The sequence below is a fragment of the Enterobacter cloacae complex sp. 309I3 genome (assembly GCF_050031595.1).
GTDB classification, from domain to species: domain Bacteria; phylum Pseudomonadota; class Gammaproteobacteria; order Enterobacterales; family Enterobacteriaceae; genus Enterobacter; species Enterobacter cloacae.
The window spans coordinates 3,200,589-3,315,931 of sequence record NZ_JBLGWI010000001.1; the positions used below are offsets into that span (position 1 = coordinate 3,200,589).

Genomic DNA, 115,343 nt, shown 5'->3' on the forward strand with positions numbered 1-115,343 from the left:
AAAAACTCCCCCCGGCGCAGCGCGACCGTGCGCGCGTAACGGGCCTGCTGCTGGCGATGGTGATGCGACTGCTGCTGCTGGCCTCAATCTCCTGGCTGGTGACCCTGACAAAGCCCCTTTTCTCCGTTCACGGCCTGAGCTTTAGCGCGCGTGATTTGATCATGCTCTTCGGCGGGTTGTTCCTGCTGTTTAAAGCCACGGTAGAACTGAACGAGCGGCTCGAAGGCAAAGACAGCGAAAACCCCACCCAGCGGCGTGGGGCTAAATTCTGGCCGGTGGTGGCGCAAATTGTGGTGCTCGATGCGGTCTTCTCCCTGGACTCCGTCATTACCGCCGTCGGGATGGTCGACCATCTGGCGGTGATGATGGCTGCGGTGATCATTGCCATTACGCTGATGGTGATGGCAAGTAAAGCGCTGACCCGGTTTGTGAACAGCCACCCGACCATTGTGATTCTCTGCCTGAGTTTCCTGTTAATGATTGGCTTTAGCCTGGTGGCAGACGGCTTTGGGTTCCACATTCCGAAAGGCTATCTCTACGCCGCCATTGGTTTCTCCGTCATGATTGAGGCGCTTAACCAACTGGCGATTTTCAACCGCCGCCGTTTCCTCTCGGCAAATCAGACATTACGTCAACGCACCGCCGACACGGTGATGCGCCTGCTCAGCGGGAAGAAAGAAGATGCGGAGCTGGATGCTGAATCTTCCGCGATGCTGGCCGATCACAGTGACGGGCAGATCTTCAACCCGCAGGAACGATTGATGATTGAGCGGGTGCTCAATCTTAACCAGCGCACGGTCAGCAGCATCATGACGTCGCGCCATGACATCGAACATATCGACCTCACCGCCCCGGAAGAGCAGATCCGCGCCCTGCTGGACAGAAACCAGCATACCCGGGTGGTCGTGACGGGGGGTGACGAAGAAGAGGAGCTGCTGGGCGTGGTGCACGTCATCGACCTGCTGCAACAGCAGCTGCACGGTGAGGCACTCAATTTGCGCGCCCTGGTGCGCCAGCCGCTGGTGTTCCCGGAGGGGCTGCAGTTGCTCTCTGCCCTTGAGCAATTCCGTAACGCGCGTACGCACTTTGCCTTTGTGGTGGATGAGTTTGGTTCGGTTGAGGGGCTGGTTACGCTCAGCGACGTGATGGAAACCATCGCCGGTAATTTGCCAAACGAAGTGGATGAAATCGATGCGCGCCACGACATTCAGAAAAACGCAGACGGTTCATGGACGGCCAACGGCCATATGCCGCTTGAAGACCTGGTCCAGTATGTTCCCCTGCCGCTGGATGAAAAGCGCGAGTATCACACCATTGCGGGTCTGCTGATGGAGTATCTGCAGCGCATTCCCCAGCAGGGTGAAGAAGTTCAGGTAGGCGACTATATGCTCAAGACGCTGCAGATTGAAAACCATCGCGTGCAGAAGGTGCAGCTGATACCGCTGCGCGACGAAGACGAGATGGATTTTGAGGTGTAGGAAAAACAAGTTGCTCCCTCTCCCGTGGGAGAGGGATGGGGTGAGGGCATCAGGCCACCCGGCACAACAGGCATCACAGCTTATCGAGCAGCTTTTTCACATCCTTCCCGGTCTGTGAATCTTTATTACGATCCGCCCAGTCGTTCAACCGACGTTTGGCTTCATCCTGCAGATGCTTGCGCAGGATCTGATCCACCTGCAGGCTGTAGTTCAGCGACTGCCATTGGCCATATACGCTCAGCGGTACCGGCGTCTCTTTCAGGAAGTCGATCAGCTTACCTTCACCCTGCCAGCCGGACAGCACCTGAACGTTGAAGTGGGTATCTGCCGTCTCTTTTACCAGATCGAGCTTGCCCTCGCCGGTTAATGACAACAGTGAGGAGGTCCCCTGCATGCCGTTCAGAGAGAGCTGCCCATTGTCGAGCGTCAGGTCACTGCTAAAGCTGTCGAGACGCGTGGCGCTGTCGTAATTTTCCTGCGCTTTAACTTCGCTGCTACGCTCCACCGCCTGCTGTACCAGCTGCTGGAAGTTGAGCCCTTCCATGCGGGCATCTTTCAGTTCAAGGTGAGCCTGCCCCTGCCAGTCGCGGCGGAAAGCATCAGCATCGATCTTCGTGCCCGAGAAATCCCCCGCCAGCGTCAGTTGACCCGTCATGGAGATGGGGTAGTCAAAGGCTTTCAGGATGGTGCCAATCTCAACGTTGTCGAGACGCGGCTGAAATTCCGCAGTCGAGGCCTCTTTACGCACATCCAGCGTGCCCGGCAGGGAAAGGTGCCCGGCGCCCATTTTGCCGCTCAGTTCGGAGATCACCAGCAAACCGTTCTGGTTGAACATCTGGCTGCTCACGTCGGTGAAATCGATACCGCGCCAGCGCAGGCTGTTGGCCTTCAGCAGAATGTCCGCCGTGAAGCCCCGCAGACCGTTATAGTCCGGCTGATCGAGATTAGACGAGATAACCGGACGCGTCTGTTTCCCCTGGTTTTGCCCGAGCTGCGCGGGATCGTTGTCCGTAGCGCTCGCCGGAGGCGGAGGAAGCAGGTTTTCCAGGTTGAGCTTGTCAAACTGCAGATTGAGCACCCATTTCGGCTTCGCCTCCAGAATGACGCTCGCCTGCCCTTTCAGGCTGCTGTCGTTCGCCTGCAGGTTGAGATTATTCATCTCCAGCTGTTTTAACTCTTCACGCCAGACGGCCTGCATCGTTCCCTGACCGGCAATCCCCTGGGCAGGGAGATCGGCTCCTGTCAGTTGCCAGTTCAGCTGCTGAATGTCGGCGGTAAGCTGGTGCGGATAATCCGACGCATTGATGCTGGCATTCAGAGACAAAGTGAGATCGCGCTGATCGCGGTTGACCCGTCCGCTAAACTCCAGCGAAGCAAGATGGTGCTCATCCTGCTCCATCTTGAGGTTGATATTCCGTACGGTGACCTGCTCATCGTCTTCATGCTGGAAAACCAGCACGCTATCGGCCACCTTCAGTTTGCCAATATCGAATGACCAACCCGTATCGGACGGTTCATCAGGTAAGGTATTTTCCCGCGGCGCAACCGGCGCATCCGCGTTACGCACGGCTTCAGTTTGTTGCGTCAGCTGAATCACCGCGCCTTTTAACATCACCTGGTTGACCTGCAACTGGTGCGAAAAGAGCGGAACTAACGCCACATCAAGGCGCATGTTATCGGCAGACACCAGGGGCTGCGCAGCCCCCGGCGCGGTTAACGACATGCGGCCAGAGAGAATGCTGAGCTGGGGCCAGACGTGCCAACGCAGCGGCCCATCCAGCTTCAGTTGATAACCACTGCGGGCTTCGACCTGCCGCACCATATAGGCGCGGAAATCATTCGGGTTAACCAGCAGAACCAACGCTGAAAGGCCAGCAACCAGCACCACCAGCAAAATCATCAGCGTTGTCAGAACTCTTCTCATGGCATCCTCAATGGACTAACGATCAGTCTTTATCAATACGGCTGGCAACCGCACCCTGCTGGTCGCGGTATTTTGCGTCCTGACGGCGGTTGTAAGGACGATCGGCCGGACCCGTCAGCGGTTCAAAGCTCAGCGCACCAATCATCATGCCCGGGCGCAGCGCCAGCGGCAGTTTACCGGCGTTGAAAAACTCCAGCACGATTCGGCCCGACCAGCCTGGATCGATACGGTGCGCGGTCACGTGTACCATCAACCCCAGACGCGCCAGAGAGGAACGGCCATCGAGCCAGCCCACCAGATCCGCGGGCAGCGTCACCGATTCAAAGGTCACCGCCAGCGCCAGCTCGCCCGGATGCAGATAAAAGGCTTCGCCTTCGTCGATAACGATTTCGTCACTCATCACGCGATCAAGCGCGGCGCTGACTTCATCCTTCGGCCCGCTAAGGTCGATGAACGGTGCGGTATGGCCGCTGAAGGTGCGGAATTTATTCCCCAGTCGCACATCAACGGTGACACCATTGATACGCTCCACGGGTGGACGTGGGGTAATAGACAGGCGGCCTTCATCCAGCCAGGCTTCTATATCGCGATCACAAAGACGCATGGCACTCTCTCCTTTCGTGCATCGTGCCCTGAGGATAACGCCTCAGGGCAAAGCAGGTTATCTCTGAACGGTACACAATTCGCGCGGCTTATTCAAAAAACTGGCTGATTTTCGCTTTTAAGATATCAATGGCAATGCGGTTTTTGCCTCCGCGCGGCACGATAATATCGGCGTATTGTTTGGATGGTTCAATAAATTGCAGGAACATTGGGCGAACGGTTTTCTGGTACTGCGCCATGACGGAGTCCATTGAACGGCCACGTTCGTTCACGTCACGCTTGATGCGGCGCATCAGGCAGATGTCCAGCGGGGTATCAACAAAGATGGAGAAGTTCATTGACTCGCGCAGACGCGCGTCGGTCAGAAGCAGGATGCCTTCAAGGATAATCACCTTCTTTGGCTCAATGCGAATCGTTTCCTGCGTGCGGGTATGTTCCACGTAACTATAAACAGGCAGTTCAATCGCCTGGCCGCTCTTGAGCGCTTCTAAATGCTGGAACAGCAAGCTGTGATCCATGGCATTAGGATGGTCATAGTTCGTTTTTACGCGCTCTTCCATCGACAGATGGGATTGGTCTTTGTAATAGCTGTCTTCGGGAATGACGCCGATGTGCTCATCACCAACTTGTTCACGCAGTTCGCGGTAAAGCGTACTGGCAATAAGACTTTTACCTGAAGCCGATGCGCCGGCAATGCCTATAATGACGCACTGATGAGACTTATCAGTCATAAATTTAGCGACCTGATTAACCTGGATGTTAAGGAAGGACGACGCCGGAGCGTCAAACGCGGCAATTATAGGGATTTCACGGGCGTGATACCAGTCGAAAGCGCAGGTTATGCGAGACAGGCTGAAAAGTGACGTCATGTTCCCTGAGTGAAATTTTTACGCGCGTTTTTTCAGCGTTTAACAGGATTTTTTTACACACTAACTATTTAATAAATCTATGATGTCAAATTATGAGCAGTCGCCATATGAATTGTAAATTGTTTGTACTAGCATAAACCAAATTAGCACATTCACTCGTCCGGACCTTCACTCCCGACGGCATGGCGTCTCTGGATAAAGCGGTAATGAATAAACAACACCAGCGGGTTTTGGTTACCACCCCACATCCTCTTATGCGACTTGTCTGTCTGGGCCTGGTCACCTTTATCTTTACCCTTTTTTCGCTGGAGTTGACCCGCTTCGGCGCGCTGCTGGCTCCGCTCTGGTTTCCCACCGCCATTATGATGGTGGCGTTTTATCGCCACGCCGGAAAAATGTGGCCCGGTATTGCCCTGGCCTGTTCGTTTGGCAATATTCTGGCCTCGTGGATGCTCTTTTCCTGGTCGTCGATTAATCCGACCTATACCGCCATTAACGTGGTGGAAGCGGTAGTTGGTGCGTTATTACTGCGCAAACTGCTCCCCTGGTACAACCCGCTGCAGAATCTGAATGACTGGATCCGCCTGGCCATCGGCAGCGCGCTGATCCCCCCGCTGGTGGGCGGTGTGCTGGTGCATTTACTGATACCCAGCCCGGAGCCGCTGCGTAATTTCCTCGTGTGGGTCTTGTCTGAAGCGGTTGGCGCACTGGCCCTGGTGCCATTAGGGTTACTGTTTAAGCCGCACTATCTCCTTCGCCATCGAGACCCGAAGCTGCTGCTGGAAACGCTGGTAACCATGGCCGTGACGCTGGTCCTTAGCTGGGCGGCCATCGTCTGGCTGCCGTGGCCTTTTACCTGCGTCATTGTTCTGCTGATGTGGAGCGCTGTGCGCCTGCCGCGCATGGAAGCCTTTATGGTGTTTCTGGTCACCGTGATGGTGGTTTCGCTGATGATTGCCCATAACCCGGAGGCACTGACCACGCAGCACACCGGCGCGATGCTGAATGCCCCCTGGCTGCCGTTCCTGATGCTGCTTCTGCCAGCCAACGTCATGACCATGGTGATGTATGCCTTTCGCGCAGAGCGAAAACACATCACTGAAAGTGAAGAGCGTTTTCGTAATGCGATGGAGTATTCCGCTATTGGCATGGCGCTGGTCAGCATTGACGGCCAGTGGCTGCAGGCCAATAAAGCGCTGTGTAACTTTCTTGGCTACAGCCAGACGGAGCTGCAGTCGCTCACCTTCCAGCAGCTAACCTGGCCGGAAGACCTGCACACCGATCTCGAACAGCTTGAACAACTGGTCAACGGGGATATCAACACCTACACCCTTGAGAAGCGCTACTACACCCGCAGCGGCGAAGTGGTCTGGGCGCTACTTGCCGTCTCGGTTGTACGTCATGCCGACGGTTCACCGCTCTATTTCATTGCCCAGATTGAAGATATTAACGATCTGAAGCAGACCGAATGGGTCAATAAACGGCTGATGGAGCGCATTACCCTTGCCAATGAAGCGGGCGGCATTGGCATCTGGGAGTGGGATCTGGAGCCGGACATCATCAGCTGGGATAAGCGGATGTTTGAGCTGTATGAAATCCCGCCGCACATCAAACCTACATGGCAGCTCTGGCACGATACGATGCTGCCTGAAGATCGCGCCCATGCGGAAAAAGTGCTTCGGGAATCACTCATTTCACGGCTGCCGTTTAAGCTTGAATTCCGTATTCGCGTGAAAGAGGGGGTACGCCATATTCGCTCCCTGGCGAACCGGGTCCTGAACAAACAGGGGGAAGTCGAACGCTTGCTCGGTATCAATATGGACATGACCGAAGTGAAGCAGCTCAATGAGGCCCTGTTCCAGGAAAAAGAGCGTTTGCACATTACCCTCGACTCCATCGGCGAAGCAGTGCTGTGTACCGATGTCGACATGAATGTCACCTTTATGAACCCGGTCGCCGAGAAAATGAGCGGCTGGTTGCAAACCGAGGCCATCGGCCAGCCGGTGCTAAAGGTACTGCATATCACCTTCGGCGAAAAAGGGCCGCTGATGGAGAATATTCACAGCGGCGATATGTCCCGTTCAGATATCGAGCAGGATGTGGTGCTGAACTGCCGTACCGGCGGCGTTTTTGATATCCATTACAGCATCACCCCGCTCAGCACGCTGGACGGGCAGAATATCGGCTCGGTGCTGGTTATTCAGGACGTCACCGAATCGCGAAAAATGTTGCGTCAGCTCAGTTATAGCGCTTCTCACGATGCCCTCACCCATCTGGCAAACCGGGTCAGTTTCGAAAATCACCTCAAGCGGCTGCTGCAAACCGTGCAGGAGACGCGCCAGCGACATGCGCTGGTGTTTATCGATCTCGATCGCTTCAAAGCCGTCAACGATACCGCAGGCCACGCGGCGGGCGACGCCCTGTTGCGGGAGCTTGCGTCCTTGATGCTGACCATGCTGCGCTCCAGCGACGTGCTGGCGCGTCTGGGCGGGGATGAATTCGGGCTGCTGCTGCCGGACTGCAATATTGAAAGTGCCCGCTATATTGCGGGTCGGCTGGTCCATACCATCAACGACTATCACTTTATGTGGGAGGGCCGCCTGCACCGGATCGGCGCCAGCGCGGGGATCACGCTGATTGATGAAAATAATCATCAGGCCTCGGAAGTCATGTCCCAGGCCGACATTGCCTGCTACGCCTCGAAAAACAACGGTCGCGGCGTGGTGACAGTGTACGAGCCGCAGCAGGAGCGGGCACACAGCGCGCGCAGCATGATGTCGCTTGATGAACAGTGGCATATGATCAAAGACAACCATCTGATGATGATCGCCCGCAGCGTGGCCTCCCCGCGCATCCCGGAAAGCTGCAACTTCTGGCTGATTTCGCTGCGCCTGTGGACCAGCCAGGGAGAAGTGCAGGAAGAGCACGCCTTCCGTTCCGGCCTGGCGGAGCCTGAGCTTTTACATGCGCTGGACCGCCGTATATTTAGCGAATTCTTCCGCGCGTATGCCGCTCCGGTTGCCAAAAAAGGCCTCGGGGTCGCCCTTCCCCTGTCCGCCGCGGGTTTAGCCAGCACCACGCTGATCGACGAATTACTCGACCTGCTGGATAAAGGGCCTTTACCGGGCCGTCTGCTGCATCTGGTCATCGCGATCGACGTTGTGGCAAACCCGGATCCAAACGTCCAGACGGGGCTGCAAAAGCTCCGCCACGCTGGCTGCCGTGTGGTGCTCAGCCAGGCGGGACGCAACATGGAGCTCTTTAGCCACCTTGGTGCCAACGTGGCTGATTATCTGATGCTGGACGCCGAAGTGGTGACCAATGTGCACGGCAACCTGATGGATGAGATGATGGTCACCATTATTCAGGGCCATGCCCAGCGTCTGGGGATGCGTACCATCGCCGGTCCGTGTAACCAGCCCATCATGATGGATACGCTCTCCGGCATCGGCGTTGATTTTATTTTCGGTGACACCATCGGTGAGCCGCAGCCGCTGGATCTACTGCTGAACACCAGCTATTTCGCCATCAACTGATGGCGTCCAGCCGTCGGTATACCAGATGTGCAACAGGGCGTAAGAGCGCCACGGCTGCCAGCGCTGGGCGTAGCGGCGAATTTGCGCAGGCGTCATGCCGGCAAAGCGTTGCTTAATCAGGTAGTCATCCGGCAGGAACACATCTTTCGCCTGCCAGCCGCGCAGGGCAAGGTAATTTGCTGTCCAGCGCCCTATCCCCGGACGCTGCTGTAAGGCTTTCATCCCGGCCTCAATATCCGCAGGCGGGAACAGCGGAAACGTGCCGTCGACCACGGAGCGGGCCAGATGAATCAACGACTCCGCCCGTTTGACCGGCATGCCGAGGGCCTTCAGCGCCAGCGGATCCACCGCAGCCAGCACCTCAGGTGTGGGAAAGCACAAATAGCCCGGCGCATCTTTTACCGGTTCGCCGCACAGGGCCACCACCCGTGAGGCCAGCTTCGCCGCCATCGCCACGCTGACCAGTTGCCCCAGGATCGCCCGCACGCCCTGCTCGTAGGCATCCATCGCCCCCGGTAAGCGCAACCCAGGCCGCGCAGCGCCCAGGTCCCCCAGCGCCTGCTGAATTTGCTGCGGATCGCAGGCAAGATCGAACAGACCTGCGATGCGTTCAAGACAGGTCTGCGCAACCGGGATTAACCCCGGGCTGAGCGTGACGTTGAGCGTGTGGGTGTTCAGATCCGGGGTGACGCGAAAGATCCCCTGGTGTCGCTGGCAGGTGAAACTGCGCTCGTAGTAGCGTTCGGTAACCGTCTCGATCCCCTCCACCGCACGCGCGCCAAGAAAGCCAAACATCCATTGCCAGTCGTAAGGGCGTTGCCAGGTCAGGGTATACATTGTCACTCCTTTTTTGTTCACCTCAGCATAAACCGAAAGGCCTTGTTTCGCCTTGCTTTCATATTCCTGTTGTCGCCGGTCGGGCATTCCGCTAAAGTCTCGCCCCTTCTCACTGGCATGGGGATTAATCGTGTTTATTGGATTCGACTACGGTACGGCGAACTGTTCGGTTGCGATTATGCAAAACGGACAACCACTGCTCCTGAAAATGGAAAACGAGAGTACGCTGCTGCCGTCAATGCTCTGCGCACCAACCCGCGAAGCGGTCAGCGAATGGCTGTTCCGCCACCATCAGGTTCCGGCCACGGCGGCGGAATCACAAGCGTTGCTGCGCCGGGCCGTCAGTTTTAACCGCGAAGAAGATATCGACGTCACACCGTCGAGCGTCCAGTTTGGCCTCTCGTCGCTCGGACACTACATTGACGACCCGGAAGAGGTCTACTTCGTTAAATCGCCAAAATCGTTTCTCGGCGCCAGCGGGCTGAAGCCGCAGCAGGTGGCGATGTTTGAAGATCTGGTCTGCGCCATGATGCTGCATATTCGCAATCAGGCGCAAACCCAGGTACCGGAGGCGATCGATCAGGCAGTAATTGGCCGTCCGATCAACTTCCAGGGGCTGGGTGGCGACGAGGCTAACCAGCAGGCGCAGGGGATCCTTGAACGTGCCGCGCACCGCGCGGGCTTTCGCGACGTGGTATTCCAGTATGAGCCGGTGGCGGCGGGGCTGGATTTTGAAGCCACGCTGACAGAAGAGAAGCGCGTGCTGGTCGTCGACATCGGCGGGGGCACCACCGACTGCTCACTGCTGCTGATGGGGCCGCAGTGGCATAACCGTCGTGACCGCGAAAACAGCCTGCTGGGGCACAGCGGCTGCCGCGTGGGCGGTAACGATCTGGATATCGCGCTCGCCTTTAAGAGCCTGATGCCACTGCTGGGCATGGGTGGGCAAACGGAAAAAGGGATCGCCCTGCCGATCCTGCCCTGGTGGAACGCTATCGCCATCAACGACGTCCCCGCGCAGAGCGATTTTTACAGCAGCGCGAATGGCCGCTTCCTGAACGATATGGTGCGCGATGCCCGGGAGGCCGACAAGGTCGCCCTGCTCTACAAAGTCTGGCGTCAGCGTCTGAGTTATCGCGTGGTGCGTACTGCCGAAGAGAGCAAAATCGCCCTCTCCGATCGCCCGGAGCATGCGGTTTCCTTGCCGTTTATCAGTGAAGATCTGGCAACCGCCATTTCTCAGGAAGGACTGGAAACCGCGCTCGCCCAGCCGCTGCAGCGCATTCTGGAGCAGATGCAACTGGCGCTGGAGAACGGCAAAGAGAAGCCGGACGTGATTTACCTGACCGGCGGTAGCGCCCGTTCGCCGCTGATCAAGAAAGCGCTGGCAGAACAGCTGCCGGGCATTCCAATTGCCGGCGGCGATGACTTTGGCTCCGTCACGGCGGGGCTGGCGCGCTGGGCGCAGGTGATGTTTAGTTAAATACACAAACTGAGGCCCCTCGATCATCTCGTGGGGCCTCAGTATCGGTATCTATAGTGAGCGACAACGCTCCACTTGCATTGGGTCTGAATTTAGTCTTTTTCTCCTCCATGCAGACCCTATTGCTGCGGAGCCATACTGCTGCATATAGCGATGAAATTCAGCCAGTGCCATAGGTGGCATGAAATAATACCCCTGCAGGAAATCAACCTTATGGGCGATAAGCCATTCGCATTGACAGGCATACTCCACGCCCTCTGCAACAGTACGTAACCCCAGAATGCCAGCCAGATTAATGATCGATTCCAGCATCGGCAGCGTCTGATCTTCTGCATGGATCCCTTTGATAAAGATCTTATCAATCTTAATCACGTCCAGCTCGAGTTCATTCAGACAACACAGATTGGCGTATCCCGTTCCAAAATCATCCAGAGCAAAGAGGACACCCCGGTTACGTAACGAACGGATTAACTCTTTTATTGCAGGCGTGACTACCAGTGTCTGGTTTTCAGTAATCTCAATCATCAATTTTATTGGCAGTGATTCCGTTAATTCCAAAAAATTGAGACATTCCCAATAGAAAACAGGGTTACTCAAATTTGAGGGGCTCACGTTAAACGCCACAAAAAAAGACTGTCCCTGCCAGGTAATATCGTGATTTAAATGACTCGCGACCTTATTCATCAGATAACTTGTCAGATCGTTTATTTGACCACTAATTTCCGCCAGCGGGATGAACTCACGTTGAGAAATGGCATAGTTGTGGCCTGAAGGCCACCGCGCCAGCACCTCAACGCCACACAGCTCTCCTTTACTTCCGACGATGGGTTGAAAATAAGGCACAATCTCATCATTTTTCAAAGCCAGAGTTAATCTATTAGCTTCGTTGCTATCAAATATACCCTCTGTCATTGTTTGGCTTGTCTTTTTGTCATGTGCCCCCCATCGTTCTGCCAAAAAACCATTTCTGGAAAGATAAATTATAGTCTCATTAAAGTTATCAAAACTCAGGCGATGAGTTATTTTATCTCGATAACGATAGAGCGATTTTGGCGTTAAAGAATTTGCCTTGCAAAATTCTTCCAGCCCCATTTTAGTGAAAGAGGCGTAAATCATCTCTTGTTCAAAATCACTTAAATGAAATCTATCAACGCAGCCCAATGTTGACGGAGCGCCCCCCTGCACATTTGACATCAATTTAGTTTTTAGAACAGAAATAAGGCTATTACAGCTTACTTTAGCGTTAACAGACTCACTATTTTCACAGCCTCGATTGATACATTTACTTTTACTCATCGTGAGAACAACACTGTTAACATAGATAAACTGGCTGCTATTTCTTTGCAGCCATTTTTGTATTATACAAAATGGCACTCTGTTATCAATGATTAACAAACAGCTGTTGTACTGTGGCATTAAAATGTCTGAATCAGAAACAAACGTTCCAGAATCAACGAGTACCAGATTAGGCAGAAATGATCTTATTCCTGAGAAAAGATAAATGTCGTAACTGAGCAGAAAGACCTTTTTCGTGTTCATAATTATCACCGTAAAAGTTTAATTGAAAATCGCTTCCTTCTATCGTACAGAGAGAAAGATTATATTTGCTTTGGTTTTCGCAAAACATCCAATGCCCGGTAGACAATATCCGCCTTAATAAAACAAGAACAAGAAATGGTTAATCTTAATGGTCCCTCCCTCCGTCAAGATCATATTTTTTCCACAATGATAAGAATATTTCCGCAGCAGATACAGAAATTTTCCTTATCCTAATACAGTACAAATTAATGCACTTACATTCAGAACCAGACAAAATAAAATAAGAATAAAAAGAAAAATTACAGAATTAATGTCTGTGAAACTCACAAGATGAAGAGAATCACGCCAAAGAGAAGTCTCATTGTCACGTTACTTTGCTCGACAGACCATCAGCGTGCGCCGTAGATCCCTGATCCCATAAACGTTATCGGTGATATGTATGATCTTGTAATAAAAGAGTTGTTGCTTAGACATGAGCAGGTTGGTTATTTCATCAGGCAAGTCATCGTTATCATTTTTTACCACCGCAATGCGTTGCGTACGCAAATAACCATCACTGTCTTCTCTAAGGAAGCTCAAGGTAGTGGAGCGATTAATAGCATAATGTTTACCGTTAACATCCAGCACCCCAACTTGTGAGAAAGCACCTTCCTCTGCAGACGAAATCCTCAAAACTAACAAAACCTCACCTTCAATGCTCACCCCCTCTTTTTGAGTATGGAGAAAAACATGGCTTTTAGCCGTACACACAAAAGCCGATGGAATACGAGGGCAATTAAGCAAAAAAAGAAATATCACCATAACCGCAGCGAACATACTAATAAAGATAATTTTCGCACTCATGCACCGTTCCTTTTTGCTCCATTTTACACACGCTAAAGAAATACTCTTTCAGTTTATTACCTGCCGATAAGTTATTGTCATCATAAAATATGATGACTTTATCTCTTCCTTCACAAATGGAACTGTGTTTTTGCCAATTTGGTGAATTTAAAAATCGGGATAACTTCACTGATGAATTATCATCTGTGGTGTAAAAATCACACGAGCCGGATTTCAATATATGTACAACCCCATCGTTATTGCGAAACATTAATATGAGAAAAAAAACCATAACTGCACAGACAGTAAAAGTGAAAACACACCATAGGATAAGCTGCGGCCAACGTCTATACTGCAAAGCCTTATCAACAATATCTAACTGGGTGGTCGTTATTCTTTTACTCTTGATATCATCATTCACGCTGCTGACCCGGGCCTGAAAAAGGAACCCTTCGCGCGGGATCGTGACGATTATATTGTTCAAGCCTAACGATGAAAAAGCTTTGCGCAATATGCTCACGCTTTTATTAAGGCTATGCCCTGAGGGTATCATGCCATGTTTTCCCCAGACCTCTTCGATGATCAGTTCCCGGTTTACTTGCTTATAGTTATTATCAATAAAAAGTTCCAGTAACCTTGAGGTTGGTGCAGAGAGGATAATCCTTTCACCTTGCACACTTAATACCCTCTGCTCTGAATCGTATAAAACCTGACCGTTAATTATTTTTTTCATCCAGATAAACTCTTATTTTTATCTTTGACGAGATTCACATACGATACAGAATATATTCACACCAGATAGTTAGCAATACAAGAATAGTTTGTTCCAATTTTATGAGGCATGTGTAAAACATCCACTACCAACAGGGATATACTTTTGCAAAGCCACTATAAATTTTTTATTTTGTGCTTTCAGTTCGGGGCTTCGGTACGTTTCTCCCGGTAGAATATAGCGAATGGTCGCTTCATCATCGGTCGAATTGCACCCCTTTTGAACAATGATTTTAAAAAAGGTATTTCCTGTATTTTCAAGAACCCCTTTCTGCTCATCCAGCATATAATGCAAATTCATTTTTCGTGGCCGAACAACCAGAATGGTTTCCAGTGCGATAGCTGGTATCGCTTCGCTCTTTTTACCCCTGTTGCGCTCCGGGAAAAGGGTGATGGGCATTTCAGTAAACTGCACACGGTAGTAGCGCTCCTTGTCATCCTGCGGACCACGATAGAAAATCTTGAAAAACTCTCCTGCATCCGGTGCAAGCGAGAAATTAAGCGGTGCAAACAGTAATTCGCCCTCTTCGATAGCCTGGCGACGCTCCCCGCCAGGCCCGGGCTTATCAATTTTCACCGCCGAAATGCTGTAAATATTCTGCTTGTGGCTGTCATTAAAAACACGTTTGCTGATAAAGGATTTATCCGCCGCCATGTCAAAAATGGTTGAATCAAGATACAAGGCGCGTGCGGGCAGGCTAAATAACGCCAGGAGAGCCAAACCAGTAACGATCATAGCCACACGCCATCCGGTCATTTTGTCACCCCTACCCAGTTCGCCATGACTTTTATCTCCCCACTGGCGCTGACCACGCCTTCCCAGTCAGAACCTGATACCGTTAAAGCAGAGCGAGAATCGTCCATCGGAAAGAGCAGTGATAAACGGGTATTGAAGTAACTCCCGTCATCAGTGTTGTTGGCGTCCCAGGGCGTTTGTTGCCACAGAGCATCATTCAGGCTTATGGCCGCTTCACCACAGCTATTTCTTGCCTGAGTCACACTACCTGACTGGTTGTTATACTCAAGATAGGCCGGTATCGGCACACTTACTCCACCTTGTGCGGACGTAAACAGGCAGTACGGCGTGTCATTTAACGTTGTGCTATCGCCAATAACTTGCGCGGTAATGCTGTCAGCCTGGCGAGGGCCTGAAACAGTAACGGTATAATCCATTCTTATTGGCGTATCCTCGCCAATAGTGCCGCTACCGCTAGCAGACGTTGTATTATTAGATGAAATAATACTTATCCCATACTCCTTAGGTACGATATTAAGCTGTAACGAAGGCGTGAACTGGTAATAACCTGACTCAGGTGTTAGAGCATTAGTAAACGCAAAGGTAAACGGCTGGCTATTCGTAATACTGACGCCCGCATTGACCAGATTTTTGAGAAATGTCTGCGACAAAAAGAGGTACACATATTCACCGCTGGTGGTGAACACGTTGTAATACGCCGTCGATGCACTGAAGTTATACCATGTGGAGCCATTACCGGAATACCGCACGGTGGCCGCTGCAGGGGTAAATCCAAGCGCTGTTGAATCCACATACGCCCTGAACGTCAATGATGCCGTCAGGTTAGCTGTCTGCTGAAGATTATAGCTGACCATTTTGCAGATAACACCGCTCACGTTACTGACGACGCCCAACTCACAGGCACCTGAATCATTGGTAATACTCGGCGTGCCGTCGCTGGCGATCCACAGTTCCTGGAAGGCGCTGGTCGATTCCAGTGCCAGATGGCCGCGTTTGGTTAACGTGTAGTTTACGTAGTTCCAGCGTCCTGAGGACTGATCTTTGCAGCGCTCGCCTGCCGCGTAATCATAATTGACCGAGGTATAACAGCGATTGAAAACATATGTTTCGCTACTTCCGGTGGCCATATTGCGGAAATATTCGTAGGCAGAGTCACTCAGGGAGGCAAACCCATATGCCCCGCCGACCACACCGGCGACAGACCCGACCTGAGCATGGTAGAAACCGTTGCTGTCCGTTCCCTGACCCGTAATATACCCTGTCGTTGGGCACTGCGTTCCACTGTAGCAACGAATACCGCTAAACGGTCCATCGATTGGGGAATTATCAATCCACATATCCTGATAGTTATTCGCCGGTGCCAGCCAACCTACGTAGCCTAAATAGCCTAGACTTACCTGGGAAGTTCCATATTTCACCCAGGTATTCGACCCGCTGAAACGTGGATCAAGCGAGGAAGGAGTAATAAAGTACTCACCATCAATGGCATTTTCGATAAACATAAAATTATTACTGACAGATCCGGAGGATGTCGCCGTCAACGCTTTCGCTGTAAAGGGTGTTAAGGCACCGACAATGAGTAAAGGAATAATAATATTTGCACTTTTTTTCATAGAATTACCTCTGCGCGATTGTCGATTGCAGTGCACATTTAACATCACCCACCCACGCAGCCCCCCTGGCTTTATCCAGATCCAAATCGGCTTCACAGATACTTCCATTAGCTGATACCAGGGTAATGATGGGATACTTTTTATCGATATCGATCGCGAACTCACCTTTCCCGTCAGTCCGAGTTTTGCCTATGTGATTATGGATATCTGTGTTCGCCGCCAGTTGCCCATCGGGATAGCGGACGCGACCAAATACGGTCACCATACTTTTCACTTCCGGTGCAACAACGCTCACATTCCCTGGATACAAGTTCATCGCGTGTTTGCGTCCGGAAACAATATCGAAGCTGTCTTCGGAGTTCCGGTCGTTCATAATTTCCAGTTTGTATTGCGCATACGGAGGGAGCGCAATAAAGGTCGATTTACCGCTCAACAGGTAATTGCGGTTATTGACTTTTGCTGCCAGTTTTCCATCGCCTGCCAGACCCGTTTTAACAATGATCCCCGAGCGTTGTCGCTCATTACTCAGACCAACATCACCGCCAGCCCAGGCTATTGCCCCGAGAGAAGAGAAGTTCATGTTAGTCGAGTTATCTGTTGAACGAGTGACAGAGACCGTCCCGGCGTTATATTGGGTGCTGTAACTGACATTGCCATTGACGGAATAATCGTTGCCGTAATTCTGCTCTCCGCTCAGGCGCGTCGAGGCAGAAACGCCTGCTGAGGTGATTGGGCCATCTTTAAACTGTTTACGAGCGCTGATATTGCCCTGCGTCGCACCGTAACGATCGCGCGATGCGCCCACACTTAACCAGGAGGCCAGTGGTAACGAGAAGTCCAGGCTGACATAACGCTCCTGACGACCGTCATCATTCGTGTTGTTATAGAAGTAGCGCTGTACACCCGCCCGCAGACCGACAGTGGCATACCGTCCGGCATAAAGTGTTGTGCTGTAATCTATATTGCGATACTTATTGCCTGAATAGCGGTTTTCCGTCTGGCTTAGCGTTAGCGATCCTCCGTGTGGAATAACGCTTCCCAGGTTGATCGTGCCGCCAATGGAGTAGTTATCACGTTCTTGCACCGGCAAACGGTCACCAATTTTGCTGTCTTCCCGAGAGGCCCACACTGAGCCAAATCCACCGGGTGCGCTGACATTCACATTGCTGACATTTCGCCAGGTTCCATCATTTGCCAGCATCGTTTGCGCACCCACACTCACGTATTCGTTCACATTTAACGTGATATCAGTTTCGTTAACCGCATTGGAATCAAAACCGTAAAGCGTTGACTTCATATTCAGGCCGGAAAGCACCGCCAGCGTCAGAGAAGCCGCGCCCCCTCCAATCCAGCTCTGTTCACTGCCTAAGTCACGGTAATGATTGCGCTTATAACTGACGCGATCGTAATCAAGCGAACCGCCAAAGACCTGCCATGAGATCTCATGCAGCCCCGCCGCCTGCTGGCGTGAGAAGATTTTATTTACGCGACTCATGCGGGTATTGACCGTGCGCCCATTGACGACAATATCCACCGTAACGTCGTACACCCCGTAAGGGAAACGGCTGGTGTCAATTTCGTAGCTGCCCATGTTAAAGTTCTGAACGCTCAGCAGGCGTCCGTCACGAAATACATGCACCTCCCCAGCTGCCGGTAAAAAGACCGTAATCGGGGTCAGCGAAAGGGAGGTATTTTCGACAACGGTGCTGCCTTTATTTCCGTAGCTTGCACCGTAGATTTTTCCGCCGTTTAAGGCGTTAAGACTGGCAATAGACTGGACATTCCACGTATCAAGCATTCCTAATGCCAGGCGATAACCTTCGTAATCGCGCTCGTACATCGCCCGATAAACGTTGCTGGAACCATTACTTTCACCAATACCATATACCGAACCATTAATATTAAAATGGTGCTCACGAAGTGACGTTGTATTATCCAGCGTTAAATAGCTGCGGGAACTGTTGCCGTTTTGATAATCATTGTAATAGGTACCAAAACTGTAATTGAGCACGTTAGTTAACCGGTCAACGCTTGACGGACCTAACAAGGAGCTGCGCGCCACAACAGCCTCGGTCAACGCGTCCCTGCTGACGATCATCTCCAGGTGGAACGATGAAATGTTCAGTTGAAGACGTGCTTCAGGCGTAAGGGCAATAGCGGTGTTGTCCTTAAATTTCACATTGCCTATTTTTTCTACCATCTCGCGCGTTTTATCCGCCAGCACAGCATTGTTTGGCAAGTCAGAAACCATTATCGATTTGACTGTAATATTCCCGTCAACCAATGAGATCACCGCATCAGCAATTTTTTGCTGGCTTTTTTCGTCCGTCTCTTGATACCGAATAAACACCGGAACTGTCATCCCTTGCTCCAGAGAGCGCGCAAAAGTACCAGGAATGACATAATGACCAATTTTAACGGGGGCGGAATGAACTGCCCCTGGTGTTAACGCTAAAGAGAGAAATACACTCCCTCCAATAAAATATTTAAATGACATATGCATCCTTACACTTCAGCATTTTATTATTGGCACCGGTAATGGCGTCGTGCATTACTTCACTGTAATAAATTGCTTGCCATGCCAAATGCCAATACGAGTGCGGCTGTTTGATACATCGCTTTTTTGAAGCCTTATTTTGGTTCCAGGCATAACGTAATAGCGTTCCCGGCATCCCCGCCCCTGGTCCTGAGCGGGATCCTTACACACGCCATAGGCAATCACGCGGAAAGAGACATTACCTGTGTTGATGATCAAATCGTCCTGACGACTGTAGTTGAAGCGCTCATTACGCGGAGCTACAACTAAAATAGTCCCAATTTCCGCTGAAGCCGTTGCCGTCGCGGCTTTGCCCGCTTTCGTTGCTGCGCTTTCGCTCACAGGTTCATCAATCCATTGCAGGCGATAATAGCGTTCTTTATCATCCTCTGGCCCTTTATAGAAAAAGCGGAAAACATCTTTCGCGTCGCCTGGAAGAATAAGGCTGGCGGGTGTAGACAGTAATTCGCCTGGATTAATGCTTATTTCGGTGCCATCAGGCAACGGTGATGAGAGTCGTTTCACCGTAACGCTGACATAGCGTGCGGAATTCGTCGTGTTGATAATCTCTTTCGATAATGAACTCTGCTCGGAAGTCATTATCGACGTGATATCACCCACATTAATTGCCCAACTGGAAAAAGACGTAGCGATCCCCGCCAATATGGCAAAGGGTAAATATTTATTCATCAGTACATTCCTAAGAAATTCGGGAGAAAAATCTCCCGAATTTTTTCATTCATTACGCAGGCGTGGTCCAGGTCGCGTTGAACTGTACTTTCACATCGCCTGTCCAGTAGCCATCAGGCAAAGCAGAATAGTCAGTGACAGCTGTTGAACCATCAGACGTCGCAGAGGCGATAGAGAACTTAAAGCTGGACTGATCGCTCACGCGTTCAGCACCGTTATAAGCACCGTCAGCCATCAGACTTTCCAGACCAGAAGTTGATGAGGCATTAACCAGAACGGTTTCAGCAGAACTGGAAAGTGCATTACCGTTCCAGGCAACACCGACATCCAGAGTAGATGCATCGCCGCTTGCATTGGTTAGGGTATTGCTAATGACCTGTGCAGTCAGTTCAAAGTCGGTTGCACTTTCCTGTCCCTGGATCGTAATGTCAAAAGCACCATCCTGAGTATTAAAAGCATTCAGACCTTCCGCATACTGGAATGTCAGGGAGTTCAGCGGAGTAACAACCAGCATGCTAGTTGTATCTTTTGTTGCTGTAGCATCCCATGACGCAGTGGCAGATGCAGTAACATCAGCCATTGCATTTGCTGCTGCGAAAACAGAAACCAGAGAGGCCACCAGTAATAATTTTTTCATTTTCTTCTCCTAAGAACAAACGCGCAACCTGGCACTTTTCATAATAAGTAACCGGGAAGCTCCATTTAATTGCGAGCGAGAATTGCCGCGCCGAAAAATTATGTTCCGAGATATTGTTAACAGCAACAGCATGAAATTATCAAATCCTCAACATCATTAGGAATTTTCTTGTCTGGAAGATAAGTAAATGCCTACAGATTAGAGTTTAAAACCATAAAAATTCATAATTAAGTTTTTAAATCTAAAAAATAATCACATTAAAGAATTTGCATCCATTCTTGCTTTTTGATGCAAATCAAAATTAAAAAAAGATTCAAAAGATTAAAAAACATTTCAAATCAATAAACTATGAAAACCCTCAGAAAAGAAAAAACTTGTTAAAAAAATGCTACAAAAACAACCCATTTTAGTAAAAAATGAAATATTCCTAACGCAAATAAATAAATCAAGGAAAATTCTTATACGCAACCTAAAAGTAATAACGCACGAGAAATTCATTATTTTTGTGGTTATTTATAAAAATAAGAATATTCCGCGAATAATATAAAAATCCTGGTATTCGAATGATACGGTTTATTTCGCGCATTTATCACAACGTGTTGCTGTTCTTCGCCGCTTTCACTCAAAGCGATGAGATAGCATCTTATGCCCGTGCACACGGTGTCACATTGCCCTCTCCGCCATTCAGACAATTCCCGACAGTCTTCCATATTTCCTCCATTTTTCTGCCGACTGACCTGACTAAACTAGTATCATTCCCCGAAGTGTTTCAGGATGAGAACGTATAACGATGAAAGGCAGTCATAAATCCCGCTGGGCAATCGCCGCTGGCATCATTGTGGTGGTCCTTGCCGCCGCCTGGTACTGGCACACTCAATCCGCCGAGCCTTCTACTCCGGCAGGCGCCAGCAGTCAGTCAAAACGCCCTGCGGGCGGGGGACGTCACGGTATGCGCGGCGGCGCGCTGGCACCGGTTCAGGCGGCCACTGCGGTGAATAAAGCCGTGCCTCGCTATCTCACAGGCCTGGGGACCATTACCGCCGCCAACACCGTCACGGTACGCAGCCGCGTCGACGGTCAGCTCATGGCGATCCACTTCCAGGAAGGTCAGCAGGTGAAAGCTGGCGATTTACTGGCCGAGATCGACCCAAGCCAGTTCAAAGTCGCCCTTGCCCAGGCTCAGGGGCAGCTTGCCAAAGACAAAGCCACGCTCGCTAACGCCCGGCGCGATCTGGCGCGCTATCAGCAGCTGGTGAAAACCAATCTGGTCTCTCGTCAGGAGCTGGACACGCAGCAATCGCTGGTCAGCGAAACCCAGGGCACCATCAAAGCTGACGAGGCCGCGGTGGCCAGCGCGCAGCTGCAGCTTGACTGGAGCCGCATCACCGCGCCAATTGACGGACGCGTTGGCCTCAAGCAGGTCGATATCGGCAACCAGATCTCAAGCGGAGATACCACGGGCATCGTGGTCATAACCCAGACCCACCCAATTGATTTAGTCTTCACCCTGCCGGAAAGCGAAATTGCGACGGTGGTGCAGGCGCAGAAAGCCGGAAAGGGGCTGGTGGTGGAAGCCTGGGACCGTACCAACAAGCAGAAATTGAGCGAAGGTTCTTTGCTTAGCCTGGATAACCAGATCGACACCACCACCGGCACCATCAAGCTGAAAGCGCGCTTTAACAACCAGGACGACGCCCTCTTCCCGAATCAGTTTGTAAATGCACGCATGCTGGTGGCGACGGAAGAAAACGCGGTGGTGATCCCCACCGCCGCGCTGCAGATGGGCAACGAAGGTAACTTCGTCTGGGTGCTGAACAGCGACAATAAAGTCAGCAAGCACCTGGTGAAAACCGGGATTCAGGACAGCCAGACGGTTGTGATCAGCGCCGGACTCTCTGCGGGCGACCGCGTGGTGACGGACGGTATCGATCGTCTGACCGAAGGCGCCAAAGTCGAAGTGGTTGCACCCGCGAAACAGGGAGCGAACTCCTGATGCAGGTCATGCCGCCAGGCGCAACAGGTGGGCCATCACGCCTGTTTATTCTGCGCCCTGTTGCCACCACGCTGCTGATGGTGGCGATCCTGCTCGCCGGGATTATTGGCTATCGCTTCCTGCCCGTCTCGGCGCTGCCGGAAGTGGATTACCCCACCATTCAGGTCGTTACCCTCTATCCTGGCGCCAGCCCGGATGTGGTGACCTCCGCCATTACCGCTCCGCTGGAACGCCAGTTTGGTCAGATGTCGGGCCTGAAACAGATGTCATCGCAAAGCTCCGGTGGGGCGTCGGTGGTGACGCTTCAGTTCCAGCTCTCGCTGTCACTGGACGTGGCCGAGCAGGAGGTGCAGGCTGCGATCAACGCTGCCACCAACCTGCTGCCGTCAGACCTGCCTAACCCGCCGGTCTACAGCAAAGTAAACCCGGCGGATCCGCCAATCATGACCCTTGCTGTCACCTCTTCCGCCATGCCAATGACCCAGGTGGAAGACATGGTCGAAACCCGCGTGGCGCAGAAAATTTCCCAGGTCTCCGGCGTCGGGCTGGTAACGCTGGCGGGCGGACAACGCCCGGCGGTGCGCGTGAAGCTTAACGCGCAGGCCATCGCTGCGCTGGGGCTGACCAGCGAAACCATCCGCACCGCCATCAGCAACGCCAACGTCAACTCGGCGAAAGGCTCGCTGGACGGCCCCACCCGCGCCGTGACGCTCTCGGCCAACGATCAGATGCAGTCTGCCGATGAGTACCGTCAGCTGATTATTGCCTACCAGAACGGTGCGCCGGTACGTCTGGGTGACGTCGCCACCGTTGAACAAGGCGCGGAAAACAGCTGGCTGGGTGCGTGGGCCAACAAACAGCAGGCGATTGTGATGAACGTGCAGCGCCAGCCGGGCGCTAACATCATTGAAACCGCCGACAGCATTCGCACCATGCTCCCGCAGCTTATCGAAAGCCTGCCAAAATCGGTCACGGTGAAGGTGCTTTCCGACCGCACCACCAACATTCGCGCGTCGGTTACCGATACCCAGTTTGAGCTGATGCTGGCGATTGCGCTGGTGGTGATGATCATCTATCTGTTCCTGCGCAACGTACCGGCAACCATCATTCCCGCCGTTGCCGTGCCGCTCTCGCTGGTGGGAACATTTGCCGTGATGGTGTTCCTCGATTTTTCGATCAACAACCTGACGCTGATGGCGCTCACCATCGCCACCGGCTTCGTGGTGGATGATGCCATCGTTGTGATCGAGAACATCTCGCGCTATATCGAGAAGGGTGAAAAACCGTTGGCCGCTGCGCTGAAAGGTGCGGGCGAGATCGGATTTACCATTATCTCGCTGACCTTCTCCCTGATTGCGGTGCTGATCCCGCTGCTGTTTATGGGCGATATCGTCGGGCGGCTGTTCCGCGAGTTTGCCGTCACGCTGGCGGTCGCCATTCTGATCTCTGCCGTGGTGTCGCTGACCCTGACGCCAATGATGTGCGCCCGTATGCTGAGCCATGAATCCCTGCGCAAGCAAAACCGCTTCTCTCGTGCCTCTGAGCGGATGTTCGAACGGATCATTGCCGCTTACGGCCGGGTGCTGGCAAAAGTGCTTAACCACCCGTGGGCGACGCTCGGCGTGGCACTCGGCACGCTGGCACTCAGCGTCATGCTGTGGATCGTTATCCCGAAAGGCTTTTTCCCCATCCAGGACAACGGCATTATTCAGGGCACGCTTCAGGCGCCCCAGTCGGTCTCCTTCGCCAGTATGGCGCAGCGTCAGCAGCAGGTCTCTGACATCATCATGAAAGATCCGGCGGTGGAAAGCCTGACCGCGTATGTGGGCGTCGATGGCACCAACCCGTCGCTGAACAGTGCGCGTCTGCAAATCAACCTCAAGCCGCTGGATGACCGCGACGATCGGGTCAACGCCGTCATTGAGCGGCTGCAAACTGCCGTGGCGCGCGTGCCGGGGATTGAACTTTACCTGCAGCCAATTCAGGATTTGACCATCGATACCCAGGTCAGCCGCACGCAGTACCAGTTCACGCTTCAGGCCACCAGCCTTGATGCGCTGAGCACGTGGGTACCGCAACTGGTCAACAAACTCAAGGCGCTGCCGCAGCTTTCTGACGTCAGCAGCGACTGGCAGGACAAAGGGCTGGCGGCATATGTGAACGTCAATCGCGATACTGCCAGCCGGCTGGGCATCACCATGTCCGACGTGGACAACGCGCTCTATAACGCCTTTGGTCAGCGCCTCATCTCCACCATTTATACCCAGGCGAATCAGTATCGCGTGGTGCTGGAAAACAACACCGATAACACGCCCGGCCTGGCCGCGCTGGACTCGGTGCGCCTGACCAGCAAAGACGGTGGTATTGTGCCGTTAAGCGCCATAGCCAGCGTGGAGGAGCGTTATACGCCGCTGTCGATTAACCATCTCGATCAGTTCCCGTCCACCACCATCTCGTTCAACGTACCGGACAACTATTCGCTGGGGGAGGCGGTCGAGGCCATTCTGGGCGCGGAGAAAGAACTCAACTTCCCGTCTGATATTCAGACCCAGTTCCAGGGCAGCACCCTGGCGTTCCAGGCTGCGCTGGGCAATACCATCTGGCTGATCGTGGCTGCGGTGGTGGCGATGTACATCGTCCTCGGGGTGCTGTACGAAAGCTTTATCCACCCAATCACCATCCTCTCCACCCTGCCGACCGCCGGGGTGGGTGCGCTACTGGCCCTGATGCTGGCGGGCAGCGAACTGGACGTCATCGCCATTATCGGCATCATTCTGCTTATCGGGATCGTGAAGAAAAACGCCATCATGATGATCGACTTCGCCCTTGCCGCCGAGCGCGAGCAGGGCATGTCGCCGCGAGACGCCATCTTCCAGGCCTGCCTGTTGCGTTTTCGTCCGATTCTGATGACCACGCTCGCCGCCCTGCTGGGCGCGCTGCCGCTGATGCTCAGCACCGGCGTCGGTGCGGAGCTGCGCCGTCCGCTGGGTATCGGCATGGTCGGTGGTCTGCTGGTGAGCCAGGTGCTGACGCTGTTCACCACGCCGGTGATTTACCTGCTGTTTGACCAACTGGCCCTGTGGACCAAAAGCCGCTTCCCGAAACGTGAAGAGGAGGCGTAAGTGAAGTTTTTCGCCCTCTTCATTTACCGCCCGGTGGCGACGATTTTAATCTCGCTCGCCATTACGCTGTGCGGCGTGCTGGGCTTCCGCCTGCTGCCGGTAGCCCCCCTGCCGCAGGTGGATTTTCCGGTGATCATGGTCAGCGCATCGCTGCCGGGCGCGTCGCCAGAGACCATGGCCTCGTCGGTTGCCACGCCACTGGAACGCTCGCTCGGGCGAATTGCGGGGGTCAACGAGATGACCTCCAGCAGCTCGCTCGGCAGCACGCGCATCATTCTGGAGTTCAGTTTCGACCGGGATATTAACGGTGCGGCGCGCGACGTGCAGGCGGCGATCAACGCCGCGCAAAGCCTGCTGCCGAGCGGAATGCCAAGCCGCCCGACCTACCGAAAAGCCAACCCGTCCGACGCGCCGATCATGATCCTGACGCTGACCTCGGACACCTATTCCCAGGGGCAGCTCTACGACTTTGCGTCGACCCAACTGGCGCAGACGATCTCACAAATAAACGGCGTGGGTGACGTGAGCGTTGGCGGTAGCTCCCTGCCCGCCGTGCGCGTCGGCCTGAACCCGCAGGCGCTGTTTAACCAGGGCGTGTCGCTGGATGACGTGCGCTCCGCCATTAGCAGCGCCAACGTGCGCAGGCCGCAGGGGGCGATAGAGAGCAACAGCCACCGCTGGCAGATCCAGACCAACGACGAGCTCAAAACCGCCGCCGAATATCAGCCGCTCATCATCCACTACAATAACGGCGCGGCGGTACGTTTAAGCGACGTGGCCAGCGTCACCGACTCGGTGCAGGACGTGCGCAACGCCGGGATGACCAACGCCAAACCAGCCATCTTGCTGATGATCCGCAAGCTGCCGGAAGCCAATATTATTGAAACGGTAAACAGCATTCGCGCGCGTCTGCCGGAGTTGCAGAAGACCATTCCGGCCGCTATTGATCTGCAGATTGCCCAGGATCGTTCGCCGACCATTCGCGCCTCGCTTGAAGAGGTGGAACAGACGCTGGTGATCTCCGTCGGGCTGGTGATCCTGGTGGTGTTCCTGTTTCTGCGCTCGGGCCGCGCAACGCTTATTCCCGCCGTTGCGGTACCGGTGTCGCTGATTGGTACCTTCGCCGCCATGTACCTGTGCGGCTTTAGCCTGAACAACCTGTCGCTGATGGCGCTGACCATCGCCACCGGCTTTGTGGTGGATGACGCCATCGTGGTGCTGGAGAATATTTCCCGCCATCTGGAAGCCGGGGTAAAACCGCTGCAGGCCGCCCTGCAGGGCACGCGCGAAGTGGGCTTTACGGTGCTCTCCATGAGCCTGTCGCTGGTGGCGGTATTCCTGCCGCTGCTGTTGATGGGCGGGCTGCCGGGGCGACTGCTGCGCGAATTTGCCGTCACCCTTTCGGTGGCTATCGGCATCTCGCTGATTATCTCGCTAACGCTCACGCCAATGATGTGCGGCTGGATGCTTAAGCGCAGCAAACCGCACTCGCAGCCGCGTCGTAAAGGGTTTGGTCGTTTCCTGTTGGCAATGCAGGAAGGGTACGGAAAATCACTGAAGTGGGTGCTCAACCACACGCGGCTGGTTGGTCTGGTGCTTGTCGGCACCATCGCGCTCAACGTCTGGCTGTATATCTCCATCCCGAAAACCTTCTTCCCGGAGCAGGACACCGGCGTGCTGATGGGCGGCATCCAGGCTGACCAGAGTATTTCCTTCCAGGCGATGCGCGGCAAGCTGCAGGATTTTATGAAGATCATCCGCGAAGACAAGGCGGTGGATAACGTTACCGGCTTTACCGGCGGGTCACGCGTTAACAGCGGGATGATGTTTATCACCCTTAAGCCGCGCGGCGAGCGCAATGAAACGGCGCAGCAGGTGATAGACCGGCTGCGAATGAAGCTCGCCAAAGAGCCAGGCGCCAACCTGTTTTTGATGGCCGTTCAGGATATCCGCGTGGGCGGACGTCAGGCGAACGCCAGCTACCAGTACACCCTGCTCTCTGACGATCTGGCCGCGCTGCGCGAGTGGGAGCCCAAAATCCGTAAAGCGCTGGCCGCCCTGCCGCAGCTGGCGGACGTGAACTCCGATCAGCAGGACAACGGGGCAGAGATGGCGTTGACCTACGATCGTGAAACCATGTCGCGGCTGGGCATTAACGTTGAAGCCGCCAACAGCCTGCTGAATAACGCCTTTGGCCAGCGCGAGATTTCCACCATCTATCAGCCAATGAACCAGTACAAGGTGGTGATGGAAGTGGACCCGCGCTATACCCAGGACATCAGCGCGCTGGATAAAATGTTTGTCATTAACAACGACGGTAAAGCGATCCCGCTCTCTTACTTCGCCAGCTGGCGGCCTGCTAACGCGCCGCTCTCTGTGAACCATCAGGGGCTGTCGGCAGCGTCCACAATCTCCTTTAACCTGCCCACCGGTTCGTCGCTTTCCGAGGCCAGCGAGGCCATCGACCGTGCCATGACCCAGCTCGGCGTGCCCTCGACCGTGCGCGGCAGTTTTGCCGGGACCGCGCAGGTCTTCCAGGAGACGATGAATTCGCAGGTGATTTTGATTCTGGCGGCCATTGCCACGGTCTATATCGTGCTTGGCGTGCTGTATGAGAGCTATGTTCATCCGCTGACCATTCTCTCGACGCTGCCGTCGGCAGGCGTGGGGGCGTTGCTGGCGCTGGAGCTGTTTGGCGCGCCCTTTAGCCTCATCGCCTTAATCGGGATCATGCTGTTAATTGGTATTGTGAAGAAAAACGCCATCATGATGGTGGACTTTGCGCTGGAGGCTCAGCGTAACGGCAACCTGACGCCAGAAGAGGCAATTTTCCAGGCCTGCCTGCTGCGTTTTCGTCCGATCATGATGACCACGCTGGCGGCGCTGTTTGGCGCGCTGCCGCTGGTGATCTCCGGTGGCGATGGTTCAGAGCTGCGCCAGCCGCTGGGGATCACTATTGTCGGTGGGCTGGTGATGAGTCAGCTCCTGACGCTCTACACCACGCCGGTGGTCTATCTGTTCTTTGACCGCCTGCGGCTGCGTTTTTCACGTAAAAACAGAACCACGGTGACCGGGTAAATGACTGATCTTCCCAGTAACGTTCGCTGGCAATTATGGATAGTGGCCTTCGGCTTTTTTATGCAGTCGCTGGATACCACCATCGTCAACACCGCCCTCCCCTCAATGGCAAAAAGCCTGGGGGAGAGCCCGCTGCACATGCATATGGTGATTGTCTCCTACGTGCTGACCGTTGCCGTGATGCTCCCTGCCAGCGGCTGGCTGGCGGACAAAGTGGGGGTGCGCAATATCTTCTTCACCGCTATCGTGCTGTTTACCGCGGGGTCGCTGTGTTGCGCGATGGCGAATACGCTGGATCAGCTGGTGATGGCACGCGTTCTGCAGGGCGTCGGTGGGGCTATGATGGTGCCAGTCGGGCGACTGACGGTGATGAAAATCGTCCCGCGCGAGCAGTATATGGCGGCAATGACTTTTGTGACCTTACCAGGCCAGGTGGGTCCGCTGCTTGGTCCGGCGCTGGGCGGCATACTCGTGGAATATGCCTCCTGGCACTGGATTTTCCTCATCAACCTGCCGGTGGGCATTATTGGCGCTATCGCCACCCTGGCATTGATGCCCAACTACACCCTGCAGACGCGGCGCTTTGATGTAATCGGTTTTCTGTTGCTCGCCACCGGTATGGCGACGCTGACCCTCGCTCTCGACGGGCAAAAAGGGCTGGGAATCTCCTCACTGACGCTCGCCATTCTGATCGTTATCGGGATGAGCGCCATTCTGTGGTATCTGTGGCATGCCAGAGGAAACGACCGGGCGCTGTTCAGCCTGACGCTGTTTAAAAACCCTACTTACCGGCTTGGCCTGTTCGGAAGTTTTGCGGGGCGCGTGGGCAGCGGCATGCTGCCGTTTATGACACCCGTGTTCCTGCAAATCGGTATGGGCTTTTCACCGTTTCACGCGGGGCTGATGATGATCCCGATGGTGCTGGGCAGCATGGGAATGAAGCGCATTGTGGTGCAGGTGGTTAACCGCTTTGGCTATCGCCACGTGCTGGTCACCGCCACGCTGGGGCTGGCACTGGTCAGCCTGCTGTTTATGGCCGTAGCGCTGATGGGCTGGTACTACGCCCTGCCGCTGGTGCTGTTCTGCCAGGGCATTATTAACTCCATGCGCTTCTCGTCGATGAACACCCTGACGCTGAAGGATCTGCCGGACGAACTGGCAAGCAGCGGCAACAGTCTGCTGTCGATGATCATGCAGCTCTCCATGAGCGTGGGGGTCACCATTGCCGGTTTACTGCTCGGCATGTACGGTCAGCACCATCTCAGCATCGACACGCCGGTGGCGCATCAGGTCTTTTTATACACGTATCTCAGCATGGCGGTTATCATCGCCCTGCCCGCTTTCATCTTCGCCCGTGTGCCGGATGATACCCGTAAGAACGTCGTTATCCGGCGCAGTAAGAGGAGTGGATCATGAAATTCTGGCGTCCGGGCATTACCGGTAAGCTCTTTCTGGCAATTTTTGCCACCTGTATTGTCCTGCTGATCACCATGCACTGGGCCGTGCGGCTCAGCTTTGAGCGCGGTTTTATCGATTACATTAAGCATGGTAATGAGCAGCGCCTGCAGGGTTTGAGCGATGCACTGAGCGAGCAGTATGCCCAGCACGGGAACTGGCGTTTTTTACGTAACAATGACCGTTTTATCTTCCAGATCCTGCGCTCGCTGGAGCACGATAGCGGCGATGACCGCCCCGGCCCGGGCATGCCGCCCCACGGCTGGCGCACCCAGTTCTGGGTGATCGACCAGGATATGCGCACGCTGGTTGGCCCACGTGCGCCCATTCCCCCGGACGGCACCCGGCGGGCAATCAAAGTGAATAACGCTACCGTCGGCTGGGTTATCGCCTCGCCAGTGGAACGCCTGACGCGCAACACCGATATCAACTTCGATCGTCAGCAGCGCCGGGCCAGTTGGCTGATCGTCATCCTCTCCACGCTGCTGGCCGCGCTTGCCACCTTCCCGCTGGCGCGGGGCCTGCTCGCCCCGGTGAAAAGGCTGGTGGAAGGTACGCATAAACTGGCCGCCGGGGATTTTTCCACCCGCGTGGACACGCGCAGCCAGGATGAGCTGGGTAAGCTGGCGCAGGATTTTAACCAGCTCGCCAGTACGCTGGAGAAAAACCAGCAGATGCGTCGCGATTTTATGGCCGATATTTCGCACGAGCTGCGCACCCCGCTGGCAGTGCTGCGCGGCGAACTGGAGGCCATTCAGGACGGCGTGCGCAAGTTCACGCCCGAATCCGTGGCCTCGCTGCAGGCGGAAGTGGGTACGCTGACCAAACTGGTAGACGATCTGCACCAGCTCTCCATGTCAGACGAAGGGGCGCTGGCCTATCAGAAAGCACCGGTGGACGTAATCAACATTCTGGAGGTCATCAGCGGGGCTTTCCGCGAACGTTTTGCCAGCCGCAACCTGACCATTGACCTCTCCCTGCCGGACAGCGCGGTGGTGTTTGGCGATAAAGATCGTCTGATGCAGCTCTTCAACAACCTGCTGGAAAACAGCCTGCGCTACACCGACAGCGGTGGCGGACTGCACATCTCCGGCAGACAGGAAAACGGCCGCTTCGCCCTCACCTTTGCCGACTCCGCTCCCGGCGTGCAGGATGCGCAGCTGGAAAAACTGTTTGAACGTTTTTATCGCACCGAAGGCTCCCGCAACCGTGCCAGCGGCGGCTCCGGGCTGGGACTGGCGATTTGCGTTAATATCGTCGAGGCGCACAATGGCACCCTGCGTGCCGCCCATTCGCCTTTTGGCGGGGTTAGCATTACAGTAGAGTTACCGCTGGAACGGGATTTATCGAGAGAAGCATGACCGAATTACCGATTGACGAAAACACGCCACGCATTTTGATTGTGGAAGACGAGCCTAAGCTTGGGCAGTTACTCATCGACTATTTACGTGCGGCCAGCTACGCCCCGTCGCTTATCAGCCATGGCGATCAGGTGTTACCGTACGTGCGCCAGACGCCGCCGGATCTGATCCTGCTGGATCTGATGCTCCCCGGAACGGATGGCCTGACCCTGTGCCGGGAAATTCGTCGCTTCTCCGACGTGCCGATCGTCATGGTGACGGCAAAAATCGAAGAGATCGACCGCCTGCTGGGACTCGAAATTGGCGCGGACGATTACATCTGCAAACCCTACAGCCCGCGTGAAGTGGTCGCCCGCGTGAAAACCATTCTCCGCCGCTGTAAACCGCAGCGCGAGCTTCAGGTGCTGGACGCCGAAAGCCCGCTGATTGTCGATGAGAGCCGCTTCCAGGCCAGCTGGCGCAGCAAGCTTCTCGACCTCACGCCTGCTGAGTTCCGCCTGCTGAAAACCCTTTCCCACGAGCCGGGGAAAGTGTTCTCTCGCGAGCAGCTGCTCAACCACCTGTATGACGATTACCGCGTGGTGACGGACCGCACCATCGACAGCCACATCAAAAACCTGCGCCGTAAGCTGGAGGCGCTCGACGCCGAACAGTCATTTATTCGCGCGGTGTATGGCGTGGGATACCGCTGGGAAGCGGATGCGTGCAGGATTGCATAGCTAAACGCCCCCTCACCCTAACCCTCTCCACAAAGGGGTGAGGGGCAAAGCTTTACCTCCCTGCCCCGCGGCGCTACAATGCCCGCCCTTAAAGTGGGGGATCTCCCCTTACCGCTGCACCTGGTGCACGCGGATCTGACCTGTCATCAGAACGAGAATAAACATGTTTAAACCGGAACTCCTTTCCCCGGCGGGAACGCTGCAAAATATGCGTTACGCTTTCGCCTATGGTGCCGACGCCGTCTACGCGGGCCAGCCGCGCTACTCGCTGCGCGTGCGCAACAACGAATTCAACCACGAGAATCTGCAGCTCGGCATCAACGAAGCGCATGCCCTGGGCAAAAAATTCTACGTGGTGGTCAACATCGCGCCGCACAACGCCAAGCTGAAGACGTTCATCCGTGACCTGAAGCCGGTGGTGGATATGGGGCCGGACGCGCTGATCATGTCGGATCCGGGTTTAATCATGCTGGTTCGGGAGAACTTCCCGGAGATGGATATTCACCTCTCCGTGCAGGCTAACGCCGTGAACTGGGCGACGGTCAAATTCTGGAAACAGATGGGGCTGACCCGCGTCATTCTGTCGCGTGAACTTTCCCTCGACGAAATTGAAGAGATCCGCACCCAGGTGCCGGATATGGAAATCGAAATTTTCGTTCACGGTGCGCTGTGCATGGCCTACTCCGGGCGTTGCCTGCTCTCCGGTTACATCAACAAGCGCGACCCGAACCAGGGCACCTGCACCAACGCCTGCCGCTGGGAATATAATGTCCAGGAAGGCAAAGAGGACGATATCGGTAATATCGTCCACAAGCATGAGCCAATCCCGGTTACGAACGTTGAGCCTACGCTGGGCATCGGCGCGCCAACCGACAGCGTGTTTATGATTGAAGAGGCCAAACGTCCGGGCGAGTACATGACCGCCTTTGAAGACGAGCATGGCACGTACATCATGAACTCAAAAGATCTGCGCGCCGTCGCCCACGTTGAACGTCTGACCCAGATGGGCGTGCACTCCCTGAAAATTGAGGGCCGCACCAAATCCTATTACTACTGCGCGCGTACCGCACAGGTGTACCGCAAAGCGATTGACGACGCGGCAGCCGGTAAACCGTTCGACACCAGCCTGCTGGAAACTCTGGAAGGTCTGGCGCACCGCGGCTATACCGAAGGTTTCCTGCGTCGTCATACCCATGACGACTACCAGAATTACGAGCATGGCTACTCCGTGTCCGAGCGTCAGCAGTTTGTCGGCGATTTTACCGGCGAGCGCAAAGGTGCGCTGGCCGCCGTGGCGGTGAAAAACAAGTTCACCAAAGGCGACAGCCTGGAGCTGATGACCCCGCAGGGCAACATGAACTTCACGCTGGAACACCTGGAGAACGGCAAAGGCGAAGCGATTGAGGTTGCGCCGGGCAATGGTCATACCGTCTGGCTGCCGGTACCGGAAGAGGTGGAGCTGGAGTTTGCCCTGCTGATGCGCAATTTCAACGGTGAAAGCACCCGAAATCCGCATAGTAAATAGTCAACCAGGGAAATTTTTTCGCGCCGGGAAAATTCTTAGAATCGGATCACATACCGCTTCGTTCAATACGGGTATTATCCCCAGCGCTGAAAAACATAACCCATAAATGCTAGCTGTACCAGGAACCACCTCCTTAGCCCGCGTAATCTCCCTTACGTGGGCTTATTTTTTTAATGCTCTGTTTTTCGCCATTCTGCTGCACTTGCATGGAACATCTCCTGAGGAAATAAAATTACACTTTTGATGCCTGTAGGCGATCGCATCACCTTGTTTCTGCAACAATCCATTTGAATCAAAAGAAGTCAGGCCTTACCATCAATAACCACTCAAACAGCAAGGGATTCTATATGTACACCTATAAGATGGTTCAGATTCCACCAAACATTTCTATCAAGGCAAAGGATAATAAAGATGGCATTGCAGCAGCGTATTTAGAGCAAGAAGTGAATTCCTGGGCTGCCGAAGGGTGGGAATTCCAGCGCGTTGATACAATCGGTATAGAAGAGCGGCCAGGGTGCTTTGGCGGAAATAAATCAACATTGACCCACTATTATGTCATTACTTTCAGAAAAGAAGTGACAGATGCTTAAATGGCTTAGCATACATTTCATACTCTTATACCGTAACCATGCCCCAATGAGTATCCGTAATCGCTGCCGCCATACTCCTTCCTGCTCAAAGTACACGCTGATTAGCCTGAAGCGGTTCGGTTTTCTGAAAGGGTGGAGATTGGGATTACAACGCATTTATCGCTGTCGTCCTCCTCATGGAGGTTTCGATTACCCTCCTCATAAATGAGTCTAAATTGGAAAGGCCTCCAGATAAAATTGGCGGCCTTATTTTTCCCTTTCATCCTGTTCTTACCCGCTTTTTTCCGCACTGCTATACACTCTTACTAACGCTAAAAAAGGGAGCAGCGAGGATGGCAACCTATCCAGACAGTTTATTGATTCTAAATGGTAAAAGTGCAGGCAACGATCTGCTGCGTCAGGTAATCACTGATTTGCGGGAAGATGGGGCGCGGATCCATGTACGGGTCACGTGGGAAAAAGGCGACGCGGCACGGTATATCCATGAAGGCCTGACGCTGGGCGTCGAGACTATTATCTCCGGCGGCGGCGACGGCACCATCAATGAGATCGCCTCTGCGCTTGTCGACCTGCCCAGCGAAGACCGTCCGGTGATGGGCATTTTACCGCTCGGTACCGCCAATGATTTTGCCACCAGCGCTGGCATTCCGGAGGAGTTGAGTAAAGCCCTGCAACTGGCGATCCTCGGCAAAGCTACCGCCGTGGACATTGCGCAGGTGAATGACAAAACCTGCTTTATCAACATGGCGACGGGCGGGTTCGGCACGCGGATCACCAGCGAAACACCGGAAAAACTCAAAGCGGCGCTGGGCGGTGTCTCTTATCTGATCCACGGCCTGATGCGCATGGACACCCTCAAGCCTGACCGCTGCGAAATTCGCGGCGAGGATTTCCAGTGGCAGGGAGACGCGCTGGTGATTGGCATTGGCAACGGTCGTCAGGCAGGCGGCGGGCAGCAGCTTTGCCCGGAGGCGCTGATTAATGACGGTCAGCTTCAGCTGCGTATTTTCACCGGCGACGGCCTGCTGCCCGCGCTATTTACCACGCTGACGCAGCCCGAAGAGAGCCCAAACATTATTGCCGGAAAATCCGCGTGGTTCGAAGTGAATGCCCCGCACGGGATGACGTTTAATCTGGATGGGGAACCGTTGAGCGGGGAGCATTTCCGCATAGAGGTATTGCCCGGCGCGCTGCAGTGCCGGTTGCCGCCGGATTGTGTGCTTCTGCGCTAATCCCCTCACCCCAGCCCTCTCCCAAAGGGAGAGGGAGAGTGAGGCGTCAGGCGATCGTCACTTTACTGTCCAGATAAACATCCTGAACTGCATTGATCAGCTTCACGCCGTCAGCCATCGATTTCTTAAACGCTTTACGGCCAAGTATCAGCCCCATACCGCCTGCGCGTTTGTTGATAACCGCCGTGCGTACCGCGTCAGACAGGTCAGTATCTCCACCCGCCGCACCGCCGGAGTTAATCAGCCCGGCGCGTCCCATGTAGCAGTTCGCCAGCTGGTAGCGCACCAGGTCGATCGGGTTATCGCTGGTCAGTTTGCTGTAGACACGGTCATCGGTATAACCGAAGTTCACCGCCTTATAGCCGCCGTTATTCTCGGCCATTTTCTGCTTCACGATGTCAGCGCCAATGGTTGCGGCCAGGTGGTTCGCCTGACCGGTCAGGTCAGCTGAGACGTGGTAATCCACCCCGTCTTTTTTAAACGCGGAGTTACGCAGATACGCCCACAGCACGGTCACCATCCCGAGCTCATGTGCGCGTTCAAAGGCAGCGGAAATCTCTTCAATCTGACGACGGGACTGCTCAGAGCCGAAGTAGATCGTTGCCCCAACCGCTACTGCGCCCATATTGAACGCCTGCTCTACGCTGGCGTAGAGGGTCTGGTCATATTCGGTTGGGTAGCTGAGCGTCTCGTTGTGGTTCAGTTTGACGAGGAAAGGAATGCGGTGGGCATAACGCCGTGAAACAGACGCCAGCACGCCATAGGTAGAGGCCACACAGTTACAGCCTGCTTCAATCGCCAGCTCAACAATGTTCTTCGGATCAAAGTAGAGCGGATTGGCTGCAAAGGAGGCGCCTGCCGAGTGCTCAACGCCCTGGTCAACCGGCAGAATCGAGAGATACCCGGTACCGCCCAGCCGCCCGGTATTATAGAGCGTCTGCATATTTCTCAGCACGGCCGGTGGACGGTTGTTATCCACCATCACGCGGTCAACGTAGTCGTGGCCGGGCAGATAAAGCTGGTCTGCTGGAATGGTCATACAACGATGCTGTAAAAGGCTGTCGGCGTCTTTGCCAAGCAACTGCGCAATATCAGTCATAGCGATGCTCCCGTAATTCCGACGTCATGTCGGTGAGTGTTTATCCAGACCCACATTTTTATGGGCAGACTAAGCCTGGTACCGACTTAACAGATTTTCCAGCATTTGCATTTTTTTTCAGCACAATCTGCTGGCTCGATTCGTGTACAACAAAACTGTTACATTGATCAAACAATCACCACAAAGGTATTTTAAAGGTATTATTGAATGGTATGTTAAAGGCGTACTCTCACTGACATGCAGGATTAAACAATGAAAACGAAAGTCCAACTGTCATTCATGATGTTTGTTGAATGGTTTATCTGGGGAGCGTGGTTTGTGCCGCTGTGGCTATGGCTGAGCAAAAGCGGCTTTACCGCCGGGGAGATTGGCTGGTCCTACGCCTGTACGGCCATTGCGGCGATCCTGTCGCCTATTCTCGTCGGCTCGCTGACCGACCGCTTCTTTGCCGCCCAGAAAGTGCTGGCGGTGCTGATGTTTGCCGGTGCCGTTCTGATGTACTTCGCCGCACAGCAAACCCAGTTCAGCACCTTCTTCCCGCTGCTGCTGGCCTACTCTCTTACCTATATGCCCACCATTGCGCTGACCAACAGTATTGCCTTCGCCAACGTCGATGACGTGGAAGCCGATTTCCCGCGTATTCGCGTGATGGGCACTATCGGCTGGATCGCCTCCGGTCTGGCATGCGGGTTCCTGCCGCAGATGCTGGGCTATAGCGATATCTCTGATACCAATATTCCGCTGCTGATGACCGCAGCCAGCTCTGCCCTGCTGGGTGTGTTTGCCCTTTTCCTGCCGAATACGCCGCCGAAAAGTACCGGCAAGCTGGATTTCAAAGTGATGCTCGGTCTGGACGCGCTGATCCTGCTGCGCGACAAAAACTTCCTGGTATTCTTCTTCTGCTCTTTCCTGTTCGCGATGCCGCTGGCCTTCTATTACATCTTCGCCAACGGCTATCTCACCGAAGTGGGGATGAAAAACGCCACCGGCTGGATGACGCTCGGCCAGTTCTCTGAAATCTTCTTTATGCTGGCGCTGCCGTTCTTCACTAAACGCTTTGGTATTAAGAAGGTCTTACTGCTGGGCCTGCTCACGGCCGCCATCCGCTACGGTTTCTTTGTTTACGGTGGCGCGGAACAATACTTCACCTATGCGTTGCTGTTCCTCGGCATTCTGCTGCACGGGGTGAGCTACGACTTCTACTATGTAACCGCGTATATCTACGTGGATAAAAAAGCGCCGGCGCATATGCGTACGGCTGCGCAAGGCCTGATTACGCTGTGCTGTCAGGGCTTTGGTAGCCTGCTGGGTTACCGCCTGGGCGGCGTGATGATGGAAAAAATGTTCGCTTACAAAGAGCCGGTGAATGGGCTGACCTTCAACTGGGCCGGAATGTGGACATTCGGTGCGATCATGATTGCCGTGATCGCCGTGCTGTTTATGCTGTTTTTCCGCGAATCGGACAAAGAGATCACCGCAATTGAGGTGGTTGATGGCGATGCTGCGCTGACACAAGGGGAAGTTAAATGAAACAAGAACGTATTCTCGGTGCTCTTTACGGGCAGGCGTTAGGGGATGCGATGGGTATGCCCTCCGAGCTGTGGCCAAGAAAGCGCGTAAAAGCGCACTTCGGCTGGATCGACCGCTTCTTACCCGGCCCGGCAGAGAATAACGCGGCCTGCTATTTTAAGCGCGCGGAGTTTACCGATGATACTTCGATGGCGCTGTGCCTGGCCGATGCGATTATCGAATGCGACGGGGAGATTGACGCGGATATCATCGGCAAACACATCCTGAACTGGGCGCTGGATTTCGATGCCTTTAATAAAAACGTGCTGGGTCCCACCTCAAAAATCGCGCTTAACGCCATCCGCGACGGCAAACCCGTCAGCGAACTGGACAACAACGGTGTGACCAACGGGGCGGCGATGCGGGCTTCCCCGCTGGGCTGCCTGCTACCGGCGACGCGGCTGGAACATTTTGTCGGGCAGGTCGCGCTGGCCTCCAGCCCGACGCATAAATCGGACCTCGCCATCGCCGGGGCCGTGGTGATTGCCTGGGCGGTTTCGCGCGCCATCGACGGCGAGCGCTGGCAGAACATCGTCGATGCCCTGCCCGGCATTGCCCGCTACGCACAGGAGGCGAATACCACCACCTTCAGCGCCTCGCTGGCGGCTCGTATTGAACTGGCGCTTAAGACCGTGCGGGAAGCACACGGCATCGACTCCGCCAGCGAGCAGGTTTATCAGCTTATTGGTGCGGGCACCAGCACCATTGAGTCCGTTCCGGCGGCGATTGCGATGGTGGAGCTGGCCGGCACGGACCCAAACCGCTGCGCGATTTTGTGCGCCAACCTCGGCGGAGATACAGACACCATCGGGGCGATGGCAACGGCCATCTGCGGGGCACTGCACGGCGTGCAGGCGATTGACCCGGCGCTGAAGGATGAACTCGATACCGAAAACCAGCTCGATTTTGACTACTATTGCGAAAAACTGCTGCACTACCGGGAGCAAAGGGAGGGCGTATGAGTACGTTAGCCCAACGTCTTGAAACGTTACAGGCCACACGCCCGGTCACGGTGCTGGGCGCGGCGGTCATCGACGTGATCGCCGAGGCGTACGCCCTGCCCTGGCGCGGATGCGATATCGAGCTGAAACAACAAGGGGTGAATATCGGCGGCTGTGCGCTGAATATTGCCATCGCCCTGAAGCGACTCGGCATTGCGGCGCAAAACGCCCTGCCCGTCGGCCACGGCGTATGGGCGGAGATCATCCGTAACGCCATGGCAAGACAGGATCTGCACAGCGCCGTGGAGGCCGAAGCGGGCGATAACGGCTGGTGTCTGGCGCTGGTAGAGCCTGACGGCGAACGCACCTTTATGTCGTTTAGCGGCGTGGAGAACCAGTGGCAGCCGCACTGGCTGGATGGGCTGAACGTCCCACCGGGTAGCCTGGTGTATCTGTCCGGCTATCAGCTGGCATCGCCATCGGGCGAACTGCTCACACGCTGGCTGGAGTCGCTGGAAAACGTCACCGCGTTTATCGATTTTGGCCCCCGCATTGCCGATATTCCCGACGCGCTGATGGCGCGGATCATGGCCCTGAAACCCATCGTGTCGCTCAATCGTCAGGAGGCGCAGATTGCCGCGGAGCGCGCTGGCATGGACGTTGATACTTTAGGCGTGCAGTGGCAGCACCGTTATGGCGCCGCGCTGATTATTCGTCACGACAAAGATGGCGCAGCCTGGTATGAAGGCGACGCATCGGGTTATGTTCCTGCGTTTCCCGCCACCGTCGTCGATACCATTGGCGCAGGCGACAGCCATGCGGGCGGTACGCTTGCCGGTCTGGCGGCAGGATGGCGTCTGGCGGATGCCGTGACGCTGGGAAATGCGGTGGCGGCCTGGGTGGTCAGCCACCGCGGCGGGGATTGCGCGCCGACGCGCGAGGCCTTACTCCTCGCACACAAAGACGTATAGGTCGCTGCGACAGTAGCTGATGCTGTACTCAATCGGCCGGTGCTGCTGGTCAAGCGCAACCTGCTTGATCACCAGTACCGGTATTTTGTCATCCATACTGATATGCGCCTGAAACTCGCTGTCCGGCATCCGGGCGCTGACCCGGGAGCGGGTGCGTTGCGGAAAGATATTCTGGCTACGGAAGTAGTCGTACAGCGAGATGCCAATTGCGTCCGGGTCATGAATTAACTCAACCGGAACCCAGGACTCCTCAATCGACACCGCGTCATCGTCAACGTAACGAATGCGCTTAAGCAAGAATACCTCGCTGTCCGGGGGTACCGACAGCTGGCTGGCCACCTCTTCCGGACACTTCACCACCCGTTTATTCACCCATAGCGTGTTAGGTTTTTTACCGCGCAGCACCACCTGCTGGGAAAACCCGCGCGCTTCCTTGAGCGAATATTCAAAAATGTTGTTGATCTGTGTCCCGTAACCCCGGGCGCGCGTTACCACGCCCTCTTCTTCCAGCGCCTGCATCGCTTTGCGCACGGTAATGCGCGACACCCCGGTTAACTGGCTCAGATCGCGCTCGCCGGGCAGAATATTCCCGTGCTCCAGCACTCCGCTGCGTACCGCGTTTTTTACCGTTTCGGCAAATTTCAGATACAGCGGCATGTTGTCGGGCGCGGCGATCCGTTCATTCAGTTGAGCGATTAACCGGGTATGCGCTTGTTCCATCTCTGTTTTCTCAGGCGTGGTGTTTCCTGCCAGTATACTGGCTTACCACCATGCATGAAAATGATGAACCGGCCCAATACCGTGACCCACTTCCAGAGTATCGGCTTTTGCCAGCGCGGCCGAGAGCCACGTTTTGGCCTCGCGTACCGTATCGTCCCAGCTGTTGTGCCGTGGACGCAGCGCCGCCAGCGCGGCAGAGAGCGTGCACCCCGTACCGTGGGTATTTTTGGTATGCACGCGCGGGGCCGTGAAACGCAGTTCACCGTCGCGGGTAAAGAGCCAGTCCGGGCTTTCATCGTCATCGAGATGGCCGCCTTTCATTAGCACCGCGCCGCACCCCATCGCCAGCAGGGCGTTCCCCTGCTCTTTCATCTCACGTTCGTTCTGCGCGTGTGGCGCGTCTAACAGTGCGGCCGCTTCCGGCAGATTTGGCGTAATCAGCGCCACCTGCGGCAGCAGTTTCTTGCGCAATGTCTCAACAGCAGAGGCAGAGAGCAGCGGGTCACCGCTTTTAGCCAGCATCACCGTATCCAGCACCACATTTTGCACCTGATAACGTTGCAGCCGCTCGGCCACCGCTTCGACGATATCCGTTTCTGCCAGCATTCCAATTTTGGTGGTGTCGATGCGCACATCGCTGAATACCGAGTCCAGCTGTGCACCGACAAAATCAGGTTCGATACGGTAGACCGACTGCACGCCGCGCGTGTTTTGCGCCACCAGGGCGGTGATCACCGAGCAGCCGTAAGCGCCAAGAGCGGAGAACGTTTTCAGGTCGGCCTGGATACCGGCACCGCCGCTTGGATCGGTACCGGCAATCGTCAGAGCATTAATTCGTTTCATGCCTGTGCCTCCAGGTTATGCAGCGCATCAAGGAACGCGCTGGCAAAGCTGCCCGGCCCCTGAGACTGCGCAACGGCGATCGTTCCGGCACGCTTCATCCATCCGCAGGCAGCGGCAACATTATCCAGCCGCTCCCCCGGCAGGGAACAACTCGCCGCCACCACCGCCGAGAGCGCACACCCGGTGCCCACCACGCGGGTCATTAACGGATCGCCGCCCGCAACCATTCGGGTGCGCTGGCCGTCGGTGACGTAATCCACCTCCCCCGTAACTGCCACAATGGCATTGGTCTGGCGAGCCAGCGCCTGCGCGGCGGGTAGAGCGGCAGCGGCGGTGTCGGTGGTATCGACACCGCGCCCCCCTGCGCTCATCCCCGCAAGGGCGAGAATTTCCGACGCATTGCCGCGAATGGCGGCTGGTTTCAGGGCAAGGATTTGATGACAAAAGCGGGTACGGAACGCCAGGGCGCCCACCGCAACCGGGTCAAGCGTCCAGGGCTTGCCTGCCGCCACCGCGCTCTCAATAGCCCGACGCATCGACTGCGCGCGGGGCGTGGTGAGGGTACCGACGTTAATCAGCAGCGCATCGGCCATTCCGGCAAACTGCTCGGCCTCTTCGGCTTCAATTACCATTGCCGGAGAAGCGCCAAGCGCCAGCAGAACGTTGGCCGTAAAGGTTTGCACGACATCGTTGGTCATACAGTGCGTAAGCGGGGAACGGGTTCGGAAGTGATGTAAAACGTGTAAATCGAGCAGGTCAGGCTGCATAGGTTCGCTCCTGCCTTGCGTGAAGAAGCGATGACCAGGGGAGGCATCTGACTTCCCTACGCTGGCATTATCCAGATCAGGTAATACGGGTATTTCTCAGCCTTCACAAAGAAGGGCACCCCGAGTCAAAATACTTTTAACACAAACACTTAAATACAAACATTTGCTTGAATTTAGTGTAACCGTAGCGAAGGCCACGGTGCAAGGGGTTTCTACAAGGCCAGTCGCATGCAGCATGTGGCCGCAGCTTATCGTAGGGAGATCATTCCTGTATTTTTTAGCTATACGTTTCGCGATAATTAAATCATTGTTACCTAAACACGATAAATTCGTTGTTTTTAAACCGTTACAACATGATATTTTTTCATGTGGAAAATATTTTGCAGAGGCAATCATAAAAGTTTCATTCAAAACAAATAACGAAATCAATAGAAAGGAAAACCAAAAGACGCTTTAAATAAATTAATTAAACAGGCGTAATAATGTAATTTTTTGACGAAAACAGATAAGCAAGATTAATGTATTCTTAGTTTTACCCAAGAACACCCGTCAATCCCCATGAATATTAACTCCTTGTTTTATAATGAGTAGATCAATCCGCTCTCAAACTCCCCTTTTTAGCCATGCGTGCCAGCATTGATGAAGATCAATAAATAAAACGTGAATATCCGGGATAGTTGCTGCGCGTTACAAAAAAAGTGATTTAGAAAAAATCACCGTAACCTCCTTTTTTAAATTAAATATAACAAGACGTTATATCCTCCCGCCAGGATAGCGAAATAATTTTATTGATGAGAGTTTGGAAATGAAATGTATTAAAACCGCCATATCTGTTTTTATTTTAACTTCTGTTCCTGGCACAGCAGTTCTTGCCTCTACCTCGCCGGTTACATCCAGTTGGGGGGACGCATATATTTCCGCAAAGAATGAGCAATTTACTGCCACACCTGTTATTACCCTGCCGACGCAACAAACACCGGTTGCACCACAGCCAGTATTATTAGCCCCTCACCTGGACGGGCAGCATATTGAGCCTGGTCAGGCGCCCACGCCTGTTCTGCCGCCGCAGAAAACTCCCGTGAAACAAATTGCGGTTGACCCAATACAAACCTCTGTTGATGGTTCTGCAACGGCGTTGAAAACCGCGCAGGCAACACATTTAGACGGTCAACACAACCTGGTCATTAATGGTCGCGATGGCCGTCCGGGCAAAGACGGCGTGACGACGATTATCACCCGTAATGTCACTGATACAGCCGCCGTTAAACAGATCAATACGCTGACTACGCAAACAGCCGGGCAAGCACAGGAGCTCAACGCGGCCCGACAAATGCTTATTCAGCAGCAAAAAAGTTCTAACGCACAGTTTAAAAGCCTTAAAGACGACGTGGACGATAATAAAAAAGAGTCCCGTAGTGGAATCGCCGGTGCCGTTGCTATCGCTTCAATGCCGCAAGTCGAGCGGGATCAAACGTTTATGGTGAGTGCGGGTGCCGGGACTTTTCATGACGAAAGCGCCGTTGCGGTAGGCGCGTCCTTCCATGCGGGTGAACATGCCATTGTGAAAGCGGGTGTCACCACCACAACGAATAACGATTATGCTGTAGGGGCGGGTATAGGGCTTGGCTGGTAATTAAAAACAACCACATAGAGTAAAACCATTAATCGCAAGTTGCGTTTAAATTCCTGAAATAATTTAGATATCTGCTCTTACAATGACATGCTTTGTTTATATCAAAGCAAGAGCGCAATTAAATGATCTACTGGGGTGTAAAATTAAAATCATTTACTGGTCATTAGCGGTGATAGTTATTTTTATAATAATTATTATCATCACAGCATATATTAAAATTGAGATGTTAGCGCAATGAAAAAAACGATATTTACTGTAGTCATACTCGGCATAGCGTATTTTCTCGGCGGATGTGCAACAAAGGCGTCAAGGATGCAGGAGTGTCTTAATGAAGGCATTTCTAAAGACACCTGTTATCTCGCAGAATCACAACGCCAGGCAGCGATCAGCAACGCGTCGATGAATGCGGCTTTTGCGAATGCGGCTCATGCGGTGCAACATGCACAAATGACACATAAGCACAGAAAAGAGCTTACTCATTCAGGATGTACGCAGGTTGAGGAAGCTAACGGCGAATGCACTGCAAATTCAGATAAAAGTCAATCGCGTGATTTAAAACAGCTCTCCAGCGAGGCCGAAGCGGTAATGAACGGTACCATCGATGACGGTGCGGCATTCCTGCTGGGGCAAGGATGGAAACCAAACAACGGTAAATGGCATAAACAGGGATATATCTTAACGCTGGTGGTTGAAAAGGGAATTGTTGTGAACAGCCAGCTGTCAAAATGATGATCTAAACCGGCAACAATAAAGGGGTGGCTGCCCCTTTATTGCAAACTCACCATGCGAATGAACGGGAAGTCGTCACTCCAGCTGCCAGGCTCCGGCTTCGAATAATAACGCTGAGCCACCCCAGGCAAATACGTTTATTTCCCTTCGCCCTGCCTCAGGATAAATTCGGCTGCTTAAACACGCGTCGCCTTCATTGACAAAAACTTCCACGGATGAACTGTCGAAGAACAGACGCAGATTAAGCGTATTATCCAGGTTCAGCGCGACGCTTCGTGTCCCGCACAGGCCATACTGCGGATAGTTTCGCTCAAGAACCAGACGCTGCATTTGAGCATCCACGTAGACGCGCAGCCCCTCTCCCAGACTCATGCCGTACTGCTCGGCACTGCTATTGGCACAATCCCACTGCAGAATAACCTCCATCGCGTCGCAGCGCTCCACCAGAGCCATCTGCTGATGAGTCAGCGTACTGACCGGCCAGGGGAACCACGCTCGCCGGAGACCTTCGACCTCTCTGGCCGGTCGCATTTGCAGACGGTTATCCGCACTAAGCGTCAGTTCGCGCGGTAAAGAGAGCATGCCTGCCCAGCCGTCCTCCTGTTCCGGCTGGGAGGATTCCCACATGTCCAGCCAGCCGATAACGATGCGGCGACCATCAGGCGTGAGGAAACTTTGTGGCGCATAGAAATCATGCCCGCGATCCATCTCCACAAACTCACCTTCCCGCACAAAAGGCTGCCCGGGCTGCCACTCGCCCAACAGATAGCCGCTCTGGAAAAGATTACGATTTTTGAATCCTTCAGCGGCCATCCCCTGAGGCGAAAACATCAGCACGCGTTTGCCATTGAGCATGAAAAAGTCCGGGCATTCCCACATGTAGCCCATCTCTTTTTCAGCCACCGCCAGCACGCCCATATCCTGCCACTCACGCAGATCGGCAGAACGATAAACGCGCACCTGGCCCGTCTCACCGTCTCGTGCACCGACAACCATGTACCAGCTCTCCCCTTCACGCCACACCTTCGGATCGCGGAAGTGATGCAGACCTGGCGGGGTATCAACGATCATTCCCTGCCGGACAAAATGAATGCCGTCACGGCTGGTCGCCAGACATTGCACCTGGTAGAGATTCGCCTCGTCATCAGGATCGCCGTGGAATTTATGTCCGGTGTAAATCAGCGCCAGCGTATCGCCATCCACCACCGCCGATCCGGAAAAACAGCCATCCTTGTCTTCAGGCCCTTCCGGCGCCAGCGCAACGGGGAGATGTTCCCAGTGAACTAAATCCTTGCTGCGCGCATGGCCCCAGTGCATAGGCCCCCACTGGGTGGAGTACGGATGATGCTGGTAAAAAGCGTGATACCAGCCGTCAAACCAGACCAGGCCATTTGGGTCGTTCATCCAGCCAGCGCGCGCAGCGAGGTGGTAACGCGGATACCAGCGCAGGTTGAGCCCTTCGCGTCTGGACTGAAGTTCCTGCTCTGCTTTAGTAATTGAATACGCCATTTTTCTACTCTTTCGATCAGATGGTGGAAGGTTGCGGCATGAGCGGGTCTGAAGAGGATTTACCCGAGCGCAACAGGAAGATGGAGATAAACGTGGTGCTGAAAACTAACAGCCCCATAATGAGATAGGACTGGGCGAAGCCATATTTCTCATAGCTGTAACCCGCCAGCGGCGACAGGACCGAGGCGATCACTGAGCTGGTACAGGCAAAGCCCACCAGATAGAGGGTGGAAGAGAGCCGTTTATCGAAATGTAAGCTGTTGTATTTAAAAATTGAGACCAGCAAAACGGGCAGTTCGACCGCGTGCAATAGCTTGGTAATGGAGATCAGTACCGGCCCCTCAACCAGCCCCGAAGCCACCATACGCATCGCCATCACCATTCCCGCAAAAATCAGGCCATTCTTTGCGCCAAGGCGATTCACCAGCCATGGGGCGCAGAACATGCCCGCCGCCTCAAGAAAAACCTGGAAGGAGTTGAGATAGCCATACATGGCGTTTCCTTCCTGTAACGTCGGGAACTGGGAGGAGAAATAGACCGGGAACTGCTGGTCGTAAACGCCATAAATACAGGTGCCGATAACAAAAAATACCAGCGCCCAGAACCGCGGCAGCGTCAGCAGACGCAATGCATCTTCCAGCGTGACTTTACCGCCTGACACCGCTTCCTGCATGGCGTGCGGGGCGGAAGAGACCCTGAGACGCGCCAGCAAAACAAAAAACAGCAGTCCTGCAGAGCTCGCGACAGCGAAGTTCAGCTTCGGATTAATGTTAAACAGAAGTCCCGCGAAAAAGGTTGCCACCGCCCAGCCAAGCGATCCCCACATCCTCGCTTTGCCGAACTCAAACTGGCTCTGGCGGGCGACACGCTCGGTATAGGACTCCAGTACCCCTATCCCACCGTTAAACGTCAGGCCGATATAAATCCCGCCGAAAATACTGCCGAGTAAGACGTTAATCTGCAGCAGATAACCAAACAGCAAAAAGGCCGGACCAGAAAGAATGAGCAGGCTGGTCAGAAACCAGAGCAGGTTCTTGCGCAGACCAAGTTTGTCCTGAATGAATCCATAGCAGATTTGAGCGAAAAGCGCGGAGACAGAAAGCACGGCATAGATAATGCCGGTGTCGCCCGCTTTTAAGCCCACCTCCTGGTGGAGCCAGATGGAAAGCAAAGAGCCGGAAGAAGACCAGGTGACAAAAAAGAAAAACAGTAATGCGCTCAATAAGGGGTAGCTGTGAGAGTGATGCGTTTTCATCATGACATTCTCATGTTGGAGTAATGACAAAATGGTAACGTTAACATTGAGCACTGCTCATGCGGTTTGGATCAGATTCATGATGTTAATCACGAAAGTTAACGTTAACATTAAAGGAGTGAGATCGCGATCAACTATTCATCATTGATATTTGTCTGGCTTCACTCACATACCCACTTTCCTTTTACATCAGTAACTTAGTTGTATACTCTTTAACACGTGACATTAACGGAGTAAGAAAATGGCTTCCCTGAAGGACGTCGCAAAGCTGGCTAACGTATCGCTGATGACCGTCTCACGCGCGCTTAACAACCCGGAGCGCCTTAAACCGGAAACGTTGGCACGCGTACAGCAGGCTATTGAGCAGACTAGCTACGTACCCGATCTTTCCGCCAAGAAAGTACGCGGCGCGCATGCCTCGCCAAAAACCATAGGCGTACTGGCACTTGATACGGTGACGACACCTTTCTCGGTGGAGATTACGCTGTCCATTGAAGAGACGGCCCGGATGCACGGCTGGAACAGTTTCGTCATGAATATGTTTACCGATGACAACCCGGAGGCAATCGTCGATCTGCTGCTCTCTCACCGCCCGGACGGCATTATTTACACCACCATGGGATTACGTCAGGTTCCTCTCCCGGCCAAGCTCCTTACCCTTCCCTGCGTGCTGGCCAACTGCGAAAGTATCGATGAAAAGGTCGCCAGCTATATTCCTGATGATGAACAGGGGCAGTACGCCGCCGTACAGGCGTTACTCGCCGCAGGCTATCGACAGCCCCTGTGCCTGCATTTACCCGCAGATCATCTGGCCACAACCCGACGCCGTCACGGGCTGGAACGTGCATGCCGTGAAGCGGGGCTCGACCCGGACCGTCTGGATCATAGTTATATGGCGTTTGGGGACGAGCACTATCGCGACATTCCGTCAGTTCTGCAGGCGCACATTCAGAATGGCCTTCCCCAATTCGACTCGGTTATCTGCGGCAACGATCGTATCGCATTGATGGTTTACCAGACCCTGCTGGCGCAAGGAATTCGCATCCCTGAAGATATCGCGGTTATCGGCTATGACAATATGGTGGGCATTGGAGAACTCTTTCTTCCGCCTCTTTCAACGGTTCAACTGCCGCATTATGAAATTGGTCGCCTCAGTGCTCTGCATATTATTAACGGTGAAACCCATCGGGAAACCACGCGCGTTGAAAGTCCATTTTTAATGCGGAATTCCATTACGCATCTATGATGACCACCGCTTTTTAGCCCTGTCGCAGTAATAAGCAGGCTAAGGAGGCGGTCAACCTCCCTTTCAGGGAAAAATGGCACGATTTGTCACACTCTTTTTTATGATTTTACCCTCCGGGCAGTTAGCACGTAACCGGCTGTTTTTATTTGCCATAACGCATAATTTTCTTTCTCAAAACGGGGATATTCCGTCCCCTGTGCCCCATGTCACAAAACAGTAAACAAATTAACCATTGAGCCCCGTGGCAAAAGGCTCTATATTGGCGGCGTTTTTTTCAGGCCCCATCTGTTTTTTAACTTTTTATTCAATCGTGGCTCATAACGAAGCGGCGGTTGTAGGAGTGATATGATGACGGATAAAGTCCGTATTGACACCGTAGATGCCCACAAAAGCAACGAAACCTATCTGGCCCGTCAGGCCGAGTTTGAATCTAACGTCAGGAGTTATCCGCGCAAACTGCCTTTAGCCATCACTAAAGCAGAAGGCGTGTGGATCACCGATGCAGATAATAAAGAATACCTTGACTGTTTAGCAGGCGCAGGCACTCTCGCGCTTGGCCATAACCACCCTGATGTGCTGAAAAGCATCCAAAATGTCATTACCAGCGGCTTGCCGTTACATACTCTGGATCTGACTACGCCTCTGAAAGACGCGTTTTCCGAATACCTGCTCTCTCTGCTGCCTGGTCAGGGCAAAGAGTACTGCCTGCAGTTCACCGGTCCATCCGGTGCTGACGCCGTGGAAGCGGCGCTGAAGCTGGCGAAAAAAGTCACCGGCCGTAGCGGTATCATCAGCTTCTCGGGTGGTTACCACGGTATGACTCACGGTGCACTGTCCGTGACCGGTAACCTGTCTCCGAAAGAAGCGGTAGACGGTATGATGCCAGAAGTGCAGTTCATGCCTTACCCACACCAGTACCGTTGCCCACTGGGTATCGGCGGTGAAGCGGGCGTGAAAGCGCTGACCTACTACTTCGAAAACCTGATCAACGACGTTGAAAGCGGCGTGCGTAAACCTGCTGCGGTAATCCTGGAAGCCGTTCAGGGTGAAGGCGGCGTGAACCCGGCTCCTGTTGAGTGGCTGCAGCGCATCCGTAAAGTGACTCAGGAACACGGCATTCTGCTGATCCTGGACGAAGTTCAGGCAGGCTTTGCCCGTACCGGTAAATTCTTCGCGTTCGAACACGCTGGCATCGAGCCAGACATCATCGTGATGTCCAAAGCCGTTGGCGGCGGTCTGCCACTGGCTGTGCTGGGTATCAAAAAGCAGTTCGATGCATGGGCACCAGGTCACCACACCGGCACCTTCCGCGGCAACCAGCTGGCGATGGCAACCGGTCTGACGACGCTGAAGATCCTGAAAGACCAGAACATCGCTGGCAAAGTGGCTGCACAGGGCGAATGGCTGAAAGGCCAGCTGAACGAGATGGCGAAACGCTATCCGGTTATCGGCCACGTTCGCGGTCTGGGCATGATGATCGGTATTGAGATCGTTAAGCCACACGAAGCCGCTGACCACATGGGTTGCTTCCCGGGTGATGGCGAGCTGTCTGCACTGATTCAGAAGAAGTGCTTCGAAGCCGGCCTGATTCTGGAGCGCGGTGGTCGTAACGGTATCGTTCTGCGTCTGCTGCCTTCTCTGCTGATCAGCGATGATGAGCTGAAAGTCTTCCTGGATAAATTCGAGCAGGCACTGCTTGCTGCGGGCGTTCGCCCGGCGTAACCGGAGTTGTTGATTACGATGTCTGATTCAAACCCAATTTTGTTCTCCTCTGCGCAGAGCATTGAAGCTTACCAGCAGGCGATTGAACAAAGCACTCAGGCTGTGATGCAGTGGCTGAAACAGCCTGAGATGTATCAGGGCAAAACGGTCGCGGAACTGCGCGATCGCATTAAGCTGGATTTCAACCCGAAAGGGCTGGGCAACGAAGCGGCGATTGAACGCGCCGTGGAGTTCTTCCTGAAAGACAGTTTGTCCGTTCATCACCCGCAGTGTGTGGCGCACCTGCACTGCCCAAGCCTGGTCGTTAGCCAGGCGGCGGAAGTGCTGATTAACGCCACTAACCAGAGCATGGACTCCTGGGATCAAAGCCCGTCCGCAACCATTATTGAGATCAAACTGATCGAATGGCTGCGTACCCGCGTGGGTTATCAGGCTGGCGACGCGGGTGTCTTCACCAGCGGCGGCACCCAGAGCAACCTGATGGGTCTGATGCTGGCACGTGATGCGTTCTTCGCACGTCAGGGCCACTCTGTCCAGCAGGATGGTCTGACGGGCGATCTGCGTAAGATCCGCGTACTGTGCTCCGAAAACGCGCACTTCTCCGTGCAGAAAAACATGGCGCTCATGGGTCTGGGTTATCAGTCCGTCGTGCAGGTGAAAACTGACGAATTCTCTCGCATGGATCTGACCGATCTGGCGGCGAAAATCGAGCAGTGCAACGCCAACGGCGAACAGATTCTGGCGATTGTCGCGACAGCCGGAACCACCGATGCCGGTGCTATTGACCCGCTGCGTGCCATTGCTGAACTGGCGGCGAAACAGAACATATGGGTACACGTTGATGCGGCCTGGGGCGGCGCACTGCTGATGTCTGAGCAGTATCGTCACTACTTGGACGGCATTGAACTGGTGGATTCCGTTACTCTGGACTTCCACAAACAGTTCTTCCAGACCATCAGCTGCGGTGCATTCCTGCTGAAGGAAGCGCGCCACTATGAACTGATGCGCTATCAGGCGGCTTACCTGAACTCTGAGTTCGACGAAGAAGCCGGTGTGCCGAACCTGGTATCCAAATCGCTGCAGACCACACGCCGTTTCGACGCGCTGAAGCTGTGGATGAGCCTGGAAGCACTGGGGCAGGAGCAATACGCGGCGATTATCGATCACGGCGTGACGCTGGCGCAGCAGGTTGCAGCTTATGTGAAAGAGCAGCCCGCTCTGGAACTGGTTATGCAGCCACAGCTGGCAAGCGTGCTGTTCCGCTTCCGTGGCGAGGTGCAGGCAGATGATGCAGGTATCGCCCTGCTGAACCAGAAAATTGGTGATGCGCTGCTGGAGTCCGGCCGTGCAAACGTCGGCGTGACCGAGCATAACGGCGTGACCTGTCTGAAGCTGACGCTGCTGAACCCAACCGTGACGCTGGAGGATATCAAAACCCTGCTGTCTCTGGTTGAGCGTACTGCGCAGGAAGTTCTGGCGAAGTAATACACAGCCCCTCTTCCACCGGAAGAGGGGCTATTTTTATAACCCTGCCCACCACATCCTGACTTTTAATCCCCAGTAGCTTGTCCAGCCCGTTGTTGTACTGACGACATTGCCTTTAGAGACCAGCACCAGCGTCGGCGTTACGCTAACCTGCCATTGCTGTGACAGCGCACCGTTTTCGTCATTAATCACCGGCATTTTCAGCTGCTTCTTTTCGACCCAGCGCGCAAGCTTAGCGTCATCACCAGAGCGCATGGCAATACTCACCACGTTCCCGCCCTCTTCTGCCAGCCTATTGACCGCAGGCGTGGTATAGCGACAGATGCTGCACCAGGTCGCCCAGACGTAAATCAACAGCGGCCGATCCTGACTGAGTGCGGCAATGTCATGTACTGAGCCATCAATGCCCTGCATCGGAGTAGCGCTAAACGTGGCGGGTAATGTCGGCTTGCGGTACTGATCCACACCCCACATCACGGCCAGCACCAGCAGTACGAGTATGATCCCTTCCCGCGCCCAGCGGCGCAGTTGGCTGAATTTGCGGTTTTCCATTGTGACCTCGTGATTTAACGAAAGTCATCTTAGCGAGCTGCGCGCCGTTTCGCTGTAAAGAAGTGTCGCCCTACCTGGTGCGTAAGGTATCAACCATCAGGGTAAAGCAGGACTCAATGAGCGGAGGCAGCGCCTGCGGGGCACGCATCAGCGCCACCGTGCGCGCCAGGGCCGGTTGCTGAAGGTGAACCACCTTAAGCTGCGGGTCCTGCAGGTGGGTGGTGTAAAGCTGAGGCAATATCCCCACGGCAAGCTTCGAGCGCACCAGCCCGTATAATGTCTCGATATAGTCCACCTGATAACGGGTCTGCAGGGACAGACGGTGGCTTTCGGCAAGCGCATTGACCAGCCGCTGAATATTGCCTTTTGAGAAAACGGCAATATCCCGGCCCACCAGCTGTTTCCAGGGAACATGTGCCGACGCGGCGAGCGGATCGTCGCAGTGCAACACGGCCACAAACGGATCCTCCTGCAGCGGGAACACGTCCAGCTGTTCGGGTACCGAGTTGTCCAGCGCCCCGATGCCAAAATCAATCTGCCCTTTCAGCAGTTGCGCCACCAGCGCATCGTTGGTCTGGTCGTGAAACTCCACCCGCAGGCGCGGAAAAGCCTGCGCCAGCGTCTGCGGCAGCAGCGGAAACAGTAGCGAACTGACTGAAGGCACCAGACCGATCCGCACCGTGCCGTCGCCGCCGGCCTGCACAATCTGCTGCATATCATCAAACGCCAGCTGCGCCACGCTGAGCACCCGCTGCGCGTGTGGCAAAATGGCGTGCCCCAGCTCGGTCAGCGTGACCGCCGACGCGGTACGGTTAACCAGTTTACCGCCGAGCACGGTTTCGATTTGTCGCAGGGCGCTGCTGAGCGCCGGCTGGCTGATGGCCAGTTTACTGGCGGTATCCGTAAAATGACGCAGCTGCGCCAGAGTGACAAAATACTGTAGCTGCCGAAGGGAGAGCGCAGGCAAGCGCTGCCAGGGTTCCGTCATCATTATCCATTACACGCGTCACAGAATAACCCGGGGTTATCGGGCGATAAATTTTATCAGCTGGGCAAACGTTTGCCGGGTGCATAGAGTAACGTCAATATTTCAATGCTGGAACTGTTAATTGCATGACTGCCGAAACCCGACGCCGCGCCGTGAAGGCTGCACGAGGCGAAACGCCGTTTGACCTGTTGCTTACGCATACCCGAGTTATTGATATGGCAACCGGTGAGATCCGCGACGCGGATGTGGGCATCGTCGGCTCGCTTATCGCCAGCGTCCATCCACGCGGCAGCCGCAACGATGCGCTTGAGACGCATGACCTGAACAACCAGTTTCTCTCTCCAGGGCTAATGGACACGCATGTTCACCTTGAAAGCTCGCACCTGCTGCCCGCCCGCTACGCAGAGATCGTACTGGCGCAGGGCACCACCGCGGTGTTCTGGGATCCGCACGAGCTGGCGAACGTGCTGGGCATTGAGGGCGTCCGCTTTGCCATTGAGGCGAGCCGCAACCTGCCACTGCAGGTAATGGTCGCGGCGCCATCGAGCGTCCCTTCCACACCGGGGCTGGAGATGTCCGGCGCAGACTTTGCGGGCGAAGAGATGAATACCCTGCTTGGCTGGCCCGAAGTGCGCGGCGTGGCGGAAGTGATGGACATGAACGGGGTGCTGAATGGCAGTCAGCGTATGCTGGAGATCCTGCAGGCCGGGCTGGAAAGTGGGAAGCTGATTGAAGGTCACGCGCGTGGTCTGAGCGGCGCGGATTTACAGGCGTATCTGGCGGCGGGCGTCACCTCCGATCATGAACTCACCTCCGCCGACGATGCGCTGGAAAAATTACGCGCCGGGCTGACGCTGGAGATCCGCGGCTCGCATCCTTATCTGCTGCCTGATATCGTCAGCGCGCTGAAAACGCTGCCGCATCTGTCGTCACAAATCACGGTCTGCACTGACGATGTCCCACCGGACATCCTGATGGAAAAAGGCGGAATCATCGCCCTGCTCAACCTGCTGATTGAACATGGCCTTCCGGCGACGGACGCGCTGCGGTTTGCCACCCTGAATGCTTCCCTGCGCCTGCAGCGTAACGATCTCGGGCTGATTGCCGCGGGTCGTTGTGCGGATCTGGTGGTGTTCGATTCACTGGATAAACTGACGGCTCGCCGGGTGTACGTCGCCGGAAAATGCATTGCCCGTGACGGAGCGATGATCGAGCCGATTGTTGATACGCCCCTGACGCTGCCCCGGGATACCGTGCGCCTGTCGTCGCTGACCGCCAGTGATTTTTACATGCGCATCGACAACGCAAACCACGGTGTGGCGCGCCTGCGTCATATCAGCGGCGCACGTTTTACCCGCTGGGGAGAAACCGACGCCCGGGTACGTGACGGACGCGTTGAGATACCGGCTGGTTTTAGCCTGATTTGGGTTCAGCACCGCCACGCGCGCCATGCGGCAAAACCGCAAATCGCCCTGCTGGAAGGCTGGGGAGAGCTGCGGGGGGCCATTGCCACCAGCTACTCCCACGATTCACACAACCTGGTGGTACTGGGACGCAATCCTGATGACATGGCACTGGCCGCCAACACGCTGATCCAAAGCGGTGGCGGGATGGCGCTGGTCCAGAACGGGGACGTGATCGCCCATGTGGCGATGCCCATTGCGGGGATGTTGTCAGAACTCGCCCCTGCGGAACTGGCGCGCCAGTTTCGTGAACTGCGTGAACGCAGCAGCCAGATTGCCGACTGGGAGCCGCCATACAGAGTATTTAAAGCCATTGAAGGGACGTGCCTTGCCTGCAACGCCGGGCCGCATTTAACCGATCTTGGACTGACCGATGGCAGCACGCGCCAGATTGTCGATCCGCTGATTTCTTACCGGGAAACCCCGGACACCACACAATAATACCGAAGGAGAGCCGGATAATGGCCGACAATACCGTTAATTCGCCAGCACCAGGGAACTGGCTTGAACGTCGTTTTTCACTGCATACGCGCGGCAGTACCGTGCGCACAGAGTGTCTGGCCGGTCTCACCGGTTTTCTCGCCGCCGCCTATTTGCTGGTGGTCATCCCGGGGCTGTTGGCCGTGGGCGGGATGGATAAAGGCGCGGCGACCACCGGCACCATTTTGGTGTTTGTGGCCGGTACGCTGCTGATGGCGTTTTACGCCAACCTGCCGTTTATTGTCGGGCCCGGCATTGGTGGCTCGGTGCTGGTTGGGGTAACGCTGGCGGGCAGTGAAGGCATCGGCTGGCAAATTGGTCTGGGCATTGCCTGCTGGTCGGGAATTTTGTTCTTCCTGCTCACCCGTTTTGGCCTGCGAGAGGTTGTGACCCGCTCCGTACCGCAGTCCATCAAACTGGGACTGACGGCCTCTATCGGTCTTTTTGTCGCCGTACTGGGCTTTCGCAATGCCGGGCTGGTGCTGGCTAACGCAAAAACGAACGCGCTGATGCTGGGTGATTTTCTCTCCCCAGGCGCGCTGGTGGCGCTCAGCGGTCTGTTCCTCGCCATTGCCCTGCAGGCGCGTCGCATTCCGGGCGCCATTTTGTGGGCCATTTTATTTGCCACCCTCGTGGGCATTCCGATGGGGGTGACTCACCTTCCTGCCAGCTTTATTGACATGCCTCATTCACTGACGCCGGTGCTGGGCCATATCGACATGCTGGGCGCGCTGAATATTGCCTTCCTGCCGTTCCTGTTTGTCTTTTTCGCATCGGAGTTTTTCTCCACCATGGGCACCACGCTGGCGGTGGGAGGTGAAGCCGGGCTGCTGGATGAAGAGGGCAATATGGCAAACATCAATCGCCCGTTTATGGTGGACTCGATTGCCGCCGCGATTGGCCCCTGGGTGGGTATTCCTGCCGCCACGGCGCTGATTGAATCCTCCGCGGCCGCAGAAGCGGGGGGGAAAACCGGCATGACGGCGCTGGCCGCTGCGGTCATGTTCTTGCTGATGCTGCTGTTTACGCCCGTTGCGCTCATGATCCCAAAAGAAGCCACCGCCCCTGCCCTGATCCTGATCGGCCTGAATATGTTCAGCGGCCTGCGTAAGGTGGATCTGGCAAACTTCACCGACGGGCTGCCGGTGCTGATGATGGTAATGATTACTCTGATTGCCAACAGCTTCGGGACAGGGATTGCGGGAGGGCTGCTGTTTTACATCGTCATTAAAGCGATTGCAGGAAAATGGCGAGAAATCCCCGTTGGTCTTTGGATCCTCGCCATTCCGCTGGTGTATTACTTTGCCACGCTGGTGAAGCACTAATCCTTGTGCGGTTGCCGTGCCGGGCGTTGGCCATACTCGTAATGGCCATAGCCTGCACGGTAATACAGCGCTGCCGATTTCACCACATCGTTCAGCACGGTGCCGTTGATATGCGCCCCCGTTTGCTGCAAACGCTTAATGCTGTTCTCCATCTCTTTGAGGCTGGTTTTACCATAGCGGGCCACCAGCAGCGAGGTGGCGGCCACCGGGGCAGCCACTGAGGCGTCCGTTACGGCCAGCACCGGCGGGGTATCGAGGATCACAAGATCATAATGCTCGTCTGCCCAGGTCATTAATGCCCTGAAGCGTTCGCTCATCAGCAGTTCAGAGGGGCGTAACGGAACCGGCCCGCAGGTCAGCACATCAATGTTGCCTTTCTCATAGCGCTGAATCGCCGCCTGGAAATGACATTTTCCGTCAAGCACGTCGGAAAGCCCGGAATGGTTTTTCAGATCGAAGATGTTGTGTACATAGCCTTCGCGCATATCCGCATCAATGAATAACACCCTGAGCCCGGCCTGCGCCTCAATCGCGGCCAGCGAGGTGCTGACAAGGGTTTTACCGCAGTCCTGCGTTGGGCCTGAAATCATCACGATCCGGTTAGCGGCATCCTGCAAGGTGAAATGCAGGCTGGTGCGAAGCCCCCGCACGGCCTCGACAAAAACATCCGCAGGCCGATCAACCGGCAGGAAAGGGACATCGATAATCTTGTGTCTCCAGCGTGAGCCAAATACGCGTTTTTTACGCAGGTTGGTTTTTTTCCACAGCCACTGGGAACGGGGCAAGGTGGCCATCACCTGTACGCCAAGCCCTTCCAGTTGCTCGGAGGTGTTGATGCCGCGTCTGAGCGCCATACGGACCAGGACCAGCCCCATTGAGCATATCAGCCCCAACAGGATGCCTAAGACGATGACCACCAGTTTTCGCGGTTTGATGGGATCGGGTTGCGTCACCGCACTGTCGATAATTCGCACGTTGCCAATGGCGCTGGAGCGCGAAATGTTCAGCTCCTGCTGACGGGTGAGGAGCTGCAAATAGATGGTGCGGCCTGACTCCACATCCCGGCTAAGGCGCAAAATGTCCTGCTGAGTTGATGGCATGGCGGCGACACGCTGATTAAGGCGGACCTTCTCCTGCTCAAGCGTCTGACGCTTTTCACGCAAGGCGCGGTAGTTCGGGTGCTCTTTCTTGAACAGCTGAGAAATCTCCGCCTCACGAAACGTCAGCTCGTTGAGCTGGTTTTCGATATTCACAATCTGCTCGAGAACCGATTTCGCTTCCAGGGAGAGGTCCACCGAATCACGCTGTTTGCGATACTGATTCAGCCTCTCTTCAGCCAGATCCAGTTCGCTTCTGATTTTAGGCAATTGCTTCTGCAAAAATGCAAGACTGCGGGCATCCTGTGCTTCCTGGCGCGCAATGTTTTGCTGCAGATAGTTGTTGGCAATCCGGTCAAGCACATGCGCAATGCGCTCAGGATCTTTGCCGGTCAGCGTGAGCGTCAGCACCCCACTCTGCTTTGCCGATTCAACGACGCTAAATTGGGTGCTGAGCGTATTGATCGCCTCCAGGCGGGTGCTGTTTTGCACCGTGAATTGTGTGCCCGTTGGCGCATTCATTTTCACCACTAACAGTGAAACGCCGGCTTTTTCCAGTGGTTTCCCTTCCCTGCCCTCGGCATAAAAGTTATCCCCCTCCAGCCGGTATGCCCCTTTTTCCAGCACAGTGAGCACAAGGGTGCGAGGTTTGCCTTCGACAGGGGGAAGTTGCAGCCAGCCAAGGGCAACCGTCGCCGGTTTACGGCCCTGCAACCGTGCCCACAGACGTCCCACTACCGGGAACGTACGCTGCGTCACGTGCTGCGTTAGGCCTAATTCATCGACGGTTGCGCCCAGGATCATCCGCGATTTAAGCAGAAGAATTTCAGGTTCGACATCGGGAGACATCTCACTCCCAAACTGCCTTAAATTTTTGAGCAGGCTGTTATCCTGCTTTCCTTCTACCTGGATTAAGGCATCAGCGCGATAAACGGGCGTGGCCAGAAAGGCATACAGCCCCGCCAGCAGGGTGAACAGGAAAGTTATCGATAAAATGACTGCACGGTGATCGATCACCTCGCCGAGCAGGCTAATGAGATCGATTTCATGATTCTCCGGTGCTGCCGCACCGTAACTGTCTGTTGTGTAAGACGACATTAACGCTTCATTCCTTGTTGACTCAAACGATGAGCCCATTCCTGACTGGCTTTGCCCAGCAGACCGAAAACATAATCGAACGCTTCACGACTTTTACAATAGGGATCGGGGATGTCCTGCGGCCCCAGCCATTGCCCAAAAAGCAGCGATTTGCCGCGAATTTCCGGGGCCATGTCAGAGATAAAGCGAAGATGGGCAGGTTCCATCACCAGAATCAGATCCGATTCCCGCATGATCTGCGGGGTCAGTTTGCGCGCGCGATGTCCCTCAAGTGAGATCCCATGTCGCCTGGCCACGTCCTGAGCGCTGACATCCGCCGGGCTGCCCTCCAGCCCATAGATACCTGCCGAGGTTATCCGTTTTCCCGGTAGCAACTGACGCAACAGCCGCTCGCCAATCGGCGAGCGACAAATATTGCCGGTGCAGACCACTAAGATGGAATCAAACATTATTGCGGCCACGATCTGATGTAACGGACCGTTTCGGTCAGGTCATGAACGCCACTGATGGTCGGCACGAGCTGCGTAATGACGCGATTCCAGCGTGACAGCGGTGCCGTGGTAACGTAGACAATGTCGTACGGCTCAAGCTGGAATTCAGTGCCCAACACCATCGCGGAGGCATCCTGCGCGTTAAGCTGATAAATGTTGGCAATTTTTCCCGCGTCGTTGCCTTTGGCAATGGAGCGAATAACAAAAATGCCCGTCGCATCGGCCATATCCTGATTCAGGCCGCCCGCATTGCTCAGCGCTTCAGCAAGGGTCATTCCGCTCCTGTCCATCTTGAGCGTGCTCTGCTTGATCACCTCCCCCATCACGAAGACTTTCAGGGCGTCATTACGAGGCACAAAAAGAATATCGCCCGGATAGAGCAGTTTATTTTGCGTCAGGTCGCCGTGCTGCATCAGCGCATACAGAGAGAGGCGCGAATCTTTCCCCTCGTGAGTGAGAACCACATTGCGCCAGTCCGCATCGGCAGAAAGCCCGCCTGCCGCGTTGACGGCATCCATGACCGTCAGGGGAATATTGGTGATTGCCTGCTGACCAGATTTGACGACTTCGCCAGTGACATAGGCCTTTTGCGAGCGGAAGGCAGCCACGCTGACGTCAACCTGCGGGCTTTCGATCACGCTATCCAGCCGTTTGGCGATCTCTTCCCTGACTTCAGAGACCGTTTTTCCTGCCACCGGGAGTTTGCCGACATAGGGATAGAAGAGCGTACCGTCGGCGTTGACCCAGTTGCCGGTGTCACTGGCACTGCGATACTGTCCGGCCGGTGTTGTCAGTTCAGGGTGATCCCAGACGGTTACGGTCAAAATATCACCGGTTCCAATGCGGTACTCCCAGTTTCTGACCTGCTCATCGAGCTTAGGATTAGACTGAGATTTGGTGACGGCAGGGCGCAATTTCTCAATCAATGAAGGGGTAACAGGATAGAGATCCACGCGCTTATCTAAATTATTATTTTCATCACCCGACGTAATGACGTTTTTTCCCGCTGAGCTTAATGTTTGCCCGGGAGAAAATACGCAGCCCGTCAACTGACTTATCGCTAAGAATATTACAGATAATGTGGTTGTGTTTTTCATTAGAATTAATATTTCATTCATGAGCGCAAAAAACGCATAACAGGCCATTCCGGAAGAATCGCCTACTTTTTCAACATGCTGTTTTTCAAGCAATTACGTAAAATTACACATCACTGAATGATGTGTAGAATGAACTGAAGGACCGGAACCACGTAGAATTGAGAATTAAACCGCTCCGCTTTTAGAAGTTTAAATCGTCTTCAAATGAAATGCATGCATTTTAGGTCACAAATTTAGAGTAAACTTATATTTTCAGAATTAATTAAAAAAAATATTTCCGTTCTGAATAAGTCCTAGGAAATAATATTCATAAACAAAATAGTATTAACCGTTTGATCTACACAAAACCGTCCACTTTTGTTACATTTTTTTTCTAACAGGCTCTGCTGGGATACTTAAAATAGGCTGTCTGCCATATCGTCAACACAGCAGGCTAAGCGTATCAGTAACGGTATAACTGGAGAAAAAATGGCTAAGCGTACATGGCTGCTTCTGGGTGTAGTAATGTCTCTTGCGAGCGCGGCTTCGGCAGCCCCGCAAACGGCGTCAGCATCTGGCGGCATCAAAGCTTATGAAGAACAAGAGTTCATTGCTGATTTCACGAAGTTCAAAATTGGCGACACGGCTCCGGCGCTGTATCAAACCCCTGAATACACCATCAAACAGTATCAACTGCGTAACCTCCCGGCGCCGGATGCGGGTACGCACTGGACCTATATGGGCGAGAACTATGTCCTGATCGGCGATGCCGACGGTAAGATCTATAAAGCCTATAACGGAGATATCTTCTATCATCGCTGATACCGTCCATATTCGGCCGTGGCAGGAGAGCGATCGTCCTTTCCTGCGCACCCTTTACCTGCATGCCCGCCGCGAGGCGTGGCCGTGGCTGAACGGTGCAGAATGGCAACTCGAAGATTTTGACGAGGCAACCCGAGACGAAGTGATTTGGGTTGCTGTACAGAACGGCCATCGTGTGGGCTTTGCGTCAGTCTGGACGAATGATAACTTTCTGCACAATCTGTTCGTTGATCCGCAGTATCAGAGCCTGGGTGTTGGCCGTTTGCTGCTGGAACAGGTACAAAAAACGTTTACCAGTACGGGGGCGTTAAAGTGTCTGGTGAGAAACGAACGGGCTATCGCGTTTTATCAGCGTCATGGCTGGCACATCGAGGCAACGGGGGATTCTCCGGAGGGAGAGTACTATCTGATGCATTACCGATTGCGTTAATGTCGGGTGGCGGCTTCGCCTTACCCGACCTACATGATGGTGCCATTTGTAGGCCGGGTAAGCGAAGCGCCACCCGGCACTCAAGCGCAGAAGAATTACACCGCGCGGAAGGCGATTTCGCCAGGAATGACTTCACCCTTCCAGTAAAGCTGCGCCGCAACGCGCCCCGCCAGCTGACGGTACAACTCCGCAAACTCACTGTCCGGGCGGTTGATGACCGTCGGTTTCCCGCTATCCAGATCTTCACGCAGCGTGATGTGCAGCGGCATCTGTCCCAACAGCTGGGTGTGATACTGCGCCGCCAGTTTTTCTGCACCGCCGGTGCCGAAGATAGGCTCGTGATGACCACAGTTGCTGCAGATGTGCATGCTCATGTTCTCGACGATACCGAGCACAGGCACCTCGACTTTCTCAAACATCACGATGCCTTTTTTGGCGTCGATCAGCGCGATATCCTGCGGCGTGGTGACAACAACCGCCCCGGTGACGGGGATGTTCTGCGCCAGCGTCAGCTGGATATCACCAGTACCCGGCGGCATATCCAGCACCAGATAATCCAGATCCGGCCACAGGGTCTCCTGCAGCATCTGCATCAGCGCTTTGCTGGCCATTGGACCACGCCAGACCATCGCATTGTCATCAGTCACCAGATAACCGATGGAATTCGTTGCCAGACCGTGCGCCATGATTGGCGCCATGTGGGTTCCATCTGGCGAGGTTGGACGCTGGTTTTCTGCGCCCAGCATGTTGGGAATTGACGGCCCGTAGATATCCGCATCCAGAATACCGACCTTCGCCCCTTCGGCCGCCAGCGCGAGCGCCAGGTTGACGGCGGTAGACGATTTCCCCACCCCGCCCTTGCCAGAGCTGACGGCGATGATGTTTTTCACACCGTTAACGCCGGGCTGGTTTTTCACCCGCTTGAGGGTGGCGATACTGTGGCTCAGCTTCCAGTCAATCGCTTTTGCACCGGTAATGCGCAGCAGCTCCGAGCTGGTTTGCTCTTTCAGCGCGTCGAAGGCGCTGGTCCAGACGAACGGCATCTGCAGCTCGATGTGCAGCGTATCGTCCAGCCATGCGACATGGTGCAACGCTTTCAGCGTAGTGAGATTGTGCTTCAGGGTTGGATGCTGAAAGTTAGCCAGCGTCCCGGCGACCATTGCTCGTAAGGCTTCCGGTGATTTGGCCTGGGATTGCGAACTCATCCCGACTCCTTTGTTCTTGTGAATAAGACCTTAGATGAACAAGTTTACCTGAAAGGCCGTGGTTTGTGCTTACTTAATAATGCCCCTTTTGGTAATATCAAAAACCCTTTTCACAGTTAAAAGAAGTAATGCCTACTATGACTCAAGTCGCGAAAAAAATTCTGGTAACGTGCGCACTGCCGTACGCCAACGGCTCAATCCACCTCGGCCACATGCTGGAGCATATCCAGGCTGATGTCTGGGTCCGTTACCAGCGAATGCGCGGCCACGAGGTTAACTTCATCTGCGCGGACGATGCCCACGGCACGCCGATCATGCTGAAAGCCCAGCAGCTGGGAGTTTCCCCGGAGCAGATGATTGCCGAAATGAGTCAGGAGCATCAGACCGATTTTGCTGGCTTTGACATCAGCTATGACAACTACCACTCCACGCACAGCGAGGAGAACCGCGAGCTGTCAACGCTTATATACACCCGTCTGAAAGAGAACGGTTTTATTAAAAACCGCACTATTTCTCAGCTGTACGATCCTGAAAAAGGCATGTTCCTGCCGGACCGTTTCGTCAAAGGCACCTGCCCGAAATGTAAATCACCGGATCAGTACGGCGATAACTGCGAAGTGTGCGGCGCTACCTATAGCCCGACAGAGCTGATCGACCCGAAATCGGTGGTCTCCGGCGCCACGCCTGTGATGCGTGACTCCGAGCACTTCTTCTTCGACCTGCCATCCTTTAGCGAAATGCTGCAGGCGTGGACCCGCAGCGGCGCGCTGCAGGAGCAGGTAGCGAACAAAATGCAGGAGTGGTTCGAATCCGGTCTGCAGCAGTGGGATATCTCCCGCGATGCGCCCTACTTTGGTTTCGAAATTCCAAATGCACCGGGCAAATATTTCTACGTCTGGCTGGACGCGCCAATCGGCTACATGGGCTCCTTCAAGAACCTGTGCGACAAGCGTGGCGACACCGTCAGCTTCGACGAATACTGGAAGAAAGATTCCACCGCCGAGCTGTATCACTTCATCGGCAAAGACATCGTTTACTTCCACAGCCTGTTCTGGCCGGCAATGCTGGAAGGCAGCAACTTCCGCAAGCCAACCAATCTGTTTGTTCACGGCTACGTGACGGTGAACGGCGCGAAGATGTCCAAATCGCGTGGGACGTTCATCAAAGCCAGCACCTGGCTGAACCACTTTGATGCGGACAGCCTGCGTTATTATTACGCGGCGAAGCTCTCTTCCCGCATCGACGATATCGACCTGAACCTGGAAGATTTCGTGCAGCGCGTGAACGCGGACATCGTGAACAAGGTGGTGAACCTGGCGTCCCGAAACGCGGGCTTTATCGCCAAGCGTTTTGACGGCGTGCTTTCTGCCGAACTGGCCGATCCTGAGCTGTATAAAACCTTCACCGATGCCGCCGCTGCGGTTGGCGAAGCCTGGGAAAGCCGTGAATTCGGTAAAGCAATTCGTGAAATTATGGCACTGGCCGATGTAGCCAACCGCTATGTGGACGAGCAGGCCCCATGGGTTGTCGCGAAACAGGAAGGCCGCGACGCTGACCTGCAGGCGATCTGCACCATGGGTCTGAACATGTTCCGCGTGCTGATGACCTGGCTGAAGCCTGTACTGCCGCAGCTGGCAGCGCGTGCAGAAGCGTTCCTGAACACCGAACTGAGCTGGGATGCAATCCAGCAACCGCTGCTTGGCCACAAGGTGAATACCTTCAAGGCGCTCTACAATCGCATCGAAATGAAACAGGTTGAAGCCCTGGTGGAAGCCTCGAAAGAAGAGGTGAAAGCAGCTGCCGCACCGGTGACCGGCCCGCTGGCAGACGATCCGATTCAGGAGACCATCACCTTTGACGATTTCGCTAAAGTTGACCTGCGCGTGGCACTGATTGAAAACGCGGAATTCGTGGAAGGCTCTGACAAGCTGCTGCGCCTGACGCTGGATCTTGGCGGTGAGAAGCGTAACGTCTTCTCCGGCATCCGTTCTGCCTATCCTGATCCGCAGGTACTGATTGGCCGTCAGACAGTCATGGTCGCGAACCTGGCACCGCGTAAAATGCGCTTCGGCATCTCTGAGGGGATGGTGATGGCCGCAGGCCCTGGCGGGAAAGATATCTTCCTGTTAAGCCCTGACGAAGGCGCGAAGCCGGGTCAGCAGGTGAAATAACAAAAAAGCCGGAGATTAACTCCGGCTTTTTTGTTCTCCCTCTCGCACAGGGAGAGGGCCGGGATGAGGGCATCAGGCCGCACCCATTCCGCAATCACGCCTTCGTATTATGCACCCGGTGGGTCAGCCCGCGCAGGAAGTTACGCAGAAACTGGTCGCCGCACTCGCGGTAATTTTTGTGGCCCGGCGCACGCATCATGGCGGTCACTTCTGGCACGGATACGCGGTATTTTTGCTCTGTCATGATCGCCACAATATCATCCGTTTTCAGCGAGAACGCGATACGCAGCTTTTTCAGCACCGTGTTGTTGTCCACCCGACGCTCCAGCGCCAGTTCAGGTGCAGAATCATCTTTGCCACGCTTATCGTAGATCAGGCCGTTCAGGAAGCCTGACAGGATAATGTCAGGGCAGCGAACAAACCCCTCTTCGTCCTCTTTGGTCATCCAGATGTCAAAACCAGCAGAGGTGGATTCCATGGCAGACAGCGCAAGAATGCGCACCATATCGTTGTTGTTTGCTTTCAGGGTGTAGCGCAGGCTACGAAGAATATCATTACTAAGCATGAGTGCCTTTAACTGTCGATGATGCAATGGCGCGCAGTGTACCAGTTTTACAGCCCAATCGCCTCTTTCAAACTTTTCAGGTAGCGACGACTGACGGGTACCGTTTGACCGGCCCGCAGTACCAGCTCTGCCTGACCGTTATCTTCCAGACGGATCTCTTTCAGGTGCGCCATGTTAACCAGATACTGCCGATGGCAACGGACAAGCGGCGTGCGGCTCTCCAGCGTGCGCAGCGTCAGCTCGGTGAAGCCTTCACTGCCCTCGGCGCTGGTGACAAACACCCCGCTCAGGCGACTGCTGACAAATGCCACATCATCCATTTGCAGCAGGTAAATCCGGCTATGCCCGGTACACGGGATAAACTTCAGCGGCTGCTGGTTTTCCGGCAGCAGCGTGACGTCCTGTACCGTACGCTCCTGGCGTAAACGCGTCAGGGTCTTTTCGAGCCGCTTCTCTTCAATCGGCTTCAGCAGGTAATCGAACGCGTGTTCTTCAAAGGCCTTCACGGCATATTCGTCAAACGCCGTCAGAAACACGATATACGGGCGATGCTCCGGGTCAAGCATGCCGACCATCTCCAGCCCACTGATACGGGGCATCTGGATGTCGAGGAACAGCACATCCGGACGCAGTTTATGTACAGCACCAATGGCTTCAATGGCATTGGCGCACTCTCCCACAATCTCAATGTCACTCTGCTCCTGCAACAGCACGCGCAGGTTTTCCCGTGCCAACGGTTCATCATCGACTATCAGCACTCTTAACATGCGGTCTCCTCCAGCGGCAATCGTAACGTAATACGGGTAAATCGGTCCGGCTCACAGGCCACGGTGATGCCACATCCATCCCCAAAGTGAGCGCGCAGGCGTTTATCCACCAGGCTCATCCCCAGCCCGCCGGAAGCGGACGGGACGTAAAGCCCGGCATTGTCTTCAATATTCAGCACCAGATGATGATTAAAACGGCTGGCAGAAATAGTGATCTCCCCAGTGCCCAGAAGCTGCGATGTCCCGTGTTTAATGGCATTTTCCACAATAGGCTGCAGCGTAAAGGCCGGGAGATGCTGATACGCCAGCTCATCCGGCACGGATAACGACACCTGCAGACGAGACTGGAAGCGCGCCTGCTCAATCTGCAGATAGGCGTTAACATGTTCAATCTCATCGGCCAGGGTCACAATCTCAGACGGCCGTTTCAGGTTCTTGCGGAAAAACGTCGACAGAAATTGCACCAGTTGCGCGGCCTGATCGCTGTCGCGACGGATCACCGCTTTCAGGGTGTTGAGGGCATTAAACAGGAAATGCGGGTTCACCTGAGCGTGCAGGAGCTTAATCTCCGACTGCGTTAACAGGGCTTTTTGCCGCTCATATTGCCCCGCCAGGATCTGCGCGGAAAGCAGCTGCGCAATCCCCTCCCCCAACGTCCGGTTGATCGAGCTGAACAAGCGGTTCTTCGCTTCGTAGAGCTTAATGGTTCCCATCACCCGCTGGTTTTCCCCCCGCAGCGGAATGACCAGCGTAGAGCCGAGCTTACACTGCGGATGCAGCGAACAGCGGTAAGGCACTTCGTTACCGTCGGCATAGACTACCTCACCGGTCTCTATCGCACGAAGCGTATACGCGGACGAAATCGGTCTGCCAGGAAGGTGGTGATCGTCGCCGGTACCGGTAAAGGCCAGCAGCTTTTCACGATCGGTAATCGCAACGGCACCGATATCCAGCTCCTGATAGAGCACCTGCGCCACCTTCATGCTGTTTTCTTCGTTAAAGCCCTGACGCAGGATCCCCTCGGTTGAAGCGGCGACTTTCAGTGCCGTGGCAGAGAACGCCGAGGTGTATTTCTCAAACATGGCGCGCTTGTCGAGCAGAATGCGCATAAACAGCGCCGCGCCCACGGTGTTGGTGACCATCATCGGGGCGGCAATACTGTTCACCAGATGCAGTGCGTCCTCAAAAGGTCGGGCGATAAGCAGAATGATCGCCATTTGCGCCATTTCGGCCACAAAGGTGATCGCGCCAGCGGTAAGCGGGCTGAAGACTTTATCCGGGCGGCCACGTTTGATCATGTAGCTGTGCACCAGGCCACCAAGCAGCCCTTCCACGATGGTCGAGATCATGCAGCTCAGCGCCGTCATCCCGCCCATGGAATAGCGGTGCAGCCCACCGGTTAAACCGACAAGGCCACCCACAACCGGGCCGCCGAGCAGCCCGCCCATCACCGCGCCGATGGCGCGCGTATTGGCAATGGAGTCTTCGATATGAAGGCCAAAATAGGTCCCCATGATGCAGAAAATGGAGAAAGTCACATAACAGAGGAGCTTGTGCGGCAGGCGGACGGTGACTTGCATCAGCGGGATAAACAGACGCGTCTTACTCATCAACCAGGCGATGACAAGAAACACGCACATCTGCTGAAGCAACAGCAGCACCAGATTAAACTCGTACATACTCAGGAACCGCACCTTCTGAAAACGCGTAACATACACTGAAGGCGCCGAAGTTTCTTTGAAGCAGTCCAAAAAAGCGGTAAATCGTGTCCGTCATCACATCTTTTGCCGAACATAACGGCTGCTTCGCATTATTTGTACAAAAAAAAGCAATTCTTCCTGGTTCGACAAACTGGGTCTACAGTTAAGCTGGGGACGCGTTAGCCAGGGGGCGAATATGGCGCTTTACACGATCGGTGAAGTGGCACTCCTTTGTGATATCAATCCCGTCACGCTACGGGCTTGGCAGCGACGGTATGGTTTACTCAAACCGCAGCGCACGGACGGCGGTCACCGCCTTTTCAATGATGCCGACATCGATCGGATCCGCGAGATCAAAAGCTGGATAGATAACGGTGTGCAGGTGAGCAAGGTAAAGTCGCTGCTCTGCCATGACGATCCCGATACCCAACACCGCTGGCGCGAACAGCAGGAAACCCTGCTCCGGCTCCTGCAGGCGGGCAACGTTCAACGTCTGCGCGCGTGGATCAAAGAGCAAGGCCGCGATTATCCGGCGCAAACCTTAATCAACCATCTTTTCATCCCGCTTCGTCGACGGCTGCAATGCCAGCACTCTACCCTGCAGGCGCTGCTGAGTATGCTCGACGGGGTGCTGATCAATTATATCGCCGTCTGTCTGGCCTCGGCGCGAAACAAGGGCGGAAAAGACGCGCTGGTTGTCGGCTGGAACGTGCACGATACCACGCGGCTGTGGCTCGAAGCCTGGATCGCCACCCAACAGGGCTGGCGCGTGGAGGTGCTGGCGCATTCGCTGGCTCAGCTACGGCCCGAATTCTTCGACGGCCAGACTCTGCTGGTCTGGTGCGGGGAAGTGCCCACCGCCTCGCAGCAACAGCGGCTGACGGAATGGCGGGAGCACGGTTATCCGGTTTACGCCCTGGGCCCCGACGAAACGTAACGGCATTTAATGGTTCATTAACAGCTGCGCTTCACCGTATAATTGTTCCGTTAACAACAGGAGCAGATGATGAAGGCAACCAAACTGGCCGTAATTACCCTTTTTGTACTGATGGCCGTAAGCGGCATCGGCGGCGTGATGCTGGCCGGGTACTCATTTATTGTTCGTGGCGGTGTCGGCTGAGAAGCCGGGCCAGTCGTTCAAAGAGGCGATCGATAACGATGGCCGCCAGCGCCACCAGTACCGCACCCTGAACGATATAGGCCGTATTGAACCCGCTTAAGCCGATAATGATCGGCGTTCCCAGCGTATTGGCCCCCACCGTAGACGCGATGGTCGCCGTGCCGATGTTAATAATTACCGACGTACGGATCCCCGCGATAATCACCGGTGCCGCAAGCGGCAGCTCAACCTTGCACAGCCGCTGACCGCTGCTCATGCCCATCCCTTCGGCCACGCTCAGTACCGATGCCGGTACCGACGCAATGCCCGCCAGCGTCCCCTGAAGAACAGGCAACACGCCGTAAAGGATCAGCGCAATGATAGCCGGTTGCTGACCAAACCCGATCACCGGCACCGCAATCGCCAGTACCGCCACCGGCGGAAATGTCTGTCCGATAGCCGCAATCGTCTCTACCAGCGGGCGAAACTCTCTTCCCCAGGGCCGGGTGACCACAATCCCCGCCCCCACGCCCAGCACCACGGCAATCGCGCTGGAGAGCGCCACCAGCCACAGGTGCGCCAGGGCAAGATTGATAAAACTCTCCTGCTGATAGACGGGGCGCGGCAGGCCGGGAAAAAGCGAGCTGAACAGCGCCGCACTGTGCGGCATCAGAAACAGCAGGGCAACAAAAAGCACCGTCAGCCAGAGGAGCGGATCACGCATGACCTTCACGCGTCACCTCCCCGGCCAGCAGATCGCGAAAATGCAGGGTGCCACACGGTGCCCCAGCGGCATCCTTAACCGGCAGTACCTCGCACTGGCGCGCCACAAACGCAGAGAGTGCGTCCCGCAGGCTCATCTGTTCTTGTAATGCTTCACCGCCCATCGCCACATCCTGTCGACGCATATAATCGCTGACGGTTCGCAGGGAGAGCAGTCTGACGCCCAGTTCGCTGCGGCCAAAAAACTCGCGCACAAAATCGTTCTGCGGATGGGTCAGCAGTTCAAGCGGCGTACCCTGCTGGATCACTTCCCCGTGGTCCATCAACACCAGATGATCGGCCAGCCGCAGCGCCTCATCAATATCGTGGGTCACGAGGACGATCGTCCGGCCAAGGATGCGGTGAATGCGGGTCATCTCGGTCTGCAGTGCCCCGCGCGTAACCGGATCGAGCGCGCCAAAGGGCTCATCCATCAGCAATACCTGCGGGTTCGCTGCCAGCGCGCGCGCCACTCCCACACGCTGCTGTTGTCCACCTGAAAGCTGATGCGGATAGCGGCCACGCAGCCCAGGCTCTAACCCCAGCAGCGACATAAGCTCGTCCACCCTCTCGTCACTCTTTGCCCGCGACCATTTTTCCAGCTGCAGCACGGTGGCAATGTTCTGCGCGACCGTCCAGTGGGGAAACAGGCCGATGGACTGGATGGCGTAACCCATGCGACGACGCAGCTCCAGCACCGGCAGACTGCGGATCTCTTCCCCGGCAAAACGTATTACACCGCTGTCGTGCTCCACCAGGCGGTTGATCATCTTCAGCGTGGTGGATTTCCCCGACCCCGAGGTGCCAATCAGTACCGAAAACGCCCCCTCGGCAAAATTCAGGTTCAGGTGACTTGCTGCCGGACGACCGGCAAACGTTTTACTGACATCGTGAAATTCAATCATTGGCTCTTCTCCCGAGCAACGCGAGCCATAAGGCAAACAGCGCATCGATGACGACCGCCAGTGCAATCGTGGGCACCACGCCCAGTAACACCAGATCCAGCGCGCTGCTCAGCAGCCCCTGGAACACCAGCGCGCCAAAACCGCCTGCGCCAATCAGCGCGGCGATAACCGCCATCCCGACGGTCTGGACCGCCACCACCCGCAGGCTACGCAGCAGCAGGGGCAAGGCGAGCGGCAGCTGGATCTGCCAGAAGCACTGTCGCCGGCTCATCCCCATCGCGTGGGCGCTCTCCAGTACATCCGGCGCGACCTGGCTTAAGCCCGCCACCACGCCGCGGACCAGAGGCAGCAGCGCGTACAGCACCAGGGCAATAAGCGCGGGGGTTAATCCGGTTCCGGCGATACCGACCGAGGCTAACGCCGGAAATGACTTCACCAGCCCCGCCAGCGGCGCAATCAGCAGGCCAAACAGGGCCACGGAAGGGATGGTCTGGATCACGTTGAGCACGGCAAAAACCCCGCCCTGGCGGGAGGGATGACGATAACACCACATGCCAAGCGGTACCCCCAGCAGTAACGCCGGGAACAGCGTGCCGAAGAGGATCGTCAGGTGTTGCGCCAGCGCATCATCAAACACCTCCTGACGGTTGGCGTACTCTTTTAACAGCGAGAGATTATTCAGCTCACCGCTGAACAGCAGCAGCAACGGAATACACCAGATCTGGGCATTGAGCACCCAGCGCCAGGCAGACGACGGGATCAGGCGGCGGATCGCATCGCTGCAGGCCAGCAGACACAGCGCCAGCCACAGCCACAGCCCACTGCCCACGGTGGTTCGCGCCAGTGGACTTTCCGCCGAGGTCATGTGCGTGGCGGCAAGCCCGGCACTCCAGAACAAGGTGATGAAGAGGCCTTCACTGAGGAGTAGCGTCAGCCACTGTGCAACCCGCCCACGGCTGAGCGAGAGCACAACCAGTGCACCCAGCGCCACAACCAGCAGCAGCGGCGTAAACGGCCAGACCTGCCAGAGCGCGCGCCCTTCCCCCGACATCAGGCGGTTTGGCGCCACATTGACAAACGGTAGCGCGACCGCCGCAATGGCCACACAGGCCAACAGCAGCAGTACGCGGTTATAACATTTTATTGGCACAGCCCTGTCCTGTTACTTCACAAGCCCTTGTTGTTTCAGGAAATCGGCGGCCACTTTTTTGGCATCCAGTCCCTCTACGGCAATGCTCGCATTGAGCTGTTGCAGCGTTTTTGCATCCAGTTTTTCAAAGACCGGTTTGAGCCAGTCGGCGATATCCGGGTAGGCTTTCAGCACCGCCTCACGCACCACCGGCGTGGGGGCATAAATAGGCTGAACGCCTTTTGGATCGGTTAAGGTCTGCAGACCAAGCGCCGCGACCGGGCCGTCCGTACCGTAGGCCATCGCCGCATTGACGCCAGAAGTCTGCTGCGCCGCCGCCTTGATGGTCACCGCGGTGTCACCGCCCGCGAGCGAGAGCAGCTGTGCCTGGTCAAGCTTGAAGTCGTAGGCTTTTTCGAAAGCAGGCAGCGCGTCCGGACGCTCGATAAACTCCGCCGAGGCCGCAAGCTTGAAGTCGCCCTTCTCTTTCAGGTAGCGGCTGAGATCCGCAAGTGAGGTCAGTTTGCCTTTCTCCGCCACGTCTTTACGCACCGCGATGGTCCAGGTGTTGTTGGCCGGAGCCGGAGTCAGCCAGACCAGCTTGTTCTGTTCTGCATCGAGTTTTTTGACTTTTTCATACCCGGCTTTGGCGTTTTTCCATGCCGGATCGTTTTCATCTTTGAAGAAAAATGCCCCGTTGCCGGTGTATTCCGGGTAGATATCCAGCTCGCCGGAGGTGATGGCCCCGCGTACCACGGGCGTGGTACCCAGCTGAACTTTATTCACGGTTTTCACGCCGTGGCTTTCCAGCACCTGCAAAATAATATTCCCGAGCAGCGCGCCTTCAGTGTCGATCTTTGAGCCCACTTTTACCGGTTCTGCCGCCTGTAACGGCAGGCTTAGCGCCGCGAATAACGCCGCAGAAACTACCATCCCCGTTTTAATCGTCATTCCACTATCCTCATTTTTTTGCTGCCTTTTTCAGAGGCTTGAGAGAAAAGCGTAGCTTAAAACGGCGGATTTACCCGGCAAAATGCCTTTTTAGCATAAGGTAAGACGCATCCCCCGGTGAACGGGGGATGCAAAGGAGGGAAAGGTTACAGCAGTTCGAACTCACCTTTATTCACGCGGGCGGAATCCACACCAATGTAGACATTGAACTTGCCCGGTTCCGCATCGTATTTCATCTGCTGGTTCCAGAACTTCAGGGCATCCACGTCAATCGGGAAGCTGATGGTTTTGGTTTCACCAGGTTTCAGGTTGACCTTCTCAAAGCCGCGCAGCTGTTTCACCGGACGGCTCATGGAGGCGGTCACATCCTGAACATACATCTGGATCACCGTCGCACCTTCACGTTTACCGGTGTTCGTCACGTCAACGCTGGCAGTCACTTTACCGTCACGCTTCAGGCTCTGGGCCGACATTTTCACGTCAGAGACCTTAAAGGTGGTGTAGCTCAAACCGTAACCAAACGGATACAGCGGACCGTTCGCTTCATCGAAGTAACGGGAGGTGTACTTGTTTGGCTTATCGGCGTTATACGGACGGCCGGTATTCAGGTGGCTGTAGTACACCGGGATCTGCCCGACAGAGCGCGGGAAGGACATCGGCAGTTTGCCCGACGGGTTGTAATCGCCAAACAGCACGTCGGCGATGGCGTTGCCCCCTTCCGTACCGGCGAACCAGGTTTCCAGAATAGCATCAGCCTGCTGATCTTCTTTCACCAGCGCCAGTGGACGACCGTTCATCAACACCAGCACCAGCGGCTTGCCGGTGGCTTTCAGGGCGGCGATCAGATCGCGCTGGCTTTGCGGGATCGTGATGTCCGTTCGGCTGGAGGCTTCGTGTGCCATCCCCTGTGCTTCACCCACCACGGCAACCACCACGTCAGACTGTTTCGCGGCGTTTACCGCTTCGTCAATCATCTCTTTCGGCGAGCGCGGATCCACCTTCACCGCCTCTTCATACTGATTGAGGAAGGTCACGATATCTTTATCATCAGTGACGTTCGCCCCTTTGGCATACACCACCTTAGCGTTTTCACCGACCGCATTTTTAATGCCGGTGAGCACGGTCACGGACTGATCGGCCACGCCCGCAGCAGACCAGCTCCCCATCACGTCGCGCTTGCTGTCGGCCAGCGGGCCGACCACCGCAATGGTGCCGGATTTTTTCAGCGGCAGCGTGTCGAGGCGGTTTTTCAGCAGCACCAGGCTTTCACGGGCCACTTCTCGGGCCTCTTTACGGTGCAGACGGCTTTCGGCATTGGTGTCCGCCGGGTCTGACTCTTTCGGACCCAGGTGGCTGTATGGATCGTTAAACAGCCCCATGTCATATTTCACGTTCAGCACGTGACGCGTGGCATCGTCCAGCTCCGCCATCGTCACCTTGCCGCTCTTCACCAGCCCCGGCAGGTATTTGCTGTAATATTCGTCGCTCATGCTCATGTTGATGCCGGATTTGAGCGCCACGCGCACCGCATCTTCCGGGTCGGAGGCCGTACCGTGTTTGATGAGCTCTTTAATGGCGCCATGGTCAGAGACGGTGATGCCCTTGAAGCCCCACTGGTCGCGCAGCACGTCTTTCAGCAGCCAGGAGTCAGAGGTGGCAGGCGTGCCGTTGAGCGAGTTCAGGGCGACCATCACCGCGCCGCTACCGGCATCCAGGCCTGCTTTGTACGGCGGCATGTAATCGTTAAACAGGCGCTGCGGGCTCATATCGACGGTGTTGTACTCTTTACCGCCTTCCACGGCGCCATAGGCGGCGAAGTGCTTGACGCTGGTCATGACCGAATAACGATCCGCCGGGCTTTTACCCTGCATCGCTTCCACCATGGTTTTCCCCATCGTGGCGGTCAAATAAGTATCTTCACCAAAGCCCTCTGACGCGCGGCCCCAGCGCGGATCGCGGGAGACGTCAACCATCGGGGCCCAGGTCATGTTCAGGCCGTCGTCTGCGGCTTCATATGCCGAGACGCGCCCGACGGTTTTCACCGCGTCGAGGTTAAAGGAGGAGGCCAGACCGAGGCTGATAGGAAAAACGGTACGCTGTCCGTGTACCACATCATAGGCGAAGAACAGCGGAATTTTCAGGCGGCTAAGTTCCATCACCTGATCCTGCATTTTGCGGATATCCTGACGGGTCACGGTGTTAAAAATCGCCCCTACCTGGCTCTCTTTAATCATCTCGCGGATCGCCTCTTTCGGGTTATCCGGGCCGACGCTGATAAGACGCAGCTGGCCGATCTTCTCATCGACCGTCATTTTCTTGAGCAATTCCGTGACAAACGCGTCCCGTGCTTCAGGCGTAAGCGGGTGATTGCCAAACAGTTCATCTGCCAGCGCAGGTTGCAGTGCCAGGCTGACGGCGACACCTACAGAACATAGCCATTTCATGTCGTTTTACTCTCTCATCAATTTCCGCCGGAAGATCTCGGCCAGGGCGTGCGAAAAGCGCAGTGTGCCACAAACCCTCAGAACGTTGCAGGGTTATTCTCTGATTTTTCTCGCAAATACGCGCCCTCTAAACAGCTAATCGCGCTATGCTTTACAGCGAGAAATTTGCCCCACCACAAGGAGTGGAAGATGTCTTCTGTTCGAACTGCCGATAACACGACTTTTATTAACGAACTGTCGCGCCTGGTTGGTCACTCTCACCTGCTTACCGACCCGGCCAAAACTGCCCGCTACCGTAAGGGCTTTCGTTCCGGACAGGGCGATGCGCTGGCGGTGGTTTTTCCCGGCACGCTGCTGGAGCTGTGGCGCGTCCTGAGCGCCTGCGTCGCCGCGGACAAGATTATTTTAATGCAGGCGGCTAACACCGGCCTGACCGAAGGTTCGACGCCGAACGGCAACGATTACGATCGCGACATCGTGATTATCAGCACCCTGCGCCTCGACAAACTTCACCTGCTCGATAAAGGCGAGCAGGTACTGGCCTTCCCTGGCACCACCCTCTACTCGCTGGAAAAAGCGCTTAAGCCGCTTGGGCGAGAACCGCATTCGGTGATTGGTTCATCCTGCATCGGCGCCTCCGTCATTGGTGGGATTTGTAATAATTCCGGCGGTTCGCTGGTGCAGCGCGGCCCGGCTTATACCGAAATGTCGCTCTATGCCCGTATTGATGAAAACGGCAAGCTGACGCTGGTGAACCATCTGGGAATCGATCTGGGCGTCACGCCGGAGCAGATCCTGAGTAAGCTCGACGACGATCGCGTGAAAGATGAAGATGTACAGCACGATGGCCGTCATGCCCACGATCACGATTACATCACCCGCGTACGGGATATCAACGCGGATACACCAGCGCGTTACAACGCCGACCCGGATCGCCTGTTCGAATCCTCCGGCTGCGCGGGCAAACTGGCCGTTTTCGCGGTCCGGCTCGACACCTTCCCGGCCGAGAAAAAACAGCAGGTGTTTTACATCGGCACCAATCAGCCTGACGTGCTGACCGAAATCCGTCGTCATATTCTGGGCGAATTCACGCATCTGCCGGTGGCGGGCGAGTATATGCACCGGGATATTTACGACATCGCCGAACGCTACGGCAAAGATACGTTCCTGATGATCGACAAGCTCGGCACCGACAAGATGCCGTTCTTCTTCACCATGAAGGGCCGCACTGATGCAATGCTGGAGAAAGTGCCGCTGTTTAAACCCCACTTCACCGACCGCTTTATGCAGAAGCTGGGTAACGTTTTCCCGGCCCACCTGCCGGAGCGAATGAAAACCTGGCGCGACAAGTATGAACATCACCTGCTGCTGAAAATGGCCGGGGACGGGATCGCCGAAGCACAAAACTGGCTGAGCGAATTCTTTAAAACCGCCGAGGGAGATTTCTTCGCCTGTACACCTGAGGAGGGGAGCAAAGCGTTCCTGCACCGTTTTGCCGCTGCGGGGGCCGCCATCCGTTATCAGGCCGTACACTCAGAAGAAGTAGAGGATATTCTGGCGCTGGATATTGCCCTGCGACGCAACGATACCGAGTGGTTTGAACACCTGCCGCCGGAAATCGACAGCAAGCTGGTGCATAAGCTCTACTACGGCCACTTTATGTGCTACGTCTTCCACCAGGATTACATCGTTAAAAAAGGGGTCGACGCGCACGCGTTGAAAGAGGAGATGCTCGCCCTTCTGCGCGAACGTGGCGCACAATATCCTGCGGAACACAACGTTGGGCATCTTTACAAAGCCCCTGAGACACTTAAGCAGTTTTATCGCGAGAATGACCCTACAAACAGTATGAATCCCGGCATTGGTAAAACAACGCGGAATAAATACTGGAAAGAGAGCGGTAACGCAGAGCAGGCCATTACGCAAGCATCTGATTAATTCATACAGCCATATTTAAGAGATTGTTAAGCACAGCTCAATCGTACTAGAGTACCTGCACTCGCCGGAGAAACGTTTCTCCGGCATTCTTTGACGAGGAGCAGGCACATCATGTCGGCTGTTGATATTTTATCCGTAACCGAAGTGGAAGTGCGCGATGCCCTTCCCGACGATGTGCATGCCATTTCGGCTATTTATGCATGGCATGTACTTCACGGACGTGCGTCGTTTGAGGAAATCCCCCCCACCGTTGATGAAATGCGTAAGCGGTTGAAAAACGTGACCGATAACGGTTTGCCCTGGCTGGTGGCGCTGTATCGCGGCATTGTGGTGGGCTATTGCTACGCCACGCCATACCGTCCACGACACGCGTATCGCTTCACGCTGGAAGAGTCAATCTACGTGGATGCCAGCACCACCGGACGCGGTTTTGGCAGTGCACTAATGGACGCGCTGATTGAACGCTGCGAACAAGGTCCCTGGCGTCAGATGATTGCGGTTGTGGGAGATGGCCATAATAACGCCGGGTCATTGCGGCTGCATAAAAAGCACGGTTTTGAAGTGGTCGGTCAGCTGCGCAGCGTGGGCTACAAAAAAGGCGACTGGCGGGATACGGTGATTATGCAGCGCCCGCTTAACGACGGAGACTGGACCCTGCCGGAATAGGCCCAGTGCGGTCTGGTGCCCTCACCTCGGCCCTCTCCCACCGGGAGAGGGAGAAAACATAAAAAACGGTAACACTGTTACCGTTTTGCTTTTACCTAATCGTTCTGCGCCGTCGCCATCTGCTCGGCTTTCTGCTTTTTATACGTCAATGCTGCGGCCGGAACAGGCTGCACTTTCCCGGTTTCAATCCAGGTGCGCAGTCGGCTGGCATCGGCGAAGTGAGTATATTTGCCGAAGGCATCCATCACCACCAGCGCCACCGGTTTACCGTTGAACACGGTACGCATCACCAGACAGTGACCCGCCGCGTTAGTAAAGCCGGTTTTCGTTAACTGAATATTCCAGTTCTCGCGGTACACCAGGTGGTTCGTATTGCGAAACGGCAGCGTATAGGCCGGGTTCGCAAAGGTCGCCATCTCTTCACGGGTGGTACTGAGCTGCCCAATCAGCGGGTACTGTTTGCTGGCAATCAGCAGTTTGGTCAGATCGCGCGCCGTAGAGACGTTGTGAATCGACAGACCTGTCGGCTCAACAAAACGGGTGTTATTCATTCCCAGCGCTTTGGCTTTGGCATTCATCGCTCGAATGAAGGCGTCGTAGCCGCCCGGATAATGGTGGGCGAGGCTCGCCGCGGCGCGGTTTTCAGACGACATCAGCGCCAGCAAGAGCATATTTTTACGACTGATTTCACTGTTCAGGCGTACGCGGGAGTAAACCCCTTTCATCTCCGGCGTGTGGCTGATATCCACTTTCAGTTTTTCATCCAGCGGCAGATGTGCATCCAGCACTACCATCGCGGTCATTAATTTGGTTATCGAGGCGATCGGGCGCACCAGATCCGGGTGGCTGGCGTAGATCACCTTATTGGTGTTGAGATCAACAATCATCGCGCTGCCGGAAGCGATTTGCGGTTGAGCAGCAGCGGTGGTCACCGCGGGCGTTTTGGCGAGAGCTGGCACGCCAGCGGACGCCCCCAGCAACAGTGCCAGGCTAAGTAAAGAAACTCGGAATTTCAGCATGGTGAGACTTCTGATAATTATTCACGCACGTTATGACGTACACCGCCTGCGTTGACGGAGAAACACAGGCTGGCTTCGGCATCATAGCGGTCACCGTGCATTGTCGCCAGCGGATAATCGTGAACAGATGCTGCATTGCTGGCATTTACGCCAGCAATGCAATTAACTCAGAAGAGACGGTAACCATAACCCCAAAGAATCACCGTCAGCGCCAGTAACGCCTCCAGTACCAGCACGCCGATGGCGAGCGTAGAGCTGGAAAAGCTCAGGCCTTCTTCTTTATTGATATTCAGGAAGGTAGGTACGCCCAGATACAGCAGATAGCCGGTGTAAAAGAGCGCAATGGTCCCGATCAGCGCGCACAGCCAGACCAGGGGATAGAGCGCAACAATACCGCTTAAGAACAGCGGGGTTGCGACGTATCCGGCAAAGACCATACAGTGTGCCAGGGAAGGACGCTGCGGATAGTTACGTGCCATCCAGTGAATGACGCGTCCCATAACCGCCACCCCTGCCAGCATCAGGCCATAAAAGAGAATGGCAAGATAAAGCCCGGTAAACCAGGAAAGCTGTACTACGGTGCCATCACCAAAGTTCCAGCCGATTTGTGTTGTACCAATAAACGCGCATATCACCGGCACCGCCGCCATCAGCAACACGTGGTGCGTGTAATGATGCGAGACCGTTTCGTTCTCACTTTTGATGACATGCATTTCACGATCGGGATGGGAAAAAAGTCCCCAGACATGGTTCATAGCGCCCCCTTGTTGTCGGCCCGTCATCGATACCTTAAGTATAATGCAGGGTTTAGATTATTTTATGTACAGTGGGAAATTTCCGTTGATTGCCCCGCGGTTGTCACAAGGGGTATATGATTAACCGAGGCACGCTGAGGGAGATGATATTTACGTAATGGATATCAACGGAGTTATTGAACAATACGGATACGCTTCGCTGGTTGTCGGAAGCGTGGCAGAAGGTGAAACCATCACCCTGTTAGGCGGCGTCGCCGCGCATCAGGGATTACTTAAATTCCCGCTGGTTGTCGCCGCGGTTGCGCTGGGCGGGATGATTGGCGATCAGCTGCTCTACTTTCTGGGGCTGCGTTTTGGGCCGACGCTGCTTAAGCGTTTCGCTAAGCACAAGAAGAAAATTAACCGCGCGCAGCGGCTGATCCAGCGCCACCCTTACCTGTTTGTGATTGGCACCCGCTTTATGTACGGCTTTCGGATTATCGGGCCGATATTGATTGGCGCCAGCCGCCTGCCGCCGAAAATTTTCCTGCCGCTGAACGTGATTGGCGCGTGCGCCTGGGCGCTGATCTTTACCACGCTCGGTTACGTGGGTGGAGAAGTGATTGGCCCGTGGCTGCATAACCTTGACCAGCATCTGAAGCACTGGGCGTGGCTGATTCTGGTGGTTGTAGCGGTGATTGGGGTCAGGCTGTGGATGCGGCACAGAGAGAAGAAGCAGGATGAGGAGTGAGTGTGGTCTGTTGCCCTCACCCTAACCCTCTCCCACAGGGAGAGGGAACTTAACACACCCTCTCCCACGGGGTGAGGGGAAGCTAACCTTCCGGCTTAAACTGCGGATTCGCCAGCATAAACCCGCCATCGACGATAAACGACTGCCCGGTGGTATAGCTGGCGTCGCTGTCGCATAACCACGCCACCAGACTGGCGATCTCTTTGGTATATCCCGGTCTTGCGAGCGGGATCGCTGGCATCGACCCTTCCTTCACTTCACTCTCGTCCATATCATTCATCGGTGTGGCAATCGCCCCCGGCGCAACGGCATTCACCAGAATGTTGTGCTGCACCAGTTCCAGCGCCATCGATTTGGTTAATCCTCCCAGCGCATGTTTTGCGGCGGTATAGGCGCTGGCTTCCGGCAGCGGCGTATGTTCATGCACCGAGGTGATATTGACGATTCGCCCTCCTTCCCCCTGCTCCACCATTTTACGTGCGGCAATCTGCGAACAGAGAAACGCACCGTCCACGTCGACGGTGAAAATGTTTCGCCACTCGTCAAACGGCATATCCAGGAAGGGCGCTTTGGTCATCGCACCCGCATTGTTAACCAGCACGTCCAGGCGACCAAAACGGGCAATTAACGTTTCTATCGCCTGCGCGCCCTGTGGCAGGGTGCTTAGATCAAGGTGGATAGCTTCAGCCCGCCGACCCTGCGCCTCCACTTCGCGGCAGGTATCCCGGGCCCCTTGTTCATCAGAGTGCCAGGTGACGCCAATATCAAACCCACGTTCAGCCAGCATCAGGGCCGTGGTTTTACCAATCCCCGAATCCGATGCGGTAACAATCGCTACTTTGGTCATACTCACCTCCTGAAGAACGGCAAAGAGGTAAGTATAGATAATGACCCTGATTAGCCATGATGATAACCACCACCCAGCGCGGAGGTGAGCTGTAGCGTGGCGTCAATATACTCACCCTGCAGCATCAATCCGGCGAGATGTTCCTTCAGCGCTGGAATTCTGGCTTCACTGACGCGCGAGCCGGCAATAATTCCGGCGCTAAAACGTGCCTGCGCCAGCGCCACCACGCGCGCCGCATCTTTTTCTACCTGCTGCTGATGCTGATTTTTCGCCGTCAGCATTTCTACTTCGCTGGCCGTGCGCGCCACCTGGTTCACGGCATTTACCACCGCCTTGTTGTAGTTCGCCACCGACAGATTGTTCTGCGCCTGGGCAATATCCAGCTGCGCGTTCAGCCTGCCGCTGTCAAAAATGGGCAGAGTCAGCCCGGCGGTCACACCCATTTGCTGAGCTGAAGAACGGAACAGATCGCTCAGGTGCAGGGCATCCTGTTGTAAAAACGCCATCAGATTCACATCAGGATAAAACGCCGCTCTGGCGGCATCGACCTCGCTCATTGACGCTTCGATATACCAGTGCGCCGCCTGCAGATCCGGCCGTCGGGCCAGCAGTTCATATCCCAGCGTCGACGGTAACGACGCTTCAACCGTCGGTAAGGCATGCCGTGTGAGCGCCAGCGCGGGGGTATTAGTCAACGCGTTCAGACGCGCCTCGATGGCTTTCATTTTGCCGTGAACCTCTGCGATCTGCTCTTCGGTTTTGCTGGCACTGATGTCGGTTTCGACACCTTCCACAGAGGAGGTGATCCCGTGCTGATACAGCTCGCGATCGGCACCGATGATATTGTCCTGTTGGGATTTGATCTGCGTGAGGACCTCCTCCACGGCGGCCTGAGTTTGCCAGTCCCAGTAGAGCCGCGCCACGCTGCTGGCAAGCAGTTGACGGGTCTGCTCAAGCTCCGCTTTTTGCGCATTCACCTTGCCTATCCGGGCCTCCAACCGGGCGCGATTTTTGCCCCACAAATCCAGATCCCAGCCCGCAGTCAGACCAAAGGTACCGTTGGTATACCAGGGGCCGGTGGTGCCCGCAGCCGGGTCGGTTATGGCAAAGGGCCCCATCAGCCCTTCAGCGGACATTTTCTGACGTTCAGCATCGGCCGAAAAATCAACTTGCGGGCCGTCGGCCGCCAGGGCTGCTTTGGCCTGGGCTTCGGCAAGGGTAATACGCTGACGGGCAATCTGCATATCGGGCGCATCGCTTAATGCTTTGGCAATTAGCTTATCAAGCTGCGGATCGTTATACGCTTTCCACCATGCATTTTTCGGCCAGTCCTGATGAGGAAGCACCGTATTAACCGACGCCGTGAGTGACTGGGTATTAAAGGGAGTTACCGTGGCATGTTGCGGCGCACAGCCGGCCAGAATAACGGCAAAGGGAGCACTCAGAGATAAAATAAGAAAACGTTTCATTACGCCATTCACGCCAAAAAATAAAGGCGCAAAGTACGCCTGATGTCTCTCTTTTTTTTAGTAATGCGTGGCAATGCGCAAATTGTCATACATTTTTGTAATTAGAAAATTATACATGCCGAGAATAAGTCAAACTAACAAATTCATCTTAATTATAAATCGCCTGCTACACTTACTGTTGACATACATACGCAGGAGAAGGGAATGAAAATATTATTGTGGGCCATTTTAATTATATTTCTGATAGGACTGCTGGTAGTAACGGGTGTGTTCAAGATGATTTTCTGATTCATTTGCCCGGCACCGCGCCGGGCAAAGGTCAACCAGCCCATGCGTCTGGTCCAGCGCTTCACAGGGATAATTGCGGTCACACGCTTATTATTTTGCCTGGATCACCCGCGCAATATCCGCAGAAGTCTGTAATGTCCGAATCTCCTGAAATAACCCCAGCGCTTCATCGTACTCTTTGCGTAAATAGCTGAGCCACTGTTTGATGCGCGCCACGTGATATAGCCCGGTGTCGCCCTGCTTTTCCAGACGGCTATATTTTTGCAGCAGCGTCACAACATCAGCCCACGGCATACGCGGCTCGTTATATTTAATCACCCGGCTGAGGTTAGGCACATTCAATGCCCCGCGGCCGATCATCACCGCCTCGCAGCCGGTGGCCTTGAGACAGGCCTGCGCGCTCTGGTAATCCCAGATTTCACCGTTGGCGATCACCGGAATGCTGAGGCGTTTGCGGATCTCACCAATTGCCTGCCAGTTAATGCGCTCGGCTTTGTAGCCATCTTCTTTGGTGCGGCCATGCACCACCAGTTCAGTAGCCCCGGCCTGCTGCACCGCATCGGCAATTTCAAACTGCCGCGCGTCGCTGTCCCAGCCCAGGCGCACTTTCACCGTCACCGGCAAATGGGCAGGCACGGCTTCACGCATCGCTTTCGCGCCACGGTAAATCAGCTCAGGATCTTTCAGCAGCGTCGCCCCGCCGCCGCTGCCGTTCACCAGCTTCGACGGGCAGCCACAGTTGAGATCGACCCCGTAAGAGCCCAGCTCGACGGCACGGGCGGCGTTCTCGGCCAGCCATTCAGGATACTGGCCCAGCAGCTGAATACGCACCAGCGTGCCGGAGGTAGTCCGGCTCTGACGGTGCAGCTCCGGGCAGAGTCTGTAAAACGATTTTACCGGCAACAACATATCGACCACGCGCAAAAACTCCGTCACGCAGAGATCGTAATCGTTCACCTCGGTCAGAAGTTCACGCACGAGGGAGTCGAGCACGCCTTCCATTGGGGCCAGTAAAACACGCATAGCAGTACCTGTGAAAAAAGACGCGCTATAGTAATCGCTCTGTATGTATGTTGAAAGCACGACGTTCTATTCTGGAATGACGGGTATGCTTAAAATTCATGATGTGATCCATGGCACACTTTCGGGTTTAATTGTATGATGAATGCGTTTCAGCAAGGATTTTAACCATGAGAAAATCATTGAACATTATCTGGCAATATCTGCGCGCATTCGTCCTGATTTACGCCTGCCTGTACGCCGGGATTTTCATCGCTTCCCTGCTTCCTATCACCATTCCCGGCAGCATTATCGGCATGCTGATCCTCTTTGTTCTGCTGGCGTTGCAAATTCTGCCCGCTAAGTGGGTCAACCCGGGCTGCTTCGTTCTTATTCGCTATATGGCGCTACTGTTCGTGCCGATTGGCGTCGGGGTCATGCAGTACTTCGATCTGCTTAAAGCCCAGTTCGGCCCGATTGTCGTCTCCTGCGCGGTCAGTACGCTGGTGGTTTTCCTTGTGGTGAGCTGGAGTTCGCATCTGGTACATGGCGAACGTAAAGTGGTTGGACAGAAAGGAACAAAACAATGATGGCCAATATCTGGTGGTCGCTGCCATTAACCCTGGCGGTATTCTTCGCGGCACGCAAACTTGCCGCCCGGTTCAAGATGCCGCTGCTTAACCCGTTGCTGGTGGCGATGGTGGTGATTATCCCGTTCCTGCTGCTTACCGGTATTCCTTACGAACGCTATTTTGCCGGGAGCAAAATTTTAAACGACCTGCTACAACCCGCCGTGGTCGCACTCGCGTTTCCTTTATATGAACAGCTGCACCAGATCCGCGCCCGCTGGAAATCCATTATTACCATCTGTTTTGTGGGGAGCCTGGTGGCGATGATCACCGGTACTTCAGTCGCACTGCTGATGGGGGCCTCTGCGCAAATTGCCGCCTCTATTCTGCCGAAATCGGTGACCACGCCTATCGCCATGGCCGTGGGCGGCAGCCTCGGCGGCATTCCTGCCATCAGCGCCATGTGCGTGATCTTTGTCGGCATACTGGGCGCCGTGTTTGGCCATACCCTGCTCAATGTCATGCGCATTCATACCAAAGCCGCACGCGGTCTGGCGATGGGCACCGCGTCGCACGCGCTGGGCACCGCCCGCTGTGCGGAGCTGGATTATCAGGAGGGGGCGTTCAGCTCGCTGGCACTGGTGATCTGCGGAATCATGACCTCGCTGATGGCGCCGTTCATTTTCCCCGTGATTCTGGCGGTGATGGGCTAAAATTTGCGATGCGTCGCGCAAATTTCATTTTGCTTTCATAAGTTGCATACATAATGAGATATGGATCACATATAAAGCCCCAGCGGCTCCGTACACTACCGATCCATTAACCTTTATGAGGCAAACGCCATGCATCCACGTTTTCAAGCGGCTTTCGCCCGGCTTGCAGAGAATTTGCAATCAGCTCTGGCCCCGATTCTGGCGGATGAGCATTTCCCCGCCCTGCTCACCGCTGAGCAGATCACCACGCTGAAACAGGCCACGGATCTTGACGAAGACGCGCTGGCTTTCGCATTGCTGCCGCTGGCTGCCGCCTGTGCACGTGCCGATCTTTCCCACTTTAACGTTGGCGCCATTGCGCGCGGCGTCAGCGGAACCTGGTACTTCGGCGGAAACATGGAGTTCCTGGGCGCAACCATGCAGCAGACTGTTCATGCGGAACAGAGCGCCATCAGCCACGCCTGGCTGCGCGGCGAAAAGGCCCTGAGCGCCATTACCGTGAACTACACCCCGTGCGGGCACTGCCGTCAGTTTATGAATGAACTGAACAGCGGGCTGCAGCTGCGCATTAATCTGCCGGGTCGCGCGCCGCACACGCTGGGCGACTACCTGCCTGACGCCTTCGGTCCGAAAGATCTTGAAATCAAAACCCTGCTGATGGATGAGCAGGACCACGGTTTCGCGCTGACCGGTGATGACCTGACCCAGGCGGCCATCCGCGCTGCCAACAAGAGCCACACGCCGTACAGCAAATCCCCGAGCGGCGTGGCACTGCAATGCCGCGATGGGCGTATTTTTAGCGGCAGCTATGCCGAAAACGCCGCGTTTAACCCAACGCTGCCACCGCTGCAGGGCGCACTGAACCTGCTGAGCCTGAACGGCTATGACTACCCGGATATTCAGCGCGCCATTCTGGCAGAAATTGCCGATGCACCGCTGATTCAATGGGATGCCACCGCCGCCACCCTGAAAGCGCTGGGCTGCACGTCAATCGAGCGTGTATTGCTGGCGTGATCCTTTTGGCGGGCAGACATGCCCGCCCGTTTTGCTGAAAAAGCCTTCAGTTGATGCGCTGTTTCTTGCGCTAACCAGGCGGGTACAGTAGCCTGAGTTAAATTCACCTTCGGTACGAGCCATCTGCATGTTAAAGCGCGTTTTTTACAGCCTGTCTGTCCTGGTCGGCATACTGCTGTTGATCGTGCTGGGTCTCGACCGGTGGATGAGCTGGAAAACGGCCCCCTACATTTTTGATGACCTGCAGGACCTGCCCTATCGCCAGGTGGGTGTGGTGCTCGGCACCGCAAAGTATTACCGCACCGGTGTCATCAATCAGTATTACCGCTACCGTATTCAGGGCGCGCTCAACGCCTACAACAGCGGCAAGGTCAATTACCTGCTGTTAAGCGGCGATAACGCGCTGCAAAGCTACAACGAACCGGTCACCATGCGCAAAGACCTGATTGCCGCAGGCGTTGATCCGGCAGATATCGTGCTCGACTACGCCGGGTTCCGCACGCTCGACTCCATCGTGCGCACGCGCAAAGTGTTCGACACCAACGACTTCATCATCATCACCCAGCGCTTCCACTGCGAACGTGCGCTGTTTATCGCGCTGCACATGGGCATTCAGGCGCAGTGTTATGCGGTGCCCTCGCCAAAAGATATGCTGAGCGTGCGTGTGCGTGAGTTTGGCGCTCGCTTTGGCGCGCTGGCCGATCTCTATATCTTCAAACGTGAACCGCGCTTTTTAGGCCCACTGGTGCCAATTCCGGCCATGCATGAAGTGCCGGAAGATGCGCAGGGTTATCCGGCGGTGACGCCGGAGCAGTTGCTGGACATGCAGAAGAAAAAGTAATCAAATTCTATAATGCGTGATATAACACGCACTACTCTGTCATCAGATACCTAATGAGTGATATAAGTGGCACTAGTTGCCATTTTCATTAACAATGAGTAATATTTTACTCATTGCTGTTTTATGGAGGTGAGATGGAGACGTTAACCGTACAAGCATATCTGAATGAAACATGGACGGATATCGCCCTCATCAAATATCCGGGAAGCGAAAAAAATGACTGGAACACCACACAGTTAGACTATCTTACTGAGTATGCGATTAATTTTCTTGACTATGATGATTTTCACGCGGTCTCAGTCAACCACCCTGTATCACTCTTTTTTGATGACCAGGGTCAACCGGGCTGGCTGCGATTTATCGACGATATCATTCCTGCCGGAGCCAGTCGCCGTTATTGGATAAATGCACTCGATATCAGTGAGTTGCCTGTTGGTCAGCAGAATTTTTTATTGTTGAAATTTGGCACAATGTCCCCTGTCGGGAATTTGCGTATAAAAGAATCCGTTCCTGAATGGAATGAATTCGCACGCACTAAAACGTTTACTGTTTCGGACGTCATCGATCGTGCGGCAGATTTTCTGGATTATGCCCAGGAAAGAGGCGCGGCGGCGGGTGGCGCAACCGGCGCTGGGGGTGAAGCGCCGAAACTGTTGCTGCGCTGTAGTGAAACGGATTCCATCTGGATCGATACCTGGCAAAACGAGCCGGATAACCGGGACCGCTATTATTTGGTTAAATATCCACGCGGAAACAGAACAGAAGTTGATTGTAATATTCTCCGGGCTGAATTTCATTATTACCATGAGCTTAACGCGATGGGCTTTTCCACGATCCCAGTGGACACAATGCGCCTTGAAGAAGGTAGCCACTATCCTTCTCTGTGGTTGCCACGTTTCGACATAATGAGAAATGAGCAGGATCAACTGATCAGGCTGGGTATGGAATCGGTGTATTCACTATTACAAAAAGCACCCGGTACTCTCCTGGATCATGAGGCAACGCTGCGCGCGTTAATTAATAAAATTACCTCCAGCCATATGGTTCAGCAGCAGGGCTATCAATTTGATATCCCTGGTTTTGTAACAGAATGGGTACGTCGCGATCTGTTAAATATTATTTTTGGGAATAGTGACAACCATGGGCGAAATACCGCCTTTGTGAAAGCTGAAAATCACATTATGCTCTCCCCTGTTTATGACTTTGCTCCAATGAAAGCCGATCCAGAGGGGATACCGCGAACCCTAAAGTGGTCATTATCTTGTGAATCAGGGGGGGATTATAATTTCAACGCTATCGCGCAAGCGCTGGCGGAGTGGATCCCTCCCACAACTTTACTTGACGCTCTGCATGATACAGCCGTCCAGCTCATCGATCTCCCGGAAAGGCTGGAGGCGCGAGGCGTTCCCGACCAGATAATGGAAATGCCCGCGATTGGTTTTCGCTATATTCCGAATAAACTTTCTCGTTGGGGTTTATTATGAAAATATCTAATAAATCTGAATCAGAGCTTCTACAAACATTAGCCCGGGTACGCAGCGTAAATGAAAAGCGACGTCATGATGAGGATGAAGATCCGGACAAGTCATCGGTAGTAAAGAGGCAACGCGTTTCATCAGGCTTAACACGGATTAGTACTCTTGATCGCCAGGCTGTACTGCATGCAGCCATACGGGACATTTTACTGGGTAAAATCACACAGGGTGAGGCGCTGAAAAGACTCAGGGTCGAAGTGTTGGGGATGAAGCAGGATGAGTATGCAAAGCTGGTCAGCGTATCCCGGAAAACATTGTCGGATGTAGAAAATGGCAGAGGTAATTATTCCGCTGACATTATAAATAAAATCTTTAAACCCTTTGGGCTTCAAACCGGACTGGTGCCCATTTCCAAATCGCTTATAGCTTCACTTTTCACGTAAAAAACCCGCATGCCGTTCACGGGCAGCGGGTTTTATTTATTCGCCTGATAATTATTTCTTACGCGCGTATTTCAGTGAATCCAGTGCAACCGCGAAGATGATAATGGCACCCTTGATGATGTACTGCCAGTACGGGTTCACGCCGATGTAGGTCAGACCATAGTTGATGACCGTAAAGATGATCACACCGGTGACCACGCCAAGCACGGTTCCCACACCGCCGCTGAAGGAGACCCCGCCCACCACGCAGGCGGCAATCGCATCCAGTTCGTACATAAAGCCGAGGTTGTTGGTGGCAGAGCCGATACGGCCCGCTTCCAGCATCCCGCCGAAGGCATAGAACACACCGGACAGGGCATAAATCATCAGCAGGTTCAGGGCCACGTTAACGCCGGACACTTTCGCTGCTTCCGGGTTGCCCCCGATGGCGAAGATGTTCTTACCAAAGCGGGTTTTGTTCCACAGGATCCAGACGAACGCCACCGCAATCAACGCGTAGAAAGTGATGTACGACAGGCGGAAGCTGCCCAGCGCAATAAACCCTTGCGTGAAGGTCGAGAAGCCGCTGTCGAAGCCCGAGATAGGGGATGCACCGACGAAGTCGTAGTACAGGGAGTTGATACCGTAAACGATGATCATCGTACCCAGGGTGGTGATAAATGGCGTCACGTTCAGGTAAGCGATGATGATACCGTTAATCAGACCAATCACCGCACCGATGGCGCAGACAATCAGGATCACCACGAAAATGGGCATGGTCGCCATTTCCGGGAACACCTTGTTGGCGTTTTCCATCGACTGCAACAGGGTTGCCGCGATCACCGCCGCCAGGCCGACCTGGCGCCCTGCGGAAAGGTCAGTCCCCTGGGTGACGATGAGCCCCGCCACGCCCAGCGCGATGATAATACGCACGGAAGACTGAGTCAGAATGTTACTCAGGTTCAGCAGACTTAAGAACGTAGGGTCCTGGAAAATGATAATGGCCAGCAATACTAAAAGAACAACGTAAATACCGCCTTCTTTCAGATAAGTGAGAAAACTTTTTTTATTTAACGCACTCATGAGGAGCCCCTGATCTTAAAGGTGCAAAGACGCTAAACGCAAAATTTCGTTTTGCGTTGTCGTTTTCGTGTCAACAATACCGGCAACGAGACCATTGCTCATAACCAGAATACGGTCTGTGATCCCTAACAATTCCGGCATTTCGGAAGAGATAATAATGATCCCTTTATCCTTTTTCGCCAGTTCAGCGATCAGCTGATAAATTTCAAACTTCGCGCCGACGTCAATACCGCGGGTTGGTTCATCCAGCATCAGAATTTCTGGCTGCGTTAATAACCAACGACCGATAATGACTTTTTGCTGGTTACCGCCCGACAACGAACCAATTTGCGTACGATGCCCCGGCGTTTTTACGCGCATAGAGTCAATAACCCACTGGGTATCACTCTTCATGCGGGAGTTATCCAGCAGACCCACTTTGTTTTTATAGTTGCGGATATTAGAAATTAACGAGTTAAAGTTAATATCCAGATAGGCATAAATACCGGTCGAACGCCGCTCTTCCGTCACCAGCGCAAAACCATTATTAATGGCTTCGTTGGCGTTGTGGTTGTTAATTTTCTTACCGTGCAGCGTGATGGTGCCTTCGGCTTTCTCGCGAATACCAAACAGGGTTTCGACGATATCGGTACGTTTTGCCCCGACCAGGCCTGCAATGCCCAGAATTTCGCCCTTGTGCAGGTCGAAGGAGACGTCGCGAATAGAGGGCTGACGCAGCGAGGTCAGGTTACGCACCTCAAGGATCACCTCACCCGGCTTGTTCTCTTTGTCCGGGAAACGCTGGTTCAGGGAACGGCCCACCATCATGGCGATGATCTTGTCCATGTCCAGCCCTTCGAGAGGCTGAGTGGCAATCCACTGACCGTCGCGCAGGATGGTTATCTCATCACACAGCTGGAAGATCTCTTCCATTTTATGGGAGATATAAACAATGCCGCAGCCGCGATCTTTTAGCTTACGAATAATGGTAAAAAGGTGGTTAACCTCTTTTTCCGTTAATGACGATGTCGGTTCATCCATGATGACAATTTTGGCATCATAGGAGAACGCTTTAGCAATTTCGATCATCTGCATTTGCGAGACGGATAATGTTCCCACGCGGGCGCGCGGATCAATATCAATATCCAGCTCATCGAAAATGGCTTTGGTGTCACGGTACATTTTGTCCTGATCGACAAAAACACCTTTGGTTGGATAACGTCCCAACCACATATTATCCATTACCGAGCGTTGCAGTACCAGGTTCAATTCCTGGTGAACCATAGAGATACCGTTTTCCAGTGCTTCTTTCGCTGAATGGAAATCGATCTCTTTCCCCTGAAAAAGAATGCTGCCAGAATCTTTTTGATAGATCCCAAAAAGACATTTTAATAATGTTGATTTACCGGCACCGTTTTCACCCATTAAGGCATGAATTGAATGAGGCCGAACTTTTAAATTAACATTATCGAGTGCCTTAACACCGGGAAACGACTTGTTGATGCCGTTCATTTCCAACAAGAATTCACCGGACGACGGAGTAGTTGTGCTGACCATAATTATACCTTGTTGGCCTCGCATATCGCGTTATAAAAGGGCGCAACATGTTGCGCCCTGTGGAGACATAACTAACTATCTTATTTACCGATAAACTCAGCCAGGTTGGACTGGTCTACGCCCACGTAAGGTACGCGAACGATTTTATTGTCGATTTTCCAGTTGGTGCCATCAGCCGCACCTTTACCGTCGGCCAGGTTTTTCGCCAGATCGAAAGTGGCTTTCGCCTGGTTGTTGGCATCGTTCAGTACGGTACCGGCCATCGCACCTGATTTCACCAGAGCCAGCGCTTCTGGCAGCGCATCCACGCCGAACACAGGGATAGAGGATTTGTTGTGTGCTTTCAGGGCTTCTACCGCACCCATTGCCATCGCGTCGTTGTTAGCGATAACCACTTCAATTTTGTTCGCGTTAGGACCAGACAGCCACGCGTCCATTTTATCTTTCGCCTGAGCGGTATCCCACATCGCGGTATCTAAAGCCAGCTGCTGGGTTTTCAGACCTTTGTCGTTCAGCTCTTTGACAACGTAAGTGGTACGCGCTTCAGCATCCGGGTGGCCTGGCTCGCCTTTCAGCAGCACGAACTGGATCTGGCCGTCTTTGTTCAGATCCCAGTTCGGGTTGGCCGCCCAGTGTTTCGCGATCAGATCGCCCTGGATAATACCGGACTCTTTGGAGTCAGTACCGACGTAATACGCTTTGTCATAGCTGTCCAGCGCTTTACGGGAAGGTTCTTTGTTGAAGAAGACGATTGGCACGTTCTGGCCGCGCGCTTTCTCGATAACTGTGCCTGCAGCAGCCGGGTCAACCAGGTTGATTGCCAGTGCCTTCACGCCTTTTGCCAGCAGGACGTCAATCTGGTCGTTCTGTTTGGACTGGTCGTTCTGGGAGTCATTCATCAGCAGCTGAACATCTGGCGCTGCTTTAGCATCTTTCTCGATCGCTTTACGCACAACAGACATGAAGTTGTCGTCGTATTTATAGATAGTCACACCAATACGGGTATCCGCAGCGTGCGCTGCTGCACCAAAAAGCATGCTTGCCATTACAGCAGACAGAGTCAACACCTTCTTATTCATGGTATCTCCGGTTTTTTTTATGCAGGGTAGTTCTTGTGAATAACGATCGGCGGGCAGGTGTTAATAAAACGTTACTGACAGCCGAAGTTCACTTATAAAATTTCTATCTTCCGTGTTCGGTAACGCTCCAGAAATGCGTTTTATTCGTTGTTTGCGGCACGTTGGCTATAGTGAAAGTGAATAATCACTGTTACATAGCGTTTCAGCCCCTAAAACGCTGACATCATAGTCAGCGCCTTGTTAAGATACTGTGAATTTACTCACAGATTGAAAACGGTTACATCAGCTGGCTTTATCAGTTAGTGATCGGAACCACAATTTGCCGGGCAGAGACCGAATGGCGGCGCACTAACGTCGGCATGAAACAGTGTGTTGCTCCCGTATCAAGCAGCCCTGCCGCGCCCTGTAACGCCAGCTCAGTCGCCAGTTTGGCCATCGAGACAATGGGATAGCGTACCGTTGTCAGCTGCGGGTCGGTGTAACGGGCAATGGGAATATCGTCAAAACCGATCAACGACAAATGCTGTGGCACCGCAATGCCGTTATCTTTTAACGCCGTCAGTGCTCCGGCAGCCATACTGTCGTTGTAGGCAAACACCGCGGAGAGCTGCAGGTTACGGCCCAGCAGCTCGACCATCGCCGCCTCCCCTCCCTGCATGTCCGGGGTACCGGTGCCTACCCAGCTTTCAGCAGGCGCAATGCCGTGCTCTTTCAGGGCGTTTTGCCAGCCTTCGCGACGCAGTTCGTCGTCCTCTATCGCGTGGCTGGAGGCCAGATAACCGATTCGCTGGTGCCCGTTATTAATCAGCATGCGCGTGGCCATCATGGCGCCGCTCACGTTATCCAACCCCACGCAACGGTGGGCATAGCCGGGCACAATCCGGTTGATGAGCACCATGCCGGGGATTTGCTCCATAAATCCGGCAAGTTCCTCATCACTCAGGGCTTTTGAATGCACAATCAGCGCGTTACAACGCTGGCGGATCAGCACTTCGATGGCATAGCGCTCTTTTTCTGCTTCATGATAGCTGTTGCCGATCAGCACATACTTCTGGTGCTGCTGGGCGACAACATCCACCGCTTTCACCAGCGCGCCAAAAAACGCATCCGACACGTCCATCACCACCACGCCAATGGTGTCACTGACCTGCGTAGCCAGCGCCTGCGCGTTAGCATTGGGCCGGTAACCCAGTTGGGTCACGGCTTTCATTACGGTTTCACGGGTTTCAGGGCTGACCAGCGCGCTGTTGTTCAGCACGCGAGAGACGGTGGCCACAGAAACGCCCGCCTGACGGGCGACGTCACGAATGGTGATCATATTCACCATCCTTAAATGGATTGCAGCAACTCACAGACACCCCCTGTGTTTAGCAAGGTGGCTATTTTGGCAGCGAGAGAAAGGGGACTACGTGAAGAAGCTCACACAGATGAAAACGGTTACATCCATTTTGTTAATGATTGTGATCCAGATCGTTATCTGGATGTATTATTCAATGAAACACCTGATGCTTTTGCGGTTAACTGACGCCACGCCCACTCCAGGGGCCCCTGGCGGAAATACCGCAGCCAGATAACCGAAAACGCCAGGTTTATCGTCCAGACCGGAAGAACAAACGCCACCAGCGTAAGGCGGTCGAATTTCATAAACAGGCCGAATCGATAGAACAGCGTGGTGCAGATGAGGGTCTGCAGAATGTAATTGCTTAACGCCATGCGGCCAACACAGGCCACGGCACTGACAATCCAGAGGCGGGAGAGCTGCGGCCAGTAGCCATAGATGAGCGCGGCGTAGCCGATGGTCTGGAACGGGGCACCGAGCTCGCGCGGAACCTGTAGCAGGAAAGCGCACCAGCGGTAATCCCAGTGAAGATGCCACTGCGCAATCACCGCAGGGAGATTGATCGCCACGCCCAGCAGCACCAGCAAGACGCCTGTGCGACGATAGTGGCGCAGGCTAAATTCCCCTTTCAGCCAGCCGGTGCGCATCAGGGATGCGCCCATCAGCATCATCCCCGCCAGCTGCCAGCCGTATTGCGCCCCCAGCGCCAGCAGGTTATCGCCCAGCATATCCGCGCGATTGCTTATCGCTTCCGCGCCGCCTTTTAGCTTCCAGAACTGCTCATACTGCAGGTTGGCGGCGTCCGGTATCCACGAGCGGCTTGTTGCGTCGCCGGCGATCATCCCCAGCAACAGCAGCACGCCAAGCCCCATGACATAGAGCATCACGCCGGTGTTAAACAGGCTTTTGACGCTATGCGCATCACGGATGAGTCGCCAGCAAATCAGCCCGACTAATCCATAGGCGAGAAGAATATCACCGTCCCAGAAGAACAGGCCGTGAATAAAGCCAAGGAGCACCAGCAGGGTCAGACGTGACTGGATCCAGCGGGTGCCGCGTTTGAGCAGGAGTTGCAGACCGGCGCCAAACAGCAGCGCAAAGAGGGTGAGGAATTTCACCTGAGCAAAGAGATCGAGGATTGCCCACGTCCAGGCATCGCGACGGGTGATCTCGCCATACCAGGCGGGGTTGAGATAAGCGGCCTTCGGCAGACCGAAGGCGCTGATATTAAGCAGCAGGATACCGAGAATGGCGACGCCGCGAACAAAATCGAGCGTGACGTTTCGCTCCATGGTCCCTGCCCTGTCTGATTAGTTGTGGTGACGCACGGCGCGCAGGAACTCCTGGCGGGTGTTCTGGCTGGATTTAAACAGACCGCCCAGCGACGTGGTGGTGGTCGCACTGGTGGCATCACGTACACCGCGCGCCTTCACGCAGTAGTGAACCGCGTCAATGGAGACCGCGACGTTATTGGTGCCCAGCAGCGTTTGCAGCGCAGTCAGGATCTGCTGCGTCAGACGCTCCTGCACCTGTGGGCGTTGGGCAAAGAACTGCACGATACGGTTGATTTTGGACAGACCAATCACCGTATCTTTTGGAATGTAAGCCACGGTCGCTTTACCGTCGATGGTCACGAAGTGGTGCTCGCAGGTGCTGGTCAGCGTGATATCGCGCACCGTCACCATCTCATCCACCTTCATTTTGTTTTCAATGACGGTGATTTTCGGGAAGTTGGCGTAGTCCAGGCCGGAGAAAATTTCGTCGACATACATTTTTGCGATGCGATGCGGCGTTTCCATCAGACTGTCGTCGCTCAGATCGAGATTCAGCAGTTGCATGATCTCGGTCATGTGCCCGGCAATCAGACGTTTACGGGTTTCATTATCCACTTCCTGAACGGGTGGACGCAGTGGCGTTTCAAGACCGCGCGCAACCAGGGCTTCGTGGACAAGGGCCGCTTCTTTACTGAGTGATGACATTCTTTTCTCCTGCAGGTGTGGCGTCTTTTGCCCTCGTTGTGGCAAAAGTGTGCGCTCATTGTGCGTGAGGCCGCGCACATAATCCAGTATTCACGACGATAATTATTGCAATTGCTGCTGCCTTTCGGCCTGACGGTTCCACACCAGCGCGCCCGCAATGAACAGCGCAATGCCCGCCAGCCCCAGCGCAGGCTCAAGCTTGTGGGTAAGCCAGGTGGATAACGCCGAGGTCATCGGCCCCACCAGCTGTCCAATGGCATAACCGGTAGTCAGTAGCCCCGCCATATAGCGGGTATGTTCGGGTGCCAGCTCGCGCCCGTAGAGTAAAGAGAGCTGAACGGCACACAGGAATCCGCCGCCGACCAGCAGGCCGCCCGTCAGCAAGCCGCCAATTCCCGGCAGTAGCCACGCCGCCAGCACACCCGCCCCCTGTAACCACAGCACGATAGCCAGCCTGCGGTTCGAGGTAGAGGTGTGACGCAAAACGATACTGAGCACGATGCCCACAACAGCGGCAGCGCCAAATATCGGCCAGACAAACTGTGCAAACAGGCTGCCGGGAAAACGCACGGCCGCCATTTGTGATAAAAATGTTGCAGGCAGGATGTAGCCAAATCCGGCCAGGCTGTAGCTCCAGACCAGGCACTTCAAATCTTTCGTCAGAATAAGGGGTTCAGGCGCGCTGCCCGGCCGGTGCAGTTGCCCGGCACGCGGTAAATAGCGGGCAACCAGTGCGATAAGCACCAGCGCCAGCACGCCGTAAATCTGCCATGCGGCCCCGGCCGACAACGCTTTTGCGTGAATATAGACCGCAAGCAGTCCGCTCAGGGCGATACCTGCGCCCGGCCCGGCAAACACGGCCGCGCTCAAACCCGGTTTACCCAGTTGCCCCAGCCGCTCGTTGGTCCAGGCGGCAATCAGCACCATCGACCAGCCGCTCATGCAGCCAATCACAAAGCGCAGCAGACCATGTACCAGCGCGTTATCCGCTGCGGCGGAAAGCAGCGTCAGCGCCACAGCGCCAGTAATACCCAGCCAAAGGCGGGTTTCAACGAAGCGATGGGCGCGCATCGCATCCCATGCGCCCACCAGATAGCCCAGATAGTTCATCGCCGCCACCAGACCTGCGCTGGTGAGCGTGAGTTGCCCGGCGGCAATCATCAGCGGCACCTGAGGGGTAAACGCGAAGCGCCCAATTCCCATCGCTACCACCAGAACCACAAATCCACTGAGCGCAATTCGCAGCGCCATGACCGCTCCAGTTGTTAATAAAAAGTAAATTTATGATGCAGGATCTCGCTGTCTTGCGAAAGTGAAAGTTGCTCACAGGTAAATGAAAACTCTGTATTATGGGCTGAATGAATAGCAATTCGCATTAAGGAGCCTTGCATGGAACTGCTCGAAGAGCATCGTTGTTTTGAAGGTCGACAGCAGCGCTGGCGCCACGACTCCACTGTCCTGAACTGTGCCATGACGTTCAGCATTTTCCTGCCGCCCACTGAAGAGGGTGCTAAGCCCCCGGTTCTGTTCTGGCTCTCGGGATTAACCTGTAACGATGAGAATTTCACCACCAAAGCGGGCGCGCAGCGTGTGGCGGCTGAGCTGGGTATCGCCCTGGTGATGCCAGACACCAGCCCGCGTGGCGATGAGGTGGCGGACAATGCCGGATATGATCTGGGCAAAGGGGCCGGGTTCTATCTGAACGCCACAGAGCAGCCGTGGGCGAGCCATTACCGCATGTACGACTACATTGCCGACGAGCTGCCAGCCCTGATCCAGCGTGAGTTTGCAGTAAGCAACCGGTGTGCCATCAGCGGGCATTCCATGGGTGGGCACGGCGCGTTGATCATGGCGCTAAAAAATCCTGGCAGATACACCAGCGTTTCCGCGTTTGCGCCAATTGTAAACCCCACCCAGGTACCGTGGGGGCAGAAAGCCTTTACGAACTATCTGGGCGATGACGCACAACGCTGGCAGGAGTGGGACAGCTGTGCCCTGATGCTGGCGAGCCAGCCTGGAAATGCGATCCCGACGCTTGTCGATCAAGGTGATGCGGATCAGTTCCTGGCCGGACAGCTACAGCCCGCCGTGCTGGCTGAAGCCGCACGTCAGAAAGACTGGCCGCTGACGCTGCGTATTCAGCCCGGATATGACCACAGCTACTATTTCATTGCATCCTTTATTGAGGATCACCTCCGCTTCCATGCGGAGCATTTGTTCGGGTAAGTGCGGTCTTTTTTGCCCGGTAAGCGAAGCGCCACCGGGCATGAAAACCACATCAGAACTTATAATCCACACCCACAAAGTAGCGGCGGCCATCTTCCGTGTAGCTGTAATCGTCGCGGCTCAGATCTTTATCCAGCATGTTCTGCACGCCCGCGCGCAGCTTCACGCTTTTCGTTGCCTGCCATGCCGCGCCGGTATTCCAGATGACATAGCCGCCCGGCGTTGCGTCTGCGCTGGTTAACGCACGTTTCTCGCCGGTGTAGTGGCCCTGGACGTAGAACGACCAGTCCTGCGTCGCCTTCCAGTCCACGGTACCGTTGGCGGTATGGAACGGCAGTTCGGACAGCGGTTTGTTACCGCCGTTGCTGATATCACGCCCGTCGTTGTAGGTATAGTTCAGCGTCAGCTTCCAGTCCTCAGCCACCGGGATCTTCAGCTCGGTTTCCACGCCACGAATACGCGCCTTGTTGACGTTGTAATAGCGGAAGATCGGTTCACCGTCAGCATTCAGCCCCACGTAGTTCGGGTAGCTCTTAGCCTGGTTAACGTTCGCCGTACGGCTGATGCTGATACGGTCATCAACATTGTTCTGGAAGGTGGTAATGCTGGCCTGCACGCCCTCTAACCATCCCTCTTCCCCGCTGTAGTACAGCCCGAGTTCAAAGCTTTCGCTGGTTTCCGGTTTCAGGTTCGGGTTACCGACAATCTCGCAGGCACCGCGACACGATCCGGTGATCCAGTCCGGACTCAGTTGCAGCAGGGATGGCGCTTTAAACGCGGTTGCCCAGCCCCCTTTCACCGTGACGGTATCGGTCGCGTTATAGACCAGATACGCTCGCGGACTCCAGTGATCGCCGTAGGTGTCGTGGTCGTCCATACGGATGCCGGTAGTCAGCGCCAGCGGTTCAAATATCCGCCATTCATCTTCAAGGAAGAGAGCATACTGGCTGGTAGAGGTCGCGCTGCCGGAGCCCCCGGTCAGGTTTACCGGATCTTTCAGCTTGTCGTGACGCCATTCGCCGCCGAAGGTCAGCAGCTGATTGATTTCACCCAGCGGCAGCACGTATTTACCATCAACGGCGTTGCTCTCGGAAGTGATAGTATGGCTGTTACCCGGGTTTTTGTTGTCCACCTTCTCGCCGTAAACTTTCAGTTCGCTGTTGCCTGTCCCCCAGCGGCCGTTGTGGCTCAGGAAGTAGTTCTGGCGCTCAAGGCGATTTTTATCGAGGGAATCGGAATCACGATCCTGGCGGTCGAAACCATAGCCTGCGGTAAAATCATGATTTTCCGTCGGCGTCCAGGCGAATTCCACATTGGCATCGCGGCTGGTGAAGCCCTCAATACGCGGCGTTTCACCGCTCGTTGTGGTAGACGATTCTTGCTGCTTGTCTTTTTCACGCTTAGACACGCTGCCGTAGGCCTTCAGCCCCAGCACGCCGTCCACCAGCGGGCCGCTGGTGTAGAACTGGCCGTTGTTGGTGTCCCCGCGATCGCGGTGTTCCTGAATGGTGGAGTCGGCGCTCAGGGTGCCCGTCCACTTCTGACCGATTTTCTTGGTGATGATGTTCACCACGCCGCCCAGTGCATCTGAACCGTAGAGCGAGGACATTGGCCCGCGCACCACTTCGATCCGCTCGATCGCATCGACCGGAACCCAGTTCAGATCGAAATCGTTATGGCGGAAGACGGCGTTGCGGGAGTTAACACGCTTACCGTCGATCAGGATCAGCGTATAGCTGCTGTCCAGACCGCGAATACTTACCCCTTTACGGTTGTCCCCTTCATTAGTGAGCTGCACGCCCGGTACGTCCTGCAACACATCTTTCAGGTTCTGAACGGGTTTACGCTGCAGGTCTTCCTGGGTGATGACGCTGATGCTCGCCGGCGCGTCCTTCAGGTTTTGCTCAGTCGCTGACGCCGTGACAACCAGTGTGTCGCTGGATTCCGCAGCGATGACAGGCAGTGCCAGGGACATTGCGGACGCACAGAGTCCTCCCCTGACGAAGGGATTCAACCTAAACATTCCATATCTCCATGAGGTAAATACAACTAAATCAAAAGATTATTGCCCACAATGCCTTTTGCTCCGCCCGCATCTCCGGCGGGTCGGTGGTCTGCTTATTTTGACGTAACGATAAAGCAAACGATTATTATTATCAATTAAATTGTTAAAAATTATATCCGTTCTGCATAATGTGGAGATAAAAAAGCCCGCTCAAATGAGCGGGCTAAAAGAGAGGAAGTGCGGTTTATTTGTTAAATCGTTCAGGGAATTCCATTTCACTGTAGCGAACGAAGTGCGTTCCTTTCATCAGCTTGTAACCAAACCAGATCACCAGGAACAGCGGAATACCAATGTAGGTGGCCGTTACGGCGCCCCAGTCAATGGTGTCCGCCAGGAACGCTTCATAGTTCTGGCCCAGGGTGATAATCAGACACAGAATGAAGGCGAAAATCGGCCCCAGCGGGAAGAACCCGGAACGGTACGGCAGGTTGTTCAGATCGTGTCCCTGCATAACATAGCCGCGACGGAAGCGGTAGTGGCTGATGGCAATCCCCAGCCAGGCAATAAAGCCCGTCATACCAGAGGTGTTGAGCAACCACAGGTAGACCGTCTGGTTACCGAACATGGAGGTCAGGAAGCACAGACCAGCAATGACCGTTGTGGCATACAGCGCGTTACGCGGCACACCGCCACGAGACAGTTTTGCAAAAATACGCGGCGCTTTACCGTCACAGGCCAGGGTATAGAGCATACGGGTTGAGGCGTACATACCGGAGTTACCCGCAGACAGCACCGCTGTCAGGATAACGGCATTCATTACCGCCGCCGCAGAGAGCAGACCGGCATGCTGGAAGACCAGCGTGAACGGGCTGACGCTGATGTCTTTGACATCGTTTCGCAGCAGGCTTGGGTCAGTGTATGGGATAATCAGGCTGATAATCAGGATCGCGAACACATAGAACAGCAGAATACGCCAGAATACCTGACGCACCGCGCGCGGAATGTTCTTCTCCGGGTTTTCAGACTCACCGGCGGCAATACCAATCAGCTCGGTGCCCTGGAAGGAGAAGCCAACAATCATCGCCACGCCAATCATCGCCGAGAAACCACCGGCAAACGGCGCATCGCCAATCGTCCAGTTGCTCCACCCGGCCGGTTCCGCCCCTTTGAAAATACCAACGATCATCGCCACACCGACGACGATAAAGATGATGACGGTTGCCACTTTGATCAAAGAGAACCAGTATTCCGCTTCGCCAAAGCCGCGAACGGAGATGTAGTTCAGCAGGAAGATGACCGCGAGGAACAGCGCACTCCAGATCCAGCCTGGCGTGTCCGGGAACCACCAGGTCATAACCAGCTGTGCGGCGACAAGGTCAACGGCGATGGTGACCGCCCAGTTGTACCAGTAGTTCCAGCCCAGCGCGAAGCCAAAGCCTTCTTCAACGTATTTCTGACCGTAGGTCGAAAACGAACCGGATACCGGCATGTACGCGGCCAGTTCGCCCAGGCTGGTCATCAGGAAGTAGACCATCAGGCCAATCAGGATATAAGAGAAAAGTGCCCCACCCGGGCCGGCTGCCGAAATGGTTGCCCCGGAGGCAACGAAAAGACCTGTACCGATTGAGCCGCCGATGGCGATCATCGTCAGGTGACGCGCCTTGAGTTCGCGGCGTAGCGCGGGCGCTTCTGTGGTTTTAGTTTCTGAAACCATGTGAAAATGCTGTCCATTCAATAAATGAGGCGCGATTGTAGCAGACGATCCGCGTTCCTTCCGGCAGAAATACTGAGTTATAAGAGAGCTTCATGACTCGGCCAGGATTATAAGTAAAGCATAATTTTTCCCTCTCCCCATTGGGGTGAGGGGCGCTTTTACATGGCGCAATAGCGCAGAAAACGCTGCAGCGAGCTGGAAAGATGTTTCTGACGATGGTGAATACACCACAACGTGCGCACCAGTTTGGGCAGCGGAAGCGGAACTTCAACCAGCGTTCCGGCCTCAAGCTGTTCAATAATGACCCGTCGTGAAAGGCAGCTGATCCCAAGGCCATGTCGCACCGCATGCTTGATCGCCTCTGAGTTGCCCAGCTCCATCCCCAGCTGGAAATGTGGCAAATGGGAGAGCAGCAGATAATCAACAATTTCCCGCGTGCCGGAGCCCTGCTCACGCAGGATCCACTGCGCCTGCGCCAGACGTTCCAGCGTTACTTCACCCTGCAATAACGACGAGGCGGGTGAAGCGAAGACCACCAGCTCATCTTCCAGCCAGGGTTCCGCAATGATATCGACGTTATGGCATGGCCCTTCGATAAGACCGATATCCACGCGAAAATCGATTACCGCGTTAATCACATCCTGACTGTTCCCCACGCTCATCTCCAGCGGCAGGGTCGGGAAATCCCGGCGATAGCGGGCGATCACTTCCGGCAAGATATAGTTTCCGATGGTGCTGCTGGCATACACGCGGATGGCACCGTTCTCTTCCCGGAAGAGTTGTTCAATTTCCGTTGCCTGTTCCAGCAGTGCCAGCGCGCGGGGATAAAGCAGGCGGCCATGTTCGTTAACCACCAGCCGCTTCCCTACCCTGTCGAAGAGCTGCACGCCCAACTGGCCCTCAAGATCGGTTAACGCGGCGCTGACCGCAGACTGGGAAAGCGAAAGCATCTGCGAGGCCTGGGTCGTCGACCCGCTTTTCAGCACTTCGGCAAAAACTTCCAGCTGACGCAAAGTAATGTGCATGGTTGCTTACCACTTATATAGATTGATTATAAGTATATAATCAATTTTATTTTTAAACCAGCGCGCCGTAACCTTTAGCCAGACAAAGGAGAAGGTTATGTCAGAAATCACCTTACAGCATCATCGTACATTGTGGCACTTCGTGCCGGGTCTTGCGCTCAGCGCGGTCGTCACCGGTGTGGCATTATGGGGCGGCAGCATTCCCGCCGTCGCCGGTGCCGGTTTTAGCGCCTTAACGCTGGCGATCCTGCTCGGCATGGTCGTGGGTAACACCGTTTACCCGCACATCTGGAAGTCCTGTGATGGCGGCGTTATTTTTGCCAAGCAGCATCTGCTGCGCCTCGGGATCATTCTTTACGGCTTTCGCCTCACCTTTTCACAGATTGCGGATGTCGGCATTAGCGGTATCGCCATTGACGTTCTGACCCTGACCAGCACCTTTTTACTGGCCTGCTTTATCGGGCAGAAAATCTTTGGCCTGGATAAACAGACCAGCTGGCTGATCGGTGCCGGGAGCAGTATTTGCGGTGCGGCGGCGGTACTGGCAACCGAACCTGTGGTCAAGGCGGAATCCAGCAAAGTTACGGTGGCGGTCGCGACCGTGGTGATCTTCGGTACGCTGGCTATTTTCCTCTACCCGGCCATGTATCCGCTGGTTGCCCACTGGTTTAGCCCGGAAACCTATGGCATCTACATTGGCTCAACCATGCATGAAGTGGCGCAGGTCGTGGCGGCGGGTCATGCAATTAACCCGGAAGCAGAAAACGCCGCGGTGATTGCTAAAATGCTGCGCGTCATGATGCTGGCACCCTTCCTGATTATCCTGGCCGCCCGCGTGAAACAGCTTGCGCCCGCGGGTGGTAATCAGAAGAGTAAAATCACCATACCGTGGTTTGCGATCCTGTTTATCGTGGTGGCGATTTTCAACTCCTTCCACCTGCTGCCAAAAGCGGTGGTCGATATGCTGGTGACGCTGGATACCGTGCTGCTGGCGATGGCGATGGCGGCGCTGGGGGTGACCACGCACGTCAGCGCGCTGAAAAAAGCCGGTGCGAAACCGCTGCTGATGGCGCTGGTGCTCTTCATCTGGCTGATTGTGGGTGGCGGTGCGATTAACCTCGTGGTTCACAGCCTGATGGCATAAACCACTACATCCTTCCCCTGTTAACCCGTTATGATACGCATTTCGGGTTAACAGGAGTCCCTTTATGAAATACGTTGGAGCGCACGTCAGCGCTGCCGGTGGCCTTGCGAATGCCGCCATTCGCGCCGCCGAAATTGAGGCGACCGCTTTCGCCCTGTTCACCAAAAACCAGCGCCAGTGGCGCGCCGCGCCGCTTACCGCTGACGTCATAGATGATTTCAAAGCCGCCTGTGAGAAGTACCATTACGGGCCGGGTCAAATCCTTCCCCACGACAGCTATCTGATCAACCTCGGTCATCCGGTTCAGGAAGCGCTGGAGAAGTCCCGCGAAGCGTTTCTGGATGAAGTCCAGCGCTGCGAGCAGCTTGGGCTGACGCTGCTGAACTTCCATCCGGGTAGCCATCTGATGCAGATAGACGAAGAGGCCTGCCTGGCACGCATTGCGGAGTCCATTAACATCACGCTGGATAAAACCCAGGGGGTTACCGCAGTGATCGAGAATACCGCCGGTCAGGGCAGCAACCTCGGCTTTAAGTTCGAACATCTGGCTGCCATCATCGACGGCGTGGAAGATAAATCCCGCGTGGGCGTATGTATCGATACCTGTCACGCGTTTGCAGCCGGTTACGACCTGCGTACAACCGAGGCCACGAAAAACACCTTCGATGAGTTCGAACGCGTGGTGGGCTTTAAGTATCTGCGTGGAATGCACTTAAACGATGCCAAAAGCGCCTTTGGCAGCCGCGTAGACCGTCACCACAGCCTGGGTGAAGGTAATATTGGCCATGATGCGTTCCGCTTTATCATGCAGGACGCCCGTTTCGATGGTATCCCCATGGTGCTGGAAACCATCAATCCGGATATCTGGGTGGAAGAGATCGCCTGGCTGAAGGCACAGCAGACCGCTGAACAGGCGGCATAAAAAAAGCCGGATCGCGTTAAGCGTCCGGCTTTTTTATAGGTCGGGTAAGGCGAAACCGCCACCCGACACCACTTTTAGGCTGCTTTTGCCACCGCTTCCGCTTCAGGGCGTTTCAGCACCGCGTAAGAGAGCCCCGCCACCAGCGTACCAGCAACAATCGCCAGCAGGTAACCCAGTACCGGGGTGATAGCGCCTGGGATCAGCAGAACGAACAGACCACCGTGCGGTGCCATCAGCTTCGCGCCAATCGCCATTGAGATAGCCCCGGTCACCGCGCCGCCAACGATACAGCAAGGCAGAACACGCATTGGGTCACGGGCAGCGAACGGAATCGCCCCTTCGGTGATAAAGCACAGGCCCAGTACCAGCGCCGCTTTGCCGCCTTCCTGCTGCGCTTTGTCGAATTTACGACGCGCAATAATCGTTGCCAGGCCAAGCGCCAGCGGTGGCACCATACCGGCTGCCATAATGGCTGCCATTGGCGCGTAGGTCTGGGTACTCAGCAGGCCAACACCGAATGCATAGGCCGCTTTGTTTACCGGACCACCCATGTCGGTACACATCATGCCACCGAGGATAGCACCCAACAGCACCGCGTTTGCCGTGCCCATGGTTTGCAGCCAGTGGGTCAGACCCGCCAGGATACCCGCCACCGGCTTACCAATCAGGTAAATCATCGCCAGACCGACCACCAGGCTTGAAATCAGCGGAATGATCAGAATCGGTTTCAGGGCTTCCATACTTTGCGGCAGCTTCAGCTTCGAGCTGATAAGCTTCGCGACGTAACCCGCCAGGAAACCGGCGATGATACCGCCAATAAAGCCGGAACCGGTGCTCACGGCCAGCATACCGCCGATAAGACCCGGCGTCAGACCCGGACGGTCAGCGATGGAGAAGGCGATAAAGCCTGCCAGCACCGGCACCATCAGCGCGAACGCGGAGCCGCCACCAATCTGCATTAACGCCGCAGCCAGCGTCCCTTCTTCTTTAAATGCGGTGATACCAAACGCGAATGACAGTGCGATACACAGACCGCCCGCCACCACCATCGGCAGCATATAAGACACACCGGTCAGCAGGTGACGATAGGCGCCCGCAGATTCTTTTTTCCCTTCGGTAGCCGGTTTAGCCGCACCGGTTGCCTGATAAGGCTGGGCTTCCACCAGCGCTTTATCAAACTCCTGCGCGGTCTTTTTCAGCGCCAGGCCGGTAGAGGTGCGGTACATCGGTTTACCCGCGAATTTCGCCAGATCAACTTCGATATCCGCCGCAACGATCACCAGATCGGCTTCCGCCACTTCTTCCGGGGTGATGGCATTGCCCGCACCCACCGAGCCACGGGTTTCAACTTTTACCCACCAGCCGCGTTTTTTCGCTTCGGTTTCAATCGCTTCAGCCGCCATAAAGGTATGCGCGACGCCCGTCGGACAAGCTGTCACCGCCACAATGCGTTTCGGGCCCGTGGCAGCAACCGGTGCTGCCGCAGCCGGTGCGCTGTAGACAGACGCGTGGCCTTTCGCTTCGCTCAGGAACAGTTCCGGATGTGCCACCGCGCGATTAATATCGCCCAGCCACACTTTTTTGCCGTTCAGCGCGCTGTCAGCCGGGACCTTATCACCCAGCACAATCGCCAGTTCAGCGTCGCCCGGGTTATCGGTCATTTCCAGATGTGCTTTGTTCGCCGCCGCTCCCAGCAGGGTCTTCGCCATATAGGCGCGAGCCTGTCCGAGACCGGAGTCAATAATCAGCAGCGTTTTCATTATTCCTCTCCTGCTGTTAGTTAAAAGGTTTTAAGTCAACGCGCGCCATCATCGCGGCTAACTGGGTACGATCGGTAATGCCGACATTGCTCTGACTCACGGCCAGGGCTGCAACGGCGGTGGCAAGACGTAAAGTATGTTCACTGGATTCGCGCATCAGCAGGCCATAGATCAGACCACCAACCATCGAATCCCCGGCGCCAACGGTGCTGACAACGTCAACCGACGGCGGTTTGGCGATCCATTCGCCAGACGCGTTAACCCACAACGCCCCTTCTGCACCAAGCGAAATCACCACGTGAGCGATACCCTGCTCGCGCAGCGCATGGGCAGCGTCAATCACATCTTTTAATTCTGGCAGCTTCCGGCCAGCCCAGATCTCCAGTTCACGGCGATTAGGCTTCACCAGCCACGGGGACGCTTTCAGGCCGGCGACCAGCGCATCACGGCTGCTGTCAAAGATGATGCACGGGCACTGGCTGCGCAGGCGCGTCATCCAGTCGGTGAAGGCTTCCGGGCTTACGCCGGATGGCAGACTGCCGCTGACGCACACCATGTCGAACTGGCCCAGCCAGGTCAGAGAATCGTTAACAAAACGCTCCCAGTCAGACGGCGTCACTTCAAAGCCAGAGAAATTCAGATCGGTCACTTCCCCGTCTTTCTCCGTCAGTTTGACGTTGATACGGGTACGGCCCTGAACAACCTGGAAACGGTTAGCAATGCCCAGCTCGCTGAACAGCTGCTGGAAACCATCCTGGTTATCTTTACCGAGGAATCCCCCCACGGTGACATCGATACCGAGATCCTTGAGCACTTTCGCGACGTTAATCCCTTTGCCCGCAGCATGCAGGCCAGTGGTACGCACGAGGTTTACTTCGCCGCGCTCAATCTCCGGGCAAAACCCCACCAGGTCATAAGCCGGGTTCAGCGTAATAGTCGCAACACGTCTGCTCATTATGCACCCTCCCCCAGACCCGCCGCGATGGCATCGCCAATCGCTTTCAGCGCCTGTTCAGCATCCGCACCCTGCGCGGTGAAACGCAGACGGTGACCCTTTTTCACGCCCAGCGCGACAACTTTCATCAGACTACGACCATTGGCCGCTTTGCCCGTGCCATCCAGGTTAGCCACGGTGATCTCACTTTCAAATTGTTTAATGGTATTCACCAGCATGGTGCCCGGACGGGCATGCAGGCCGTGCTCGTTACGTACAACGAACTCTGCGCTCAGCACGTCATCCGTCAGCGCATCATCACTGGTCAGCAGAGCCAGCACGGTGGCGGCATCCGCGTTCAGCAGTTTTTCAGCTTTGTTGTTCAGCAGCAGATCGCCCAGACGCTTCAGCACGGCAACCGGCTGGTCATCGGTCATGGCGACGGTCACCAGCAGTGCAGCGCTTTCACCGTCTACGTCAAAGGCGTTTGCGGCACGGCTCACCGCGATAGCGCTCCGCAGGTTGCCTTCAGCACTGTCGTTCAGCCAGATACCCTGGCCCAGATTGAGAGGCTTATCGTTAATGACGCGGGTAACAAAGGTAGCGTCTGCTGCCCCGGCTTCTTTCAGGCGTCCGGCATTCAGGGCCTGCAGCGTCACCAGATCGGCCGCGACAACGTCCAGCGTCAGCGTGTCGTTATCCAGTTTCAGCGCTTCGCTCTGTTTTTCGCCCATCAGCAGAGCGCGCAGCTCTTCAGCGGTGGTGGCAGATTTCAACTGCTCGGCCACGGCGTCATCGCTCAGCACATGCGTCAGCTGACGCAGCAAACCTAAGTGCTCGTCGCTGCTGGCCGCGATACCGATGGCCACGTAAGCCACCTGCCCCTCGCCCCACACAACGCCCTGCGGGAACTGATAAACCTTAACGCCGGTTTTCAGCACCTGATCGCGGGTGTCTGTGGTGCCGTGCGGAATGGCGATGCCATTGCCGAGGAAGGTCGAGGTCTGCTGCTCACGCGCCAGCATGCCGTTGACGTAGCCTTCAGCCACATTGCCGGCCTGCACAAGGGCAGCGGCAACCTGACGAATGGCCTCTTCTTTGTTCCCGGCCTGAGCGCCCGGGTGGATATCCTGTACAGATAACTGGAACATGGTTCTCCTCTCCTGCTGAAAGTGAATCGTTTCAGCTTCACTGAGAAAAAATGCGCTAGCCTGCTCCGTTTGTTAAAACAAGATAGCGCTGAAACGTTTCAAAAAGTCTTGCGCTTTCTGCAAGACGTTGCAAGGAAAGTTACATTTCTGATTGCAGAATTTAGAGATGCAGCACATTTCTTTCTCGTTCAGCTGAATTTTGCTGACGTTCAGCAAATCAGTTTCAGCTAAGGTCAGCTGCACGCGAATATGAAATGCCATTTTGATTATTCGTGGCGAAATTGACCTCACCCTCTGTTTATTTTCTGACTCGCGACGTACACTCCGCGTCTCCTGGAAACTCACCGACTGTGAAACATGCATAACACGCCCGCCGCCGTCTCGCCGAAGCCCTTTGATTTCACCTCAACGGCATTTTTAATTGTTGCCTTCCTGACCGGCATCGCCGGTGCGCTGCAGACCCCTACGCTGAGCCTGTTCCTGACCAATGAAGTCCATGCGCGTCCGGCGATGGTGGGCTTCTTCTTTACCGGAAGCGCCATTATCGGCATCCTGGTGAGCCAGTTTCTGGCGGGGCGTTCAGATAAAAAAGGCGATCGTAAAAGCCTGATCGTCTTTTGCTGTCTGCTGGGGGTGTTCGCCTGCGTCCTGTTTGCCTGGAACCGCAACTATTTTGTTCTGCTGTTTATCGGGGTGTTTCTGAGCAGTTTCGGTTCAACGGCGAATCCGCAGATGTTCGCCCTTGCCCGTGAGCATGCCGACCATACCGGGCGAGAAGCGGTGATGTTCAGCTCTATTCTGCGTGCGCAAGTATCGCTGGCGTGGGTTATTGGCCCGCCGCTGGCTTACGCGCTGGCGATGGGGTTTGGCTTTACGGTGATGTACCTGAGTGCGGCAGTGGCCTTTGTGGTGTGTGGCGCCATGGTGTGGTTCTTTCTGCCGTCGATGCGTAAAGAGCCAAAAGTGGCAACAGGCGTGCTGGAGGCACCGCGTCGTAACCGTCGTGACGCCCTGCTCCTCTTTATTATCTGTACGCTGATGTGGGGCACAAACAGCCTGTATATCATTAATATGCCGCTGTTTATTATTGATGAGCTGTATCTGCCCGAAAAGCTTGCTGGCATCATGATGGGGACCGCGGCCGGGCTTGAAATCCCCACCATGCTGATTGCTGGCTATTACGCGAAGCGTTTCGGGAAACGTTTTCTGATGCGTATCGCCGCCGTCGCCGGGCTACTGTTCTATGTCGGAATGCTGACGGTACATACGCCGGGGCTGCTGCTGGCTTTACAGCTGCTGAACGCCATCTATATCGGCATACTCGCCGGAATTGGCATGCTCTATTTCCAGGATCTGATGCCGGGCCAGGCAGGCTCTGCCACCACCCTTTATACTAATACCACCCGCGTGGGCTGGATCATCGCAGGCTCAATGGCCGGCGTGGTGGCTGAAATCTGGAACTATCACACGGTGTTCTGGATTGCGCTGGTGATGTGCACCCTGACGATAGCGTGCCTGACAAGAATTAAAGACGTTTAAGGTGCGGTGAGTGCTTCCAGATTAAGCAGGTACGTCATCGCCTGCGCGCGCGTGTTGCCGCACATCTCTGCGGAGGGCTGCAGCCCGGAGCAGACCTTCGGGCGCAGAGGCGAGCCAAAGATCATGCACAGGTTGGTTTCAGAGAGCTGAACGCAGCGGGTATTCGCAGGCTTGCCCTCCGGCATTCCTGGGATGGGGCTGGAAATGGACGGTGCGGTACAGCACGCGCCGCAATCGGGACGACAATCCATAAATGCTCTCTATCGGTGAAAGACCCGCGCAGTCGGGTATCGGGCGCACAGTAACACCTTTTGTGTATTGATAGCAAAAGCCACGAATTCCGCTTGCCTGAAAGGCCGCGCACGAGTAATTTGGCGCGATATTTTTTACCTCCCGTAGACAGGATTACTGCAATGCCAAGAGCGAACGAAATTAAGAAAGGTATGGTACTGAATTACAACGGCAAACTGCTGATTGTGAAAGATATCGATATTCAGGCCCCGAGCGCCCGTGGTGCAGCAACGCTGTACAAAATGCGTTTCGCCGATGTACGTACCGGCCTTAAAGTGGAAGAACGTTTTAAAGGTGATGATATCGTTGATACCGTCACTCTGACCCGTCGCTATGTTGATTTCTCCTATATCGACGGCAACGAGTATGTATTCATGGATAAAGAAGATTACACCCCGTACATCTTCACCAAAGATCAGATTGAAGAAGAGCTGCTGTTCATTCCTGAAGGCGGTATGCCGGATATGCAGGTTCTGACCTGGGACGGCGTGCTGCTGGCGCTGGAACTGCCGCAGACGGTTGATCTGGAAATCGTTGAAACGGCACCGGGTATCAAAGGCGCGTCCGCCAGTGCGCGTAACAAACCCGCGACGCTGACCACCGGTCTGGTGGTGCAGGTACCTGAATACCTGTCCGCGGGTGAGAAAATCCGCATCCATATCGAAGAAAAACGCTATATGGGTCGTGCTGACTGAGTGCGGCTTTTGTCGGGTGGCGGCTTCGCCTTACCCGATCTACAAAAACACAAAAACCGGCTCTCAGGCCGGTTTTTTGTAGGCCCGGTAAGCGTAGCGCCACCGGGCAACAGAACTTACAGAAGCTCAGGATACTTCGTCATCTTCAGCGCCAGCTCTACGCCGCGCACTTCTGCCATCCCTTTCAGGCGGCCAATCGCCGAATAGCCCGGGTTCGTTTTCTTACGCAGATCGTCCAGCATCTGGTGTCCGTGATCCGGGCGGAACGGGATAGGACGTAAATCGCCAGCCAGTTTACGACGTGCCTCTTCCGCCAGAATGGCATCCACCACCGCCACCATATTCACATCACCGCTCAGGTGCGCCGCTTCGTGGAAGGTTTTCGGGTTCTCTTCACGGCAGGTTGCACGCAGATGCGTGAAGTGAATACGATCGCCAAAGGTTTCAATCATCCGCACCAGGTCATTATCCGCACGCACGCCATACGAGCCCGTGCACATGGTAAAGCCGTTATAGATGCTATCGACCGTCTCTTTCAGCCACTGCATATCTTCAATGGTTGAGACGATACGCGGCAGGCCGAGGATGGGACGCGGAGGATCGTCCGGGTGTACGGCCAGACGCACGCCCGCCTCTTCCGCGACCGGCACAATCGCGCGCAGGAAGTACGCCATGTTTTCGCGCAGCTGATTTTTATCAATGCCGCCGTACTCTGCCAGACGGGCGCGGAACTGATCCAGCGTGTAGCCCTCTTCTGCACCCGGCAGGCCCGCGATGATATTGCGGGTCAGCTTTTCAATGTCTGCTTCACTTGCTGCGTTAAACCATTCGCGCGCCTGCTGCTGCTCGTCGGCCGTGTAATCGGCTTCCGCGCCAGGGCGTTTCAGAATGTGTAACTCAAAGGCCGCGAAGGCGATCTGATCAAAACGCAACGCTCGGGAACCGTCTGGCAGCTGATACTCAAGGTCAGTACGCGTCCAGTCAAGAACAGGCATGAAGTTATAGCAAACGGTATCGATGCCGCAGGCCGCCAGGTTGCGGATGCTCTGCTGATAGTTAGCAATCCAGGTCTGATACTCCCCAGAATGGGTTTTGATATCTTCGTGAACGGGAATACTTTCCACGACAGACCAGGTTAAGCCTTTTTCTGTCAGCAGCGCCTGACGCTGTTTAATCTCCTCTACCGGCCAAACCTGGCCATTCGGAATATGATGCAGCGCCGTGACGACACCCGTTGCGCCAGCCTGACGCACATCATCTAGAGAAACTGGATCGTTCGGCCCGTACCAACGCCAGGTTTGTTCCATTGCCCACCCTCCAAAGTTGTTATACCAATATATGTTACTGCGATGACGACTACCATACATGTTTAATGAAGAGGGTCAACACAGCGCCACAGATTGATTGATCGAACTCACAGAACGGCGATATTTACGGCTTACCAATTCTCTTTGTTGTCATATAACTTTACACTGGCATTGTTAATTAATGGTTAATCAGGTGTGTATTTCATGAAGACAATTGCCTCCACCTCGCTTCCTGCCCATGTTCAGCAGCCGCGCTACGATCGCTCGCTTCTGCGCTCGCGCATCGTTCACTTCGGCTTTGGTGCTTTTCACCGTGCGCATCAGGCGTTATTAACCCATCGGGTGCTGAATGCCAAAGGAGGCGACTGGGGCATTTGTGAGATCAGCCTGTTCAGCGGCGACGTGTTGATGAGCCAGCTGCGGGCGCAGGATCACCTCTTCACCGTGCTGGAGAAAGGCGCGGAGGGCAACCAGCCGATTATCACTGGAGCCGTGCATGAATGCCTGAACGCAAAACTGGACTCGCTGGCCGCCATCATTGAGAAATTTTGCGAGCCGCAGGTGGCAATTGTTTCCCTCACCATTACTGAAAAAGGCTATTGCATCGACCCCGCAACCGGGAAACTCGATTTGCAAAACACCCGGATCGTTCACGATCTGGAAAACCCGACGGAGCCCCATTCCGCCCCAGGGATCATAGTCGAAGCGCTCCACCGCCGCCGTGAACGCGGCTTACCCGCCTTTACGGTGCTTTCCTGCGATAACATCCCGGATAACGGCCACGTGGTGAAAAATGCCGTGCTCGGCATGGCGCAGAAACGCGCTGAAGACCTGGCCGGATGGATTGATACCCATGTGAGTTTCCCGGGCACAATGGTTGACAGGATTGTGCCCGCCGCCACCGATGCCTCGCTGGCGGAGGTCGCGCAGGAACTCGGTGTGGAAGATCCGTGCGCCATCAGCTGCGAGCCCTTTATTCAGTGGGTCGTGGAAGATAACTTTGTCGCCGGACGCCCGGAGTGGGAAGTGGCAGGCGTGCAGATGGTGCAGGACGTTCTGCCGTGGGAACAGATGAAATTACGTATGCTGAACGGCAGCCACTCCTTCCTGGCGTATCTGGGCTATCTCGCCGGGTATGCGCACATTAATGAATGTATGGAGGATAAGGCGTTTCGTCAGGCCGCGCGGCGGTTAATGCTGGATGAACAGGCCCCTACGCTGCGTATCACCGACGTTGATCTAACGGCTTACGCCGACAGCCTGCTCGACCGTTTTGCCAACCCGGCACTGCAGCACCGTACCTGGCAAATTGCGATGGACGGCAGTCAAAAGTTGCCCCAACGCATGCTGGATGGGATCCGTATTCATCTGGAGCGTCAAAGCGCGTGGCCCCTGCTGGCGCTGGGTGTGGCGGGCTGGATCCACTACGTCAGCGGTACAGATGAACAAGGCAATACGATTGATGTCCGCGATCCGCTCAGCGACAAAATCCGTGCGAAGGTTGAAGCCAGCAATGACGCAAACCGCGTAAACGCTCTGCTGACGCTGAGCGAAGTCTTTGGTCACGATCTCGCGCAAAACCACGTTTTTGTCGAGTCGGTGAACCAGGCATACCAACGTATTGCCCGCCTCGGGGCGCGCCAGGCTGTTATCGAAACGTTAAAACTTTAACGTTTATTGCGCTTAAGGCGAACGGACATGCGCTCCGTTTGCCCTTCCTCTTCTCATTGCGCCCTTTTTTCGTCAGGATAAGAGATAATTGTTACATCATCACAATTATCTACCGGAGCGCACGTGACCAGGACCAACCTTATTACCGGTTTTCTCGGTAGCGGGAAAACCACCTCAATTCTCCACCTGCTGGCCAATAAAGATCCGGCAGAAAAATGGGCCGTACTGGTCAACGAATTCGGCGAAGTGGGTATTGATGGCGCGTTACTGTCTGACAGCGGCGCCATGATCAAAGAGATCCCGGGCGGATGCATGTGCTGTGTAAACGGCCTGCCCATGCAGGTGGGGCTGAATACGCTGCTGCGTCAGGGTAAACCCGACCGCCTGCTGATTGAACCGACGGGGCTTGGTCACCCGAAGCAAATTCTTGATTTACTCACCGCGCCGGTTTACGAGCCGTGGATAGACTTACGCGCCACGCTTTGCCTGCTCGACCCGCGACAGCTGCTGGATGAAAAAGCGGTGGCCAACGACAACTTCCGCGATCAGCTCGCCTGCGCAGATATTATCGTCGCCAATAAAGAAGATCGGGCTACGGCTGAAAGCCAGGCGGCATTCGATGCCTGGTGGCAACATTTCGGGGGCAACCGTCAGCGGGTGCAAACCACTCAGGGGAAGATAGATGTCGCCCTGCTCGACCTGCCTCGCCTGAACCTCACCGAGCTGCCAGCCAGTGCGGAGCATGCGCATAGTCATCCCGCAAAGCAGGGTCTGGCGGCGTTGAGCCTGCCGGAACACCAGCGCTGGCGACGTAATCTCAACAGCGGTCAGGGTCATCAGGCCTGCGGGTGGATCTTTGATGCCGACACCGTTTTCGACACCATAGGCGTGCTTGAGTGGGCAAGACTGGCGCCGGTCGATCGCGTTAAGGGGATTATGCGCACCCCCGACGGCCTGGTGCGCATCAACCGTCAGGGTGAAGATTTCTTTATTGAAACGCAGAATGTTGCGCCCCCGGA

General features: G+C 54.9%; 97 protein-coding genes and 1 riboswitch (2 of these 98 cut by a window edge). Of the genes, 45 read left to right on the forward strand and 52 right to left on the reverse strand.

Annotated features, from left to right (window positions below; genetic code table 11):
* A protein-coding gene (locus tag ACQG22_RS15250) for a TerC family protein (RefSeq protein WP_045294488.1) crosses the window boundary here: on the forward strand, positions 1 to 1,478 show its 3' portion. 106 nt of this gene lie to the left of the window's left edge; only the last 1,478 of its 1,584 coding nucleotides appear in the window; its start codon lies beyond the left edge, outside the window; the stop codon is at positions 1,476 to 1,478.
* Between the two features lie 73 nt (positions 1,479 to 1,551).
* On the opposite strand, the gene asmA is transcribed toward ACQG22_RS15250, so the two are convergent.
* The 3 genes from asmA to udk all read right to left on the reverse strand — a co-directional run bounded on the left by asmA (position 1,552) and on the right by udk (position 4,736).
* Positions 1,552 to 3,402 (reverse strand): outer membrane assembly protein AsmA, encoded by a 1,851-nt coding sequence (asmA, locus tag ACQG22_RS15255; protein WP_369706979.1) that lies wholly within the window; start codon positions 3,400 to 3,402, stop codon positions 1,552 to 1,554.
* Between the two features lie 22 nt (positions 3,403 to 3,424).
* Positions 3,425 to 4,006 carry a dCTP deaminase gene (gene dcd, locus ACQG22_RS15260; RefSeq protein WP_013097886.1) on the reverse strand — a complete coding sequence of 194 codons (582 nt, stop codon included), beginning with the start codon at positions 4,004 to 4,006 and terminating at the stop codon, positions 3,425 to 3,427.
* A gap of 88 nt (positions 4,007 to 4,094) precedes the next feature.
* Positions 4,095 to 4,736 (reverse strand): uridine kinase, encoded by a 642-nt coding sequence (gene udk, locus ACQG22_RS15265; protein ID WP_008500855.1) that lies wholly within the window; start codon positions 4,734 to 4,736, stop codon positions 4,095 to 4,097.
* Positions 4,737 to 5,080: 344 nt separating this feature from the next.
* Here udk and ACQG22_RS15270 point away from each other — a divergent pair, with 344 nt between their 5' ends.
* Positions 5,081 to 8,410 carry a diguanylate cyclase gene (locus tag ACQG22_RS15270; RefSeq protein ID WP_369706980.1) on the forward strand — a complete coding sequence of 1,110 codons (3,330 nt, stop codon included), beginning with the start codon at positions 5,081 to 5,083 and terminating at the stop codon, positions 8,408 to 8,410.
* Here ACQG22_RS15270 and alkA read toward each other — a convergent pair.
* On the reverse strand, positions 8,375 to 9,247 hold the full coding sequence (alkA, locus tag ACQG22_RS15275) for a DNA-3-methyladenine glycosylase 2 (protein ID WP_369706981.1): 873 nt from the start codon (positions 9,245 to 9,247) through the stop codon (positions 8,375 to 8,377). The genes ACQG22_RS15270 and alkA overlap by 36 nt on opposite strands.
* Before the next feature lie 130 nt (positions 9,248 to 9,377).
* Here alkA and yegD point away from each other — a divergent pair, with 130 nt between their 5' ends.
* Positions 9,378 to 10,730, forward strand: coding sequence for a molecular chaperone (gene yegD / locus ACQG22_RS15280; RefSeq protein WP_048971174.1), 1,353 nt, complete (start codon positions 9,378 to 9,380; stop codon positions 10,728 to 10,730).
* 51 nt (positions 10,731 to 10,781) lie between these two features.
* Here yegD and ACQG22_RS15285 read toward each other — a convergent pair whose 3' ends face one another.
* The 8 genes from ACQG22_RS15285 to ecpA form a co-directional block, all read right to left on the reverse strand.
* On the reverse strand, positions 10,782 to 12,269 hold the full coding sequence (locus ACQG22_RS15285; RefSeq protein ID WP_369706982.1) for an EAL domain-containing protein: 1,488 nt from the start codon (positions 12,267 to 12,269) through the stop codon (positions 10,782 to 10,784).
* Between the two features lie 369 nt (positions 12,270 to 12,638).
* Positions 12,639 to 13,112, reverse strand: a complete 474-nt coding sequence (locus ACQG22_RS15290; RefSeq protein ID WP_038420142.1) for a hypothetical protein — start codon at positions 13,110 to 13,112, stop codon at positions 12,639 to 12,641.
* The gene (locus ACQG22_RS15295; RefSeq protein WP_038420144.1) at positions 13,087 to 13,824 is read right to left on the reverse strand and encodes a winged helix-turn-helix domain-containing protein; all 738 of its coding nucleotides are present in this window, start codon (positions 13,822 to 13,824) and stop codon (positions 13,087 to 13,089) included. Before ACQG22_RS15295 ends, ACQG22_RS15290 begins: the two co-directional genes overlap by 26 nt.
* A gap of 99 nt (positions 13,825 to 13,923) precedes the next feature.
* Positions 13,924 to 14,598 carry a hypothetical protein gene (locus ACQG22_RS15300; protein ID WP_013097894.1) on the reverse strand — a complete coding sequence of 225 codons (675 nt, stop codon included), beginning with the start codon at positions 14,596 to 14,598 and terminating at the stop codon, positions 13,924 to 13,926.
* Positions 14,599 to 14,615: 17 nt separating this feature from the next.
* Complete coding sequence (locus ACQG22_RS15305; protein WP_023622609.1) at positions 14,616 to 16,232, reverse strand: hypothetical protein; 1,617 nt, start codon at positions 16,230 to 16,232, stop codon at positions 14,616 to 14,618.
* Positions 16,233 to 16,236: 4 nt separating this feature from the next.
* Positions 16,237 to 18,729 carry a TcfC E-set like domain-containing protein gene (locus tag ACQG22_RS15310; protein WP_369706983.1) on the reverse strand — a complete coding sequence of 831 codons (2,493 nt, stop codon included), beginning with the start codon at positions 18,727 to 18,729 and terminating at the stop codon, positions 16,237 to 16,239.
* 54 nt (positions 18,730 to 18,783) lie between these two features.
* A complete protein-coding gene (locus ACQG22_RS15315; RefSeq protein ID WP_013097897.1) occupies positions 18,784 to 19,458 on the reverse strand; it encodes a hypothetical protein in 675 nt (224 codons plus the stop codon).
* A gap of 52 nt (positions 19,459 to 19,510) precedes the next feature.
* Complete coding sequence (gene ecpA / locus ACQG22_RS15320) at positions 19,511 to 20,095, reverse strand: common pilus major fimbrillin subunit EcpA (RefSeq protein WP_013097898.1); 585 nt, start codon at positions 20,093 to 20,095, stop codon at positions 19,511 to 19,513.
* Positions 20,096 to 20,885: 790 nt separating this feature from the next.
* Here ecpA and ACQG22_RS15325 point away from each other — a divergent pair.
* From ACQG22_RS15325 to yegS, 10 genes are all read left to right on the forward strand, one after another.
* Positions 20,886 to 22,088, forward strand: coding sequence for an MdtA/MuxA family multidrug efflux RND transporter periplasmic adaptor subunit (locus ACQG22_RS15325; RefSeq protein ID WP_369706651.1), 1,203 nt, complete (start codon positions 20,886 to 20,888; stop codon positions 22,086 to 22,088).
* Entirely contained in the window at positions 22,088 to 25,210 is a 3,123-nt protein-coding gene (locus tag ACQG22_RS15330) for an MdtB/MuxB family multidrug efflux RND transporter permease subunit (protein ID WP_369706650.1), read from the forward strand. Before ACQG22_RS15325 ends, ACQG22_RS15330 begins: the two co-directional genes overlap by 1 nt.
* Positions 25,211 to 28,288 carry a multidrug efflux RND transporter permease subunit MdtC gene (gene mdtC / locus ACQG22_RS15335; protein ID WP_013097901.1) on the forward strand — a complete coding sequence of 1,026 codons (3,078 nt, stop codon included), beginning with the start codon at positions 25,211 to 25,213 and terminating at the stop codon, positions 28,286 to 28,288.
* Complete coding sequence (locus ACQG22_RS15340; protein WP_102752101.1) at positions 28,289 to 29,704, forward strand: MFS transporter; 1,416 nt, start codon at positions 28,289 to 28,291, stop codon at positions 29,702 to 29,704.
* A complete protein-coding gene (gene baeS / locus ACQG22_RS15345; protein ID WP_020690175.1) occupies positions 29,701 to 31,104 on the forward strand; it encodes a two-component system sensor histidine kinase BaeS in 1,404 nt (467 codons plus the stop codon). The genes ACQG22_RS15340 and baeS overlap by 4 nt, the downstream gene beginning before the upstream one ends.
* Entirely contained in the window at positions 31,101 to 31,823 is a 723-nt protein-coding gene (baeR, locus tag ACQG22_RS15350; RefSeq protein ID WP_013097904.1) for a two-component system response regulator BaeR, read from the forward strand. Before baeS ends, baeR begins: the two co-directional genes overlap by 4 nt.
* A gap of 163 nt (positions 31,824 to 31,986) precedes the next feature.
* Complete coding sequence (gene yegQ, locus ACQG22_RS15355) at positions 31,987 to 33,348, forward strand: tRNA 5-hydroxyuridine modification protein YegQ (RefSeq protein WP_040022494.1); 1,362 nt, start codon at positions 31,987 to 31,989, stop codon at positions 33,346 to 33,348.
* A gap of 347 nt (positions 33,349 to 33,695) precedes the next feature.
* The gene (locus ACQG22_RS15360) at positions 33,696 to 33,938 is read left to right on the forward strand and encodes a hypothetical protein (protein WP_013097906.1); all 243 of its coding nucleotides are present in this window, start codon (positions 33,696 to 33,698) and stop codon (positions 33,936 to 33,938) included.
* Entirely contained in the window at positions 33,931 to 34,146 is a 216-nt protein-coding gene (gene yidD / locus ACQG22_RS15365) for a membrane protein insertion efficiency factor YidD (protein WP_071829996.1), read from the forward strand. The genes ACQG22_RS15360 and yidD overlap by 8 nt, the downstream gene beginning before the upstream one ends.
* A 124-nt stretch (positions 34,147 to 34,270) precedes the next feature.
* A complete protein-coding gene (gene yegS / locus ACQG22_RS15370) occupies positions 34,271 to 35,170 on the forward strand; it encodes a lipid kinase YegS (RefSeq protein ID WP_013097907.1) in 900 nt (299 codons plus the stop codon).
* A 46-nt stretch (positions 35,171 to 35,216) separates the two neighbouring features.
* On the opposite strand, the gene fbaB is transcribed toward yegS, so the two are convergent.
* Positions 35,217 to 36,269 (reverse strand): class I fructose-bisphosphate aldolase, encoded by a 1,053-nt coding sequence (gene fbaB / locus ACQG22_RS15375; RefSeq protein ID WP_008500869.1) that lies wholly within the window; start codon positions 36,267 to 36,269, stop codon positions 35,217 to 35,219.
* Positions 36,270 to 36,521: 252 nt separating this feature from the next.
* On the opposite strand from fbaB, the gene ACQG22_RS15380 reads away from it, so the two are divergent.
* Genes ACQG22_RS15380 through ACQG22_RS15390 form a run of 3 tightly spaced genes read left to right on the forward strand, consistent with a single transcriptional unit; the run spans position 36,522 to position 39,750 of the window.
* Positions 36,522 to 37,799, forward strand: coding sequence for a nucleoside permease (locus tag ACQG22_RS15380; RefSeq protein ID WP_038979525.1), 1,278 nt, complete (start codon positions 36,522 to 36,524; stop codon positions 37,797 to 37,799).
* Positions 37,796 to 38,800 carry an ADP-ribosylglycohydrolase family protein gene (locus ACQG22_RS15385; protein WP_149896213.1) on the forward strand — a complete coding sequence of 335 codons (1,005 nt, stop codon included), beginning with the start codon at positions 37,796 to 37,798 and terminating at the stop codon, positions 38,798 to 38,800. The genes ACQG22_RS15380 and ACQG22_RS15385 overlap by 4 nt, the downstream gene beginning before the upstream one ends.
* Positions 38,797 to 39,750 carry a PfkB family carbohydrate kinase gene (locus ACQG22_RS15390; RefSeq protein WP_369706649.1) on the forward strand — a complete coding sequence of 318 codons (954 nt, stop codon included), beginning with the start codon at positions 38,797 to 38,799 and terminating at the stop codon, positions 39,748 to 39,750. The genes ACQG22_RS15385 and ACQG22_RS15390 overlap by 4 nt, the downstream gene beginning before the upstream one ends.
* Here the strand turns inward: ACQG22_RS15390 and ACQG22_RS15395 are convergent.
* From ACQG22_RS15395 to thiM, 3 genes are read right to left on the reverse strand one after another with little or no spacing between them, the layout of a single operon-like run.
* Positions 39,724 to 40,470, reverse strand: coding sequence for a GntR family transcriptional regulator (locus tag ACQG22_RS15395; RefSeq protein WP_013097911.1), 747 nt, complete (start codon positions 40,468 to 40,470; stop codon positions 39,724 to 39,726). The genes ACQG22_RS15390 and ACQG22_RS15395 overlap by 27 nt on opposite strands.
* A 42-nt stretch (positions 40,471 to 40,512) precedes the next feature.
* On the reverse strand, positions 40,513 to 41,313 hold the full coding sequence (gene thiD, locus ACQG22_RS15400) for a bifunctional hydroxymethylpyrimidine kinase/phosphomethylpyrimidine kinase (RefSeq protein WP_038420163.1): 801 nt from the start codon (positions 41,311 to 41,313) through the stop codon (positions 40,513 to 40,515).
* Positions 41,310 to 42,080: a hydroxyethylthiazole kinase gene (gene thiM, locus ACQG22_RS15405; protein WP_335278827.1), complete on the reverse strand. Its 771-nt coding sequence runs from the start codon at positions 42,078 to 42,080 to the stop codon at positions 41,310 to 41,312. The genes thiD and thiM overlap by 4 nt, the downstream gene beginning before the upstream one ends.
* 36 nt (positions 42,081 to 42,116) lie before the next feature.
* A riboswitch (TPP riboswitch) is annotated at positions 42,117 to 42,213 on the reverse strand.
* Positions 42,214 to 42,885: 672 nt separating this feature from the next.
* On the opposite strand from thiM, the gene ACQG22_RS15410 reads away from it, so the two are divergent.
* Together ACQG22_RS15410 and ACQG22_RS15415 are read left to right on the forward strand one after the other, a co-directional pair.
* Positions 42,886 to 43,713, forward strand: a complete 828-nt coding sequence (locus ACQG22_RS15410; RefSeq protein ID WP_148790472.1) for a YadA C-terminal domain-containing protein — start codon at positions 42,886 to 42,888, stop codon at positions 43,711 to 43,713.
* Positions 43,714 to 43,947: 234 nt separating this feature from the next.
* The gene (locus ACQG22_RS15415; RefSeq protein ID WP_187443934.1) at positions 43,948 to 44,442 is read left to right on the forward strand and encodes a hypothetical protein; all 495 of its coding nucleotides are present in this window, start codon (positions 43,948 to 43,950) and stop codon (positions 44,440 to 44,442) included.
* A gap of 75 nt (positions 44,443 to 44,517) precedes the next feature.
* Here the strand turns inward: ACQG22_RS15415 and ACQG22_RS15420 are convergent, their stop codons facing one another.
* The gene (locus ACQG22_RS15420; RefSeq protein WP_148790473.1) at positions 44,518 to 45,951 is read right to left on the reverse strand and encodes a glycoside hydrolase family 32 protein; all 1,434 of its coding nucleotides are present in this window, start codon (positions 45,949 to 45,951) and stop codon (positions 44,518 to 44,520) included.
* Positions 45,952 to 45,967: 16 nt separating this feature from the next.
* The gene (locus ACQG22_RS15425) at positions 45,968 to 47,209 is read right to left on the reverse strand and encodes an MFS transporter (protein WP_020690161.1); all 1,242 of its coding nucleotides are present in this window, start codon (positions 47,207 to 47,209) and stop codon (positions 45,968 to 45,970) included.
* 238 nt (positions 47,210 to 47,447) lie between these two features.
* On the opposite strand from ACQG22_RS15425, the gene ACQG22_RS15430 reads away from it, so the two are divergent.
* From ACQG22_RS15430 to ACQG22_RS15440, 3 genes are all read left to right on the forward strand, one after another.
* Entirely contained in the window at positions 47,448 to 48,452 is a 1,005-nt protein-coding gene (locus tag ACQG22_RS15430) for a LacI family DNA-binding transcriptional regulator (protein WP_040022477.1), read from the forward strand.
* A 345-nt stretch (positions 48,453 to 48,797) separates the two neighbouring features.
* A complete protein-coding gene (locus ACQG22_RS15435) occupies positions 48,798 to 50,174 on the forward strand; it encodes a diaminobutyrate--2-oxoglutarate transaminase (protein ID WP_013097916.1) in 1,377 nt (458 codons plus the stop codon).
* Between the two features lie 18 nt (positions 50,175 to 50,192).
* Positions 50,193 to 51,659, forward strand: a complete 1,467-nt coding sequence (locus ACQG22_RS15440) for a pyridoxal phosphate-dependent decarboxylase family protein (RefSeq protein ID WP_013097917.1) — start codon at positions 50,193 to 50,195, stop codon at positions 51,657 to 51,659.
* A 36-nt stretch (positions 51,660 to 51,695) separates the two neighbouring features.
* On the opposite strand, the gene ACQG22_RS15445 is transcribed toward ACQG22_RS15440, so the two are convergent.
* Positions 51,696 to 52,211 (reverse strand): protein disulfide oxidoreductase, encoded by a 516-nt coding sequence (locus tag ACQG22_RS15445; protein ID WP_102752095.1) that lies wholly within the window; start codon positions 52,209 to 52,211, stop codon positions 51,696 to 51,698.
* 70 nt (positions 52,212 to 52,281) lie between these two features.
* Positions 52,282 to 53,202, reverse strand: coding sequence for a LysR family transcriptional regulator (locus tag ACQG22_RS15450; protein ID WP_162780648.1), 921 nt, complete (start codon positions 53,200 to 53,202; stop codon positions 52,282 to 52,284).
* A 122-nt stretch (positions 53,203 to 53,324) separates the two neighbouring features.
* Here ACQG22_RS15450 and ACQG22_RS15455 point away from each other — a divergent pair, with 122 nt between their 5' ends.
* Both ACQG22_RS15455 and ACQG22_RS15460 read left to right on the forward strand, forming a co-directional pair.
* Positions 53,325 to 55,103, forward strand: a complete 1,779-nt coding sequence (locus ACQG22_RS15455; protein WP_102752094.1) for an adenine deaminase — start codon at positions 53,325 to 53,327, stop codon at positions 55,101 to 55,103.
* A gap of 20 nt (positions 55,104 to 55,123) precedes the next feature.
* A complete protein-coding gene (locus ACQG22_RS15460; RefSeq protein WP_029881774.1) occupies positions 55,124 to 56,467 on the forward strand; it encodes an NCS2 family permease in 1,344 nt (447 codons plus the stop codon).
* Here ACQG22_RS15460 and etk read toward each other — a convergent pair.
* From etk to ACQG22_RS15475, 3 genes are read right to left on the reverse strand one after another with little or no spacing between them, the layout of a single operon-like run.
* Entirely contained in the window at positions 56,464 to 58,662 is a 2,199-nt protein-coding gene (gene etk / locus ACQG22_RS15465; protein WP_369706648.1) for a tyrosine-protein kinase, read from the reverse strand. The genes ACQG22_RS15460 and etk overlap by 4 nt on opposite strands.
* A complete protein-coding gene (locus ACQG22_RS15470) occupies positions 58,662 to 59,111 on the reverse strand; it encodes a protein-tyrosine-phosphatase (protein ID WP_013097923.1) in 450 nt (149 codons plus the stop codon). The genes etk and ACQG22_RS15470 overlap by 1 nt, the downstream gene beginning before the upstream one ends.
* Positions 59,111 to 60,250, reverse strand: coding sequence for a polysaccharide export protein (locus ACQG22_RS15475; protein ID WP_023622076.1), 1,140 nt, complete (start codon positions 60,248 to 60,250; stop codon positions 59,111 to 59,113). Before ACQG22_RS15475 ends, ACQG22_RS15470 begins: the two co-directional genes overlap by 1 nt.
* A 468-nt stretch (positions 60,251 to 60,718) precedes the next feature.
* Between ACQG22_RS15475 and ACQG22_RS15480 the strand changes: the two genes are divergently transcribed.
* Both ACQG22_RS15480 and ACQG22_RS15485 read left to right on the forward strand, forming a co-directional pair.
* Entirely contained in the window at positions 60,719 to 61,051 is a 333-nt protein-coding gene (locus ACQG22_RS15480; protein WP_013097925.1) for an RcnB family protein, read from the forward strand.
* Complete coding sequence (locus ACQG22_RS15485; RefSeq protein ID WP_028028119.1) at positions 60,996 to 61,481, forward strand: GNAT family N-acetyltransferase; 486 nt, start codon at positions 60,996 to 60,998, stop codon at positions 61,479 to 61,481. The genes ACQG22_RS15480 and ACQG22_RS15485 overlap by 56 nt, the downstream gene beginning before the upstream one ends.
* A 95-nt stretch (positions 61,482 to 61,576) precedes the next feature.
* Here ACQG22_RS15485 and apbC read toward each other — a convergent pair whose 3' ends face one another.
* Entirely contained in the window at positions 61,577 to 62,686 is a 1,110-nt protein-coding gene (gene apbC, locus ACQG22_RS15490; protein ID WP_369706647.1) for an iron-sulfur cluster carrier protein ApbC, read from the reverse strand.
* A gap of 137 nt (positions 62,687 to 62,823) precedes the next feature.
* Between apbC and metG the strand changes: the two genes are divergently transcribed.
* Positions 62,824 to 64,857, forward strand: a complete 2,034-nt coding sequence (gene metG / locus ACQG22_RS15495) for a methionine--tRNA ligase (protein WP_023619774.1) — start codon at positions 62,824 to 62,826, stop codon at positions 64,855 to 64,857.
* A 94-nt stretch (positions 64,858 to 64,951) separates the two neighbouring features.
* On the opposite strand, the gene ACQG22_RS15500 is transcribed toward metG, so the two are convergent.
* The 3 genes from ACQG22_RS15500 to ACQG22_RS15510 are packed head-to-tail and all read right to left on the reverse strand — an operon-like array spanning position 64,952 to position 67,868.
* On the reverse strand, positions 64,952 to 65,422 hold the full coding sequence (locus ACQG22_RS15500) for a DUF1456 family protein (RefSeq protein ID WP_057071272.1): 471 nt from the start codon (positions 65,420 to 65,422) through the stop codon (positions 64,952 to 64,954).
* A gap of 47 nt (positions 65,423 to 65,469) precedes the next feature.
* Positions 65,470 to 66,189 carry a two-component system response regulator BtsR gene (btsR, locus tag ACQG22_RS15505; protein ID WP_057071273.1) on the reverse strand — a complete coding sequence of 240 codons (720 nt, stop codon included), beginning with the start codon at positions 66,187 to 66,189 and terminating at the stop codon, positions 65,470 to 65,472.
* Positions 66,183 to 67,868 (reverse strand): sensor histidine kinase, encoded by a 1,686-nt coding sequence (locus tag ACQG22_RS15510; RefSeq protein WP_013097931.1) that lies wholly within the window; start codon positions 67,866 to 67,868, stop codon positions 66,183 to 66,185. The genes btsR and ACQG22_RS15510 overlap by 7 nt, the downstream gene beginning before the upstream one ends.
* A 217-nt stretch (positions 67,869 to 68,085) precedes the next feature.
* On the opposite strand from ACQG22_RS15510, the gene mlrA reads away from it, so the two are divergent.
* The gene (gene mlrA / locus ACQG22_RS15515) at positions 68,086 to 68,826 is read left to right on the forward strand and encodes an HTH-type transcriptional regulator MlrA (protein WP_029881769.1); all 741 of its coding nucleotides are present in this window, start codon (positions 68,086 to 68,088) and stop codon (positions 68,824 to 68,826) included.
* Between the two features lie 69 nt (positions 68,827 to 68,895).
* Positions 68,896 to 69,009: a protein YohO gene (locus ACQG22_RS15520; RefSeq protein WP_010433613.1), complete on the forward strand. Its 114-nt coding sequence runs from the start codon at positions 68,896 to 68,898 to the stop codon at positions 69,007 to 69,009.
* Here ACQG22_RS15520 and ACQG22_RS15525 read toward each other — a convergent pair.
* From ACQG22_RS15525 to bglX, 5 genes are all read right to left on the reverse strand, one after another.
* Entirely contained in the window at positions 68,984 to 69,721 is a 738-nt protein-coding gene (locus ACQG22_RS15525; protein ID WP_057071274.1) for an ABC transporter permease, read from the reverse strand. The genes ACQG22_RS15520 and ACQG22_RS15525 overlap by 26 nt on opposite strands.
* Complete coding sequence (locus tag ACQG22_RS15530) at positions 69,705 to 70,655, reverse strand: ABC transporter ATP-binding protein (RefSeq protein ID WP_057071275.1); 951 nt, start codon at positions 70,653 to 70,655, stop codon at positions 69,705 to 69,707. Before ACQG22_RS15530 ends, ACQG22_RS15525 begins: the two co-directional genes overlap by 17 nt.
* On the reverse strand, positions 70,648 to 71,805 hold the full coding sequence (locus tag ACQG22_RS15535; RefSeq protein WP_045903352.1) for an ABC transporter permease: 1,158 nt from the start codon (positions 71,803 to 71,805) through the stop codon (positions 70,648 to 70,650). The genes ACQG22_RS15530 and ACQG22_RS15535 overlap by 8 nt, the downstream gene beginning before the upstream one ends.
* Before the next feature lie 12 nt (positions 71,806 to 71,817).
* The gene (osmF, locus tag ACQG22_RS15540; RefSeq protein ID WP_013097936.1) at positions 71,818 to 72,735 is read right to left on the reverse strand and encodes a glycine betaine ABC transporter substrate-binding protein OsmF; all 918 of its coding nucleotides are present in this window, start codon (positions 72,733 to 72,735) and stop codon (positions 71,818 to 71,820) included.
* Positions 72,736 to 72,881: 146 nt separating this feature from the next.
* Entirely contained in the window at positions 72,882 to 75,179 is a 2,298-nt protein-coding gene (gene bglX, locus ACQG22_RS15545; protein WP_369706646.1) for a beta-glucosidase BglX, read from the reverse strand.
* Positions 75,180 to 75,368: 189 nt separating this feature from the next.
* Here bglX and dld point away from each other — a divergent pair, with 189 nt between their 5' ends.
* Both dld and ACQG22_RS15555 read left to right on the forward strand, forming a co-directional pair.
* Positions 75,369 to 77,117, forward strand: coding sequence for a D-lactate dehydrogenase (dld, locus tag ACQG22_RS15550; protein WP_040022463.1), 1,749 nt, complete (start codon positions 75,369 to 75,371; stop codon positions 77,115 to 77,117).
* A 111-nt stretch (positions 77,118 to 77,228) separates the two neighbouring features.
* Entirely contained in the window at positions 77,229 to 77,783 is a 555-nt protein-coding gene (locus tag ACQG22_RS15555) for a GNAT family N-acetyltransferase (RefSeq protein ID WP_020690140.1), read from the forward strand.
* A 95-nt stretch (positions 77,784 to 77,878) separates the two neighbouring features.
* Here ACQG22_RS15555 and pbpG read toward each other — a convergent pair whose 3' ends face one another.
* Together pbpG and ACQG22_RS15565 are read right to left on the reverse strand one after the other, a co-directional pair.
* Positions 77,879 to 78,802, reverse strand: coding sequence for a D-alanyl-D-alanine endopeptidase (gene pbpG / locus ACQG22_RS15560; RefSeq protein ID WP_013097940.1), 924 nt, complete (start codon positions 78,800 to 78,802; stop codon positions 77,879 to 77,881).
* A gap of 167 nt (positions 78,803 to 78,969) precedes the next feature.
* A complete protein-coding gene (locus ACQG22_RS15565) occupies positions 78,970 to 79,557 on the reverse strand; it encodes a Yip1 family protein (RefSeq protein WP_013097942.1) in 588 nt (195 codons plus the stop codon).
* A 157-nt stretch (positions 79,558 to 79,714) separates the two neighbouring features.
* Between ACQG22_RS15565 and ACQG22_RS15570 the strand changes: the two genes are divergently transcribed.
* A complete protein-coding gene (locus ACQG22_RS15570; protein ID WP_369706645.1) occupies positions 79,715 to 80,287 on the forward strand; it encodes a DedA family protein in 573 nt (190 codons plus the stop codon).
* Positions 80,288 to 80,369: 82 nt separating this feature from the next.
* Here the strand turns inward: ACQG22_RS15570 and ACQG22_RS15575 are convergent, their stop codons facing one another.
* Together ACQG22_RS15575 and mdtQ are read right to left on the reverse strand one after the other, a co-directional pair.
* Positions 80,370 to 81,134: an SDR family oxidoreductase gene (locus ACQG22_RS15575; protein WP_080453126.1), complete on the reverse strand. Its 765-nt coding sequence runs from the start codon at positions 81,132 to 81,134 to the stop codon at positions 80,370 to 80,372.
* A 50-nt stretch (positions 81,135 to 81,184) separates the two neighbouring features.
* Positions 81,185 to 82,603 carry a multidrug resistance outer membrane protein MdtQ gene (mdtQ, locus tag ACQG22_RS15580; protein ID WP_129327885.1) on the reverse strand — a complete coding sequence of 473 codons (1,419 nt, stop codon included), beginning with the start codon at positions 82,601 to 82,603 and terminating at the stop codon, positions 81,185 to 81,187.
* A 204-nt stretch (positions 82,604 to 82,807) separates the two neighbouring features.
* Here mdtQ and yohP point away from each other — a divergent pair, with 204 nt between their 5' ends.
* Positions 82,808 to 82,891, forward strand: a complete 84-nt coding sequence (yohP, locus tag ACQG22_RS15585) for a small membrane protein YohP (protein WP_000698460.1) — start codon at positions 82,808 to 82,810, stop codon at positions 82,889 to 82,891.
* A 90-nt stretch (positions 82,892 to 82,981) separates the two neighbouring features.
* Here the strand turns inward: yohP and dusC are convergent, their stop codons facing one another.
* A complete protein-coding gene (gene dusC / locus ACQG22_RS15590) occupies positions 82,982 to 83,914 on the reverse strand; it encodes a tRNA dihydrouridine(16) synthase DusC (RefSeq protein ID WP_013097946.1) in 933 nt (310 codons plus the stop codon).
* A gap of 167 nt (positions 83,915 to 84,081) precedes the next feature.
* Between dusC and ACQG22_RS15595 the strand changes: the two genes are divergently transcribed.
* The 6 genes from ACQG22_RS15595 to ACQG22_RS15620 all read left to right on the forward strand — a co-directional run bounded on the left by ACQG22_RS15595 (position 84,082) and on the right by ACQG22_RS15620 (position 88,945).
* Complete coding sequence (locus tag ACQG22_RS15595) at positions 84,082 to 84,480, forward strand: CidA/LrgA family protein (RefSeq protein WP_023619766.1); 399 nt, start codon at positions 84,082 to 84,084, stop codon at positions 84,478 to 84,480.
* The gene (locus tag ACQG22_RS15600) at positions 84,477 to 85,172 is read left to right on the forward strand and encodes a CidB/LrgB family autolysis modulator (RefSeq protein WP_013097948.1); all 696 of its coding nucleotides are present in this window, start codon (positions 84,477 to 84,479) and stop codon (positions 85,170 to 85,172) included. The genes ACQG22_RS15595 and ACQG22_RS15600 overlap by 4 nt, the downstream gene beginning before the upstream one ends.
* Before the next feature lie 129 nt (positions 85,173 to 85,301).
* Positions 85,302 to 86,186: a cytidine deaminase gene (gene cdd / locus ACQG22_RS15605; RefSeq protein ID WP_029883070.1), complete on the forward strand. Its 885-nt coding sequence runs from the start codon at positions 85,302 to 85,304 to the stop codon at positions 86,184 to 86,186.
* A 127-nt stretch (positions 86,187 to 86,313) separates the two neighbouring features.
* Positions 86,314 to 87,027 (forward strand): outer membrane permeability protein SanA, encoded by a 714-nt coding sequence (gene sanA / locus ACQG22_RS15610; RefSeq protein ID WP_023619764.1) that lies wholly within the window; start codon positions 86,314 to 86,316, stop codon positions 87,025 to 87,027.
* A gap of 134 nt (positions 87,028 to 87,161) precedes the next feature.
* Positions 87,162 to 88,511, forward strand: coding sequence for a type II toxin-antitoxin system HipA family toxin (locus ACQG22_RS15615; RefSeq protein ID WP_369706644.1), 1,350 nt, complete (start codon positions 87,162 to 87,164; stop codon positions 88,509 to 88,511).
* On the forward strand, positions 88,508 to 88,945 hold the full coding sequence (locus ACQG22_RS15620; RefSeq protein WP_029883072.1) for a helix-turn-helix transcriptional regulator: 438 nt from the start codon (positions 88,508 to 88,510) through the stop codon (positions 88,943 to 88,945). Before ACQG22_RS15615 ends, ACQG22_RS15620 begins: the two co-directional genes overlap by 4 nt.
* A 51-nt stretch (positions 88,946 to 88,996) precedes the next feature.
* Here the strand turns inward: ACQG22_RS15620 and mglC are convergent, their stop codons facing one another.
* The 7 genes from mglC to ACQG22_RS15655 form a co-directional block, all read right to left on the reverse strand.
* Complete coding sequence (gene mglC / locus ACQG22_RS15625; protein ID WP_013097952.1) at positions 88,997 to 90,007, reverse strand: galactose/methyl galactoside ABC transporter permease MglC; 1,011 nt, start codon at positions 90,005 to 90,007, stop codon at positions 88,997 to 88,999.
* A gap of 15 nt (positions 90,008 to 90,022) precedes the next feature.
* Positions 90,023 to 91,543, reverse strand: coding sequence for a galactose/methyl galactoside ABC transporter ATP-binding protein MglA (gene mglA / locus ACQG22_RS15630; protein ID WP_029883073.1), 1,521 nt, complete (start codon positions 91,541 to 91,543; stop codon positions 90,023 to 90,025).
* Positions 91,544 to 91,623: 80 nt separating this feature from the next.
* The gene (gene mglB, locus ACQG22_RS15635; protein ID WP_014832691.1) at positions 91,624 to 92,622 is read right to left on the reverse strand and encodes a galactose/glucose ABC transporter substrate-binding protein MglB; all 999 of its coding nucleotides are present in this window, start codon (positions 92,620 to 92,622) and stop codon (positions 91,624 to 91,626) included.
* A 295-nt stretch (positions 92,623 to 92,917) separates the two neighbouring features.
* A complete protein-coding gene (gene galS / locus ACQG22_RS15640) occupies positions 92,918 to 93,940 on the reverse strand; it encodes an HTH-type transcriptional regulator GalS (RefSeq protein ID WP_020690130.1) in 1,023 nt (340 codons plus the stop codon).
* A gap of 155 nt (positions 93,941 to 94,095) precedes the next feature.
* On the reverse strand, positions 94,096 to 95,253 hold the full coding sequence (gene yeiB / locus ACQG22_RS15645; protein WP_020690129.1) for a DUF418 domain-containing protein YeiB: 1,158 nt from the start codon (positions 95,251 to 95,253) through the stop codon (positions 94,096 to 94,098).
* Between the two features lie 18 nt (positions 95,254 to 95,271).
* Entirely contained in the window at positions 95,272 to 95,940 is a 669-nt protein-coding gene (folE, locus tag ACQG22_RS15650; RefSeq protein ID WP_013097957.1) for a GTP cyclohydrolase I FolE, read from the reverse strand.
* Between the two features lie 102 nt (positions 95,941 to 96,042).
* A complete protein-coding gene (locus ACQG22_RS15655) occupies positions 96,043 to 97,191 on the reverse strand; it encodes a YbfB/YjiJ family MFS transporter (protein ID WP_013097958.1) in 1,149 nt (382 codons plus the stop codon).
* Positions 97,192 to 97,329: 138 nt separating this feature from the next.
* Between ACQG22_RS15655 and fghA the strand changes: the two genes are divergently transcribed.
* On the forward strand, positions 97,330 to 98,166 hold the full coding sequence (gene fghA, locus ACQG22_RS15660; RefSeq protein ID WP_095427709.1) for an S-formylglutathione hydrolase: 837 nt from the start codon (positions 97,330 to 97,332) through the stop codon (positions 98,164 to 98,166).
* Between the two features lie 52 nt (positions 98,167 to 98,218).
* Here the strand turns inward: fghA and cirA are convergent, their stop codons facing one another.
* The 3 genes from cirA to yieE form a co-directional block, all read right to left on the reverse strand.
* Positions 98,219 to 100,189, reverse strand: a complete 1,971-nt coding sequence (cirA, locus tag ACQG22_RS15665; protein WP_369706643.1) for a catecholate siderophore receptor CirA — start codon at positions 100,187 to 100,189, stop codon at positions 98,219 to 98,221.
* Between the two features lie 226 nt (positions 100,190 to 100,415).
* Positions 100,416 to 101,885 (reverse strand): amino acid permease, encoded by a 1,470-nt coding sequence (locus tag ACQG22_RS15670; protein WP_013097961.1) that lies wholly within the window; start codon positions 101,883 to 101,885, stop codon positions 100,416 to 100,418.
* 158 nt (positions 101,886 to 102,043) lie between these two features.
* On the reverse strand, positions 102,044 to 102,910 hold the full coding sequence (gene yieE, locus ACQG22_RS15675) for a DNA-binding transcriptional regulator YeiE (protein ID WP_029883079.1): 867 nt from the start codon (positions 102,908 to 102,910) through the stop codon (positions 102,044 to 102,046).
* 97 nt (positions 102,911 to 103,007) lie between these two features.
* Here yieE and ACQG22_RS15680 point away from each other — a divergent pair, with 97 nt between their 5' ends.
* Both ACQG22_RS15680 and nfo read left to right on the forward strand, forming a co-directional pair.
* A complete protein-coding gene (locus ACQG22_RS15680; RefSeq protein ID WP_013097963.1) occupies positions 103,008 to 104,054 on the forward strand; it encodes a YeiH family protein in 1,047 nt (348 codons plus the stop codon).
* A gap of 64 nt (positions 104,055 to 104,118) precedes the next feature.
* Positions 104,119 to 104,976 (forward strand): deoxyribonuclease IV, encoded by an 858-nt coding sequence (nfo, locus tag ACQG22_RS15685; protein ID WP_369467583.1) that lies wholly within the window; start codon positions 104,119 to 104,121, stop codon positions 104,974 to 104,976.
* Positions 104,977 to 105,050: 74 nt separating this feature from the next.
* Here the strand turns inward: nfo and fruA are convergent, their stop codons facing one another.
* From fruA to fruB, 3 genes are read right to left on the reverse strand one after another with little or no spacing between them, the layout of a single operon-like run.
* Positions 105,051 to 106,736 carry a PTS fructose transporter subunit IIBC gene (gene fruA / locus ACQG22_RS15690; protein WP_023619758.1) on the reverse strand — a complete coding sequence of 562 codons (1,686 nt, stop codon included), beginning with the start codon at positions 106,734 to 106,736 and terminating at the stop codon, positions 105,051 to 105,053.
* A gap of 16 nt (positions 106,737 to 106,752) precedes the next feature.
* The gene (gene fruK / locus ACQG22_RS15695; protein ID WP_014170919.1) at positions 106,753 to 107,691 is read right to left on the reverse strand and encodes a 1-phosphofructokinase; all 939 of its coding nucleotides are present in this window, start codon (positions 107,689 to 107,691) and stop codon (positions 106,753 to 106,755) included.
* A complete protein-coding gene (gene fruB / locus ACQG22_RS15700) occupies positions 107,691 to 108,821 on the reverse strand; it encodes a fused PTS fructose transporter subunit IIA/HPr protein (RefSeq protein WP_108452888.1) in 1,131 nt (376 codons plus the stop codon). The genes fruK and fruB overlap by 1 nt, the downstream gene beginning before the upstream one ends.
* 357 nt (positions 108,822 to 109,178) lie before the next feature.
* Between fruB and setB the strand changes: the two genes are divergently transcribed.
* Positions 109,179 to 110,360, forward strand: a complete 1,182-nt coding sequence (gene setB / locus ACQG22_RS15705) for a sugar efflux transporter SetB (RefSeq protein WP_369706642.1) — start codon at positions 109,179 to 109,181, stop codon at positions 110,358 to 110,360.
* On the opposite strand, the gene ACQG22_RS15710 is transcribed toward setB, so the two are convergent.
* On the reverse strand, positions 110,357 to 110,611 hold the full coding sequence (locus ACQG22_RS15710) for a YkgJ family cysteine cluster protein (protein WP_038420213.1): 255 nt from the start codon (positions 110,609 to 110,611) through the stop codon (positions 110,357 to 110,359). The two genes, setB and ACQG22_RS15710, sit on opposite strands and share 4 nt — an antisense overlap.
* 162 nt (positions 110,612 to 110,773) lie before the next feature.
* On the opposite strand from ACQG22_RS15710, the gene yeiP reads away from it, so the two are divergent.
* Positions 110,774 to 111,346, forward strand: coding sequence for an elongation factor P-like protein YeiP (gene yeiP, locus ACQG22_RS15715; RefSeq protein WP_008500940.1), 573 nt, complete (start codon positions 110,774 to 110,776; stop codon positions 111,344 to 111,346).
* Between the two features lie 116 nt (positions 111,347 to 111,462).
* On the opposite strand, the gene uxuA is transcribed toward yeiP, so the two are convergent.
* Positions 111,463 to 112,653, reverse strand: a complete 1,191-nt coding sequence (gene uxuA, locus ACQG22_RS15720) for a mannonate dehydratase (protein WP_139936155.1) — start codon at positions 112,651 to 112,653, stop codon at positions 111,463 to 111,465.
* Positions 112,654 to 112,857: 204 nt separating this feature from the next.
* Between uxuA and ACQG22_RS15725 the strand changes: the two genes are divergently transcribed.
* Together ACQG22_RS15725 and ACQG22_RS15730 are read left to right on the forward strand one after the other, a co-directional pair.
* The gene (locus ACQG22_RS15725; RefSeq protein WP_045903362.1) at positions 112,858 to 114,324 is read left to right on the forward strand and encodes a mannitol dehydrogenase family protein; all 1,467 of its coding nucleotides are present in this window, start codon (positions 112,858 to 112,860) and stop codon (positions 114,322 to 114,324) included.
* Positions 114,325 to 114,447: 123 nt separating this feature from the next.
* Positions 114,448 to 115,343, forward strand: the 5' portion of a protein-coding gene (locus tag ACQG22_RS15730) for a CobW family GTP-binding protein (protein ID WP_023619754.1). It continues 91 nt past the right edge of the window; 896 of the gene's 987 nt are visible here — the first part of the coding sequence; its start codon is at positions 114,448 to 114,450; the stop codon falls past the right edge of the window.

Excerpts from the sequence above, each read along its gene's own strand:
- asmA (WP_369706979.1), bottom strand. The coding sequence starts at position 3,402 with ATGAGAAGAGTTCTGACAACGCTGATGATTTTGCTGGTGGTGCTGGTT.
- dcd (WP_013097886.1), bottom strand. The coding sequence starts at position 4,006 with ATGCGTCTTTGTGATCGCGATATAGAAGCCTGGCTGGATGAAGGCCGC.
- udk (WP_008500855.1), bottom strand. The coding sequence starts at position 4,736 with ATGACTGATAAGTCTCATCAGTGCGTCATTATAGGCATTGCCGGCGCA.
- ACQG22_RS15270 (WP_369706980.1), top strand. The coding sequence starts at position 5,081 with ATGAATAAACAACACCAGCGGGTTTTGGTTACCACCCCACATCCTCTT.
- alkA (WP_369706981.1), bottom strand. The coding sequence starts at position 9,247 with ATGTATACCCTGACCTGGCAACGCCCTTACGACTGGCAATGGATGTTT.
- ACQG22_RS15285 (WP_369706982.1), bottom strand. The coding sequence starts at position 12,269 with ATGAACACGAAAAAGGTCTTTCTGCTCAGTTACGACATTTATCTTTTC.
- ACQG22_RS15290 (WP_038420142.1), bottom strand. The coding sequence starts at position 13,112 with ATGAGTGCGAAAATTATCTTTATTAGTATGTTCGCTGCGGTTATGGTG.
- ACQG22_RS15295 (WP_038420144.1), bottom strand. The coding sequence starts at position 13,824 with ATGAAAAAAATAATTAACGGTCAGGTTTTATACGATTCAGAGCAGAGG.
- ACQG22_RS15300 (WP_013097894.1), bottom strand. The coding sequence starts at position 14,598 with ATGATCGTTACTGGTTTGGCTCTCCTGGCGTTATTTAGCCTGCCCGCA.
- ACQG22_RS15305 (WP_023622609.1), bottom strand. The coding sequence starts at position 16,232 with ATGAAAAAAAGTGCAAATATTATTATTCCTTTACTCATTGTCGGTGCC.
- ACQG22_RS15310 (WP_369706983.1), bottom strand. The coding sequence starts at position 18,729 with ATGTCATTTAAATATTTTATTGGAGGGAGTGTATTTCTCTCTTTAGCG.
- ACQG22_RS15315 (WP_013097897.1), bottom strand. The coding sequence starts at position 19,458 with ATGAATAAATATTTACCCTTTGCCATATTGGCGGGGATCGCTACGTCT.
- ecpA (WP_013097898.1), bottom strand. The coding sequence starts at position 20,095 with ATGAAAAAATTATTACTGGTGGCCTCTCTGGTTTCTGTTTTCGCAGCA.
- ACQG22_RS15325 (WP_369706651.1), top strand. The coding sequence starts at position 20,886 with ATGAAAGGCAGTCATAAATCCCGCTGGGCAATCGCCGCTGGCATCATT.
- ACQG22_RS15330 (WP_369706650.1), top strand. The coding sequence starts at position 22,088 with ATGCAGGTCATGCCGCCAGGCGCAACAGGTGGGCCATCACGCCTGTTT.
- ACQG22_RS15340 (WP_102752101.1), top strand. The coding sequence starts at position 28,289 with ATGACTGATCTTCCCAGTAACGTTCGCTGGCAATTATGGATAGTGGCC.
- baeS (WP_020690175.1), top strand. The coding sequence starts at position 29,701 with ATGAAATTCTGGCGTCCGGGCATTACCGGTAAGCTCTTTCTGGCAATT.
- baeR (WP_013097904.1), top strand. The coding sequence starts at position 31,101 with ATGACCGAATTACCGATTGACGAAAACACGCCACGCATTTTGATTGTG.
- yegQ (WP_040022494.1), top strand. The coding sequence starts at position 31,987 with ATGTTTAAACCGGAACTCCTTTCCCCGGCGGGAACGCTGCAAAATATG.
- ACQG22_RS15360 (WP_013097906.1), top strand. The coding sequence starts at position 33,696 with ATGTACACCTATAAGATGGTTCAGATTCCACCAAACATTTCTATCAAG.
- yidD (WP_071829996.1), top strand. The coding sequence starts at position 33,931 with ATGCTTAAATGGCTTAGCATACATTTCATACTCTTATACCGTAACCAT.
- yegS (WP_013097907.1), top strand. The coding sequence starts at position 34,271 with ATGGCAACCTATCCAGACAGTTTATTGATTCTAAATGGTAAAAGTGCA.
- fbaB (WP_008500869.1), bottom strand. The coding sequence starts at position 36,269 with ATGACTGATATTGCGCAGTTGCTTGGCAAAGACGCCGACAGCCTTTTA.
- ACQG22_RS15380 (WP_038979525.1), top strand. The coding sequence starts at position 36,522 with ATGAAAACGAAAGTCCAACTGTCATTCATGATGTTTGTTGAATGGTTT.
- ACQG22_RS15385 (WP_149896213.1), top strand. The coding sequence starts at position 37,796 with ATGAAACAAGAACGTATTCTCGGTGCTCTTTACGGGCAGGCGTTAGGG.
- ACQG22_RS15390 (WP_369706649.1), top strand. The coding sequence starts at position 38,797 with ATGAGTACGTTAGCCCAACGTCTTGAAACGTTACAGGCCACACGCCCG.
- ACQG22_RS15395 (WP_013097911.1), bottom strand. The coding sequence starts at position 40,470 with ATGGAACAAGCGCATACCCGGTTAATCGCTCAACTGAATGAACGGATC.
- thiD (WP_038420163.1), bottom strand. The coding sequence starts at position 41,313 with ATGAAACGAATTAATGCTCTGACGATTGCCGGTACCGATCCAAGCGGC.
- thiM (WP_335278827.1), bottom strand. The coding sequence starts at position 42,080 with ATGCAGCCTGACCTGCTCGATTTACACGTTTTACATCACTTCCGAACC.
- ACQG22_RS15410 (WP_148790472.1), top strand. The coding sequence starts at position 42,886 with ATGAAATGTATTAAAACCGCCATATCTGTTTTTATTTTAACTTCTGTT.
- ACQG22_RS15415 (WP_187443934.1), top strand. The coding sequence starts at position 43,948 with ATGAAAAAAACGATATTTACTGTAGTCATACTCGGCATAGCGTATTTT.
- ACQG22_RS15420 (WP_148790473.1), bottom strand. The coding sequence starts at position 45,951 with ATGGCGTATTCAATTACTAAAGCAGAGCAGGAACTTCAGTCCAGACGC.
- ACQG22_RS15425 (WP_020690161.1), bottom strand. The coding sequence starts at position 47,209 with ATGATGAAAACGCATCACTCTCACAGCTACCCCTTATTGAGCGCATTA.
- ACQG22_RS15430 (WP_040022477.1), top strand. The coding sequence starts at position 47,448 with ATGGCTTCCCTGAAGGACGTCGCAAAGCTGGCTAACGTATCGCTGATG.
- ACQG22_RS15435 (WP_013097916.1), top strand. The coding sequence starts at position 48,798 with ATGATGACGGATAAAGTCCGTATTGACACCGTAGATGCCCACAAAAGC.
- ACQG22_RS15440 (WP_013097917.1), top strand. The coding sequence starts at position 50,193 with ATGTCTGATTCAAACCCAATTTTGTTCTCCTCTGCGCAGAGCATTGAA.
- ACQG22_RS15445 (WP_102752095.1), bottom strand. The coding sequence starts at position 52,211 with ATGGAAAACCGCAAATTCAGCCAACTGCGCCGCTGGGCGCGGGAAGGG.
- ACQG22_RS15450 (WP_162780648.1), bottom strand. The coding sequence starts at position 53,202 with ATGATGACGGAACCCTGGCAGCGCTTGCCTGCGCTCTCCCTTCGGCAG.
- ACQG22_RS15455 (WP_102752094.1), top strand. The coding sequence starts at position 53,325 with ATGACTGCCGAAACCCGACGCCGCGCCGTGAAGGCTGCACGAGGCGAA.
- ACQG22_RS15460 (WP_029881774.1), top strand. The coding sequence starts at position 55,124 with ATGGCCGACAATACCGTTAATTCGCCAGCACCAGGGAACTGGCTTGAA.
- etk (WP_369706648.1), bottom strand. The coding sequence starts at position 58,662 with ATGTCGTCTTACACAACAGACAGTTACGGTGCGGCAGCACCGGAGAAT.
- ACQG22_RS15470 (WP_013097923.1), bottom strand. The coding sequence starts at position 59,111 with ATGTTTGATTCCATCTTAGTGGTCTGCACCGGCAATATTTGTCGCTCG.
- ACQG22_RS15475 (WP_023622076.1), bottom strand. The coding sequence starts at position 60,250 with ATGAAAAACACAACCACATTATCTGTAATATTCTTAGCGATAAGTCAG.
- ACQG22_RS15480 (WP_013097925.1), top strand. The coding sequence starts at position 60,719 with ATGGCTAAGCGTACATGGCTGCTTCTGGGTGTAGTAATGTCTCTTGCG.
- ACQG22_RS15485 (WP_028028119.1), top strand. The coding sequence starts at position 60,996 with ATGCCGACGGTAAGATCTATAAAGCCTATAACGGAGATATCTTCTATC.
- apbC (WP_369706647.1), bottom strand. The coding sequence starts at position 62,686 with ATGAGTTCGCAATCCCAGGCCAAATCACCGGAAGCCTTACGAGCAATG.
- metG (WP_023619774.1), top strand. The coding sequence starts at position 62,824 with ATGACTCAAGTCGCGAAAAAAATTCTGGTAACGTGCGCACTGCCGTAC.
- ACQG22_RS15500 (WP_057071272.1), bottom strand. The coding sequence starts at position 65,422 with ATGCTTAGTAATGATATTCTTCGTAGCCTGCGCTACACCCTGAAAGCA.
- btsR (WP_057071273.1), bottom strand. The coding sequence starts at position 66,189 with ATGTTAAGAGTGCTGATAGTCGATGATGAACCGTTGGCACGGGAAAAC.
- ACQG22_RS15510 (WP_013097931.1), bottom strand. The coding sequence starts at position 67,868 with ATGTACGAGTTTAATCTGGTGCTGCTGTTGCTTCAGCAGATGTGCGTG.
- mlrA (WP_029881769.1), top strand. The coding sequence starts at position 68,086 with ATGGCGCTTTACACGATCGGTGAAGTGGCACTCCTTTGTGATATCAAT.
- ACQG22_RS15520 (WP_010433613.1), top strand. The coding sequence starts at position 68,896 with ATGAAGGCAACCAAACTGGCCGTAATTACCCTTTTTGTACTGATGGCC.
- ACQG22_RS15530 (WP_057071275.1), bottom strand. The coding sequence starts at position 70,655 with ATGATTGAATTTCACGATGTCAGTAAAACGTTTGCCGGTCGTCCGGCA.
- osmF (WP_013097936.1), bottom strand. The coding sequence starts at position 72,735 with ATGACGATTAAAACGGGGATGGTAGTTTCTGCGGCGTTATTCGCGGCG.
- bglX (WP_369706646.1), bottom strand. The coding sequence starts at position 75,179 with ATGAAATGGCTATGTTCTGTAGGTGTCGCCGTCAGCCTGGCACTGCAA.
- dld (WP_040022463.1), top strand. The coding sequence starts at position 75,369 with ATGTCTTCTGTTCGAACTGCCGATAACACGACTTTTATTAACGAACTG.
- ACQG22_RS15555 (WP_020690140.1), top strand. The coding sequence starts at position 77,229 with ATGTCGGCTGTTGATATTTTATCCGTAACCGAAGTGGAAGTGCGCGAT.
- pbpG (WP_013097940.1), bottom strand. The coding sequence starts at position 78,802 with ATGCTGAAATTCCGAGTTTCTTTACTTAGCCTGGCACTGTTGCTGGGG.
- ACQG22_RS15565 (WP_013097942.1), bottom strand. The coding sequence starts at position 79,557 with ATGAACCATGTCTGGGGACTTTTTTCCCATCCCGATCGTGAAATGCAT.
- ACQG22_RS15570 (WP_369706645.1), top strand. The coding sequence starts at position 79,715 with ATGGATATCAACGGAGTTATTGAACAATACGGATACGCTTCGCTGGTT.
- ACQG22_RS15575 (WP_080453126.1), bottom strand. The coding sequence starts at position 81,134 with ATGACCAAAGTAGCGATTGTTACCGCATCGGATTCGGGGATTGGTAAA.
- mdtQ (WP_129327885.1), bottom strand. The coding sequence starts at position 82,603 with ATGAAACGTTTTCTTATTTTATCTCTGAGTGCTCCCTTTGCCGTTATT.
- yohP (WP_000698460.1), top strand. The coding sequence starts at position 82,808 with ATGAAAATATTATTGTGGGCCATTTTAATTATATTTCTGATAGGACTG.
- dusC (WP_013097946.1), bottom strand. The coding sequence starts at position 83,914 with ATGCGTGTTTTACTGGCCCCAATGGAAGGCGTGCTCGACTCCCTCGTG.
- ACQG22_RS15595 (WP_023619766.1), top strand. The coding sequence starts at position 84,082 with ATGAGAAAATCATTGAACATTATCTGGCAATATCTGCGCGCATTCGTC.
- ACQG22_RS15600 (WP_013097948.1), top strand. The coding sequence starts at position 84,477 with ATGATGGCCAATATCTGGTGGTCGCTGCCATTAACCCTGGCGGTATTC.
- cdd (WP_029883070.1), top strand. The coding sequence starts at position 85,302 with ATGCATCCACGTTTTCAAGCGGCTTTCGCCCGGCTTGCAGAGAATTTG.
- sanA (WP_023619764.1), top strand. The coding sequence starts at position 86,314 with ATGTTAAAGCGCGTTTTTTACAGCCTGTCTGTCCTGGTCGGCATACTG.
- ACQG22_RS15615 (WP_369706644.1), top strand. The coding sequence starts at position 87,162 with ATGGAGACGTTAACCGTACAAGCATATCTGAATGAAACATGGACGGAT.
- ACQG22_RS15620 (WP_029883072.1), top strand. The coding sequence starts at position 88,508 with ATGAAAATATCTAATAAATCTGAATCAGAGCTTCTACAAACATTAGCC.
- mglC (WP_013097952.1), bottom strand. The coding sequence starts at position 90,007 with ATGAGTGCGTTAAATAAAAAAAGTTTTCTCACTTATCTGAAAGAAGGC.
- mglA (WP_029883073.1), bottom strand. The coding sequence starts at position 91,543 with ATGGTCAGCACAACTACTCCGTCGTCCGGTGAATTCTTGTTGGAAATG.
- mglB (WP_014832691.1), bottom strand. The coding sequence starts at position 92,622 with ATGAATAAGAAGGTGTTGACTCTGTCTGCTGTAATGGCAAGCATGCTT.
- galS (WP_020690130.1), bottom strand. The coding sequence starts at position 93,940 with ATGATCACCATTCGTGACGTCGCCCGTCAGGCGGGCGTTTCTGTGGCC.
- yeiB (WP_020690129.1), bottom strand. The coding sequence starts at position 95,253 with ATGGAGCGAAACGTCACGCTCGATTTTGTTCGCGGCGTCGCCATTCTC.
- folE (WP_013097957.1), bottom strand. The coding sequence starts at position 95,940 with ATGTCATCACTCAGTAAAGAAGCGGCCCTTGTCCACGAAGCCCTGGTT.
- ACQG22_RS15655 (WP_013097958.1), bottom strand. The coding sequence starts at position 97,191 with ATGGCGCTGCGAATTGCGCTCAGTGGATTTGTGGTTCTGGTGGTAGCG.
- fghA (WP_095427709.1), top strand. The coding sequence starts at position 97,330 with ATGGAACTGCTCGAAGAGCATCGTTGTTTTGAAGGTCGACAGCAGCGC.
- cirA (WP_369706643.1), bottom strand. The coding sequence starts at position 100,189 with ATGTTTAGGTTGAATCCCTTCGTCAGGGGAGGACTCTGTGCGTCCGCA.
- ACQG22_RS15670 (WP_013097961.1), bottom strand. The coding sequence starts at position 101,885 with ATGGTTTCAGAAACTAAAACCACAGAAGCGCCCGCGCTACGCCGCGAA.
- yieE (WP_029883079.1), bottom strand. The coding sequence starts at position 102,910 with ATGCACATTACTTTGCGTCAGCTGGAAGTTTTTGCCGAAGTGCTGAAA.
- ACQG22_RS15680 (WP_013097963.1), top strand. The coding sequence starts at position 103,008 with ATGTCAGAAATCACCTTACAGCATCATCGTACATTGTGGCACTTCGTG.
- nfo (WP_369467583.1), top strand. The coding sequence starts at position 104,119 with ATGAAATACGTTGGAGCGCACGTCAGCGCTGCCGGTGGCCTTGCGAAT.
- fruA (WP_023619758.1), bottom strand. The coding sequence starts at position 106,736 with ATGAAAACGCTGCTGATTATTGACTCCGGTCTCGGACAGGCTCGCGCC.
- fruK (WP_014170919.1), bottom strand. The coding sequence starts at position 107,691 with ATGAGCAGACGTGTTGCGACTATTACGCTGAACCCGGCTTATGACCTG.
- fruB (WP_108452888.1), bottom strand. The coding sequence starts at position 108,821 with ATGTTCCAGTTATCTGTACAGGATATCCACCCGGGCGCTCAGGCCGGG.
- setB (WP_369706642.1), top strand. The coding sequence starts at position 109,179 with ATGCATAACACGCCCGCCGCCGTCTCGCCGAAGCCCTTTGATTTCACC.
- ACQG22_RS15710 (WP_038420213.1), bottom strand. The coding sequence starts at position 110,611 with ATGGATTGTCGTCCCGATTGCGGCGCGTGCTGTACCGCACCGTCCATT.
- yeiP (WP_008500940.1), top strand. The coding sequence starts at position 110,774 with ATGCCAAGAGCGAACGAAATTAAGAAAGGTATGGTACTGAATTACAAC.
- uxuA (WP_139936155.1), bottom strand. The coding sequence starts at position 112,653 with ATGGAACAAACCTGGCGTTGGTACGGGCCGAACGATCCAGTTTCTCTA.
- ACQG22_RS15725 (WP_045903362.1), top strand. The coding sequence starts at position 112,858 with ATGAAGACAATTGCCTCCACCTCGCTTCCTGCCCATGTTCAGCAGCCG.